This window comes from Enterobacter sp. 2VL (genome assembly GCF_005503595.1).
GTDB classification, from domain to species: domain Bacteria; phylum Pseudomonadota; class Gammaproteobacteria; order Enterobacterales; family Enterobacteriaceae; genus Enterobacter; species Enterobacter cancerogenus.
Genome location: NZ_SCNE01000002.1, coordinates 230,687 through 346,029, shown reverse-complemented (window position 1 = coordinate 346,029; position 115,343 = coordinate 230,687). Strand labels below are relative to the sequence as shown.

Sequence of the window (115,343 nt, the reverse complement as noted above, 5' to 3'; positions counted from 1 at the left end):
GTTCCCGTATGAACTGCGCGTCTCTGACTACGATGGCTACAACCAGTTCACCGTTCACCGTTCTCCGCAGCCGCTGATGTCTCCGGCCTGGTCTCCGGACGGCTCGAAACTGGCCTACGTGACCTTCGAAAGCGGTCGTTCAGCGCTGGTGATTCAGACGCTGTCTAACGGTGCTGTGCGTCAGGTTGCGTCGTTCCCGCGTCACAACGGTGCACCGGCATTCTCTCCGGACGGCACAAAACTGGCGTTCGCCCTGTCGAAAACCGGCAGCCTGAACCTGTACGTGATGGACATCGGCTCGGGTCAAATTCGCCAGATCACCGATGGTCGCAGCAACAATACCGAACCAACCTGGTTCCCGGACAGCCAGAACCTGGCCTTTACGTCTGACCAGGCCGGTCGTCCACAAGTTTATAAAGTGAATATCAACGGCGGAGCAGCGCAGCGTATTACCTGGGAAGGTTCACAGAACCAGGATGCTGATGTCAGTGCCGATGGTAAAACGATGGTAATGGTCAGCACTGCGGGTGGTCAGCAGCACATTGCCAAACAAGATCTGGTTACGGGTGGCGTGCAAGTTCTCTCGTCAACGTTCCTGGATGAAACGCCAAGTCTGGCACCTAACGGCACTATGGTAATCTACAGCTCTTCTCAGGGGATGGGATCTGTGCTGAATCTGGTTTCTACAGATGGGCGTTTCAAAGCGCGTATTCCGGCAACTGATGGACAGGTCAAATCACCTGCCTGGTCGCCGTATCTGTAAATAATAATTAATTGATTACTAAAGGAATCTTAGAAATGCAACTGAACAAAGTGCTGAAGGGGCTGATGATCGCTCTGCCTGTAATGGCAATCGCAGCGTGTTCTTCTAACAAGAACGCAAGCAATGACCAGAGCGGCGAAGGCATGATGGGTGCCGGTACTGGTATGGACGCTAACGGCAATGGCAACATGTCTTCTGAAGAGCAGGCGCGTCTTCAGATGCAGCAGCTGCAGCAGAACAACATCGTTTACTTCGATCTGGATAAATACGACATCCGTTCTGACTTCGCTGCGATGCTGGATGCTCACGCTAACTTCCTGCGTAGCAACCCGTCTTACAAAGTCACCGTAGAAGGTCATGCGGACGAACGTGGTACGCCAGAATACAACATCTCCCTGGGTGAACGTCGTGCTAACGCCGTTAAAATGTACCTGCAGGGTAAAGGCGTTTCTGCTGACCAGATCTCCATCGTTTCTTACGGTAAAGAAAAACCTGCAGTACTGGGTCATGACGAAGCGGCTTACGCCAAAAACCGTCGTGCCGTACTGGTTTACTAAGAGAATTGCATGAGCAGTAACTTCAGACATCAACTGTTGAGTCTGTCGTTACTGGTTGGAATAGCGGCCCCCTGGGCCGCTTTTGCTCAGGCACCAATCAGTAGTGTCGGCTCAGGCTCGGTAGAAGACCGGGTCACCCAACTTGAGCGTATCTCTAACGCTCACAGCCAGCTTTTAACGCAACTCCAGCAGCAGCTTTCCGATAACCAAAACGATATTGATTCCCTGCGTGGTCAGATCCAGGAAAGTCAGTATCAGCTTAATCAGGTTGTGGAACGTCAGAAGCAGATCCTGCAGCAAATGGATAGCCTGAGCAGCGGCGGTGCAGCAGCACAGCCTGCGACAGGTGACCAGAGCGGCGCTGCTACGGCGACGCCAGCTCCGGACGCTTCAGCCTCAACAGGCGCGCCTGTACAGAGCGGTGACGCGAATACGGACTACAACGCGGCCATTGCCCTGGTACAGGACAAATCGCGGCAGGACGACGCTATCGTGGCGTTTCAGAACTTCGTTAAGAAGTACCCTGATTCCACTTACCAGCCAAACGCCAATTACTGGCTGGGACAGTTGAATTACAACAAGGGTAAAAAAGACGATGCGGCGTTTTATTTTGCTTCTGTGGTGAAAAATTACCCGAAATCGCCTAAAGCGCCGGATGCGATGTTTAAAGTCGGCGTGATCATGCAGGACAAAGGCGACACTGCGAAGGCCAAAGCGGTTTATCAGCAGGTGGTTGCAAAATTCCCGGGTACCGAAGGTGCCAAACAGGCGCAAAAACGTCTGAATTCGATGGGATGATTAACGCATGACCAGAAATCGTGTTATTTCTGGTCGTGCAGCATGATTACTAAGCAGTTAAGTGATCTTCATCGAAATTTTTGTTGCGCTGAAATCTTAAACCAGTAATATATGCCGCCGTTGCCACGGGATATCAAACAACGTGAAAGCAGCGCAAAAGTGGGTCGTTAGCTCAGTTGGTAGAGCAGTTGACTTTTAATCAATTGGTCGCAGGTTCGAATCCTGCACGACCCACCACTTAAAGCAGTTCCGGTAGTTCAGAGTGGGTGATTAGCTCAGTTGGTAGAGCATCTCCTTTACACGGAGGGGGTCGGCGGTTCGAGCCCGTCATCACCCACCACTCGGGTCGTTAGCTCAGTTGGTAGAGCAGTTGACTTTTAATCAATTGGTCGCAGGTTCGAATCCTGCACGACCCACCAATTTAATGTCTTACTCAGATATTAAACGTGAAGGATAACGTTGCTTTAGCAACGGCCCGAAGGGCGAGGCGAAGCCGAGTCATCCTGCACGACCCACCAATCTTTTGATTGGTACCGAGTAAAATCTTCGAAGTCAGCACCCGAATGGGTCGTTAGCTCAGTTGGTAGAGCAGTTGACTTTTAATCAATTGGTCGCAGGTTCGAATCCTGCACGACCCACCACTTCGAAGACAAAGCAGTAAATCCCGCAAGGGGTCGTTAGCTCAGTTGGTAGAGCAGTTGACTTTTAATCAATTGGTCGCAGGTTCGAATCCTGCACGACCCACCAATGTAAAAAAGCGCCCTAAAGGCGCTTTTTTGCTTTCTGCAATTCCCGAAGAGTTATCCCTGTAGGTCGGGTAAGGCGAAGCCGCCACCCGACAAATGCTGCACGCATCTATTTCCGATGACTTTTCTCTGCACATTCGCTATCTTGTTTAGTATATAAAACACATTGCCGCTCATTTTGCTCTCTCCTGCAAAAAAAGGGCAATATTGTTAAGCCAGTAAAACGAGAAGCCATAATGAGCGTGATGTTTGATCCAGAAGCCGCAATCTATCCCTTCCCGCCAAAGCCCGCTCCGCTGAGCCGGGACGAAAAACAGTTTTACCGCGAGAAGATCAAAGGTCTTCTTAAAGCGCGCGACGCGGTGATGGTGGCGCATTACTACACCGACCCGGAAATCCAGCAGCTGGCGGAAGAGACGGGTGGCTGTATCTCTGATTCCCTGGAAATGGCACGTTTTGGCGCGAAGCATCCTGCTTCTACGCTGCTGGTGGCTGGCGTGCGTTTTATGGGCGAAACGGCAAAAATCTTAAGCCCTGAAAAAACCATCCTGATGCCCACCCTGAATGCAGAATGCTCCCTCGACCTCGGCTGTCCTGTCGATGCGTTCACCGCCTTCTGCGACGCGCATCCGGACCGGACCGTGGTGGTGTACGCCAATACCTCCGCAGCGGTTAAAGCGCGTGCCGACTGGGTCGTGACCTCAAGCATTGCCGTTGAGCTGATTGAGCATCTCGTCAGCCTCGGTGAGAAGATCATCTGGGCCCCCGATCGCCATCTTGGACACTATGTTCAGAAACAAACCGGCGTGGATATCCTCTGCTGGCAGGGGGCCTGTATTGTTCATGACGAGTTTAAAACGCAGGCGCTGATGCGTATGAAGGGCCTCTATCCCGAAGCGGCTATTCTGGTGCATCCGGAGTCGCCACAATCCATTGTGGATCTCGCCGATGCCGTCGGTTCAACCAGCCAGCTGATTAACGCTGCGAAAACCCTGCCGCATAAGCAGCTTATTGTGGCGACCGATCGCGGCATCTTCTACAAAATGCAGCAGGCCGTGCCTGACAAGGAGCTGCTCGAAGCTCCAACCGCCGGGGAAGGAGCGACCTGCCGCAGCTGCGCCCATTGTCCATGGATGGCGATGAACGGCCTGAAGGCCATTGCCGAAGGGCTGGAAAACGGGGGAGCAGCGCATGAAATCCACGTCGACCCCGCGTTGCGTCAGGGCGCATTAATTCCGCTTAACCGCATGCTGGATTTTGCGGCTACACTACGAACTTAATTCATTACGTCTCGGGGAAAAGATGGATTTTTTTAGCACACAGAACATCCTGGTTCATATACCGATTGGTGCGGGTGGCTATGACCTGTCATGGATTGAAGCCGTTGGCACGCTGGCGGGTTTGCTTTGCATCTGGCTGGCAAGCCTTGAGAAGATTGTTAACTACGCTTTCGGGCTGATAAACGTCACGCTCTTTGCGATTATTTTCTTCCAGATCCAGCTTTATGCCAGCCTGCTTTTACAGCTGTTCTTTTTCGTGGCGAATATTTACGGCTGGTACGCCTGGTCGCGTCAGAACAGCCAACAGGAGGCGGAGCTGCAAATCCGTTGGCTACCCTTGCCAAAAGCGATTGCCTGGCTTGTGGCCTGCGTGGTGGCGATAGGTTTAATGACAGCATATATCAACCCGGTGTTCGCCTTCCTGACCCGAGTGGCGGTCTCGGTGATGTCTGGCCTCGGGTTGAACGTCACCATGCCAGCGCTTCAGCCGGATGCCTTCCCGTTCTGGGATTCGTGCATGATGGTCTTGTCGATTGCAGCCATGGTCCTGATGACCCGCAAATATGTTGAAAACTGGCTCCTGTGGGTCATTATCAACGTAATCAGCGTGGTGATCTTTGCGTTGCAGGGTGTCTACGCGATGTCGCTGGAGTATCTGCTCCTGACTTTCATCGCGCTGAACGGCAGCCGGATGTGGATCAAGAGCGCGCGCGAGCGAGGCTCCCGCGCGCTGTCGCATTAATGGTGATGATGGTGTGAATGGCCAGGCTGCGCCTCATTCAGGTCGCAGTCTGGTCCGCTACACGGCTTATACTCCATCTGAATGGTGGCGTGCGCGATGTCGTAATGATGCTCCAGAAAGTGCTGAATACGCCCAAGCAGTGCGTCATGGTCATGAGGGGGGATCACCTGAACATGCAGCGTCATGATCGGTTTCTCGCCTACCAGCCAGACGTGAACGTGGTGAACGTTACGCACTTCGGGTATTGAGCGGCTCAGGTTGCGCTTAAGCTCACCGATGTCCAGCGATGTCGGCGCGCCTTCCAGCAACTCGTTCACGCTCTCTTTCAACAGCTGCCAGGCGCTGCGCAGGACCAGGCACGATACCAGAACGGAAAGTATCGGGTCGATTGGCGTCCACCCTGTGCCCATGATAATCAGCGCCGCCACGATGGCGCCCACAGAGCCAAGCAAATCGCCCAGCACGTGCAGCGCCGCGGCGCGTACGTTAAGGTTCTTTTCGCTGCTGCCCCGATGCAAAATCCAGAATGCCAGAAGATTCGCCAGTAAACCGGCAATCGCGATGACCATCATAGTCGCGCCCGCGACGGGCTGCGGGTGTCTGAAACGCTGGAACGCCTCCCAGACAATCAGGATAGTAATCACCACCAGCGCAATAGCATTCACAAACGCCGCAAGCGTGGTCAGCCTGAGCCAGCCAAACGTATGGCGCGTGTTGGCAGGGCGGCGGGCAAACTGAACGGCCAGCAGGGCAAAGAGCAGGGCAGCAGCGTCGGTGAGCATATGCCCGGCATCGGCCAGCAGCGCCAGGGAACCGGAAACCAGCCCGCCAATAACTTCTATGACCATAAACGTCGCGGTGACGCCAAAAGCCAGCAACAGCCGTTTGGCGTTATCGTCACCGGCGGTATGGGAATGTGAGTGCGCCATGGGATCGTTCCTGATACGTTGGGATAAGTAAGTGTCGATTTTTTAATATTTTTCACAAAAAAGAAAGGAGAGCCAAAGCTCTCCTTTCATATTCACGTTTACCTAAGGATTACTGGGTTGTACCGTCGGTTTTAGTGTCGGCGTCGCTACCCACTTTGTCATTCGGGTTTGGACATTTGCCGTCTTTACACATTGAGTTTTTATGCACTTCATCTTTGGTCATGCCGTCGTGAGACATGGTGCCGTTTTGATGCTGCATGGTACCGTCGGTCGTGCCGGTGGTATTGGTATTCGTGTTGCCGGTGTTAATATTGCTGTTATCAACGTTGTTAGGGGCGATATTTTGCTTAGCGTCCGGGGCAACCTGACCTGCCGCGGCGGCTGCGTTTGCATCGCCATTGCTGTCAGATGAGCCCGTCTCGGCCGCAAGGGCGCTGGCGCTAGCCATTGAGAGAGTAGCCGTCAGGAAAAGTGTAGCCAGTTTCGTCATTTTCATGATGTTGCTCCTGTTTTTGGTCGTTATGCTGAATAACATTTCCAACTTGTGCATCACGTTGTGTGGCGAAAGATTCCACTAACCGAACTTATGGCGATATGGAATCGCGTTTAAGCAAACAAATTTAGTTGTTACAGTTAAAAAGTTTAGGTCAGATCTCATTTTTCGCTATTTTGTGGCGTTTTTTTGGCTCATTCCAGGAATTATCTGCCTGAAGTGTAAAAGCCCGTTTACACTTCCCGGTCGACGAGATAGATTGAAAGGATTGCATTCCTTACAAAAGATATGGCAGAGCTGGAAAAGAGATGAACTATCAGAACGACGATTTACGCATTAAAGAGATCAATGAGTTATTACCGCCTGTAGCACTCCTTGAAAAATTCCCCGCCACGGAAAATGCCGCCAACACGGTGTCCCATGCGCGCAAAGCGATCCACAAGATCCTGAAAGGTAATGACGATCGTCTGTTAGTGGTGATTGGTCCGTGCTCTATTCACGATCCAGCAGCCGCCAAAGAGTATGCCGCACGTTTGAAAACTCTGCGTGAAGAGCTGAAGGACGAGCTGGAAATCGTCATGCGCGTCTACTTTGAAAAACCGCGCACCACCGTGGGCTGGAAAGGGCTGATTAACGATCCGCATATGGACAACAGCTTCCAGATTAACGACGGCCTTCGCATTGCCCGTAAGCTGCTGCTGGAGATCAACGACAGCGGTCTGCCCGCTGCCGGCGAATTCCTCGATATGATTACGCCACAATACCTGGCGGACCTGATGAGCTGGGGCGCAATTGGCGCACGTACCACCGAATCTCAGGTTCACCGCGAGCTGGCCTCTGGCCTCTCTTGCCCGGTTGGGTTTAAAAACGGCACCGACGGCACCATCAAAGTGGCTATCGACGCCATCAACGCTGCGGGTGCGCCACACTGTTTCCTGTCAGTGACCAAATGGGGCCACTCCGCCATCGTGAACACCAGCGGTAACGGTGACTGCCATATCATTCTGCGCGGCGGTAAAGAGCCGAACTACAGTGCAAAACACGTGGCAGAGGTGAAAGCCGGTCTGGAAAAAGCCGGCCTGGCACCGCAGGTAATGATCGATTTCAGCCACGCCAACTCCAGCAAGCAGTTTAAAAAGCAGATGGACGTCGGGGCCGACGTTTGTCAGCAGATTGCCAACGGTGAACACGCGGTGATTGGGGTGATGATTGAGAGCCATCTGGTCGAAGGTAATCAGAACCTGGAAGGCAGCGAGCCGCTGGTTTACGGCAAGAGCGTAACGGATGCCTGCATTGGCTGGGAAGACACCGACGCGCTTCTGCGCCAGCTGGCGAATGCGGTAAAAGCCCGCCGCGGCTGAGTCATGCAGGGCAAATAAAAAAGCGTGGATTGCTCCACGCTTTTTTTATGGCTTGCGAAACTTACTTCGCTTTACCCTGGTTCGCTACGGCCGCCGCTTTTGCCGCGATCTCGTCAGCGTTGCCCAGATAGTAGTGTTTGACAGGTTTGAAGTTTTCATCGAATTCATACACCAGCGGTACGCCCGTTGGGATATTCAGTTCGAGGATCTCATCTTCACCCATATCGTCCAGGTATTTCACCAGCGCACGCAGGGAGTTACCGTGAGCGGCGATGATCACGCGCTCGCCGCTTTTCAGGCGTGGCAGGATGGTTTCGTTCCAGTAAGGCACAACGCGATCGATGGTCAGCGCCAGGCTTTCAGTCTGCGGCAGTTCTGCATCGGTCAGTTTTGCGTAGCGTGGGTCATGGCCCGGGTAGCGCTCGTCATCTTTGCTCAGCTCTGGTGGCGTGACCGCGAAGCCGCGACGCCACTGCTTAACCTGCTCGTCACCGTATTTTTCAGCGGTTTCCGCTTTGTTCAGGCCCTGCAGCGCACCGTAGTGACGTTCGTTCAGTTTCCAGGATTTCTCAACCGGCAGCCAGGCCTGATCCAGTTCGTCCAGCACGTTCCACAGGGTATGGATGGCACGTTTCAGCACAGAGGTGTAAGCAAAATCAAAGCTGAAGCCTTCTTCCTTCAGCAGTTTACCTGCTGCTTTTGCTTCGCTTACGCCTTTCTCGGACAGATCAACGTCGTACCAACCGGTGAAGCGGTTTTCGTTGTTCCACTGGCTTTCGCCGTGGCGTACCAGGACCAGCTTAGTTATAGCCATCTCTTACTCCTCATAAGCTTTATTGAATGATAACAATTCTCATTATATTGCTGTGACCGTGCCAGCAGCAACGCTTAACCCTAACCATAGCGAAAATAGTCTCCGAGTGTAAGATGCTTGTGAATCCTGGGTTATGATTTTGTCTGCGATCGGCGCTATTTTCAGCATTGTGGCGTAAAAAAACCCTCCGTCAGGAGGGTTGAGTATCAGTGCGGGATAAAATGATAAACCGTCACGCTGACGTACTCTTCACCCGGACGCAGCACGCAGTCTGGCTGCGGCCATTCCGGGTGGTTAGGGCTGTCGGGCAAGTATTCACTTTCCAGCGCCACGCCCTGCCAGTTACGGTATTCATCTCCCTCGCGCGCCGCAGTACCGTTGAGGTAATTGCCCGAATAAAACTGCAGGGCCGGGGCGGTGGTGTAGACCGTCATCTGCAGTTTCTCATCGGTTGACCACAGCTGTGCGGCAGGCTGGCGCGCATCGCCTTTCGCCTGGAGCAGGAAGGCGTGGTCGTAGCCATTCACCTTACGCTGGTCGTCATCGCTCAGGAAATCCTGGCCGATAGGCTTAGCCGTGCGGAAATCGAAGCTGTTGCCGCTTACGGCTTTTAGCCCCTGATACGGGATGCCCATCTCATCTACCGGCAGGTATTCATCGGCCAGTATCTGCAGCTTGTGCTGACGCACGTCGCTGGTGTTGCCGTCCAGGTTGAAGTAGGCATGGTTGGTGAGATTCACCGGACAAGGTTGATCCACCGTCGCGCGATACTCAATGGCAATGCGGTTATCGTCGGTCAGGGTAAAGCGTGCCGAGGCAGAGAGCGCGCCCGGGAAACCCTGGTCGCCATCGGGCGAATCCAGCGAAAACAATACTTCCCCGTCGTTCTGCTGAACGATTTTCCAGCGGCGTTTATCGAAGCCTTCCGGTCCACCGTGCAGCTGATTGTCACCCTGGCTTGGCAGGAGGGCATACCCGACGCCGTCGAGTTCGAAACGGCTCTGCGCAATGCGGTTGGCATAACGGCCCACCGACGCGCCAAGGTAGGCCGTCTGGGTAACATACTGTTCCGGTGATGCGCAGCCGAGCAGTGTTTCGCGCACGCTGCCATCCGGCATCGGCACGCGGGCGGAGAGCAGGGTGGCACCCCAGTCCATCAGCGTCACCACCATCCCTGCTTCATTGCGCAGAGTTAACAGGCGATACGGCAGTCCATCCGGTGCGAGGTTTGGCGTCTCTTTTAGCACTGTCCGGCTCCTTGTGAGGCTTTACAGACATAGAACGTCTCTTTGATGCCCGTTTTGGCTTCGTACTGCTTCGCCACGGCATCCTGGACCACAGGCACCAGGTCTTCAGGGATCAGCGCCACGATACAGCCACCAAAACCGCCACCGGTCATGCGCACGCCACCGTTATCGCCGATAGCCGCTTTAACAATCTCGACCAGGGTGTCGATCTGCGGAACGGTGATTTCGAAATCATCGCGCATGGAGGCGTGAGATTCAGCCATCAGCTCACCCATGCGTTTGAGGTCACCTTTTTCGAGCGCGGAGGCGGCTTCAACGGTACGCGCGTTTTCCGTCAGGACGTGACGCACGCGTTTTGCCACGGTCGGGTCCAGCTCGTGCGCCACCTTATTGAACTCGTCGAGTGTGACATCGCGCAGCGCGGGCTGCTGGAAGAAGCGGGCCCCGGTTTCGCACTGCTCGCGGCGGGTGTTGTACTCGCTGCCCACCAGGGTACGTTTGAAATTACTGTTAATAATCACCACCGCAGCGCCCTTCGGCAGCGGTACGGCTTTGGTGCCGAGAGAGCGGCAGTCAATCAGCAGGGCATGCTCTTTTTTGCCCAGCGCGGAGATAAGCTGATCCATAATGCCGCAGTTACAGCCCACAAACTGGTTTTCTGCTTCCTGGCCGTTCAGGGCAATTTGCGCCCCGTCCAGCGGCAGATGGTAAAGCTGCTGGAACACGGTACCGACCGCCACTTCCAGCGAGGCCGACGAGCTTAAGCCCGCCCCCTGAGGAACGTTGCCGCTGATGACTAAATCTGCGCCGCCAAAATTTTTGTTACGCTGCTGCAGATGCTTCACCACACCGCGCACATAGTTCGACCACTGTTGTGTGTCGTGGGTCACGACAGGGGCATCGAGAGAAAACTCGTCGATCTCATTGTCGTAGTCTGCCGCGATCACGCGCACGGTGCGGTCGTCGCGCGTGGCGCAGCTGATCACCGTCTGGTAGTCGATGGCACAGGGCAGAACAAAACCGTCGTTATAATCGGTATGCTCCCCGATAAGGTTCACGCGCCCGGGGGCCTGGATAACGTGGGTGGCAGGGTAGCCAAATTTTTCAGCAAACAGGGACTGTGTTTTATCTTTCAGACTCATTTATTCGACTCCTGATTCGCGGTAGTGGACATCGCTCACGGCACGCAGACGCTCTGCCGCTTGTTCTGCCGTCAGGTCGCGCTGGGTTTCCGCCAGCATTTCGTAGCCCACCATAAATTTACGCACCGTCGCGGAACGCAGCAGCGGCGGATAGAAATGGGCATGCAGCTGCCAGTGTGCATTCTCTTCACCGTTGAACGGCGCCCCGTGCCAGCCCATGGAGTACGGGAAGGAGCACTGGAAGAGATTGTCGTAACGGCTGGTCAGCTTCTTCAGCGCCAGAGCAAGGTCATCGCGCTGGGCATCGCTGAGATCGGTGATGCGCTGAACGTGCGCTTTTGGCAGCAGCAGCGTTTCAAACGGCCACGCCGCCCAGTAGGGCACTACCGCCAGCCAGTGTTCGGTTTCGACCACGGTACGGCTGCCGTCGGCCAGCTCGCGCTGGGTATAGTCCACCAGCATCGGCGAGCCGTTTTCGGCAAAATAGGCTTTTTGCAGGCGATCTTCGCGCTCGGCTTCATTCGGCAGGAAGCTGTTCGCCCAGACCTGGCCGTGCGGATGCGGGTTGGAGCAGCCCATGGCCGCGCCTTTATTTTCAAACACCTGCACCCACGGGTAGGTTTGGCCCAGCTCTGCCGTCTGCGCTTGCCAGGTGCTGACCACCTCTTTAAGCGCCTCCACGCTCAGCTCCGGCAGCGTTTTGCTGTGATCCGGCGAGAAACAGATCACGCGGCTGGTTCCGCGGGCGCTTTCGCAGCGCATCAGCGGATCGTGGCTTTCCGGCGCATCCGGCGTGTCGGTCATCAGCGCGGCAAAATCGTTGGTAAAGACGAAGGTGCCTTTATAGTCCGGGTTTTTGTCACCGGTCACGCGCGTATTGCCCGGACAGAGGAAACAGTCCGGGTCGTGCTGGGGCAGCGTCTGTTTTGCAGGCGTCTCTTGCGCCCCCTGCCAGGGGCGCTTGGCGCGATGCGGAGAGACCAAAATCCATTGCCCGCTGAGCGGGTTAAAACGACGATGCGGGTGATCGACGGGGTTGAATTGCGTCATGACAAATCCTTAGTCCGGATAGCCTTGCGGGTGGCGTGACTGCCAGTGCCAGGTATCTTGTGCCATTTCATCGAGCGTGCGGGTGACACGCCAGTTAAGCTCTTTATCGGCTTTGGTGGCATCTGCCCAGTAAGCGGGAAGGTCGCCGTCGCGGCGTGGGGCAAAGTGGTAATTCACCGGCTTCCCGCAGGCTTTGCTGAAGGCATTGACCACGTCGAGCACGCTGCTGCCGACCCCGGCACCGAGGTTATAAATATGCACGCCCGCTTTGCCAGCCAGCTGCTGCATGGCCGCCACGTGGCCGTCGGCCAGGTCCATCACGTGGATATAGTCGCGCACGCCGGTACCGTCTTCGGTTGGATAGTCGTTGCCAAAAATGGCCAGCGATTCGCGACGGCCAACGGCAACCTGGGCGATGTACGGCATCAGGTTATTGGGAATACCCTGCGGATCTTCGCCCATATCGCCTGATGGATGCGCGCCGACCGGGTTGAAATAGCGCAGCAGCGCAATGCTCCACTCCGGCTGTGCTTTCTGTAAATCAGTCAGGATCTGCTCGACCATCAGCTTGCTTTTGCCATACGGGCTTTGCGGCGTGCCGGTCGGGAAGCTTTCAACGTAAGGGATTTTGGGCTGATCGCCGTAGACGGTCGCGGATGAGCTGAAGATGAAGTTTTTAACGTTCGCCGCGCGCATCGCCGAGATTAACCGCAGCGTGCCGTTGACGTTATTGTCGTAATACTCCAGCGGTTTTGCCACCGATTCGCCAACCGCTTTCAGGCCAGCGAAGTGGATCACGGTTTCAATCGCGTGATCGTGAAGGATCTCGGTCATCAACGCTTCGTTGCGGATGTCGCCTTCCACGAAAGTGGGCTGTTTACCGCCAAGACGTTCAATCACAGGCAGCACGCTGCGCTTACTATTGCACAGGTTATCGAGGATGATGACATCATGACCGTTTTGCAGCAGCTGCACGCAGGTATGACTTCCTATGTAACCGCTACCACCTGTTACCAGAACTCGCATATTTCGCTCCATTGGGCTTATGGTATGAATTAACCATAGCATAACAGAGACGACAAAAGTGTGACATGGGATAAAATAGTGGAATCGCTTACACTGGTTTTCACGCACCTGTTCGGGGGGCCAGAGGGCATTATAGATCAAAGAGATAGATTTAGTGCTGCAGGTAGTCTGAAAAGAGGAGGGCACCGCCCTCCGGGGTCAGTCGATTTTGCTGAGAAGGTAACGGTAGCACTCGCCGTCTGGCACAAATTCCAGCCGATGGGTGATGCAGGCGGGGGCGTCTTCCGCATGGTGGGAGACAAACAGCAGCTGCGTCTCGCCTTCGCTAATCAGCACATCCACAAAGCGGCGGATCAGCTGACGGTTGAGCGGGTCCAGCCCCTGCAACGGCTCGTCGAGGATCAGCAGCGTCGGGTGTTTTACCAGCGCGCGAACGATCAGCGCCAGCCGTTGCTGGCCCCACGAGAGGCTGTGAAAAGGGGCATCCGCCACGCGGTTATCCATCCCCAGAATATCCAGCCACTGCTGCGCCAGCTTGTGCTGTTTATCCGACACCGCCTGATAAATGCCGATGGAGTCAAAAAAGCCCGAGAGGATCACGTTGCGCACCGTCGTGCTGACGCGATAATCCAGATGCAGGCTGCTGCTGACGTAGCCAATATGCTTTTTGATATCCCAGATGGTTTCGCCGCTGCCGCGACGGCGGCCAAACAGCGTAAGATCGTTACTGTAGCCCTGCGGATGATCGCCGGTAATCAGGCTTAACAGCGTGGATTTCCCCGCGCCGTTAGGGCCAACAACCTGCCAGTGCTCACCGGGGTTTACCGTCCAGCTCAGATGATTAAGGATAGGGCGATCGTCGTACGACACCACACCGTCGCGCAGTACAATGCGCGGCTGGTGGGGGTCCAAATCGTGGCGCGCGGAAAGGGTATCCGGTTCCGGAAGCGCAATACCGTCCAGTTTCTCGCTGTGGGCCAGCTGAGCAATCAGCGCCTGTTTGAGCAGGGCGGATTTCTCACCGGTTTCGGTCAGGTTACAGTCGGCCAGCACGCCTGCGTTTTGCACAAAATCCGGGATCTCATCGAAGCGGTTCAGCACCAGCACGAGCGTGTAACCCTGCTGATTGAGCCTCTCCAGCAGGGTCGCCAGCTGGGCGCGGGACTGCACGTCCAGCCCGTCAAACGGCTCGTCGAGGATCAGCAGGTCCGGCTCGCTCATCAGTGCCTGGCACAACAGCGTTTTGCGCGTCTCGCCGGTAGAAAGGTATTTAAAGCGGCGCCCGAGAAGGGCGGTGATGCCAAACTGCTCCGCCAGGTGCCTGCAGCGCGCGTCGTCTTTGACCGCATCCTGAATGATCTCCCCCGTGGTGCGGCCAGTATCTTCTTCTCCGGGGCTAAGCAGATCGGTGTTGTTGCGCTGCCACTCATCGCTGACCAGCTTTTGCAACTGTTCGAACGAGAGGCGCGTCAGGCGGGTAAAGGTACAGCGGCGTTCACCCTTGAGCTGTGTAAGCTCTCCGGCCAGCGCGCGGGCAAGAGCCGATTTTCCGCTGCCGTTTGTGCCGACAAACGCCCAGCTCTCACCGGCACGCAGCGTTAAATCAGGAAGCGACAGCGTTCGGGTATCGCTAAGACGAAACGTGCCTTGCGAAATATGCAATGATGACATGATTTATCCCATTTTTTGCAGCAATATATGTCAGGGATACCCACTGTCGGCACGATTGTCAATGCGCTTAGCATAATGTGGCGATAATCACCCGGTCCGCGTTGAAATATGCGGTGACTTCAGCACCTTCCTCCAGATCCGCCGCGTCGTGCAGTGGGACCGTGGCGCAAAGCATCTGCCCGTCGGGCAACGTCATCAGCACTTCGCACTGCTCCGCGCCGCGTTCAATATGGCTAATGGTGCCCTGCAGCTGGTTATCCGCCTCTTTAGCCTGCTCCGGCTGGCGGGTCATGCTCACCCAGGGGGCTTTGAGTAACACCAGCACCTCTTTGCCTTCTTCCAGCCCCAGGCGCTGGCCGCTTTGCGCGGTGATGGCGGCCTTAATGCGGGTGGTGCCGTCGGCAAGCAGGATCTCAATTTGTTGCTGAACCTGCGAATTATCACGCGCCGTGACCGTGCCGAACCACTGATTGCGGGCGCTGGTTTGCAGCGAAAAGCGCGAAATAGCTCCCAGCAGGCTATCCAGCGGAACGTTGTCGTCATCGCTCAGCACGTCAAACGCTTTCTGCTGGATTTGGGCCAGCAGATCGTAAAGCTGGATCAGGCGTTGCCCGTAGCGGGTAAGCACCGCGCCGCCACCGCCTTTTCCGCCCGTCGCCCGGTCAACCAGCGTTTGCTCGCTCAGGGTGTTCATCTCGTTGATGGCGTCCCAGGCGCTTTTGTAGCTGATGCCTGCGTTTTTCGCCCCCTGGCTAATTGAACCAGTCTGTTCTATTTGTTTAAGCAGGGCGATGCGTCGCGGATCGGCGAAAAGCTTCTGCTGAAGACGGAGAGTGAGGAGAATTTCGGCCTGCATAACAATGTCCTGGCAAAAAGGGTATTGTGACCCAAATGGCGCAGCGCGCAAAGCGCACCGCACAAAAGGGGATGTTTTTCTTATCGTTCAGGGTAGAATAAAGCGATTCACACAATCTGGAGAAAACCATGTTAGAGTTGTTGAAGAGTCTGGTATTCGCCGTGATCATGGTACCAGTAGTGATGGCTATCATCCTCGGTGCCATCTACGGCCTGGGTGAAGTGTTCAACGTCTTTTCGAACATCGGTCACAGAGACCAGCCTAAAAAGCAGCAATAATTCCCCTCAGAACGCCCGGCCAGCCCGGGCGTTTTGCTCTCAAGTTTTTCCCCTTTCCGCCGATAGTTATTTCTGCAGTAGCCGGGTTTACTCATTAATCGGTACGATTTAACGCTAGGATATCCCTGCGGTTATCGTTATATTTATATGTATATAACGAAATGCACAGGAGCTACAAATGGCAGGTACATGGGTACGCCTTTTCGCAGGGGCAACGCTGACGCTTTCTCTGGCCGGACACGCGCTGGCTGACGAGGGTAAAATCACGATTTTTGCGGCTGCATCGCTCACCAATGCTATGCAGGATATCGCGACCGCATATAAGAAAGAGAAAAACGTTGATGTGGTCTCCTCGTTTGCCTCGTCGTCCACCCTTGCCCGTCAGATTGAAGCGGGTGCGCCTGCGGATCTGTTTATCTCCGCCGACCAGAAGTGGATGGATTATGTGGTAGAGAAAAAATCCGTTGATACCGCCACCCGCGAAACGCTGCTGGGCAACAGCCTGGTGGTAGTGGCACCGAAAGACAGCGCGCAGGGCGACATTAACATCAGCAAAGAGACCCCGTGGATACGCCTGCTGAACGGTGGTCGACTGGCCGTTGGCGATCCGGCACATGTCCCGGCCGGGATTTATGCTAAAGAGGCGCTGCAGAAGCTGGGCGCGTGGGCGTCACTGTCGCCGAATCTGGCCCCGGCTGAAGATGTCCGCGGCGCGCTGGCGCTGGTTGAGCGCAACGAAGCGCCACTGGGCATCGTCTACGGCTCTGATGCCGTCGCCAGCAAAGGGGTAAAAGTTGTTGGCACCTTCCCGGAAGACTCGCACAAGAAAGTGGAATACCCTGTTGCGATTGTTGACGGGCACAAAAATGCGGCGGTAACGGCCTTTTATGATTACCTGAAGGGGCCGGAAGCGTCAGCCATCTTTAAACGTTACGGATTTACGACTCACGAATGATGTTGACCGATCCTGAATGGCAGGCCGTGCTGCTGAGCCTTAAAGTCTCCTCCCTGGCAGTTGTACTGAGTTTACCCTTCGGGATCTTCTTTGCCTGGCTACTGGTTCGCTGCCGGTTCCCAGGCAAAGCCCTGCTCGACAGCGTGCTTCATCTCCCGCTTGTTTTACCGCCCGTGGTCGTTGGCTATTTGCTACTGATCTCGATGGGGCGACGCGGTTTTATCGGCGAACGGCTGTACGACTGGTTCGGCCTGACGTTTGCCTTCAGCTGGCGCGGGGCCGTGCTGGCGGCAGCGGTGATGTCATTCCCGCTGATGGTCAGGGCCATTCGCCTGGCGCTGGAAGGCGTTGATATCAAACTGGAACAGGCTGCCCGCACCCTGGGCGCGGGGCGCTGGCGGGTCTTTTTCACCATCACGCTGCCGCTTACCCTGCCGGGCATTATTGTTGGCACCGTGCTGGCCTTCGCGCGATCGCTCGGCGAATTTGGTGCCACCATTACCTTTGTCTCGAATATTCCTGGCGAGACGCGGACCCTCCCGTCGGCGATGTACACCCTCATTCAAACTCCTGGCGGGGAAGGCGCGGCGGCGCGGCTGTGTATTATCGCCATTGTGCTGGCGCTGGCGTCGCTGCTGGTGTCTGAGTGGCTGGCGCGCCTTAGCCGTGAGCGGATGGGGAAATAATCATGCTGGAACTTCATTTTACCCAGACGCTGGGAAGCCACTGCCTCACGCTCAACGAAACGCTGCCCGCGAGCGGCATCACCGCCATTTTTGGCGTGTCGGGCGCCGGGAAAACCTCGCTCATCAATGCCATTAGCGGCCTGACGCGCCCGCAGTCCGGGCGCATCGTGCTGAATAACCGCGTCTTAAATGACGTGGAAAACAAGATTTACCTGGCACCCGAAAAGCGGCGGATCGGCTACGTGTTCCAGGACGCGCGGTTGTTCCCGCACTACAGCGTGCGCGGTAATCTGCGCTACGGCATGGCGAAAAGCATGTCCGGGCAGTTTGATAAGCTGGTGGCGCTGCTGGGGATTGAACCGCTTCTCGACCGGCTGCCGTCGGCGCTTTCAGGCGGGGAGAAACAGCGCGTGGCGATTGGCCGTGCATTGCTGACCGCGCCGGAGCTGCTGCTGCTCGACGAGCCGCTGGCTTCGCTGGACATTCCGCGCAAACGTGAACTGCTGCCGTATCTCCAGCGTCTGGCGCGCGAAATCAATATTCCGATGCTGTACGTCAGCCATTCGCTGGATGAGATCCTGCATCTGGCAGATAACGTGCTGGTGCTGGAAGACGGCAGCGTCAAGGCGTTTGGCAATCTGGAGGCGGTTTGGGGCAGCAGCGTGATGCACCCGTGGCTACCCAAAGAGCAGCAGAGCAGCATTCTCAAGGTCAACGTGCTTGAGCACCATCCGCACTATGCCATGACCGCGCTCGCGCTGGGTGACCAGCATCTGTGGGTCAACAGGATCGATAAACCGTTGCAGTCTGCGCTGCGTATTCGTATACAGGCCTCGGACGTCTCGTTAGTGCTGCAGCCGCCGCTACAAACCAGCATCCGCAATATTTTGCGTGCGAAGGTGGCAGAGTGTTTAGACGATAACGGGCAGGTCGAGGTGAAGCTCGAGGTGGGCAGCAAGACGCTCTGGGCGCGCATCAGTCCGTGGGCCAGGGATGAGCTCGGCATCAAACCCGGCCTGTGGCTCTACGCGCAAATCAAGAGCGTCTCGATCACCACCTGATTACAGCAGGTGGGTATAAATATATTGCGCGATGCTGTCGACGGTGTTGTCCCCAATCACCACGTTAGCACGCGCTTTTACCGCGTCATCGGCATTGCCCATTGCCACGCCCGTACCGGCAGCTTCCAGCATGCTGATGTCGTTGTAGTTGTCGCCAAACGCAATCACGTCCTGCATTGACCCGCCCTGAGATTCGACGTACTGCGTCAGGCGCTTGCCTTTGCTGTTGCCTTTACGCGCAATGTCCACCTGGTCATGCCAGGACCACTCGCACTCCAGCCCCAGGGTCTGCTCTACGCGGCTGGCGAAGGCGTTCAGTTTGCCGGTGTCTTCATCCGTCAGGGCAAATTTCCAGATTGCGTTAACCTCCTGAGCCGCCTGACGCAGAGAAGAGACCTGCGTAAAGACCGGGCGCTGCGCTTCCGGCAGCGACAAAGCCCACTTGCTGGTGCGGATCACGTGGCCGGTGGCGCGCTCGTACATCATGGACTCGTCCACGTACATCAGGCCGTGTACGTCGTGCTCATCCAGCAGGTCAATGAGTTGCAGCGCGCGATCGACAGGAAGCGGATCGGATTCCAGGACCTTTTTTGCCTGATAATCATACAAATAAGTGCCATTACAACAAATTGCAGGTGTATCTAAGCCCAGTGCCTGATAAAAAGGATGGATGGCAACGTGATGTCGACCCGTTACGATCAGGAGTTGATAACCCACTTCCTGCGCGCGCTTGAGCGCGTCGACAGAAGAGGGGAGCAGGGTTTTCTGAGGAGTAAGCAGTGTTCCGTCTAAATCCAGTGCAATCACACGCGAGGTCATTTGTTCTTCCGGGTTAATGTTGAATTTAAGGTCTCAGGGGATGGTACACCGAGAGCAGATCGCTGCAAAATTCCGGACTACAATTCAGCATTCGCCGTTAAAAATAATCACTTTCACGCGCAGTGAGGAAAGGAGTATTCATGAAACAAACCGTTTATACCGCCAGTCCTGAAAGTCAGCAGATCCACGTCTGGAGTTTGAATGCCGAAGGTTCGCTCACGTTGGTGCAGGTTGTTGATGTCCCGGGACAGGTCCAGCCGATGGTTGTCAGCCCGGATAAACGTTTTCTCTACGTTGGCGTGCGCCCGGAGTTTCGCGTGCTGGCGTACCGCATTTCGCCAGATGACGGCGCCCTGACCTATACCGCCGAAGCACCGCTGCCGGGAAGCCCTACACACATCTCAACCGATCGTAAAGGCAACTTTATCTTCAGCGGTTCGTATAACGCCGGCTGCGTAAGCGTGACGCGTCTTCAGGACGGCATTCCGGTTGAAACGGTGGACGTGGTGGAAGGGCTGGAAGGTTGCCACTCGGCCAATATCTCGCCGGACAACCGCACCCTGTGGGTGCCTGCGCTGAAGCAGGATCGCATCTGCCTGTTTACCCTGAGCGACGATGGTCACCTGGTGGCGCAAACCCCCGCCGAGGTCACCACCGTTGAGGGCGCGGGCCCGCGTCACATGGTCTTCCACCCGAACCAGCAGTATGCGTATGTGGTGAATGAGCTGAACAGTTCCGTGGACGTGTGGGAACTGAGCGATCCGAACGGTCAGATTGAGTGCGTACAGACGCTGGATATGATGCCGTCTGACTTCGCCGATACCCGCTGGGCGGCGGACATACACATCACTCCGGACGGACGCCATCTGTATACCTGCGACCGTACCTCGAGCCTGATCACCGTGTTCAGCGTCTCCGAAGACGGCAGCATCCTTTCTCTTGAAGGCTTCCAGCCAACGGAAACCCAGCCGCGCGGCTTTAATGTCGACCACAGTGGTCGGTTCCTGATTGCCGCAGGGCAGAAATCGCACCATATTGCGGTGTATGAAATCAAAGGCGTGCAGGGACTGCTGGAAGAAAAAGGGCGCTATGCCGTCGGCCAGGGGCCAATGTGGGTGGTCGTTAACGCGCACTGACGGTCATAAAACAAAAAACCTCGCAAATGCGAGGTTTTTTTATGTCTGGAATCAGACTTATTGCTTCGGCTCTGCAACCACTTTGCTACCCAATCCGCGGTTGTTGTATTCCCACATGCGGTTGAAGTTTGCGTCGTTCAGGTTGCGCTGCACGTTGCCTTTATCATCCACGGTACCGGTATTGCCGGAGAAGGGTCGTTTAGAGATGGCTGCATCGGCCCAGGGTTTCGCCACGTTGAAGCCTTCGCCGATCACGCTGTCGCGGATCACGACCTGGCCGTTGGTGGCCGCGTCGACATCCAGAGAGCGGCCCAGCTGTGCCACACCGTCACCGGAGGCGTTGAAACGGCTGTTTACCGCCAGGAAACCGTAGAACAGGTTGGACTGTGTCGCCGGCGCAAACACGTAGCCTTCCTGCTGGGTACGGGAATTCACCACGCGGAAGTCGGTGTTATCGAAGACCACCGCACCGCGACCGGACACCAGATCGACATCGCCTTCAACGTAGCTATTGGTCACCAGCGTGCGCGTCAGACGGTTATTCTGCAGGGTGTTCTGCACGCCGCTGTTGGTCACGAAGAAGGTGTTCTGACGGCCCAGAATATTCACGTTGTTGATCTGCACCTTGTCGCCATCGCTGCGCAGCGCCACGGCCTGATGGTTGCCCGCATCCACGCTGTCGCCCAGGGTGTTCTGAATGGTCAGGTTTTGCAGCTGCAGACCGTTGTTCTGTGACCAGACAACGGCGGAGCACATCACGCCCACGGTTGCGGTGCGTTTGCTCTGGCAGTTATCAAACATGTACCACGCAGGTTTGCCCGGCATGTATTTTCCGGCCGGGTTCACCAGATGACGCCAGGTGGTGGTGTCGATTTCAGAATCAATCGCCAGACCAATTTTCACATCAATGGCTTTTTCGCCCAGACCATACAGCGTCACGCTGCCCGGTGCGGCGGGTACGTAAACGGTACCTTCGTATTCACCCGGCATGATCGCGATGTACTGACGCGACGCGCTGTGTTTGGTGATCGCCGCATCGACTGCAGCCTGAATGGAGGTGTGCGTCACGCCCTGCGCACCTGCCGGGCCGACCACGAAATCGGGCTGCTTAGGCAGATTAATGGAAGACGGAGTCCAGGGGGCGGCATTCGGATCCATTGCCGTGAAGTAGCGCGCCTGGCTGAAGTTTTTCGCTTCATCCGCAGAGAGGATTGGGCGGGAGGCGGTTCCCGGCGCAACCTGCTCAGAAGGCTGTTGGTCCGGTGGTGTTGAACTGCATGCGGATAACGTCACGCCAAATGCGAGTGCCAGCGCCAGACGGGAAATCCTGGAAATGTTCAAGGTAAAGCTCCTGGGTATGCAAGTCTTAACGGGATAGACGAAATAGCCTGCTTTTTTATACTAAGTTGAGCGAAACGGGAAGATAAAAACGGTAAAAGTTGCATTTTTCCACCGGGCGAGGCGGGGAAGTCGTCACAAATAGATAACATTTTCCCCGAAGTCGGTTGACAGTCGCCGCCAGATGAAAATAAATGTCTATACAACCCATGACAAGCGGAAGCCCCATGCAGCAGATTCATCCTGACGATGTGATTTGGCGTAATGCGCGCCTGGCAACAATGGATCCTGACCATCCCGCCCCCTATGGCCTTATCGACAACAGCGCGCTGGTGGTTCGCGAAGACACGCTCCTGGCGGTCATTCCTGATGAGGATGTTCCTGCCGACCACCCTGGCTGCATCGATCTTGAAGGGCGTCTCGTAACGCCCGGCCTGATCGACTGCCACACCCATCTGGTGTTTGGCGGCGACCGCGCGGCGGAGTGGGAGCAGCGCCTGAACGGCGTGGCATACCAGACGATTGCCGCCCAGGGCGGGGGAATAAACGCCACCGTCACGGCCACACGCGGCAGCTCGCAGGAAACCTTACTGCAGCTGGCCCAACAGCGCTTGCAGCGTTTGATGCGCGAAGGCGTGACAACTCTTGAAATCAAGTCAGGATATGGACTCAACGCCGACGCCGAAGAGAAGATGCTGCAGGTGGCGCGCCAGCTTGCCCGTGACAATCCGGTTGAGATCGGGTCGACGCTGCTGGCCGCCCACGCGGTACCGGCGGAGTTTCGCGGCGACCCGGACGCTTACCTGACGCTGGTCTGCGAGCACATCATGCCCGACCTGTGGCAAAAAGGGCTGTTCGAAGCGGTGGATGTATTCTGTGAGAACGTCGGGTTTACGCCCGCGCAGACCGAACGCCTGTTTCAGGCGGCCACGGCGCTGGGCATTCCGGTGAAAGGGCATGTCGAGCAGCTCTCGAATCTCGGCGGCGCGGCGCTGGTCAGCCGCTATCACGGGCTCTCCGCCGATCATATTGAGTATCTGGATGAAGAGGGTGTGCAGGCGATGGCACACAGCGGCACGGTGGCGGTGCTTCTGCCCGGTGCATTCTATTTTCTCCAGGAGCGCCAGCGCCCGCCGATTGAACAGCTGCGACAGCAGGGCGTCCCGATGGCCGTCGCGACAGATTACAACCCCGGCACCAGCCCCTTTGCCAGCCTGCATCTGGCGATGAATATGGCCTGCGTTCAGTTTGGCCTGACCCCGGAAGAAGCCTGGTCCGGTGTCACCCGACATGCGGCGCGGGCGCTTGGGCGCGGAGAAACCCACGGGCAGCTTAAAGCAGGTTATGTGGCCGACTTCATCATCTGGGACGCGCGGCATCCGGTGGAGATGGTGTACGAACCGGGGCGCAACCCGCTTTATCAACGCGTATTTCGGGGGAAAGCATCATGACGCTGTGGCAGCCCGCACAAGGGCAGGTCTGGCAGGGGCGCGACGACAGCGCCGAGGCCAGCAACGCAAAACGTATTTTCCAGACCATCGATCTGAGTGAGCCGTTTACGCCGCAGGCGTCAGGTATCGCGTTGATTGGCTTTGAATGCGATGAGGGTGTCAAACGCAACCGCGGCAGGCCCGGGGCGGCGCAGGCTCCCGATGTGCTGCGTGCGGCGCTGGCCAATATGGCCAGCCATGCCGGGCATGAACGCCTTGCGGATGTGGGCAACGTTCAGGTTGAAGGCGAGGCGCTTGAAGCCGCTCAGCGGACGTTAAGCGATGTGGTAACCTTATGCCAGCAATCCGGCATGCGCACGCTGGTGTTCGGCGGTGGACACGAAACCGCGTGGGCGCACGGGCGCGGCGTGCTTGATGCGTTCCCGGACGAGCGCGTGGCGATCGTCAATCTGGACGCGCATCTTGACCTGCGCAACGCCGAGCGCGCCACCTCCGGCACGCCGTTTCGACAGCTTGCAGGCTACTGCGCCGCGCAGTCGCGGGAATTTCAGTACGCCTGTCTGGGGGTAAGCCGTGCGGCAAACACCCAGGCGCTGTGGGATGAGGCGGAACGGCTCAGGGTCACGCTGGTGGAAGATCTCTGTTTTCAGCGCGATGCGTTATCCTCGCTGGAAAAGGTGCTGGCTCAGGCCGATCGGGTCTATCTCACGATTGACCTGGATGTGCTGCCTGCCGCCGAAATGCCCGCCGTCTCGGCGCCGGCGGCGTTAGGGGTCTCCGCGCGGGATCTGATGCCCGTCATCGAACGGATCTGCCGCAGCGGAAAACTGGCGGCGGCGGACCTGGTTGAATTTAACCCGCACTACGATCGCGACGGGCAGGGCGCGCGGCTTGCCGCCCGACTGGCCTGGCAAATTGCTCACTGGTGGGCATAACACTATAAGGAATCACCATGTTTTCACGCTCATCGCAGGAACCACCCAGCCCGCCTGCCCCATTTTATGAAAAGGTGAAGCAGGCGATCAGCGAAAAAATCGCCACGGGGGTGTGGCAGCCGCACGACCGCATTCCGTCCGAGGCCGAGCTGGTGGCGCAGTTTGGCTTTAGCCGGATGACCATCAACCGTGCGTTACGCGAGCTTACCGACGAAGGGCTGCTGGTTCGTCTGCAGGGAGTCGGTACCTTTGTCGCCGAACCCAAAGGGCAGTCCGCCCTGTTTGAAATCCGCAGCATTGCAGACGAAATCGCCGCGCGTAACCACCAGCACCGCTGCGACGTGCTGGTACTGGAAGCGACGCAGGCCAGCGCGGAGCAGGCTGTGGAGCTGAACGTTAAGGAAGGTACGCGGATTTTTCACTCGGTGATGGTGCATTACGAAAATGACGTTCCGGTACAAATCGAGGACCGCTGCGTCAACGCCGAGCGCGTGCCGGAGTACCTGGAGCAGGATTACACCCAAACCACGCCGCATGCCTATCTGTCACGCGTGGCGCCCTTAACCGAGGGAGAGCACATCGTCGAGGCCGTTCGCGCCATGCCGCAGGAGTGCGAGCTGCTGCGGATTAAAGAGCAGGACCCGTGCCTGCTTATCCGGCGTCGCACCTGGTCTTCCTCGCAGATCGTTTCCCAGGCGAAGCTGCTGTTCCCGGGAAATCGCTACCGGCTGCAGGGCCACTTTATGTCATAAGCAAAAAGCGTGATAGCTAACGCAATATAACAAAATTGTATCTTTTTTGTTAAATCCAGCCTTGTGTGAACTTGTCTATACAAGTATATCTGAATACATCATCTGTCCTGTATGAGGAGCACACAATGTCGTCAGATAAATATCGCCAGCAGGATGTCCGCGCCCCGCGCGGCACCACGCTAACTGCCAGGAGCTGGCTCACCGAAGCCCCGCTGCGCATGTTGATGAATAACCTCGATCCCGAGGTGGCGGAAAATCCCCACGAGCTGGTGGTGTATGGCGGTATTGGCCGCGCCGCGCGTAACTGGGAATGCTATGACGCCATTGTGGATTCCCTGACCCATCTGGAAAGCGACGAAACCCTGCTGGTGCAGTCCGGCAAGCCGGTCGGCGTCTTTAAAACCCATAAAAACGCGCCGCGCGTGCTGATCGCCAACTCCAACCTGGTACCGCACTGGGCCACCTGGGAGCACTTTAACGAGCTGGACGCCAGAGGGCTGGCAATGTACGGCCAGATGACGGCGGGAAGCTGGATCTACATCGGCAGCCAGGGAATTGTGCAGGGCACCTACGAAACCTTCGTTGAAGCCGGTCGTCAGCACTATAACGGTTCCCTGAAAGGCCGCTGGGTTCTGACCGCCGGGCTGGGCGGCATGGGCGGCGCGCAGCCGCTGGCTGCAACCCTCGCTGGCGCATGCTCGCTCAATATTGAATGCCAGCAGAGCCGTATCGATTTTCGTCTGCGCACCCGTTACGTGGACGAGCAGGCGAACGATCTGGATGACGCGCTGGCGCGTATCCAGAAATATACCGCCGAGGGCAAAGCGGTTTCGATTGCCTTGTGTGGTAACGCGGCGGATATCCTCCCTGAACTGGTGGCGCGCGGTGTGCGTCCCGATCTGGTCACCGACCAGACCAGCGCGCACGATCCGCTGCACGGCTATCTGCCGAAAGGCTGGCGCTGGGAGGAGTATCAGCAGAAAGCCGAAACCGACCCGGAAGGCACGGCGCTGGCCGCCAAACGCTCGATGGCTGAACACGTCTCTGCCATGCTCGCGTTCAGTGAGCGCGGTATCCCGACCTTCGACTACGGCAACAACATCCGCCAGATGGCTAAAGAGATGGGCGTGGCAAACGCCTTTGACTTCCCGGGCTTTGTCCCTGCCTATATCCGCCCGCTGTTCTGTCGCGGCATCGGGCCGTTCCGCTGGGTGGCACTCTCCGGCGACCCGGAAGACATCTATAAAACCGATGCCAAAGTGAAAGCGATCGTGGCCGACGATGAACATCTGCATCGCTGGCTGGACATGGCGCGCGAGCGTATCAACTTCCAGGGCCTGCCGGCGCGCATCTGCTGGGTGGGGCTGGAATGGCGGCAAAAACTCGGTCTGGCGTTCAATGAAATGGTGCGCAGCGGGGAAGTCTCCGCGCCGATTGTCATTGGTCGTGACCATCTGGATTCTGGCTCTGTTGCCAGCCCAAACCGGGAAACCGAAGCCATGCGCGACGGGTCCGATGCGGTCTCCGACTGGCCGCTGCTCAACGCCTTACTGAATACCGCCAGCGGCGCCACCTGGGTCTCTTTACACCACGGCGGCGGCGTGGGGATGGGCTTCTCCCAGCACTCGGGCATGGTCATCGTCTGTGACGGAACGGATGAAGCCGCCGCGCGTATCGCGCGCGTCCTGCACAACGACCCGGCAACCGGCGTGATGCGTCATGCGGATGCGGGTTACGAGATTGCGATTGACTGTGCCAGAGAGCAGGGGCTCAACCTGCCGATGGTCCCTGCCACACAAGGAAAGCATTAATGAACGCCTTAACACTCACTCCTGGCTCGCTGACGCTGAAGCAACTGCGTCACGTCTGGCGTCAGCCGGTGACCCTTTCGCTTGATGAAAATGCCCACGCGGCAATTAACGACAGCGTGGCCTGCGTCGAGGCCATCGTGGCCGAAGGGCGCACCGCCTACGGTATCAATACCGGTTTTGGCCTCCTGGCCCAGACCCGCATCGCAACGCATGACCTTGAAAATTTACAGCGTTCGCTGGTGCTTTCCCATGCAGCAGGCGTCGGCCAGCCGCTGGACGATAATATTGTCCGCCTGATGATGGTGCTCAAAATCAACAGCCTGGCGCGCGGGTTTTCCGGCATTCGTCTGAGCGTGATCCAGGCCCTGATGGCGCTGGTGAATGCCAATGTTTATCCGTGGATCCCGGCGAAAGGCTCGGTTGGTGCCTCCGGCGATCTCGCCCCGCTGGCGCATATGTCGCTGCTGCTGCTTGGCGAAGGGAAGGCGCGCTGGCAGGGGGAATGGCTTCCCGCCAAAGAGGCGTTGCAAAAAGCCGGATTAACGCCGATTACGCTGGCGGCCAAAGAGGGGCTGGCGCTGCTCAACGGCACGCAGGCTTCCACGGCCTTTGCGCTGCGCGGCCTGTTTGAAGCGGAAGACCTGTTCGCCTCTGCGGTGGTCTGCGGCGCGCTGACCACCGAAGCGGTGCTCGGCTCTCGTCGTCCGTTTGATGCGCGTATTCATGACGTGCGCGGACAGCGCGGGCAGATTGATGCGGCGGCGATGTACCGCCATCTGCTGACCGACTCCAGCGATATCGCGGAATCTCACCACAACTGCGACAAGGTGCAAGACCCGTACTCGCTGCGCTGCCAGCCGCAGGTGATGGGTGCCTGCCTGACGCAGCTGCGCCAGGCGGCAGAGGTGCTGCTGGTCGAAGCCAACGCCGTGTCGGATAACCCGCTGGTGTTTGCCGAAGAAAACGAGGTGATTTCCGGCGGCAACTTCCATGCCGAACCCGTGGCGATGGCGGCGGATAATATTGCGCTGGCGATTGCCGAAATCGGTGCCCTCTCCGAACGGCGTGTTGCGCTGATGATGGACAAACACATGTCCCAACTGCCGCCGTTCCTGGTGCGTAACGGCGGGGTAAACTCGGGCTTTATGATCGCCCAGGTCACAGCCGCGGCGCTGGCAAGCGAGAATAAAGCGCTGTCGCATCCGCACAGCGTGGACAGCCTGCCAACATCAGCCAATCAGGAAGACCATGTTTCGATGGCCCCCGCCGCCGGACGCCGCCTGTGGGAGATGGCGTCCAACACCCGCGGCGTGCTGGCGGTTGAGTGGCTGGCGGCATGTCAGGGGATCGATCTGCGTGAAGGGCTGAAATCCAGCCCGCTGCTGGAGCAGGCGCGGCACGAATTACGCGAGCATGTTACGCATTACGACGACGATCGCTTCTTTGCGCCGGACATTGATAAGGCGATGGCGCTGCTGGAAGAGGGCAGGCTGGTGGGGCTGGTGCCTTCGGTGTTGTGATTTTTTGCCCGGTGGCGCTGCGCTTACCGGGCCTACATCTGTGCCACGTAGGCCGGGTAAGGCGTAGCCGCCACCCGGCTTTTTTTACGAATACATCGCCGTGATCGACGCACTGCCCAGCGTATGGAAATGCACGTTAAAGCCCACCATCGCACCGCTCGCACCTTCATCCACCTCAATGCGATCCACGTCGAGGGCATGCACCGTAAAGATGTAGCGATGCGTCTCCCCTTTTGGCGGAGCCGCGCCGCCGTAACCCGCTTTGCCAAAGTCTGTGCGCGTCTGAATAGCGCCCTCTGGCAGGGCGACCAGATCAGAGCCGGAACCTTGCGGCAGCACGCGGGTTTCTGCAGGCAGGTTAGCCACAATCCAGTGCCACCAGCCGGAGCCGGTTGGGGCGTCCGGGTCGTAGCAGGTGACGACAAAGCTTTTGGTTCCCGCAGGCACATCATCCCAGGCCAGATGCGGGGAGATATTATCTCCCTGATAGCCCATGCCGTTGAAAACGTGACGTTCCGGCAGTTTCTCGCCGTCGCGCAAATCTTTACTGATGATTTTCATACGGTTTACCCTCGTTAATCGCTCGTTCACGAAGTGTAACCCATAGGGTTAAATCGTGAAATGCGCGGGAATGTTAACAGCGGTAACGACCGCGGCAGTTAATTTACGTAGCTGATCCTGGGTAATGATATACGGCGGCATCAGGTAGATCAGCTTGCCGAACGGTCGTACCCAGACCCCTTGCTCCACGAAGAAGCGCTGTAGCGCCGCCATGTTCACCGGGTGCGTGGTTTCAATCACACCAATCGCCCCGATCACCCGCACGTCGGCGACAAACTCCGAATCCGAAGCGATGCGCAGTTCCTGTTTGAGCTGCGCCTCGATTGCCGCCACCTGCGTTTGCCACTCGCCGCTTTCCAGCATCGCGAGGCTTTCGCTTGCCACCGCACAGGCCAGCGGATTACCCATAAACGTGGGGCCGTGCATAAAGCATCCCGCTTCGCCATCGCTGATGGTGTCCGCGACGTGGCGAGTGGCAAGCGTCGCGGACAGCGTCATGGTCCCGCCGGTTAAGGCTTTGCCCAGGCACAGAATGTCCGGCGTGATCCCCGCGTGGTCACAGGCGAACAGTTTGCCGGTGCGACCAAAGCCGGTGGCAATTTCATCCGCGATCAGCAGAATGCCCTCGCGATCGCACATCTTACGAATGCGCTTTAGCCACTCTGGGTGATAGATGCGCATTCCGCCCGCGCCCTGAACAATCGGCTCCAGAATAACCGCGGCGATCTCATGGCGGTGCGCTGCCATCAGACGCGCAAAACCCACCATGTCCGCCTCGTCCCACTCGCCGTCGAAACGGCTCTGCGGCGCGGGGGCAAACAGGTTTTCCGGCAGGTAGCCCTTCCACAGGCTGTGCATGGAGTTATCCGGATCGCAGACCGACATCGCCCCAAAGGTATCGCCGTGATAGCCGTTACGGAAGGTCAGGAAGCGCTGGCGCGGTTCGCCCTTCGCATGCCAGTACTGCAACGCCATCTTCATCGCCACTTCTACGGACACGGAGCCGGTATCGGCGAGGAAAACGCACTCCAGCGCGTCGGGGGTCATCGCCACCAGACGACGGCAGACATCCACCGCCGGCTGATGGGTAATGCCGCCAAACATGACGTGCGACATGCGGTCAATCTGCGTTTTCATCGCCGCGTTCAGGCGCGGATGGTTATATCCATGGATCGTCGCCCACCAGGAGGACATACCGTCGACCAGCACGTCGCCGCTGGCGAGATGCAGCTCGCATCCGTGGGCAGACGCAACCGGGTAAACGGGCAGGGGGCGGGTCGTGGAGGTGTAAGGGTGCCAGATATGCTGCTTGTCGAAGTCGAGATCGTCCTGGGTCATAATTGACTTGTAAACCATTTTGAAAAGAATTAGGTTTACAAGTATAAACCGAACCGACAATTAACAAAACCCTTTGGAGACGCTAAATGGCTCACCATCCACGCTGGACGATGTCGCAAGTCACTGAGTTATTCAACAAACCTTTCCTGGAGCTGATGTTCGAAGCGCAGCAGGTACACCGTCAACACTTTGATCCACGCCATGTGCAGGTCAGCACGCTGTTGTCGATCAAGACCGGCGCATGTCCGGAAGATTGCAAATATTGCCCGCAGAGCGCCCGCTACAAAACGGGTCTCGAAACCGAGCGCCTGATGGAGGTAGAGCAGGTGCTCGACTCGGCGCGTAAGGCCAAAAATGCGGGCTCCACCCGCTTCTGCATGGGCGCGGCATGGAAGAACCCGCACGACCGCGATATGCCCTATCTGGAGCAGATGGTGAAAGGGGTGAAGGAGATGGGGCTGGAAGCCTGTATGACGCTGGGCACGCTGAACGACGAGCAGGCACAGCGCCTGTCTGCGGCCGGGCTGGACTACTACAACCACAACCTCGACACCTCGCCGGAGTTTTACGGCAACATCATCACCACGCGCACCTATCAGGAGCGACTGGATACCCTGGACAAGGTGCGTGATGCGGGCATCAAAGTGTGCTCGGGCGGGATCGTGGGGCTGGGCGAGACGGTGAAAGATCGTGCCGGCCTGCTGCTCCAGCTTGCTAACCTGCCGACACCGCCGGAAAGCGTGCCGATCAACATGCTGGTGAAGGTGAAAGGGACGCCGCTGGCGGATAACGACGACGTGGACGCCTTTGATTTTATTCGCACCATCGCCGTTGCGCGCATCATGATGCCGACCTCGTACGTGCGCCTCTCGGCGGGACGCGAGCAGATGAACGAGCAGACGCAGGCGATGTGCTTTATGGCCGGTGCCAACTCCATTTTCTACGGCTGCAAGCTGCTGACCACGCCAAACCCGGAAGAGGACAAAGACGTCCAGCTGTTCCGCAAGCTCGGCCTGAGATCGCATCAGACCGAGGTGCTGACGGGGGATAACGAACAGCAGCAGATGCTGGAGCGGCAGATTTTTAACGCCGACACGGAACAGTTTTACAACGCGGCCTCAGTATGACCTGGCAGGCACGTATCCAGTCCGCGCTCGACGAGCGTCGGGCGGCGGAGGCGTTGCGCGTGCGCTGCGTGGTGGAGAACGGCGCAGGCCGCTTTCTCACCCGCGATAACCAACGCTTTTGCAATTTTTCCAGCAATGATTATCTCGGCCTGAGCCAGCACCCGCACGTTATCCGTGCGTGGCAACGCGGGGCGGAGCGATACGGTGTGGGCAGCGGCGGTTCGGGCCACGTCAGCGGCTACACCACGGCGCATCAGGCGCTGGAAGCGGAGCTGGCCGACTGGCTAGGCTACCCGCGTGCGTTGCTGTTTATCTCTGGCTTTGCCGCGAATCAGGCGGTGATTGCGGCAATGACGGGCAAAGAGGACCGGATTGTCGCCGACCGCCTAAGCCACGCCTCGCTGCTGGAGGCGGCGGGGTTAAGCCCGGCGCAGCTGCGACGCTTTACGCATAACGACGTCGGGCACCTCCACGCCCTGCTTCAGAAACCTTGCGCTGGCCAGCAGTTGGTGGTCACGGAAGGGGTGTTTAGCATGGACGGTGACAGCGCACCGCTGCGCGCCCTGCATGACGCGGCCCGGAAGCATAACGCCTGGCTACTGGTCGACGATGCCCACGGCATCGCGGTAATGGGCGATGAGGGGCGCGGAAGCGCAGATCAACAGCGCGTCAGGCCGGAACTGCTGATCGTGACGTTTGGCAAAGGCTTCGGCGTGAGCGGGGCGGCGGTGCTGTGCAGCGATCCGGTGGCGGATTATCTCTTACAGTTTGCCCGGCACCTGATCTACAGCACCAGCATGCCTCCGGCACAGGCTGTAGCGTTATCGGCATCGCTGTCGGTGATCCGGTGCGCGGAAGGGGCGGAGCGCAGGCAGCGTCTGGCTGAACATATTGCGCGTTTTCGCCGGGGTTTAGGCTCGCTTCCCTACAGGATAGCCGAGTCTCAAAGCGCCATTCAGCCGGTGATCGTGGGGGAAAACAGCCGGGCGCTGAGCCTGGCGCAGACGCTGCGCGATCGCGGAATGTGGGTCACCGCCATTCGGCCTCCCACCGTTCCGCCGGGCACCGCGCGTTTGCGCTTAACCCTCACGGCGGCCCACGAGCCGCAGGATATCGATGCACTGCTGGAGGCGCTCGATGACGCCAGTCAATAAGCAGGCCATCGCCGCCGCGTTTGGCCGGGCGGCGCAAAGCTACTCGCAGCACGACGAATTGCAGCGCCAGAGCGCACAAGGGCTGCTGGCCGCGCTGGGAGGCGGTCAATTTGCGCAGGTCCTGGATGCGGGATGCGGGCCGGGCGCGAACAGCCGCTACTGGCGGCAGGCGGGAAGCACGGTGACGGCGCTCGATCTTTCGGAGCAGATGCTCAACGAGGCGCGCCAGCAGCAGTCGGCTGACCGCTATCTGGTTGCCGATATTGAAGCCATCGCGCTGCCTGACGGGCAATTCGACCTAGTCTGGAGCCATCTGGCGGTGCAGTGGTGTAGCAGCCTGCCGCACGCGCTGGGGGAGCTTTATCGCGTGGCGAAACCGGGCGGCAAGGTGGCGTTTACCACCCTACTCGACAGTTCTCTGCCGGAGCTTAATCAGGCCTGGAAAGCCGTGGACGATCGTCCGCACGCTAACCGCTTCCTGTCGCACGCCGAGGTGCTGAGGGCGCTGGCAGGCTGGCGTTACCGAAGCAGGGTACAAACGGTCACGCTGGACTTCCGCGATGCCCTCAGCGCCATGCGCTCACTCAAGGGCATTGGCGCAACGCACCTGCACGCCGGGCGCGAGCAAAAACCGCTCACGCGCGGTCAGTTGCAGCGTCTGGGGCTGGCGTGGCCGCAGCAGCGGGGCGCGTTCCCGCTCTCTTATCAACTTTTTCATGGGATTATCGAACGTGACTGAATGCTATTTTGTGACCGGTACGGATACGGAAGTGGGCAAAACGGTTGCCAGCGCGGCACTGCTGCAGGCTGCCCGTCGGCTGGGAAAAAAGACCGCAGGGTTTAAGCCCGTGGCCTCTGGCAGCGAGATGACGCCGGAAGGCCTGCGTAACACCGACGCGCTGGCACTCCAGCGTAACAGCAGTATCGACCTGGCCTATGCGGCGGTGAATCCCTATACCTTCGCGGAGCCAACCTCACCGCACATCATCAGCGCGGACGAGGGGCGTCCGATTGCGTTTGACGTACTCTCGGCCGGGCTGCGTACCCTGGAAGAACAGGCGGACTGGGTGCTGGTGGAAGGGGCGGGCGGCTGGTTTACGCCACTCTCAGAGCAGCATACCTTTGCCGACTGGGTTGAGGCTGAGCGGCTGCCGGTAATTCTGGTGGTCGGCGTTAAGCTTGGCTGTATCAACCACGCGGTGTTGACCGCGCAGGCCGTGCAGCAGGCAGGCCTGCGTCTGGCTGGCTGGATCGCGAACGATGTGGTCGCACCGGGCAAACGTCATCCGGAGTATCTGGCGACGCTTAAGCGAATGCTGCCCGCGCCGTTTCTGGGGGAGATCCCGTGGCTTAGCGGCAACGCAGAAAATGCTGAAACCGGGAAATACCTTGACCTTAGCGCATTGCAGAAATGTGATTAAGATCTCGCCAGTCCATAAGGATAAACCTCGCGCTTGCGCGTCAAAAAAGGGTGATAAAATTTTTTTGCTGCCGCTTCGTGGGAAAAACCGGGACGTTGCCGAGCGGCGGTCTGTATGGGCTGCACGCAGTTATCCACTATTCCTGTGGATAACCTTGTGTATGAGAGTTAGAAAACACGCGATAAGCGAGAGAATACGCGGCTTAAGCCTGAATTGATGCGAAACGCGGCTTTCGGAAATATCCTCTGTTAATCAACTTGTTAGATAAAAGCAATTGCCGTCACTAAACTGTCATCCACTGCCATAAAACTTTCATTACGTAGCTTGACAAATGTTAAAAAAGGAAAATTTTTGGGGATAACCGCGAACGCTGGTGTTTTATCTCGTCCCTGTCGAAATTTCGACCGGGTTTACGCTCATCATCCGGCTGCTATGCTAAATATCCTGACATGCTACTGGTTTTTCATCCAGTGTTTTTTACTGGCAATCCTGACAACAAGGAGTAAAATTACACGTCTGCCGCTAAATCCGTCATCAGGTCGTTGCCATGAGTAAACCGTTCAAATTGAATTCCGCTTTCCGTCCATCGGGGGATCAGCCTGAGGCGATTCGCCGCCTGGAAGAGGGGCTGGAAGATGGGCTTGCACACCAGACTCTGCTGGGGGTGACCGGCTCGGGTAAAACCTTTACCGTCGCCAACGTGATTGCCGACCTGCAGCGCCCAACCATGGTGCTGGCACCCAACAAAACCCTCGCGGCACAGCTTTACGGCGAGATGAAAGAGTTCTTCCCGGAAAACGCGGTGGAGTATTTCGTCTCTTACTACGATTACTACCAGCCGGAAGCCTACGTTCCCAGCTCTGACACCTTTATCGAAAAAGATGCCTCGGTGAACGAACACATCGAACAGATGCGTCTGTCGGCCACCAAAGCGCTGCTTGAGCGGCGTGATGTGGTGGTGGTCGCGTCGGTCTCGGCCATCTACGGCCTGGGCGACCCGGATCTGTACCTGAAGATGATGCTCCACCTCACGGTGGGGATGATTATCGACCAGCGTGCGATCCTGCGCCGCCTGGCAGAGCTGCAGTACACCCGCAACGACCAGGCTTTCCAGCGCGGCACGTTCCGCGTGCGCGGCGAGGTAATTGATATCTTCCCGGCGGAATCGGACGACATGGCCCTGCGCGTGGAGCTGTTCGACGAAGAGGTTGAGCGGCTCTCGCTGTTCGACCCGCTGACGGGGCACATTGAATCAGTGATCCAACGCTTTACCGTCTACCCTAAAACGCACTACGTCACGCCGCGCGAGCGTATCGTGCAGGCGATGGAAGATATCAAGGTCGAGCTGGCAGACCGCCGTAAGGTGCTGCTGGCGAACAATAAGCTGCTCGAAGAGCAGCGTTTAAGCCAGCGAACCCAGTTTGATCTGGAGATGATGAACGAGCTGGGCTACTGCTCCGGCATCGAAAACTACTCGCGCTACCTCTCCGGGCGCGGGCCGGGCGAAGCGCCGCCGACGCTGTTTGACTACCTTCCTGCGGATGGCCTGCTGGTGATCGACGAATCCCACGTCACCATCCCGCAAATCGGCGGGATGTATCGCGGCGACCGCGCGCGTAAAGAGACGCTGGTGGAGTATGGCTTCCGCCTACCGTCGGCGCTGGATAACCGCCCGATGAAGTTTGAAGAGTTTGAAGCCCTCGCACCGCAAACCATCTACGTGTCGGCAACGCCGGGCAACTACGAGCTGGAAAAATCCGGCGAGGACGTGGTTGACCAGGTGGTGCGTCCGACGGGGCTGCTCGACCCGATCATCGAGGTGCGTCCTGTCGCCACCCAGGTGGACGATCTGCTCTCGGAGATCCGTATCCGCTCCGCTATTAACGAGCGCGTACTGGTCACCACGCTGACCAAACGTATGGCCGAAGACCTGACCGAATATCTGGAAGAGCACGGCGAGAAGGTGCGGTATCTGCACTCGGACATCGATACCGTTGAGCGTATGGAGATCATCCGCGATCTGCGCCTTGGCGAGTTTGACGTGCTGGTGGGGATCAACCTTCTGCGAGAAGGCCTGGACATGCCGGAGGTGTCGCTGGTCGCGATACTTGACGCCGACAAAGAGGGCTTCCTGCGTTCTGAACGTTCACTCATTCAGACCATTGGCCGTGCCGCCCGTAACGTTAACGGTAAGGCCATCCTGTACGGCGATAAGATCACCCCGTCAATGGCGAAAGCGATTGGCGAAACGGAACGTCGCCGCGAGAAACAGCAGCGCTACAACGAAGAGCACGGCATCACGCCTCAGGGTCTGAACAAGAAAGTGGTGGATATTCTGGCGCTGGGTCAGAACATTGCGAAGACCAAAACCAAAGGGCGCGGGAAAGCCCGTCCAGTGGTGGAGGAGGATACCGTCGCGCTGACGCCGAAAGCGTTGCAGCAGAAGATCCACGAGTTGGAAGGGCAGATGATGCAGCACGCGCAGAATCTGGAGTTCGAGGAGGCCGCGCAAATCCGCGACCAGCTGCATCAGCTGAGGGATCTGTTCATCGCGGCATCGTAAGTGGTTTTTGCCCGGTGACACTGCGCTTACCGGGCCTACTTTTTCCCTCTCCCGGTGGGTGAGGGCATCAGGCCGCAAAAACGTACCTAACCTAACGCCTGAATCGCCTTCTCCAGCGCGTCACGCAGCAGGTGGCGGTCGTGGCGATATTTGATATCGCTCGCCTCCAGCGGCTCCTGCACCACCATGCGATCGCCAATGCCGGAGACATCCACTTTTGGCCCCACCACCACGCCGTCGATGATTTTCTTGCCGACGTACTGCTCCATCAGATCCAGTTTGTCCCCCAGCGAAAGGCTCGCTGCCGCCGGACTGAGTTCGCGGCCTAAGTTACCGATATATACCATCGGTGCGGGAGTTCTGCGCAGCGCCTGGGCCAGCTCCTTCACCAGTAACAGCGGCATCAGGCTGGTGTAAAAACTGCCGGGGCCAATCAGGATAAGATCCGCTTCGCCAATCGCCTCGACGGCTTCCCGCGTGGCTGGCACGCTGGGGTAGGTCATAAGCTCTTTTGGCGGCAGCAGAAGCTGGTCGATATTCACTTCGCCATATACTTCATGTCCTTCTGCATCGATCGCCATTAAATCGACCGGTTGCTCTGACATGGGGATCAGAAACGCATCCACTTTCAGCAGATTACGAATCAAATTGATCGCTTCGAGAGGGCGCACGCTCAGGTGGTCCAGCGCCTTTAACATCAGGTTTCCGAGATTATGCCCCGAAAGCTCGCCATTTCCACCAAAACGGTACTCAAACATGGCGGACGCCACGCTGGGTTCGGTGATTAACTGATTCAGACAATTGCGCATATCGCCCCAGGCAATCCCGCCTTCCGCACGGCGGATCCGTCCCGTCGAGCCTCCGTTATCCGTCGTTGTCACTATCCCTGTCAGCCGCGAGCCGAGTGAGGATAATGAGGACATGACCCTGCCCAGGCCGTGGCCTCCGCCCAGAGCGACCACCCGGTCAAGATCGGCAAAAGTGCGATTGCGCATTTATTTTCCTTATGAGGTTCTGACCGCGTAACAGTAACCCAACTACCCCGAAAAGACGATTGCTGACCCGATGCATAATGACGTAAATCAATGCGAAATTGCGGTTTTTAGGTATTCTGTCGTTAAAATGCACGATCGTGACGTTATGTAGAGAATTATATAGCGAAAAGCGATAATGGCGAAGTGGTGATTTACGCGCTACTATCGCCTTAACCACGTTTTCAAATTTGAAAACATACACTCTAGCCTTAGCGCCTGTGTCGAACAGATATGGCGCTCTGGCCGTGGCGGATTGCCACCAGGGTACAGAAAGAAATGACTGTGCCTCCCGTATCTGGAAAGGTGTACATGGCTTCACAACTTACTGATGCTTTCGCGCGTAAGTTTTTCTACTTACGTCTGTCGATTACCGATGTGTGCAACTTCCGTTGCACCTACTGTCTGCCTGACGGCTACAAGCCGGGCAGCGTCACCAATAACGGTTTTCTCTCCGTCGATGAAGTGCGTCGCGTTACGCGCGCGTTCTCAGAACTCGGTACTGAAAAAGTCCGTCTGACTGGCGGCGAGCCTTCTCTGCGTCGCGATTTCCCCGACATCATTGCCGCCGTGCGCGAAAATGAGCGCATCCGGCAAATTGCCGTGACCACCAACGGCTACCGTATGGCCCGTGACGTGGCGGCCTGGCGCGATGCGGGCCTGACGGCAATTAACGTCAGCGTGGACAGCCTCGACGCGCGCCAGTTTCACGCCATCACCGGACAGGACAAGTTCCGTCAGGTTATGGACGGCATTGACGCGGCGTTTGCAGCCGGTTTCGATAAAGTCAAAGTCAACACGGTTCTGATGCGTGATGTGAACCATCACCAGCTGGACACCTTCCTGGCGTGGATCAAACCGCGCCGCATTCAACTGCGTTTTATTGAGCTGATGGAAACCGGCGAGGGCAGCGAACTGTTCCGCCGCCATCATATTTCCGGCATGGTGCTGCGCGACGCGCTGCTGCGACGCGGCTGGATCCACCAGATCCGCCAGCGCAGCGATGGCCCGGCGCAGGTCTTTTGTCACCCCGATTACGAAGGGGAAATAGGGCTTATCATGCCGTATGAAAAAGACTTCTGCGCCAGCTGCAACCGCCTGCGCGTCTCGTCCATCGGCAAACTGCATTTGTGCCTGTTCGGCGACGGCGGTGTGGATCTGCGCGATCTGCTGGAGAACGATGCTCAGCAGGAGGCGCTTGAAGCGCGCATTTCCGAGGCGCTGACGCACAAAAAGCAGACCCACTTCCTGCATCAGGGCAACACCGGTATTACTCAGAACCTGTCCTACATTGGCGGGTAATCAGCTTTAAGAAGGAACCAGAAGATGAGTCAGGTAAGCGCAGAATTTATCCCGACACGCATTGCCATTCTTACCGTTTCCGAGCGCCGTGGCGAAGAGGACGACACCTCCGGCCACTGGCTGCGCGACGCGGCCCACGACGCCGGGCACCAGATCGTGGATAAAGCCGTTGTGAAAGAGAACCGCTACGCCATTCGCGCACAGGTGTCACAGTGGATCGCCAGCGATGAAGTGCAGGTGGTGCTGATTACCGGCGGCACCGGTTTTACCGCAGGCGACCAGGCCCCGGAAGCGTTGCTGCCGCTGTTTGACCGCGAAGTAGAAGGTTTTGGTGAAGTGTTCCGCATGCTCTCGTTTGAAGAGATTGGCACCTCCACGCTGCAGTCCCGCGCCGTGGCGGGGATCGCCAATAAGACGCTGATTTTCGCCATGCCAGGCTCGACCAAAGCCTGCCGTACCGCGTGGGAGAACATCATCGCGCCGCAGCTTGATGCCCGTACCCGTCCGTGTAATTTCCATCCTCATTTGAAGAAATAAACTATGTCGCAACTGACCCACATTAACGCCGCTGGCGAAGCGCATATGGTCGACGTCTCTGCCAAAGCGGAAACGGTGCGCGAAGCGCGTGCCGAAGCCTTTGTCACCATGCTGCCAGACACCCTGGCAATGATCATTGACGGTAGTCACCACAAGGGCGACGTCTTTGCCACCGCCCGCATTGCCGGTATTCAGGCGGCAAAACGCACCTGGGAGTTAATCCCGCTCTGCCACCCGCTGATGCTCAGCAAGGTTGAAGTCAATCTGCAGGCGCAGCCGGAACACAGCCGCGTGCGCATTGAGTCGCTTTGTCGCTTAAGCGGTAAAACCGGCGTGGAGATGGAAGCGTTGACGGCGGCCTCCGTCGCGGCGTTGACCATCTACGACATGTGCAAGGCCGTGCAGAAAGATATGGTTATTGGCCCGGTTCGCCTGCTGGCGAAAAGCGGCGGCAAATCCGGTGATTTTAAGGTGGACAGCCATGATTAAGGTGCTCTTTTTTGCGCAGGTTCGTGAGCTGGTTGATACCGACAGCCTGACGCTTGATACCCCCTTTGAAAACGTGGCCGCGCTGCGCGCGCACCTTGCGGCACAGGGCGATCGCTGGGCGCTGGCGCTGGACGAAGGCAAGCTGCTGGCCGCCGTTAACCAGACGCTGGTTGAGTTTAGCCATCCGCTGACGGCGGGTGATGAAGTGGCGTTCTTCCCGCCGGTCACGGGGGGCTGATATGGACGACACCCGAATTCTGGTCAGCCCCGACCGTTTTAACGTCGGCACGGAATATGCCTGGCTGGCCGAGCGCGATGAAGATGGCGCGGTCGTCACCTTTACCGGCAAAGTGCGTAACCATAACCTCGGCGACAGCGTCAAGGCGTTAACCCTGGAGCACTATCCGGGCATGACTGAGAAATCCCTCGCGGAGATCGTCGTTGAAGCGCGGGGCCGCTGGCCGCTCGGGCGCGTCACGGTTATCCACCGCATCGGCGAAATGTGGCCGGGTGAAGAGATTGTGTTTGTTGGCGTGACCAGCGCACACCGCAGCAGCGCCTTTGCGGCGGGGGAGTTCATTATGGATTACCTCAAAACAAAAGCCCCGTTCTGGAAGCGTGAAGCGACGCCGGAAGGCGACCGCTGGGTAGAGTCGCGCGACAGCGACAAACAGGCCGCCAGCCGTTGGTAACAGGTTGACGCAGATGTGTTAGTCTTAACGTGTGTCTCTACTTAATCAGGAGTGAATCATGGACCGATTTCCGCGTTCCGATTCGATAGTACAGCAGACCCGTAGCGGCCTGCAGACGTATATGGCTCAGGTTTACGGCTGGATGACGGTCGGCCTGCTGTTGACCGCGTTTATCGCGTGGTATGCGGCAAATACGCCCGAGCTGATGATGTTTATCTTCTCCAGCAAAATCACCTTCTTTGGATTGATTATCGCGCAGCTGGCATTGGTATTCGTGCTTTCAGGGCTGGTGCATAAGCTCAGCGCTGGCATGGCGACCACGCTCTTTATGCTCTATTCGGCGCTGACGGGGCTGACGCTCTCCAGCATCTTTATCGTTTATACTTACTCTTCCATCGCCAGCACCTTCGTGGTGGCCGGGGGGATGTTCGGTGCGATGAGTCTTTACGGCTACACCACCAAACGTGACCTGAGCGGTTTAGGCAGCATGCTGTTTATGGGGCTGATTGGGATTGTGCTGGCGTCGCTGGTCAACCTGTGGCTCAAAAGCGAGGCGCTGATGTGGGCCGTGACCTATATCGGCGTGGTGGTCTTTGTGGGGCTGACGGCGTACGACACGCAGAAGCTGAAAAACATTGGCAACCAGATTGACGTGCGTGACGGTACCACCCTGCGCAAATACTCCATTCTTGGCGCGCTGACGCTGTATCTGGACTTTATCAACCTGTTCCTGATGCTGCTGCGTATTATGGGTAATCGTCGATAAGTTTTTCACGGGTGACGGTGCGGTCTGATGCCCTCACCCTGACCCTCTCCCACGGGAGAGGGAACACACACTAAAAACGGCAACAAGGTTGCCGTTTTGCTTTTATTTTGCCATCGCCTTCTCGTTTTTCGCCCGCAGCTTCTTCGCACGACTTTCCAGAGCCAGATAGCACACCGTGGCCAGCGCCAGCGGCAGGAAGTAGTAGATCATGCGATACGCAAGCAGGGCGGCAATAATGGCTCCCTGCGAGACATGCTCTCCGGCAAGCAGCGCAATAAACACCGCCTCCAGCACGCCGATCCCGGCGGGAATGTGCACGATAACCCCGGCAATACTGCTCACCAGCAGCACGCCGAGCACGAAGAAGTAATTCACGTCTTCGCCAATCAGCAGCCAGATAATGGCCCCCATCGCCATCCAGTTCGCGCTGGAGACCGCCATTTGCAGAACCGCAAATTTCCACGACGGCAGCACCAGCTTTTGCTTTTTGATGGTGATATGGCGACGTTTGGCAAATGCGCAGGCCCAGAGATACACGGCAATGATCAGCAGCAGCACTACACCCAGAATACGCAGCGTGGCTTCGTCGATATACCAGTGCGCCGGGAGCTGCACCACGCCGACAGTGAATATCACCCCGCCGAGCAGAATATAGCCCAGCCAGTTGGTGGTAATACTCAGCGAGAAAATGCGGGTGATGGTGCCGCCCGGCAGCCCGAGGCGCGAGTAAAGGCGATAGCGCATGCCAATCCCACCGACCCAGGTGCTGAGCGTCAGGTTAAAGGCGTAGCAGATAAACGACACCAGCATCACCTGGCGTTTTGCCAGCTTATGGCCGCAGTAGGCGCGTCCTAGCAGGTCATAGCAGCCGTACATCAGATAACTCACAATCACCAGCCCGACGGCGCTCAGCAGCACCATGCGGTTATAGTTGCGAATCACCTTCCAGACCTCTTCCCAGTCAACTTTCTGGGCATACACGACCAGCAGCACGGCGACGGCAATAAAGAACAGCCAGGTGAGGATCTTCTTCGCCAGACGCCAGCGGGGATGGGATTTTGACATCAGGTTTTCCCTCCATTTTCCGCTTCTACGCGGTCCTGGGTTTCCATTTCGGGCTGCACCGGTGGGTCCACCAGTTCAAGTTTTGGGGTATGCGCAGGCAGCCAGCCTACCATCGCCGGGAAGTGGCGCAGGAAGTGGAACACCACCACGCCGATGCCCAGGTTCCACCATGTGCGTTTGGGCACCATGGTTTCATCCACCCGCACACAGTCGTTGACGATAAGTCCGTGAAGGTTCTCGCGCAGGGTGTGGTTAAACTGACGGTCGTGGATGATCAGGTTGGCTTCCAGGTTAAGGGACAAACTCAGCGGATCGAGGTTGCTGGAGCCGACGGTCGCCCAGTGATCGTCCATGAGTGCCACCTTGCCGTGCAGCGGTCGGCGGCGATATTCGTATATCTGCACGCCGCCTTTCACCAGATAGTTATAGAGCAGGCGCGCGCCCACCTTCACAATCGGCATATCCGGCTCGCCCTGAACGATTAGCTTCACGCGTACCCCACGGCGTGCGGCGCTGCGCATAGCGTGCAGCAGGCGGTAGCCGGGGAAGAAGTAGGCGTTGGCGATAATCACCTCGCGCTTCGCGTTCGCCAGCATCTTCAGGTAATGGCGTTCGATATCGTCCCGGTGCTCGCCGTTATCGCGCCAGACAAACAGCGCCTGGGCCTCGCCGGGATGGCGGTTCTCTTCCGGGCGATGACGGCGTCGCCACCAGCGGCGCGCTGCCTCTTTTCCGGGCAGGTTCTCCAGTTCAAACAGCAAAATATCCTGCACCACCGGGCCTTCGATCCGAATGGCATAGTCCTGCTTGGCCTCAGGACCGTAGTCCGACATGTGCTCGGCGGAGTAGTTAATGCCACCGACAAATGCCACGGTCTCATCGATCACCACAATTTTGCGATGCATACGGCGGAAAAGGTTGGTGCGCATGCCAAACAGGCGCGGGCCGGGATCGTAGTAACGGAATACCACCCCAGCGGAGGTCAGTTCGCTGACAAACTCTTTGCTGAGATCGGGCGAACCGTAGCCGTCGAGCAGCACTTCGATTTTGATACCGCGCTGGGCGGCGCGCAGCAACACGCTGTGCAGTTGCTTGCCAACGTCGTCTTCGAACCAGATAAAGGTTTCAAGGATCACCCTCTGCCGGGCGCGATCGATAGCCTCAAAGACGGCCGGATAATAGTTATCGCCATTTTCCAGCAGCGTAATACGGTTTCCTTCCTGCCATGTACATTTCATAGGTGTATCTCCGCGCTGAGCGGGGCATGGTCAGACAGATGTCGCCAGTTAAGAAGCGCCAGCGCGGTTGGGCTGCTGGCGTGAGCATTTTTTACGTAGATGCGGTCAAGGCGCAGCAGGGGAAAGCGCACCGGGAACGTGCGGGCTGGCCTGCCTTGGGCGCGGGTGAATATCTCCTCCAGCCCGGCTTCTGCCTTCAGCGGATGATTCGCCCGCTGCCGCCAGTCGTTGAAATCGCCCGCGACCACCACCGGCTCGCCTTCCGGCAGGGCGTTGGTCCACTCAGCGAGCATCTGCAGCTGCGCCTGGCGGTGCGCCTCCCGCAGGCCGAGATGCACACAGCCCACGTGGATGGGGAATGTCAGATCCGGCGGGGCGATACGGCAGTAAAGCAGCCCGCGTTTTTCACTTTCACCGACGGAGACGTCGCGGTTTTCGTAATGCTCAATGGGAAAACGCGACAGCACCGCATTGCCGTGATGCCCTTCCGGGTAAACCGCGTTGCGCCCGTAGGCGTAATCGCTCCACATGGTATCCGCCAGAAATTCGTAGTGGGGCGTATCGGGCCAATTTTCTACGTGCATCGGATGCACTTCGTGCGCGCCCATCACCTCCTGCAGGCAGACAATATCCGCGCTGACGGTGCGTACAGCGTCGCGCAGTTCCGGTAAAATGAAGCGGCGATTAAATGCTGTGAAGCCTTTATGAATATTAATCGTCAACACCTTAAGTGAGAAATGCTGTTTTTTATTGGTCATACACTCCTGCCAGCGTCACTATCCTGATGAAAATAAAGTGTAGTCGTCGTCACAAAAAGATGCGGCGTTACGGAATTTTCCGTAAAGTGCGGTAGTCTGAATTAGCAGAGAAAAATCCTTCAGGAGAGAAGCCATGAAGTGGCAACAACGCGTTCGTGTCGCAACGGGACTGAGTTGCTGGCAGATAATGTTGCATTTACTGGTCGTGGCCGTACTGGTGATGGGCTGGATGAGCGGTACGCTGGTGCGTGTTGGCTTAGGCCTGTGTGTGGTTTACGGCGTGACCGTGCTGTCGATGCTGTTTTTGCAGCGTCACCATGAAGCACGCTGGCGTGAAGTAGGTGATGTGCTCGAGGAGCTGACCACCACCTGGTATTTTGGCGCGGCGATGATCGTCCTGTGGCTGCTGTCGCGCGTGCTGCAAAACAACCTGCTGCTGGCCCTGGCGGGTCTGACAATCCTCGCAGGGCCTGCGGTGGTCTCGTTACTGACCAAAGAGAAAAAGCTACGCGATGTTTCGTCTAAACATCGCATAGGCCACTGAACCCGTCGTGGCCGCGATGACCAGTAGCGGCCATAAACTTCCCCAGACAATGTCCAGACTCGCATCCTTCAGGTAGATCTGCTTGGTGATATCCGTAAAGTGTCGAATCGGGTTTATCCACGTCAGATCCTGTAACCAGACCGGCATGTTCTCTACCGGTGAGACGTACCCCGAAAGCAATATCGCCGGCATCATAAAGACGAATACCCCGATAAACGCCTGCTGCTGCGTGGAGCAGAGCGCTGAGATGAGCAGGCCAAACCCGACCAGCGACAGCCCGTAAATCACCATGGTGAAGTAAAACAGCGCCAGCGAACCGGCGAAGGGGATCTGGTATGCCCAAATCCCGACACCCAGCACAATGGTGGCCTGGAAGGTGGCGACAATCAGCGCCGGAATCGCTTTGCCGACGAAGATTTGCCAGGTTGCCAGCGGTGAGACCAGCAGCTGATCGAGCGTGCCTTGCTCGCGCTCGCGCGCCACGGAGAGCGAAGTGACGATCATCACGCCGATGGTGGTGATCATGGCGATCAGCGACGGCACCACAAACCACTTGTAGTCGAGGTTTGGGTTATACCAGTTCCGCACCACCAGCTCGCTGTTGTTGGGTTTGGGTTTGCCCGCCATCAGCTCCTGCTGATAATCCTTCACCACCTGCTGCAGATAATTGGCCGCAATCTGGGCGCTGTTGGAGTTGCGCCCGTCGAGGATGAGCTGCATCGGCGCGGTCTGGAAGGTGTCGAGATTGCGCGAGAAATCGGCCGGGAAACGCACCAGCAGCAGCGCTTTCTGGGTATCGATGGTCGGCTGGATCTCCTGCGGGCTTTTTAGCAGCAGCACGTGCGTAAAAGCTTTCGCGCGGGCGAAACGCTGGGTCAGCTCAATGGAATGTTTGCCGCTGTCCTCGTTATAAATCGCGATGGTGGCGTTAGTCACTTCAAGCGTGGCGGCAAACGGGAACAGCAGTACCTGAATTAATACCGGCAGTACCAGTATCGCGCGCGTCTGCGGCTCGCGCAGCAGCGACTGCAGCTCTTTGCGGATCAATGTCCATAAACGGTGAAACATTGTGTCGTCCTCCTGTCGGGCGGCGCGTACGCGAACCCGACCTACTAAATCCGTTGGTTAATCTAATCGCCGTTTGGTCTTCATCCACGTCAGGCCGATGAACATCACGGCCGACCCCATCAAAAACAGGATGTTGATAATCAGCACCGCCGGAATATTCCCGGCAAGGAAGAGGCTCTGTAAGGTACTCACGAAGTAGCGCGCCGGAATGATATAGGTCACCACCCGGATGGCCGCAGGCATGCTGTCTATCTGGAAGATAAAACCGGACAGCATAATCGACGGCAGGAACGCGGCGTTCAGCGCCACCTGCGCGGCGTTAAACTGGTTGCGGGTGACGGTGGAAATCAGCAGTCCCATGCCGAGCGTGCTCAGCAAAAACAGGCTGGTGATCAGGAACAGCAGCACCAGCGAGCCGCGGTATGGCACGCCGAGGATAAACACTGACACCAGCATACAGAGCAGCATCGCCAGCATGCCGAGGAAATAGTAGGGGATCAGCTTGCAGAGCAGCAGCTCCACCCGCGTGACCTCGGTTGAGAGCAGCGCCTCCATGGTGCCGCGCTCCCACTCGCGGGCAATCACCAGCGAGGTGAGGATCGCGCCAATCACCGTCATGATGATGGTCACCGCACCGGGAATAATAAAGTGCTGGCTGATGGCGGCGGGGTTAAACCAGTAGCGCGTCTGCACGTCGATCAGGGGCTCGAACGTTTCGCCGCGATCCTCGGCGCGCTGCATTTGCCACAGCTGCCAGATCCCCTCCGCGTAGCCCTGCACGAAGTTGGCGGTGTTAGGCTCGCTGCCGTCGGTAATCACCTGGATGGGCGCCTCGGTTCCGGCGCGCGCCATGTTGGCGGCAAAATCCACCGGAATGACGATCAGCCCGCGTATTTTCCCTGCCTGCATCTTCTGGATCAGTTCCTGGCGGTTGTCGCTAATCGTCGCGTCAATGTAGGGCGAGCCGGTCAGGGCGTGGGTAAAATCCAGCGCCTCTTTGCTCTGCTGCTCCAGCAACACCCCGACCCGCAGCTTGCTGGAGTCGAGGTTAATTCCGTAGCCAAAGATAAACAGCAGCAGCAGGGGGATCACCACTGCAATGAGCCAGCTGCTGGGGTCGCGCACAATTTGCCGCGTCTCTTTGACGCACAGCGCGCGCACCCTGCGCCACGAAATGGCATTACTGCGCATGAGCATTCTCCTTATCCCAGTCGTGGATGAGGGTGATAAACGCCTGCTCCATGGTCGGGTCCGGGACGTCATCATCGGCGGCCTGCGCTTTGAGATCGTCCGGCGTGCCGTGAGCGATGAGCTTGCCGCGATAGACCAGCCCGATACGGTCGCAATACTCCGCCTCGTCCATAAAGTGGGTGGTGACCATCACCGTCACGCCTTTTTCCACCATGCTGTTGATGTGCAGCCAGAACTCGCGGCGGGTGAGCGGGTCAACGCCCGACGTCGGTTCATCGAGAAACAGAATATCCGGCTCGTGCATCAGCGAGCAGGCCAGGGCGAGGCGTTGCTTAAAGCCGAGCGGCAGTTCGTCGGTGGCATGGGAGGCGATGCTGGTCAGGCCAAACGCGTCGCGCATGCGGCTGATTTTTTCGTTCTGCGCCCGTCCCCGCAGGCCATAGACGCCGGAGAAAAAGCGCAAGTTTTGCTCGACCGTCAGGTTGCCGTAGAGCGAAAACTTCTGTGCCATATAGCCGAGGTGCTGGCGCGCCTTGCCGGAGCTGACCTTGAGGTCCATATCCAGCACCAGCGCTTTGCCGGAGGTAGGCACCAGCAGGCCGCACATCATTTTAAAGGTTGTGGATTTTCCCGCGCCGTTTGGCCCCAGCAGGCCAAAAATCTCGCCACGCTTCACCGTGAAGTTAACGTTATCCGTCGCGGCAAAATCACCAAATTTTTTGGTGAGCGATTTCGCCTCGATCACCGTTTCACCCGCCGTGCCCTCGACCGTATGCAGAATAGCGGCCAGCGGGGATTCCGACGTTCCCGCACCGCCGAGCAGGTCGATAAACGCATCCTCGAAGCGCGGGGCGGTTTCGTTTATCTCAATCTCAGGCATGCCCTGGGCCTGGCGGATATCGTCGGCGGTCGCCTCTTTTTTGAGGATCACGCGTACCGAACGGCCCTGAATCATGCCGTCGCTGACCTGCGGCAGTTTCAGGACCCGCTGCAGCAGCTGGCGGTTGGTCTCCTGCGGGCTGTGCAGCAGAAAGCTGCGCCCGGCCATGCTCTGCGTCAGCGCGGTGGGCTCGCCCTGATAGAGCAACTCTCCCTCGTTCATCAGCAGCACGTCGCGGCACTGCTCGGCTTCGTCGAGGTAGGAGGTGCTCCACAGAATTAACATGCCGTCGCCCGCCAGCTCATGCACCATCTGCCAGAGCTCACGGCGTGAGATCGGGTCGACGCCGACGCCGGGCTCATCAAGCAGCAGCACCTTCGGCTCACCTACAAGCGTACAGGCCAGCCCCAGCTTCTGCTTCATCCCGCCGGAGAGTTTCCCCGCCAGACGGTCGGTAAACGGCCCAAGCGAGGTGAACTCCAGCAGACGGGCGAAGGTTTTCTGCCGGGTATCACCGGTCACGCTGCGCAGGTCGGCGTACAGATTAAGGTTCTCCATTACCGTCAGATCTTCATACAGACCGAACTTTTGCGGCATATAGCCCAGCATGGCGTGGAGCGCACCGTCGTCGTTAATCGGATCGAGGCCGAGCACACTGGCCGAGCCTTCATCCGGCTTCAGCAGGCCCGCGAGCATGCGCATCAGCGTGGTTTTACCCGCGCCGTCCGGGCCAACCAGCCCGGTGACGTAGCCTTTTTGCAGCGTGCAGTTCAGCGGCGCGACGGCGGGTTTATCCATCCCGGCGAAGCGCTTGACCAGATTATTGAGCTGGATAACCGCGTCATTCATGTCGTTCCCCGTCGGTGAGTTTTACGGTCACGGGCATGCCCTGGCGCAGCGCATCGTCTGCATCGGTCACGATGATGCGCAGGCGGTAGACCAGATCGGTGCGCAGGTCCGGCGTTTCAACGGTTTTCGGGGTGAACTCGGCGGTGGGGGAGACAAAGCCGACCTTCCCGTGGTACGGCTTGTCCGGGCGTCCATCGGTGTACAGCAGCAACTCGCGGCCCGGCTGCATCTGGCCGAGATTCGGCTCATCAATATAGGCGCGTACCCACACCGGGCGGGTCAGGGAGAGCGTTAAGACGGTGCTGCCCGCGCTCAGGATGCTGCCCGGCTCCACGGCGCGGGTCATCAGCGTGCCGTCGGACGGGGCAACCAGGGTGGTGTCGCGCAGATCCAGTTCCGCCTGTGCCAGCTGCGCCTGCGCCTGCTCGAGGCTGGCTTTTGCCTGGGCGATATCCTGCGGGCGGTTACCTGTGCGGTACTGGCTCAATTTATCCTGCGCCGATTTCAGCGTCGCCTGAGCCTGATCGCGGGACGAACGCGCGTTTTCCAGGTCGTTGGCAGAAATCGTGCGGCTTTTCCACAGCCCCTGCTGGCGGTTATAGAAGTTCTTCGCGTAGTCATACGCCGCCTGCGCCTGTCTGACGGCGGCGGTGGCCTGGGCGATCTCTTCATCACGATAGCCAGCCTGCATCAAATCATACTGCGCCTGCGCGACGGAGACGCCCGCCTTTGCCTGCATCAGGGCGTTCTCGAAGGGCGCTTTATCCAGCATCCCCAGCGTCTGGCCGGTTTTGATAGCGTCACCTTCATCCACGTTGAGTGAGGCAAGTCGCCCCCCGACGCGGAAGCTCATATTCACGGTGCGAATATCTACGTTGCCGTAGAGCGTCAGGCCGCGATCCTGCTGGCTTTGATACCACAGCCAGCCGCCGATGCCCGCAGCAAGCAGAACAACGACCACCAGAATGATGGCGACAGGTTTTTTCATGACTTCAGGCTCCTTTGCGTTAAACCCTGCAGGATCAGGTCAACATGACAGGTAATGACCTGGCTTATCTGTGCGGCTTTATCCTCATCGAATTGTGTCCAGCCGGTACGTAGCAAAATGGTTTCTCGCCCCAGACGAAACGCGAGCACTTCGCCCAGCAGGGCGTGGGTATGCAAAATGGTGTTGGTGTCGTGTGCATCCTGGCCGGTATAGGCGGCGATCAGGCGGGTTAAATGGCCGTGCATCGGGTCAATCACCTGGCTGTGCACCAGCTGGTAGGCGGCAGTGGGAGAGAGCTGCTCGCGGGAGATAAATTTGCTCAGGCTCAGGGTGTCGTCGTGCGTCAGCAGGCGGATCATATTGTGGCAGGCATTGAGGATCAGCTGGCGGATAGCGGCCCGGTCGGGTGAGGGCTGGCTGAGCAGCGCACTTGCCTCCTCAACGTGTGGGCGGAAATTCTCGCCGATGAAATCGGCGATCCACTGCGCACAGGCGAGGTAAAGATCCTCTTTTGAGCCAAAATAGTAGGTAATGGCCGCGATGTTTTGTCCGGCCTGCGCGGCGATATCCCGCGTGGTGGCGTGGAGTCCATACTCGCCAAACTGCGCCAGTGCGGCGGCTATGAGCTGGCTTCTGGCCTGTTCACCTTTGGTGGTGGTCGGAGTCGTATTCATGGCGGTTTTAAAAATTAATCAATCGATTGATTAAGATTATGCCCGGTTCCGGGGTTTGTCCAGCTGACTTCCCCAAAGAAAAGGGCTGTCGAGGCGCGGCTAAGGGATATTTTATGCGCCACGTCACAAAAGCTGCTACACTGCGCAACTTCACGACATTGTGGTTTTTGTCCTCCCTATTCGTAATATCTCCCTGAAAACTACACCAGTGACGGTCGGGGCGGTTCGGAGTTTTTATGTCTTTTGATTCCCTTGGCCTGAACCCGGAAATTCTGCGCGCAATCGCAGAGCAGGGCTACGTCGAGCCAACCCCTATTCAGCAGAAGGCGATTCCTGCCGTGTTGCAGGGCCGTGACCTGATGGCCAGCGCCCAGACCGGTACCGGAAAAACCGCGGGCTTTACCCTGCCGCTGTTAGAACTGCTGGTAAAAAACCAGCCGCACGCTAAAGGCCGTCGCCCGGTCCGTGCGCTGATCCTGACCCCAACCCGCGAGCTGGCCGCGCAAATTGGCGAGAACGTGCGTGATTACAGCCGCTATCTCAACATTCGCTCGCTGGTGGTTTTCGGCGGGGTGAGCATCAACCCGCAGATGATGAAACTGCGCGGCGGCGTGGACGTGCTGGTGGCAACGCCGGGCCGTCTGCTGGATCTCGAACACCAGAACGCGGTGAAGCTCGATCAGATTGAAATTCTGGTGCTGGATGAAGCTGACCGCATGCTGGATATGGGCTTTATCCACGACATTCGCCGCGTGCTGGCTAAACTGCCTGCACGTCGTCAGAACCTGCTCTTCTCCGCGACCTTCTCAGACGAGATCAAGGCGCTGGCTGAAAAGCTGCTGCATAACCCGCTGGAAGTGGAAGTGGCGCGCCGCAACACCGCCTCCGAGCAGGTGACGCAGCATGTTCACTTCGTGGATAAAAAACGCAAGCGCGAGCTGCTCTCCCAGATGATCGGGCAAGGCAACTGGCAGCAGGTGCTGGTCTTTACCCGCACCAAACACGGCGCCAACCACCTGGCGGAACAGCTGAATAAAGACGGCATCCGCAGCGCGGCAATCCACGGCAACAAGAGCCAGGGCGCGCGTACCCGTGCGCTGGCGGACTTTAAGTCTGGCGACATTCGCGTGCTGGTGGCAACGGACATCGCCGCCCGCGGTCTCGACATTGAAGAGCTGCCGCACGTGGTGAACTACGAGCTGCCAAACGTGCCGGAAGATTATGTTCACCGTATCGGCCGTACCGGTCGCGCGGCGGCCACTGGCGAAGCCCTCTCTCTGGTTTGCGTCGATGAACACAAACTGCTGCGCGATATTGAGCGTCTGCTGAAGAAAGAGATCCCGCGCATCACCACCGAAGGCTACGATGTCGATCCGTCTATTCAGGCGGAGCCGATTCAGAATGGCCGTCAGCAGCGTGGCGGCGGCGGTGGTCGTGGACAGCAGCAGCCGCGCCGTTCGGAAGGCGGCGCGCCGAAAGCATCCGGTAAACCGCCGCGCCGAAACGGCGAAGCGAAATCCGGCGGCGAGAACCCGTGGCGCAGCGGTGAATCCCGGCCAGCAGGGGAAGGGCAGCGTCGACGCCGCCCGCGTAAACCTGCCAGCGTGTAGTTTTCTGGGATGATTGTCTGTTGGTTATAATTGAAGGTTACGTTCACCTTAATATCCACAGAATATAATACGTTCATTACCCGTGAACGTGACAAGGGGGCCACCGCGGCCCCCTTGTCAATCCCCGCGGCCCGCCATGAAATCGGTGCTTCGCACTGCGCTCACCTCCCGACCGTCTCCCTGCGGTCGGCTCGACTCGACGTCCTGTCTCGTTTCGCCTCTGGCCGCCATCCATGGCGTCCAGCCCTTGTCATCCGGTCTCCGGTTCGCCGATTTCTGCGGGACTCAACGGCGGTGCCACATTCAGGCGGCATAAAAGGTTGAGGGAGCGAGAGTCCGGCTGAAAATCGCCGAAGCGTTTCCTGAAGGTCGGGGCGACGCGCAGGGATGCGCGGCGAGGGCATAGCCTGCAGGGATGCAGGCTGGTGCCCGACCCGAAAGCCGGAAGGAATAAGCTGAGGGCACCGCGAAGCGGCGATTTTCTCTGCCGGGAGCCGGGATTGCTAAGGGGGCGGCGGCGGCCCCCTTAGCACGTTCACCGCAGAGAAATGACCAGGTAGCAGGATAGTTAAAGTGAACGGAACGATGCCACTGAAATAACAAAGAGCCTTTGCGTAGATTCGCTGCGAGGCTCTTGTCCTTACATCTGGACTTTTTCTTTTTGCGGCATCCGCCGGAAAGTGCCACAATAGTGGCTGTTTATACAGTATTTCAGGTTTACGATGGCTTTAACCGCGGCGCTCAAAGCGCAAATTGGCGCCTGGTATAAGGCGCTACAGCAGCAGATCCCCGACTTTATCCCCCGAGCGCCTCAGCGGCAGATGATTGCTGATGTGGCAAAAACGCTCGCCGGGGACGACGGGCGGCATCTGGCGATTGAAGCCCCGACGGGCGTCGGGAAGACCCTGTCGTATCTTATCCCCGGCATTGCGATTGCGCGGGAAGAGCAAAAAACGCTGGTGGTGAGTACCGCCAACGTGGCGCTGCAGGATCAAATCTTCAGCAAAGACCTGCCGCTGCTGCGCAAAATTATCCCCGATCTCCGTTTTACAGCCGCCTTTGGCCGCGGTCGCTACGTCTGCCCGCGTAACCTGGCGGCGCTCGCCAGCAGCGAGCCTGCGCAACAGGATCTGCTGGCGTTTCTTGATGATGAGCTGACGCCGAACAACAAGGCCGAGCAGGAGCGGTGCGCCAAACTGAAAACCGATCTCGACGGCTATAAGTGGGACGGACTGCGCGACCACACCAGCGAGGCCATCAGCGACGATCTCTGGCGCAGGCTGAGCACCGATAAAGCGAGCTGCCTGAACCGCAACTGCCACTATTACCGCGAATGCCCGTTCTTTGTCGCCCGCCGCGAGATTCAGGAAGCGGAAGTGGTGGTCGCAAACCATGCGCTGGTGATGGCGGCGCTTGAGAGCGAAGCCGTGCTGCCGGAGCCGAAAAACCTGCTGCTGGTGCTGGATGAAGGACACCATCTGCCGGACGTCGCGCGCGATGCTCTGGAGATGAGCGCCGAAATTACCGCCCCGTGGTTCCGCCTGCAGCTCGATCTGTTTTGCAAGCTGGTGGCAACCTGCATGGAGCAGTTCCGCCCGAAAACCACGCCACCGCTGGCGGTGCCTGAACGCCTCAACGAGCATTGCGACGAGGTGTACGGGCTAATCTCGTCGCTGAATAACATCCTCAACCTGTATCTGCCGCAGACCCAGGAGGCGGAACACCGCTTTGCCATGGGCGAATTGCCGGACGAGGTGATGGAGATTTGCCAGCAGCTGGCGAAGCACCTTGAGAAACTGCGCGGGCTGGCGGAGATGTTCTTAAACGACCTGAGCGAGAAAACCGGCACCCACGACGTGGTGCGGCTGCACCGTATTTTGTTGCAGATGAACCGCGCGCTCGGCATGTTTGAGGCGCAAAGCAAGCTCTGGCGGCTGGCCTCTCTGGCGCAGGCGTCCGGCGCGCCGGTCACTAAATGGGCGACCCGGGAAACGCGGGACGGGCAGGTGCACCTCTTTTTCCACTGCGTGGGTATCCGCGTTGCCGATCAGCTGGAAAAGCTCATCTGGCGCAGCGTGCCGCATGTCGTCGTCACGTCAGCCACGCTGCGTTCCCTGAACAGCTTCTCCAGGCTGCAGGAGATGAGCGGCCTCCGGGAGAAAGCGGGCGACCGCTTCGTGGCGCTGGATTCGCCGTTTAACCACTGCGAGCAAGGCAAGCTGGTGATCCCGCGTATGCAGTACGAGCCGCTTATCGACAACGAAGAACAGCATATCGCCGAGATGGCGGCCTACTTCCGTGAGCAGCTTGAGAGCAAAAAATTCCCCGGCATGCTGGTGCTGTTTGCCAGCGGGCGCGCGATGCAGCGCTTCCTTGAACACGTCACCGACCTGCGGTTACTGCTGCTGGTGCAGGGCGATAAGCCCCGCTACCGGCTGGTCGAGCTGCACCGCCAGCGCATTGACGGCGGCGAGCGCAGCGTGCTGATCGGCCTGCAGTCGTTTGCGGAAGGGCTGGATCTGAAGGGGGATTATTTAACCCAGGTGCATATCCATAAAATCGCCTTCCCGCCTATCGACAGCCCGGTGGTGATCACCGAGGGCGAATGGCTGAAAAGCCTGAATCGCTATCCGTTTGAGGTGCAAAGCCTGCCGGCGGCGTCGTTTAACCTGATTCAGCAGGTGGGGCGCTTGATTCGTAGCCACGGCTGCTGGGGCGAGGTGGTGATTTACGATAAACGGCTGCTGACCAAAAATTACGGCCCGCGGTTGCTGAACGCCTTGCCCGTGTTCCCGATTGAACAGCCCGACGTGCCCGAGGTAAAAAAACGCCCGGCGAAAGTGATTGCCGGGCGTAAAAAAAGCATCCGTGCTAAGGGGCGCGGTCCTACTGGTAAGTGAATGTCACCTGCACAACGCTGTTAAACGTACCGGCGCTGACGGGCGTGGAGGTTGCATAGTAGCGGGCGGCCAGGGGGAACTCTGCCGTATGGTCGCTTTTGTTAATCACCACGTTAAAACTGGCCTGCGGCGAAATCAGGATGTTGTCCTGCCGGTCGGCCAGCTCAAGCGCAAGGCCTTTTGCGCTGCCGGTATTGGCGAATTTCGTCGGGTGAACGCTGTCGGGCTGGCCGTAAAAAAAGGCGTTCGACAGCGTCAGGCTTGACGGACAATGCGACACCTTCAGGGAAAATTCTTTCCACTCTCCCGTATCGCCCACGCTTTTAAAGCTCGTTGCGGTTGCCTGGCCCAAATCGACGGTCAAATTTCGACTGGCGCTGTCCACGACGCAGGTGTTGGCATAGATATGTCCCGTTATCTGGAGATTAATGTCATCTGCATGGGCGCTCGTCATCAGCCCCAGCAGCGTTAACAACATGATTTTTTTCATCTGAGATCACTTATAGGCAAGCGTGACGGTGGCGACGGTGTTGGCAGGGCCAGGGGTCACAAGGGCAGCAGTTTGTTCATAGCGCAACTCCAGCGGAATGCGCAGCGTCTGGTTGGCATAGGCTTCGGTCCCCAGCGACTCATATTCACCAAATGTCGGGATCATGCCGTCCACCAGCATTCTGACGCCGATGCCCGTGGCGACGCCGGTCTCCTGGGTGAGCTTAATCACCCCGGGGAACGCGCTCTCGTAGCCGTTGCCGCTGGTGACCTTCATTTCGGGCTGGACTGTCGTATCGCAGTTAACGTTGACGTAGACCGTTTGCGCCGGATCGGAGAGCGTGCCGGTACCCACAAAATCGCTCAACGGGAAATCGCCCAGATTCACGGTCAGATCTTTTGGTGATACCGAGCAGGTCACCTGGTGGAGGATCACGTTGCCGGAGTAGGCGATAGTGTTGGGGCTGCCGATACCTTCATGGGCAAAGACGCCGATGCCAAATTTGGTTTGCGACTGCACAAGCGTCCCGGAGATAACGTTATCGTTGGTTTTAACCAGTTCCAGGGTGACGTTGAAGCTGAACGACTGTTTGCCATCGGCAGAGATATAGCCAATCGGCGTTTCCCGGGAGTCACACTGAACGCCGCCCGCGCCTCTGATGCGCTGACCTTGTTCGTTCATCAGGGCGACGCCAATGCCCTCAACACCCGAATCATACACCCCCCTCATGCCGGGAATTTCTGAACCGGTGCCGTAGTAGCAGGAGACAATCTCAAGGCCGCTGTCGACGCTTTCATCGCAATTGCCCGCGACGTGAACGGTCTGCTCGGTACCGGGGATGGTTTCCCCGACCGGCAGGGTTGTCGGCACGGACACCGAGGCAACGTTGATCATCTTCGGCATGTCCGGCGTCGTACAGGTGGCCTTTGCATGAGGCATAAAGAACGATGCCGTGCCCAGAACGAGAAGAAAGAAGAACGATTTAACGAGTTGCATATGCTAAGCCTTCACGATGGATTAGTGACACTGCGCAGCAGCGTTAATAATGTTGGTTTTATTTTTCTCATCCGTAAGTACGTAGTTTGCGACACAGTGCTCGCTGGCGTCCTGCCCCCATGACACGTCGAGCTTGCCGCGCCTCGGCAGCCCGGAGAGATAGGTCTGGCCGTCAACGCCCACGATAAACTCGCTGTCTTTATCTTCCGTGGTGACCGTTGCGCCGAACGGCAGCGGCTTACCGCCGTGGGTCAGCGTCATCAGCACCCGGTTGCCCACGCGGGTATTGAAGGTGGCGCGCACCACCGCGCCGCGGGTAGGGGTGACGATTTGCGCCGCGTGCGTCACGTCGGCATCGTCCGGCAGCGTTTCGGTATCCAGCTCGATGGTGTTGTGTCGGTATGCGGTCACAAACGGCACCACGGTATAGCCGCGGAAGTCGGTCTCAACGCCGGTCTGGTTGGCGATGTGCGTCCCGTGCGTGCCCGGCGCTTTCACCAGGGCGATGGTCTCGCCCAGCGGCTGGCTCAGGGTGATGCCGTTGGCATGGGCGATAACCCCGCCCTGCAGGCCCACGTTGGCGGTGCGCTGGTTTTTATCCTGGCTCAGGCCGCCGCTCAGTTCGCCGTAGGTGGCCTTATAGTCGGCGTTCATGCTGGTTGAGTTGCCGTTACCTGAGGAGTCCAGACCTTCCTGAACGTTCCAGTTAAGGTTGTTCTCCTCCAGCGCCGTGCCGTTTACCCCGAGGTTCTGAACGGTGCCATCTTTGCTGTTGTTCATGTTGTAGGTAGCCCAGGTGTTGTGCATCCAGCGGTCGAGCGGAACCGAAACGCTCAGCGCGAACAGATTATCGTTGCTGACCGACTCGCCGTTTTCATCGCTGTCGTTGGTGTTTTTGTTCAGGCTGTAGCTCAGGCTGTAGGTGATGCCCTTCCAGCTGTTGTTGTAGCTGACGCTCATGGAGGTCATGTCCTGGCTCTGGGTCCAGTAGCTCTCTTTCACCAGGCTCAGCGTGACCGACCCCCAGCCTTCGCCCAGCGTCTGATCGATGGTGGCCTCGGTACGGGCGCGACGCTGTTGCGGGGCCGACCAGTCGCTGGCATGGGTGTACGACTCCATGGTGTCTTCCAGGGTGTAGAACCCTTTGCTGTTGTAGCGATAGCCTGCCAGCGAGAAGTTGGTACCCGTGCCGGCAAAATCTTTGCTGTAACGCAGGCGCCAGGATTGGCCTTTGCTGGCTTTCTGTTTCTTGAGCAGCGCTTTGGCGCGTGTGACGTCAATGGAGAACGCCCCGAGATCGCCAAAGTTTTTCCCGGTGCCGAGCGCCGCGGAGTGGTAATGGCTGCTTTGCTGCATGCCGCCGTAGGCGGTGAAGCCGTACGGTAAACCATAGATGGCGCTGCCCTGGGCAAAGGGCGTTTTCTCGACGTCTTTATCGTAGGAACGATATCGGCCCGCGGTTGCGCTGTACTTCAGGTGCTTTTCACGCTGCAAAACGGGGACAGAGGCGTAAGGCACCACAAAGTGGCGCTCGCTGCCGTCCGTCTCTTTTACGGTGACCTGTAAATCACCGCTGCTGCCGGTGGGGTACAAATCGTTAATTTCGAACGCGCCAGGCGCCACGGTGTTCTGATAAATGACGTAGCCGTTCTGGCGGACCACCACCTGCGCGTTGCTGTGTGCGGTGCCGCGAATGATAGGTGCGTAGCCTCTTTCGCTGTCCGGCAGCATGTCGCTGTCGGAGTTAAGCTGCACGCCGGTGTAGGGCACGCTGTCAAAGACGTCGGCCGGGGAGCTGCTCTGGCCCAGCGTCACATCGCTTTTCATCGCCACGATATCGCGTTGGGCATAGGTGTAAACCGACGAGAATTTCTGCTGCTCTTCGTGGCCGGTGGTGCTTCGGTTCCAGGTGGAATAGTTACGGATGCGCCACGCGCCGATGTTCAGGCCGGGGCGAAGGTTCACGTACTGGCTGCTGCTGTCCTGCATGCCGGGCTGGCGGGCCTGCGTCTGGCTGGCGGTGGCGCTGTAGTTGAGTATGCCGGCGGTGATCCCCTCATCAAATTCTTTCGGGTCGATATAGCCGCGCGGCACCTGGCCCAGCGCGGATTGCGGAATGCTCAACAGCAGCTGCTGATTGCTGACGCGAAACGTGGCCGACGCCGCCGGAATGGCGTGCAGGTTGGCACATTTCCCCGCGCCCGCCAGCGCAGGAAACGATTTGGTTTTAATGCCGAGGCTCTTTAATTCGTCCAGACTAAAACAGGGCTGAAGCGAAGTCTCGCCCGACGCCGCTTTTTGCAGCGTAAAAGTGACGTCGCGGGTATCAATTTTATTGTTATTGATATAAATGGCGACCTGATATTTTCCTGGCGCCTGACCTGGTCCTTTTTCATAAATAGACAGGTCAGTTTTTTCCTGCTGTGGATTATCGACGTCGAGCAGCGCCGGGTTAAAATAATCATCTGCCCGCGTTTTTTGCGAAAAACCAATCACTGCCAGACCGCATATCAGGGTCAGCAGAGTCAGTAATCGGTAAACGGAAGGCAGCCTGAACGGCCTTCCTGGGGTAGAGGTATAAATAACCATTCAATCCACTGTTTGGCTGTCGATTAATGAACGGATGAAGACCAGCTTTTGCTGATGCTGCCGTAGTCAGTAATGATTGACCAGGTGACGTTAGAACCGCCGGTATTTGCAGGCAGTGCGATGCGCGTTTGCGTTTCTGGCACGGCCCAGCCAGCCTTTTCTAATTTATGGCCGTTCAGCGTGACGCTCTGGAAATTCATATAAAATGGCGTGGGGTTATTAACCACCAGGTTGTTGCCCTCGCGGTGCCATTCCAGCTTATCTGCCACGTCTTCCGGTTTGCCTTTAACCGATGCCGGGCGATAAAGTAATTTAATGCGCGTGTTGATGGCGATTTGCAGCGTATTCACGCCCTCAACGCGTTTTGATGAGGGAATGGCTTTAATATTCAGCCAAAAAAGCGACTCGCGATCTTCAGGTAAATTTCCGCCGGTGCGGACAACGCGCAACACGTTATCTTCTTTGGCATCCAGGCGAAAAAGGGGAGGCGTAATCAGAAACGGCGCTTTCGCCAGATTTTTACCGCCAGAATCCGCCCAGGACTGTACCAGATAATCTGTTGCATCCGGGTTTGAAATACCGATTGAGGATTCCTTTTTCCCTCCCTGGTAAATGAGGCGCGTGCCGTTAATAATCACGCCCGCATGTGCGGTCGCTGCTACCAGTAAAAGTGTGCTCAGTAAATAACCGTGACGCATAGCTGTTTCTCAAAATAAGGAAGGACTATTGATCACACGAAAAATAGTCCTTGAAGGATGATATCAGTTATAAATAACGGTGAATGTGGAGACGGAGTTTGCCGGGCCTGCGGTGACCGCTGCCTGGGTTTGAATATAACGCGCACCAAATTCAAGATCGTTAACGGCGGTTCCGGAAGCCAGAGGGTACTCTTTGGACGGCGTGTATAAGCTCACGGGTTGTTCAGAAGAGTCGAGCAGCTGGATCGCCACGCCGCTTGCCGCATCCGCATCCGGGGTCAGCGCCAGCGTCGTGTTGTTATTCGCATCTGGCGTACCGCCAAAATTGATGGACGCCGAGGTAACGGTTTCCGGGCAGTTTTTCAGCTCAATATCAAATTTCGTGGCGGTGCTGGTGGAGCCTGCACCGGTAAAGACCGTTTTCGAGACCTTGCCTAAGGTCACGTTCAACGGATTACTTAAACCATTTACAACCTGACACGCGGAATCAATGATTTCGCCCGTAAAGTTGATTTGTCCTTCTCCGTCCGTTGCCGCAAAAGCGGAGGCCGAGCAGCCCACAACGGATGCGACGAAGAGACCTAACGCAATCTTATTCATAATTAATCCTGATGTAGGGCGGAGACCTTGCCTGGAAGTTTCCGCCGTTGTTCCTCACTAACTTCGGTCGATATTTAAACAAAATCCGGGCGGAGAAGATTCTTGTATTCAGCTCACAAATAATTGAACTTTTTCTTGCATTATTTTTTATGTTCAAAAACGCGGGCGCTGTTTTCGGGGATAAAAGGCTATCTGGCGGGACTTCATCAGGGCTATAGTGAGAGCACTATGCAGGAAGGAGAAATGTCGTGGATTATCGCAAAATTATCAAAGAAGTAGGGCGCGGGAAAAACCACGCTCGCGACCTGGATCGTGAAACTGCCCGTGCGCTCTACAGCCATATGCTGAACGGCGAAGTACCCGATCTGGAAATGGGCGGCATACTGATTGCCCTGCGGATCAAGGGGGAAGGGGAAGCCGAAATGCGCGGCTTTTACGACGCCATGCAGGCGCAGACAATCCGCCTGACGCCACCGGTGGCAAAACCAATGCCGATTGTTATTCCCAGCTATAACGGCGCGCGCAAGCAGGCGAACCTGACGCCGCTGCTGGCGATCCTGCTGCACAAGCTCGGTTTTCCGGTGGTGGTGCACGGGGTGAGTGAAGATCCTACGCGCGTTCTGACCCAGACCATTTTTGAACAGCTGGGGATTGAGCCGACCCTGCACGCCGGCCAGGCGCAGGCAAAGCTCGACAGCCATCAGCCCGTGTTTATTCCGGTGAAAGCGCTCTGCCCGCCGCTGGAGAAACAGCTGGATATGCGCTGGCGAATGGGGGTGCGTAACAGCGCCCACACCCTGGCAAAGCTGGCGACGCCGTTTGCGGAAGATGCCGCGCTGCGTCTCTCCAGCGTGTCGCATCCGGAGTATGTCACCCGCGTAGGCACCTTCTTTGACGCGATCGGCGGCAGGGCGTTACTGATGCACGGTACGGAAGGGGAGGTGTATGCCAACCCGCAGCGCTGCCCACAGCTGGTGCTGATCGACGCACAGGGCACGCGCGCGCTGCTTGAGCGCGGCGAGGAGAACACAGACGTTATCCTGCCTGCGGCGAAAGATCCGCATACCACCGCGCGCTGGATTGAACAGTGTCTGGCAGGCAATGTCCCCGTACCGCGTGCGATAATGCTGCAGATGGCGTGTTGTCTGCTGGCAACGGGTGAGGTGGCGACGCTGGACGCAGGGCTTGAGCGCGTGGCGCAGGCGTTTTAGGCAAAAAAAAGCCCGTCCAGTGGCGGACGGGCAAACAAAGGGTAACAACAACAGGGTCAATGAGGGTTGGAGCATCTCACCAGAGGGTAAGGTGAGGGTGGAGCATAATGCGTTCGCTTATTTGTAGATAACCGCGGTACCGCTCAACTTGTTATTGTTGTTCGCGGAGGTGATGGTATATCCACTTGCGCCGGCAGCCGCTGCTTTCTCAGCCAGTTTTGCTTCCAGGCCGTCCAGCGTGGTGGCGCCTTCAGCACTGACCACACCGATTTTATTCATGTTCTGCGCCTGAGTGGCGGAGACAGGCTCTGCGGCGAAAGCGCCAAAGGACAGAGCGGAAAGGGCAACAGCGGCAACAGCATATTTGATGGTTTTCATGATTATTCTCTCGCAGATGATTCTGTTAAGGGGACGATGTTCCGTCGATGTGATAAGTATCACGGTTTTTTGCGGAGGATAAAATCGAAGAGAATTGACGTGGTTGCTCAAAAAAATTGAATGACAAATAACATATTGAATAGTAATAACTTCAGCGAAGCGATTTACGTTTCTTGCCGCTGCGCTTTACAGAAGCCGCGTTAAGGGCACGATTTGCCACGCGGTTCGCTAAAAAGCGTGAGCGTAAAGGAAACTACTTTGGTCGTGAACTTGCGTAAAGCCAGGTCAACGTAACTGGCTGTCTTTCGATCCTCTGCGATTATATCCTGCGTGTGAAGTATTATGCGAATCTTTATCCTGCTGGCAGGTGATGCATAACCGCACGCCGGGGATGGCTTTTCGCCGCGCCTCGGGAATGGGATCGCCGCACTCTTCACATTCATACAAACTCTCACCGCGCGGAATTTCACCGCGAGCGCGGGCAACAGCATCTTCAATGGTACTGTTGATCTGTTCGTTTACTGCGTCGTCATTTGCCCAGCCGGAAGCCATGGCATCCTCCAGTGTCGTGTTTATATAAGTGGTGTTTATATAAAGTATAGGATCGATATGGGGTTAAAAGGTGAACGTACAAGTCGCGGTAGGGTGAAACTGCATCTGTTGCCCAGATGCAGTCGGGGGCGGAACGTTATTTATAGATAGTGGCTGTGCCGTACATATGGTTATCGCCACCGGCGGCGTTCACCACAAAACCTTTCGCACCTTCTTCACGGGCTTTTTCAGCCAGCTTGCTCTGAAGATCGTCAAGATTGCTTGCGCGGCTGACGGAGACAGTACCGGCAGGGCGAAGCTGGCTGGTGTCGTTGCTGGGGGTGAGAGGCTCTACAGACCAGGCAGAAAATGAGGCGGTCGCGAGTGCTCCGGCGATGACAGCGAGTGACAAGTATTTTTTCATAATCACATCCTCCGGGAGAAACAACGGGTGATTCCAGTTAAGTTTAGATGCCCTGAGAGTGTGATTTAGCGCAAAAATTTGATGATGATCTGCTTATTTTTTGAACGATGTTAATTGACAAAACGCTGACAGATCATAGACATACACGCCGTTGATTTTTGTCGCTTTTTTGTTCGCCTCACAGAAATATTTACCGTTGGGTCAGCAAAGGGTATCTTACGCCGCTGTTTAAAGGAGAACGCCATGACTTCCCAAAAGCCCGGATTGCACCCCCGTAATCGCCACCGCAGCCGTTATGACATGAATGCCCTGTGCCAGAGCTGCCCGGAGCTAAAGACTTTTATCGTCCAGACCCCGGCCGGTGAGCCCTCGGTTAACTTTGCCGATCCGCAGGCGGTAAAAGCGCTGAACAAAGCGCTGCTGGCCCATTTCTACGGCGTGACGCACTGGGACATTCCTGAAGGCTTTCTCTGCCCGCCCGTACCCGGCCGTGCCGATTACGTTCACCACCTTGCCGATCTGCTGGCCGACGATTGCGGCGGCGTGGTTCCCGCGCAGGCAAGCGTTCTGGATATCGGTACCGGGGCGAACCTGATCTACCCGCTTATTGGCGCGCATGAATACGGCTGGCGTTTTACCGGCAGTGAAACGGGCGCAGAGGCGTTCTCAAGCGCGCAGGCCATCATTAACGCCAACCCGGGGTTAAGCCGCGCGGTTCGTCTGCGTCGCCAGAAAGATGCGTCGTCGATTTTCAACGGCATCATTCATAAGAACGAGCAGTACGATGCCACGATGTGCAACCCGCCGTTCCATGACTCCGCGGCAACTGCCCGCGCGGGCAGCGAGCGCAAGCGTCGCAATCTGGGCCAGGCGCAAGATGCGGCGCTGAACTTTGGCGGCCAGCAGCAGGAGCTGTGGTGTGAAGGCGGTGAAGTGGCGTTTATCCTGCGCATGATTGATGAGAGCAAAGCCTTTGGCCGCCAGGTGAAGTGGTTCACGACGTTAGTCTCACGCGGCGACAACCTGCCGCCGCTGTACCGTGCCCTGACCGATGCGGGCGCGGTAAAAGTGGTGAAAAAAGAGATGGCGCAGGGGCAGAAGCAGAGCCGATTCATCGCCTGGTCGTTTATGGACGATAGCAAACGCCGCAAATAATGTGTCCCGCAGGCCGGGTAAGGCGAAGCCGCCACCCGGCAAACAGGTTACAGCGTCGGCTCCTGCGGCGGCAGCGGTGTGGCCGAAGGCGGCGAGACGACCTGATACGTCTGCACCGGCATCCGCACATCCGCCAGATCGAAATGTTTCTTCACCATGCTGTCGAGCGCGAAGCGCACCGTCCACTGCTTCAGCGGCTGGGTGGTGAACGACACGCGTAGCGTAAAGGCCGTGTTCGTCAGCCCGACAATGCCCGCAAACGACGGCTCGCCAATCACCAGCCCGCGAATGTTCTCCATCTCCATCAGCTCCGCTACCGCATCCTGCAGCGCCTGCTTCGCTTTATCGGCATCTTCATGGCGATCCACATCGTAATTCGCCACGACCGAACCAATCCCGCGCACGAAGTTGGCGAAGGTGGTGATCGAGGACCAGGGAATGATGTGGTATGCGCCGGTATCCTGACGCACGCCCACGGAGCGAATCGACATCCGCTCCACCGTGCCGGTGAGCGGCCCGATGGTCACCAGGTCGCCGGTGTTCATCCCGTTCTCAAACTGGATGAAGATACCGGTGATGATGTCCTTCACCAGCGTCTGGGAGCCGAAAGAAATAGCCAGCCCCAGGGCACCGGCACCTGCCAGCAGCGGTGCGATATTCACGCCGATTTCAGAGAGCACGATCATGATGGTGATGGTACTGATAATCACCGCCAGCGCGTTGCGGAACAGGGTCAGCAGCGTGCGGGCGCGAGCGCTTGGCAAGGGCCTGCCGTGAATATCCGAGACCAGACGGTTTTCGATCAGGCTCGCCAGCAGCGTCCAGCCCACGGCAGAGAAGAACAGAATCAGCGCAATGCGGATCAGAATATCGACGGTCTTTTCCCCCGCGCCGTTGTGCAGCCAGTTCCAGAAATCGAACAATCCCCAGGCGTTCAGGAGCAACATAATGGCGACGCACACCGTCAGAATGCGCGCCACCTTCAGGGACACCGACATCCAGCCGTTAACCCGTTTTTGCAGCTCCGGATAGTTGCGCTGAACGTGCGGGGAGAGGGTGATGGTTTTCGAGATCCAGCGCGACAGCAGGCCCGAGACAAACGCCGCGATGCCAATAATCGCCAGGCTTTTGAACGTCGCCCCCATCATAAATTTCAGGCTGTTGCCCGGATCAAACAGCGAGAAGAAGCACAGCACAATAAAGTACGCGCTTGCCAGCCAGTGCCAGACCAGCGCGAAGGCGCGAATAAACAGGCTGAAGAAGGAGAGGGAGCGGTCGGCCAGATGCAGCAGACTCTCGGTAATGGCTTTTTTATTGTGAAAGATAAGGTACAAGGCCCAGACGGTGATGCAGATCATGATCAGCACGTTCGCCAGCGCGCCGAACTGAACGTTCACCTGGTTGGAGATAATCGGCACGGCGACCAGCAGACCGTAGCCAATCAGGCCGCTGAGCACGCTCAGACGTAAGGCCCAGTATTTTGCGGTGCGTTCCTGAATCGAAAAGGGGCGCAGCTCCGGGACGTGTGGGCAAAAGAGTAAACGCAGCAGCGCTTTGAAAAATTCGATCAGAGCGAAGGCGTTGAGGAAAAGCGCCTGCTGAAAGGCGATGGTTTTATTGCCCGTATTGAGACGATCGGCAAGCACCTGGCCGATAGACAGGGTCAGCGCCAGCAGCAGTAAGTCGATGATAAACGCCAGGGCGATCATCGCCGGCAAATGCAGCCAGCTGCTTTTCTCGCGGTTCTTTTTACGTCCCCATTGGCCCATCTTGCGATACAGCGGCCAGGCGCACAGGCGCACCAGCGAGTAAAAAATGAATACCGTGCCTGCCAGGATGAGAAATTGCGTGGCGGCGGCAGAGAAGGTTTGGGGATTGAACGGCTTATGGGGAGAACCAATCAGATTGCGGTAGAGCTGGGCAAAACGTGAGGCGAGGGCATCGCCATAGTGGCGGCTGACGTCGGTGACATTCTCCAGCACCGTTTTTTGTTCTTTCTCATCGGGCGGGGCGATCGCCGGGACATCTTCCTGCGGTGGCGTTGCCGCGACTTTACGCAGTTGACCTATTAATTCCTGCCGGGACGCATCATTTTCAAGCACGTCGGCCAGCGCGCTGTAGGCGGCTTTCTTCTGTTCGGCGTCCGGTTCCGGTGGGGGCGTATTTTGCTGTGTAGCGGCGGTTCCGGTTGTTACACCTGGTATCGCAACGGCAAGCGAGGGAGCACTAAAAAGGCTAATCAACAGCAACAGGATCCACGGCACGGCGTCCTCCGGCGAAAATGTCCAGCAAAATGATAAGTATAGAGTGCGGGGAACCGGGGGGGATTTTTGGGAACAATCTGGCGTTAAAAAGCCGGGCATGCCCGGCTTGATGTTTAACGGCCAGTCGTCATCAGGAGACGTGCTGCAGGAACTCCTGCAGGCGCTGGCTGGGCGGGTTGGCAATCAGCTCCTGCGGGTTACCGTCTTCGGCAATGCGGCCTTTATCGATAAAGATCAGGCGAGACGCCACTTTCTCCGCGAAGCCGATTTCGTGGGTCACGATCACCATCGTCATCCCTTCTTCGGCCAGGTCCTGCATGACTTTCAGCACTTCGTGACGCAGCTCGGGGTCAAGCGCAGATGTCGGCTCATCGAACAGCATCATCTTGGGTTTAACCGCCAGCGCGCGGGCAATGGCTACGCGCTGCTGTTGACCACCGGATAGCTCGGACGGGTAGTGATGCGCCCGCTCGGCGAGGCCCACTTTGGCGAGCAGATCTTTTGCCAGCGCTTCGGCTGCCGCTTTATTGGCACCGCGCACGCGCAGGGGGCCAAACATCACGTTTTCCAGCGCCGTGAGGTGCGGGAACAGGTAGAACTGCTGGAACACCATCCCGGCTTCCTGGCGTATCAGTCGCTCGTCAACCTTCGGATCGTTGACCTTCAGGCCATCGACAACCAGATCGCCGCTGGTGATCTCTTCCAGCTTGTTGATGCAGCGCAGCAGGGTTGATTTACCGGAACCGGACGGCCCGATAATGACCACCACTTCACCTTGTTGAATGTTGAGGTCAATATTGTGCAGCACCTTCGTCGGGCCAAAGTGCTTGGAAACGTTTTTAAATTCAATCACAGGATTTTCATCCTTCTTTCAAGACGACGCAGAACAAAGCTCAGAACCAGGGTGATGATCAGGTAGACGACGGCTACCGCACTCCAGATTTCCAGCGCACGGAAGTTGCCCGCGATAATCTCCTGGCCCTGACGGGTCAGTTCGGCTACCCCGATAACAATAAACAGCGACGTATCTTTAATGCTGATGATCCACTGGTTACCCAGCGGCGGCAGCATGCGGCGCAGCGCCAGCGGCAGGATAACGTGACGAATGGTTTCGCGACGGGAAAGCCCCAGCGCCAGACCTGCTTCGCTGAAGCCCTTATGGATCGACAGCACCGCGCCGCGGGTAATTTCCGCAATGTAGGCACCGGAGTTGATCATAATAGTGACAACGGCGGCGCTGAACGGGTCAATGCGCAGGTCGTTGAAAGCCATAGGCAAGGCGAAGTAAATGAACATAACCTGCACGACAATCGGCGTGCCGCGGATCACTTCGATGAAAACCAGCGCGATGTGGTTAGCAATCCAGCCGCCGTAGGTGCGGGCGAAACCGGCAACAAGGCCGATAATCAACCCGCCAACCAGACCGAGGACCGAAATCCACAGGGTCATTTTGGCGCCTTCAAGCAAGAGAGGAATGGCAGGCCAGATGGCGCTCCAGTCAAACTGCATGATGTATTCCTGTATACCGTGGTGAAAAACAAAAAACGAAAAACGTAGGCCCGGTAGGCGTTAGCGCCACCGGGCGTACAAACCTGATTTCAGGTGAAATTATTTAGGCTCGGTACCGAACCATTTTTTGTAGATTTCGTTGTAGGTGCCGTTCTCTTTCAGGGTTTTCAGCGCGCCGTTCACTTTAGTGCGCAGGTCGTCGCTGCCTTTCGGGAACGCAATACCGTACTGCTGTGCTTCCAGAGAATCGCCTACCGCTTTGAACTTGCCGTTGCCCGCGGTTTTGATGAAGTACAGGATGTTTGGCGTGTCGTGCAGAACCGCATCCGCGCGGTTGGTGCCCAGTTCCATGTAGGCATTGTCGATGTTCGGGAACTGACGCAGGTCTTTCGTTTTGATATTCGCTTTTGCGTAATCAACGGAGCCAGTACCGCCTTTCACTGCCACTACTTTGCCGTCGAGATCTTTCACGCTTTTCACATCGTTATTGTCGGCTTTAACCATCACCAGCAGGCCGCTTTTGTAGTAGCCGTCAGAGAAGTCGATCGCTTTTTTACGTTCGTCGGTAATGGTGATACCCGCCAGCGCCAGGTCAACGTTTTTAGTCTGCAGCGCAGGGATGATGCCGCTGAAGTCCATTGGCTTCAGGGTGTAATCCAGTTTGAGTTCTTTCGCAATAGCAGCCCACAGATCCACGTCGAAACCAACGTATTTATCACCCTGTTTGAATTCAAACGGAACGAAAGCCGTGTCAGTTGCCACAACCAGTTTGTCGGCGGCCTGAGAAGACACCGCAAAAGCCAGGGTAAGTGCAGCCAGTGAAACTTTTAATACAGACTTCATAGCATTTCCTTTTATATCCACGGGGCGATCCCCTGCGAGAACATCTGGCACAATGAAAAAATCATGCCAACTTTACAAGTTGTTGTTTTGCATAGGGGATGAAGACACGCACTGCACGCTAATCGTGGCAACGCGCTTGTTTTGCACCAAGATGGAGCACCGTTTTGGTGCGCTTCGTTTTGGTTAACTGACGGGATGATATTTAGCGCAATTTCAGACCAAAAAACAATCTTCCATTAACCGTTGTGTGAGGTGATTATTACATTTTATTCACTTTTGCAGGGGGTTTAGCAAAAGTGACGCACCATAAACGTGCAAAACCCCCGCCAGGGCGAGGGTTTGATTGGAACTTCGTATGGATTATTCGATGTTAGATTCGATAAACCAAAGGAATTGATCCAGGTCGCGAGACGCGGCGGTGAAGATATCCGCAGTGTCTTCGTCTTTCGCTTCACTAATGGCTTTACGCACATCGTTAGCCACGACGGCGTAACGGTCAGCCAGCTCTTTCAGGTGATCCTGTACGCTGTGGATATCCAGCGGGTAGCTTTTCAGCGCGGTCTTGCTGTTAATGACCTGCGTGGTACCCAGCGCCACACCGCCGAGCTGCACGGCACGTTCTGCCATGGTATCGAGGTGGGTGACCAGTGCGGTGCGGAATCCATCCAGCATTTCATGAACGGCAATAAAGTTTGCACCGCGCATATTCCAGTGGGCCTGTTTAGTGATCAACGACAGGTCGATGAACTGGATCACCTGGCGATTCAGCAACTCAATCGTCGCTTTTTTATCGCTGTCTGATACATCGTTACGGGTATAAAGCAGATTAGACGCTTTCGTTTTCACCAGTTTAGCGGTACTCATAATCTCATATCCTCTTGATGTTAATGTCCCAGGTAATTACCGAGAAACAGTATAGCACCTGATTTTTACTGTGGGGGTCAGGTCTTGCCTATTGGTTTAATAGTAAGAAGAGTTTTGTTTTTTTATTTTGTTGTTTTTCAAAGGATTTGTAATATTTGTCACGGGGCGTGAGATTTTTGAAATAACGCGTGAGGCGTTGCGGGAATAATCTGGAATTAACACAAAAGTGTGAATGAATAATTCAGGTGAGAATTCTGGCCGATATTCTGCATGGCTATGCAGCCATGCAGAATAAAGCAATCAGTTTATATCGAGCTTTTCAACCTTCGGCTCCCGGCGCATCGTCAGCGTGGACCCCATTGAGGCCGCGATGATTGAGCACAGCGCCAGCGTCTGCGTGAAGGTCAGGGTTTCCCCGAGGAAAATCATCCCGGAGATCGCCGCCAGGGCAGGCTCCATGCTCATCAGCGTGCCGAAGATACGCGTAGGCAAGCGCGTCAGGGCAATCATCTCCAGCGAGTAGGGGAGTGCGGTCGAGAGAATGGCGACGGCCAGACCGATCGGCATGACCGACCACTGCCATATTGATTCCGTGGCTTGCGCCATGCCGAGCGGCACAAAAATGATCGCCGCAATCAGCGAACCCAGCGCCACGGTGGCCGGACCGTGTTCCTCCCCGGCGCGCTGACCAGAAAGAATATAGATCGCCCAGCAGGCTCCCGCGCCCAGCGCCAGCGCGGCACCAGTCAGGTCGATCTGCGAAACATTCTGACCCAGCGGCAGCAGGAACCATAATCCCAGCACCGCCAGCACCACCCAGATAAAGTCAACCGGACGGCGTGAAGAGAAGAGGGCAACGGCCAGCGGGCCGGTAAATTCCAGTGCAACGGCAATGCCAAGCGGGATGGTTTGTATTGAGAGGTAGAACATATAGTTCATTGCGCCCAAAGACAGTCCATAATAAAGCAGAGGCAAACGCTGCTCTTTTTTAAACCGCAGCCGCCAGGGTTTGAAGATGACCACGAGGATCAGGGTGCCTAACGCGATTCGAAGCGCCGTGACGCCGGGTGCCCCCACGATGGGGAAAAGAGATTTCGCCAGCGATGCTCCACTCTGGATGGACATCATGGCGATGAGTATGACGGCAACCGGCATCCAGACCGACGACGTACGGGATAAAGCAGGCATCCTTTCTCCTGTCAATTTATGTCAAGTGAGGTAAAAGCGGCAGTGTAATAGAAATATGCTGCATCGGTTGAGGTTCTGTTGAAAAAAATCCGCGCAAAACACGTAAAATGCTGATGAGTTGATGGATTTATAGACACTCAGATTAGGAATAATCTGGATGAATGTAGCGGAACTGACGCGCAATATTAGCGTTTTGTAGCGAAAATTTTATGTTATTTTAATAAGATAGCTGCTGTTGGAAATGTTCTGTTACAGGAAAATCTTAGTTAGACATCACGAATCACAAAGAGTTTCAGAAGATTTTTTGATATATTTAAAACTTACGGACTTACTTGAAGCACATTTGAGGTGGTTATGAAAAAAATTGCATGTCTTTCAGCACTGGCCGCTGTACTGGCTGTTTCCGCAGGTACTGCTGTAGCTGCTACTTCTACCGTTACCGGTGGTTACGCTCAGAGCGATATGCAGGGCGTAATGAACAAAACTAACGGTTTTAACCTGAAGTATCGTTACGAGCAAGACAACAACCCGCTGGGCGTAATCGGTTCTTTCACCTACACCGAGAAAGATCGTACTGAAAACGGCGCTTATAACAAAGGTCAGTACTACGGAATCACCGCTGGTCCTGCTTACCGCCTGAACGACTGGGCAAGCATCTACGGTGTTGTAGGTGTTGGCTACGGTAAATTCCAGCAGACCGAAAACGAAGGTCTGAACCGCACTGCAAGCAACAGCGACTACGGCTTCTCCTATGGCGCTGGTATGCAGTTCAACCCAATCGAAAACGTTGCTCTGGACTTCTCCTATGAGCAGAGCCGTATCCGCAACGTTGACGTTGGCACCTGGATTGCAGGCGTAGGTTACCGCTTCTAATCACTTCGGTGAGCCAGTAAAAAATCCGCCCAATGTGGCGGATTTTTTTTGCATTAAAAGCAGCTATCGTTACTACGCTGATCGGTAAAGTAAAGTGGAAGGTTCCGTTCACCTCAATATGTGCAGAATATACTGTGTTCAGAACCTGTGAACGTGATAAGGGGGCCACCGCGGCCCCCTTATCACGTTCACAGGTTCTATGGTTACAGAGTAGCAAAGCTCGTAAATTGAACTGAATAACCACCACAGCCGTATGTTCCCCCTCACCCCAGCCCTCTCCCTGAATGGAGAGGGAGTATTCTGCGCCAGGCTGTAATTTCTGGGGATTCCTCAGCCCCAATGGGGCGAAGAGATTAATTACTGCGCATTAATTTGTAGAGACTCCTCAAGCATTGAGGGCGCGCTCTTACTTACTCTTAATATCAAAGATATCCGTCCCCAGATGGTTGTAGTCAACTTTCTGTAACTTAAAGTTGGTAACGTACACTGGGGGAGCTTTCTTGTTCGAGATAAACGTATACGCATTTTTTATCTCTTTCGCTGAAATCCCCGTCCACTGCGAGAAGAAGGTCAGGAAATCATTCGCCGAACGGCGCGCGTTAATGATGCGATGCGATTTGTCATCGCTGGACAGCACCATAAACGGCACCTGGAAGTTTTGCTGGAACTTATCGTCATGCGCCAGGTACTGCACCTCTTTCCCGCGCTCTTTAAACGCCAGCCCGTGATCCGAGAAATAGACCAGCGAGAAACTGTCACCCGAGTTACGAAGCTGCGCGTACAGCTTGCTCAACAGATCGTCGGTTTGCGTCATGGTGTACAAATAGCAGGACGTCTCTTTGGACTGCACAAACTCCGCGTATTTTCCCTGGGTACGATCGCAGGCCTGCGGGTGAGAACCCATGAGATGCAGGACAATCAGCTGCGGCTGAGTGCGCTGTGTGGCAAAGACCTGCGCCGTCATCTTCAGCAGCGCTTCATCTTTGGTGTTTTTATCCGCTTCAAAGTCGCCGCTTTTCAGGAACTGAACCTCGTCAGCCCGTTTCGCGATGCTGGCGATGGCCGTATCGTATTCCCCAATCTGGCCCTGATTTGAAAACCACCAGGTCTGGAAACCGGCGCGGTTTGCCAGGGTAATCACGTTATCCTGATACTGAGGTTTGCCATCGACCACGCGGTTTAACGTCAGGCCGAGTGACTTTTGGGTCGAGCCGCTGGCGGCAATGTAGTCGGTTAACAGCGTGCCATTTACCGAGCTGGCAAACGGCGTATTGTCCCAGTGGCCACCAAACGCCCCCAGCGCGTCGCGTCGGGCGCTTTCGCCGATCACCATCACGTAGGTGTGGTACTTCGGCTTCACGGCCAGCACGTTCCAGGTGTCTTTCATATTGGACAGTTCGGCCATGCGCGTCTGTTCGTCGAGCACTTCCTGGTTATTCACCACCACATCTTTCACAAAGCGGAAGACCGGATAACCCGTATCTTTAAGCTTAAAGACGCCACCCCAGGCCAGGTTTTGCACCGGCGCGACAAAAAAGGCAGCCACGCTCACCGCCAGACACAGATGCTCAATTTTCCCCCACGGCTTCTTGCCGTCGGGTTTACGACGCACGGCGATCGCGCCAAGCGCAAAGATGAAGAGCCCGACGACGTAGCTGTACCACGGGAAGATCGTCAGGATCTCGGTGGACTCTTCCATATTGGTGGAGTGCAGCGCCAGCAGGGTATTGAAGTTTGGCGCGCCATAGGCCTGACCAAACGGAAAATAGAGTGCTGCAATCAGGGAACAAATCCCGACGAGGATTTTCTGCGCCCGCGGCGCGGTGCGCCACAGCAGATGGAGTATGCAGGTGAACGCGACGGCATAAAGCAGGCTAAACGGATAGCCAAGCGCAAAGTTAATCAGCAGAGATTGCAGAAAGTAAAATCCCGTCCACGGGCTTAAGGCCCGACTGCGGGTAACAAGCGTTTCTTTCAGGGTTACGTTCATAGGTCACTATCATGAAAACGCCATGTGCTCACCCTGGCGCCAAGGGTCAAAGCCTGCCTGACAGTGCGTGGAGAGGGAATGAGGGTCCGCTTCAGCGAGCCGCAAATGGTGCAGGGCTGCAAGAAGATAGTGCGCGCGCGAAATAAGGTCAACAGTTGCTACAGCGATGTTTTGCGAAGAGGGTTACAAAACCGCGAAAAAGATCGGGAAATAGGGGGCTGAAGGCCAGTGTACAGCGGAAAGATGACGGAAAAATGAAGCGGCGTACCGCGACGCCGCTTAGTGGGAAGGTTTGTCGTCCTGGTGCGGTTTGTTGCTAAACATATCGCACAGCATGTTCAACAGCATTAAGCGCACTTTGAAAGGAGAGTGGGTAAACACGTTCATACACCTCTTGAATTCGTTCATGTGACCTCCTGATTTCTGATCCCTTCGATCCGTGAAGGGTGACTGCATTACATACAGATATAGCACAGGCTATATTGTATAGCTATGGCTAAATCGTTAATTTTTTGTGGTTGTAGAGCTATGGTTTACAATGTGCGCTCCGTTACAGGGCGCTGGAAGCGTCAACCCATTGAGGAAGCACAATGAACCGTCGCGCAGGTAAGCCAACAACAAAAAAAATGACGCAACTGGTGAACGTTGAGGAGCACGTTGAAGGGTTCCGCCAGGTGCGTGAGGCGCACCGTCGCGAACTGATTGATGATTACGTGGAGCTGATCTCCGATCTTATCCGTGAGGTAGGGGAAGCGCGCCAGGTCGACATGGCCGCACGACTGGGCGTGTCCCAGCCTACGGTTGCCAAGATGTTAAAACGCCTGGCGACGGTGGGGCTGATCGAGATGATCCCGTGGCGCGGGGTCTTTCTGACGCCGGAAGGGGAAAAGCTGGCGCAGGAGAGCCGCGAGCGGCATCAGATCGTCGAGAACTTTTTACTGGTGCTGGGCGTAAGCCCGGAGATTGCCCGTCGGGACGCGGAAGGGATGGAGCATCACGTTAGCGAAGAGACGCTGGTGAAGTTCCGCGAATTTACCCTTAAATATGGTCCCTCCGCTGAATGAAGATCCCCGGACTGCAGGCTCTTGCACGCGATCGTTTCTTTCATCTGTTAATTATTACTGGAATCGGGCTGAGTCTTTTTGTGCCGTTCGCGCCGCAGGCCTGGCCGGCGGCGATTGACTGGCGCACCATCATTACCCTGAGCGGTTTGATGATGCTCACCAAAGGGGTTGAGCTGAGCGGCTATTTTGACGTGCTGGGGCGCAAAATGGTGCGCCGCTTTGCCACCGAACGCAGGCTGGCGCTGTTTATGGTGCTGTCTGCAGCAGTGCTGTCGACCTTTCTCACCAACGACGTGGCGCTGTTTATCGTTGTGCCGCTGACCCTTACGCTGCGTAAGCTGTGCGAAATCCCGGTCACCCGGCTGATCATTTTCGAGGCGCTGGCCGTCAATGCCGGTTCACTGCTGACCCCCATCGGCAACCCGCAAAATATCCTGCTGTGGGGGCGCTCCGGCCTGTCATTTGCCGCCTTTACCTGGCAGATGGCCCCGCTGGCGCTGGTGATGATGGTCTCGCTGCTGCTCGTCGCCTGGTTCGCCTTCCCAACCAAAAAACTTCAGTACCACAGCGGCACCCCCGGCCCGCAGTGGCAGCCGCGTCTGGTCTGGAGTTGCCTGGGGCTGTATATCGTTTTCCTGACGGCGCTGGAAATGAAGTTCGAACTGGCGGGCGTGCTGCTGGTGGCCGGTGGGTTCCTGCTGCTGGCAAGACGCGTGCTGGTGAGCGTCGACTGGACGCTGCTGTTGGTCTTTATGGCGATGTTTATCGATGTGCATCTGCTGATCCAGCTGCCGGTGCTACAGCACGTTCTGCACGGCGTCAGCGGCCTGTCTCAGCCGGCGCTGTGGCTGACGGCGATTGGGCTGTCGCAGTTTATCAGCAATGTCCCGTCCACCATTCTGCTGCTTAACTACGTTCCTCCAACGGCGCTGCTGGCCTGGGCGGTCAACATCGGCGGCTTTGGGCTGCTTCCCGGCTCGCTCGCGAACCTCATTGCCCTGCGGATGGCGAACGATCGCCGCATCTGGTGGCGCTTCCACCTGTGGTCGATCCCCATGCTGGCCTGGGCAGCGGGGATCGGATTCGGACTATTCCTTCTCATATAGTGCGTTATTTGTCAGTTTATCCTGGCAAATGTATAGCAACGTCCTAGCTTTAGTGAACGGCATAGTGTGATGCCGCTCATTGACAGGACCGTTGCTGACCATGGCAGAAGAACAAAATCCCCCTGCTGACGAGCAGGAAAAAAACAATAAAGAACGCAAGCGCCCCGGCAAAAAACCGTTAATTATCCTCGGCATCGTTGTCGTGGTGATGGTTGTGGTGGCGCTGGTCTGGTGGTTTTTAACCCGTAACGAAGAGACCACGGACGACGCCTTTACCGACGGCGACGTGGTGACCATCGCCCCCAAAACGGCGGGCTATGTCACCGAGCTGCGGGTGCGCGATAACCAGCGCGTGAAGAAAGGTGATGTGCTGGTGGTTATCGATCCGCGCGATACCGCCGCGCAGCGCGACCAGGCGCAGGCCCAGCTTGGGCTGGCCGTGGCACAGCTGCATCAGGCGCAGGCCCAGCTGGCGCTCTCGAAGGTGCAGTATCCTGCCCAGCGCGACGAAGCCAAAGCGCAGGTGCTCAAGGCGCAGGCAGATATGGCGAACGCCCAGGCCGAGTATCGCCGCCAGCGCGGCGTTGACCCCCGTGCGACCACCCAGCAAAGTATCGATTCCGCTAACGCCCAGCTGCGTAGCGCTCAGGCTGGCCTGGCCAGCGCGCAGGCGCAGCTTGAGGTGGCGGAGCAGGTTCAGTTGCAGATTCGCCAGCAGGAGACCAACGTCGAAGCGCGTGAACGTCAGGTTGACCAGGCGAAAGCGCAGCTCGAAACCGCCAATCTCAATCTTTCGTACACCGAGGTGCGCGCCCCGTTCGACGGCTTTGTCACCAAACGCAACGTTCAGCCCGGCACGCTGGTGCAGGCGGGAACGGCGCTGTTCTCGCTGGTCTCACCGAACGTGTGGGTGGTTGCGAACTTCAAAGAGTCGCAGCTTGAGCGCATGAAGCCGGGCGACAAGGTCAGCGTCTCTGTGGATGCCTGGCCAGATATGGCGCTTGAAGGCCATATCGACAGCATCCAGCAGGGAAGCGGATCGCGCTTCTCGGCCTTCCCGTCGGAAAATGCCACCGGTAACTTTGTGAAAATCGTCCAGCGCGTGCCGGTGAAAATCGTCATTGATAAAGGTCTGGATCCGAACAAACCGCTGCCGCTGGGGCTGTCGGTTGAACCGAAGGTGACGGTGGAATGACGGACCACAGCCACGACAGCTGGAAGCCTGCCAGCAACCCGTGGGCGGTGGCGATTGTAGTCACGCTGGCGGTGTTTATGGAGATCCTCGACACCACCATCGTCAACGTGGCGCTGCCGCACGTCGCCGGGTCGCTCTCGTCAAGCTATGACGAATCCACCTGGGTGCTCACCAGTTACCTGGTCGCCAACGGCATCGTGCTGCCTATTTCCGCCTTTCTGAGCCGGGTGTTTGGCCGCAAGCAGTTCTTTCTGATCTGCATCGTGATGTTTACCGTCTGTTCGTTCCTGTGCGGCATTGCCACCGAGCTGTGGCAGATCATTCTGTTCCGCATCATGCAGGGCTTTTTCGGCGGCGGGCTACAGCCTACCCAGCAGTCGGTGCTGCTCGATTACTTCAAGCCGGAGGATCGGGGTAAAGCCTTTGGCCTCTCGTCCATCGCCATTATCGTCGCGCCGGTGCTTGGCCCGACGCTGGGCGGCTGGATCACCGACAACTACTCCTGGCGCTGGGTATTTTTCATCAACATTCCCGTGGGGATCATTACGGTGCTGGCGATCTACCAGCTTCTGGAAGATCCGCCGTGGGAAAGTAAATCCAAAGAGAAGCTCTCCGTTGACTGGACGGGGATCGGCCTGATCGCCCTCGGGCTGGGCTGCCTGCAGGTGATGCTCGACCGGGGTGAGGATGACGACTGGTTCTACTCAAACTTTATCCGCACCTTTGCGGTGCTGACGCTTATCGGCATTATCGGCGCGATTTACTGGCTGATGTACGCCAAAAAGCCGGTGGTTGACCTGCACTGCATGAAGGATAAGAACTTTGCGGTCTCAAGCCTGCTGATGGCGGGCATGGCGATGATCCTCTACGGCAGTTCAGTGGTCATCCCGCAGCTGGCGCAGCAGGATCTGGGCTATACCGCCACCTGGTCGGGCATGGTGCTTTCGCCGGGCGCAATACTGATTGTGTTGACCATACCGCTGGTGCTAAAGCTGATGCCGGTGGTGCAGACGCGCTGGATCATCGCCTTCGGTTTTACCTGTCTGGCGGTGTCGTTCTTCTGGTCGCGCACGCTGACGCCGGATATTGATTTCGAAACGCTGGTGCTGTTCCGCAGCGCGCAGTCGATTGGGCTGGGGTTCCTGTTTGTGCCCCTGACCACCATTGCGTTTATTTCGATCCCACGGCAGCTCAACGCTGACGCGGCGGCGCTGTTTACCATGTTCCGCAACGTCGCAGGCTCGATTGGCATTTCGCTCTCAACGGCAGCGATTACCGAGCGCTCTCAGGCCCACAGCGCGCATCTGGCGTATCACGCCTCGCCGTTTAACGAGCAGTTCCAGCTGGCGATCCGCGAAAGCGCCCAGGCTATCCAGAATTTCACGACGCAGGTGGGCGACCCGATGGGTATCGCCACCGGGCGGATGTACCAGACCATGATCGAACAGTCGCGCTTCCTGGCCTATATCGACGTCTTTACCATTCTGAGCGCGGTGGCCTTTTTACTGATTCCGTTTTGTTTGTTGCTCTCGCCGGTTAAGAGCGAGGGGAGTGCAGGAGCACACTGATGATACACAGACGTTTACACCCCCTGATGATAATGATGTTGCTGGTTGGCTGCGCCGTCGGGCCGGACTACCAGCAGCCCGCACCGCCACCCTCCAGCCACTGGAATGACAAGGGCGACGGCGAGGTGAAGTCGAAAACGGTTTCAGCCGCGACCAACCCGCGCTGGTGGAAAACCTTTGGCTCGCCGCAGCTCGACAGCCTGGTTGAACGCGCCATCGCCGGGAATTTATCGCTGCAGCAAACGGTGCTGCGCATCGCCGGCGCGCGTGAACAAATTAATCAGGCGGGCGGCGCGTTTTATCCGGCGGTTAACGGCAACCTGCAGGCAACGCGCCAGCAGCTTGGGCTGGAGGGGGAGCTGAAATCTCATGGGGTGTACGACCAGCTTGATAATGTCGACCCGCAGCTGCGAGGCGCGTTAGGCCCGCTGACCCAGCCGATCAATCTTTACCAGGGCAGCTTTGACGCCCAGTGGGAAATCGACCTGTGGGGCAAGGTGCGCCGTCAGGTTGAGGCCGCCGAAGCGCAGCAGAGGGTGGCCATTGAGCAGCGTAACGATGCGCTGGTGTCGCTGGAGGCGGAAGTGGCGCGGGCGTGGCTACAGCTGCGCGGCGCGCAGAGCATTATCGCCACGCTGAATACCCAGATTGAGAGCGCACAGCAGACGCTGGAGCTTACCGACAGCCGTCAGCGCGGCGGGCTTTCACCGCAGATGGATGTGGAGAATGCCCGTGCGCAGCTGGGCAACCTGGAGGCGCAGCTGCCGCAGTATCAGGCACAGGAACGCCAGGCGATGAACGGCCTGGCCATTCTGCTCGGCAAACCGCCGGGCGCGCTGGACGCAGAGCTGCAGTCGGCACAGCCGATGCCCGCGCTGCCGGATATTGTCCAGACGGGCATTCCGTCGACGCTGGCGCGCCGCCGGCCGGACGTGCGTCAGGCGGAAGCCCGACTCCATGCGGCGACGGCGGAGATCGGCGTCTCGGTGGCGGAGCTGTTCCCGAGTTTTACCCTTTCCGGGCAGTTTGGTCTGCGCAACAGCGAAACCAACTGGCTCACCGACTGGAGCAGCCACTTCTACAGCTTTGGCCCGCAGGTTTCCATTCCCATCTTCCAGGGCGGTCGGCTGGTCTCCAGCGTGAAGGTGGCGCGTGCGCAGCAGGGCGCAGCGGTGCTGGATTATCGCCAGACGGTGCTGACCGCGCTGGGTGATGTTGAAAACGCGCTGGTGAGCTACCGCACCGACCAGCAGCGCGAAGCGGGCCTCGCGAAAACCATTGATGCGCTGCAAAACGCCTTCGACCTGGCGAGCGACAGCTATCGACAGGGGATCGCCAGCTTTATCGACGTGCTGGACGCGCAGCGTCAGCTGGCTCAGGCGCAGCAGCAGCGGGCCCAGGCGCAGGTGCAAAGCGCGCTCGACCTGGTGGCGCTGTATAAGGCGCTGGGCGGCGGCTGGGAGCCGTATCAGCAGGTGCAGCTGCCAGATTACAAGGTCTTTGGCGACGCGCCGCGGGGATAAGATTCAGAGGATTGGGCAAGAAACGGACAGGAACGCCACATTCGCGCTGGCTGAGCGGCGGGTATAACTGTTAAGCACCCAAACGAAAAGCGAGGAATGAATTATGCGTTATCAAAAACTGGGCAATACCGGTCTGTTTGTTTCTGAACTGTGCCTCGGGACCATGACCTTTGGCGGGGAAGGCGGCATGTGGGGCAAGATTGGTCAGCTTCAGCAAAGCGACGCCGAGCAGCTGGTGGGCCGGGCGCTGGACGCCGGGATCAATTTTATCGACACGGCAGATGTCTACTCGGAAGGGCGGTCGGAGGAGATCACCGGCCAGGCGCTGAAGAACCTGAAGGTCCCCCGCGAGAACGTAGTGGTCGCCACAAAAGTCTTCGGTGAAACGGGAACGGCGGGGGTGAACTCGCGCGGCAGCTCGCGATACCACATCATCAATAGTGCCAAAGAGAGCCTGCGCCGCCTGCAGCTCGATCATATCGATCTTTATCAGCTCCACGGTTTTGACCCGGCCACGCCGATCGAAGAGACGCTTTATGCGCTGGATAACCTCGTTCAGCACGGTCACGTACGCTATATCGGCGTCTCTAACTGGGCGGCATGGCAGATCGCCAAAGCGCTGGGCATTTCCGAGCGTCTGGGGCTGTCGCGATTTGCTTCGTTGCAGGCGTATTACACCCTTGCCGGGCGCGATCTGGAGCGTGAGCTGGTGCCGATGATGCAGAGCGAAGGCGTCGGGCTGATGGTCTGGAGCCCGCTGGCGGGTGGCCTGCTGAGCGGCAAGTATGACCGCAACGGACAGAGCGCATCAGGCGGACGTCGACTGGAGTTTGATTTCCCGCCCGTGAACAAGGATCGCGCTTTCGACTGCGTGGATGTGATGCGCACCCTGGCGGAAGAAAAGGGCGTGTCGGTGGCGCAAATTGCGCTGGCATGGCTGCTGCACCAGAAGGCGGTGACCAGCGTCATTATCGGGGCGAAACGGGTCGATCAGTTGGATGACAACATTGCCGCAACCAGCGTTCAGCTGAGCGACGATGAGCTGAAACAGCTGGATGCGGTCAGCGCGCTGCCGCGCGAGTATCCTGGCTGGATGCTGGAGCGCCAGGGCGAGTACCGTCGCAATCAGTTAGCGCAACAATAACCTTTCTTTCCCCGGTGGCGCTTGCGCTTACCGGGGCTACGTTCCCCTGTAATGTCATATTAACGTTATGTCACTACACGACATTCCCGTGGGCCGTTCTCTTCTTCCGCTGATTCAGTACGCCAGCTTTACGCACGCACAGGGCGGTACCGGGAAGAATCATTCCGGTCAATGCGTGCGTTTCGTTAATGCGCGCATCCGTGTTATTAAAGATTGCCTTAACCCTCTCTAAATGATATTAATTATCATTCTTATTATAAAAATAATGGCAGTTAAAAATATCTGGCAAGGATGTGAGCTTAACGATCAATCACTTTTACGTTAGGCATGTATTAGGGAATGGGTATGAGAATTATCAAGATCTTCTGGCCACTCACTGCGCTCCTGGCAGGGTTGAACAGTCAGGTATCACTGGCACAATCCTCCGATGATAACGACGAGACCCTGGTGGTGGAAGCCACCGCTGAGCAGGTACTCAAACAGCAGCCGGGCGTGTCGATTATTACCAGCGAAGATATTAAAAAGAACCCTCCGGTCAACGATCTCTCCGATATTATTCGCAAAATGCCCGGTGTTAATCTGACCGGCAACAGCGCCTCGGGTACACGCGGTAATAACCGCCAGATCGACATTCGCGGCATGGGGCCGGAGAACACCTTAATTTTAATTGATGGTGTACCGGTGACGTCGCGCAACGCCGTGCGTTATAGCTGGCGCGGAGAGCGTGATACCCGCGGCGACACCAACTGGGTGCCACCGGAACAGGTTGAGCGTATAGAAGTGATCCGCGGCCCTGCGGCGGCACGCTACGGTTCGGGCGCAGCGGGCGGGGTGGTGAACATCATTACCAAACGCCCCACCAACGACTGGCACGGTTCGCTGTCGTTATACACTAACCAGCCGGAAAGCAGCGACGAAGGCGCTACGCGTCGCGCCAACTTCAGCCTGAGTGGGCCGCTGGCTGGCGATGCGCTGACCATGCGTCTGTACGGCAACCTGAATAAAACCGATGCCGACAGCTGGGATATTAACTCCCTGGCCGGTACGAAAAACGCGGCCGGGCATGAAGGGGTGCGCAACAAAGATATCAACGGCGTTGTCTCGTGGAAATTAAATCCACAGCAAATAATCGATTTCGAAGCCGGATATAGCCGCCAGGGGAATATCTATGCTGGCGATACCCAAAACAGTTCTTCCAGTGCCGTCACTGAAAGCCTGGCGAAATCCGGTGAAGAGACGAACCGCCTGTACCGACAGAATTATGGCGTTACGCACAATGGTATCTGGGACTGGGGTCAAAGCCGTTTTGGTGTCTATTATGAGAAAACCAATAACACCCGTATGAACGAAGGATTATCCGGCGGTGGTGAAGGACGTATTTCGGCGGATGAAAAGTTCACGACCAATCGCCTGAGCTCCTGGCGAACCAGCGGCGAGGTTAATATTCCGTTGAATGCGCTGGTCGATCAAACGCTGACCGTGGGTGCAGAGTGGAGCCGCGATGAGCTCGACGATCCTTCCTCTACCAGCCTGACGGGGGCTGACAGCAATATCGGCGGCATTTCTGGTTCAGCTGCAGATCGCAGCAGTAAAAATCATTCCCAAATCAGTGCGCTGTATCTTGAAGATAATATTGAGCCGGTTCCCGGCACGAATATCATTCCCGGCCTGCGCTTTGATTATCTCAACGAGTCCGGCGGTAACTTCAGCCCCAGCCTGAACCTCTCGCAGGAATTGGGGGATTACTTCAAAGTCAAAGCGGGGATTGCCAGAACCTTTAAAGCACCCAACCTGTATCAATCCAGTGAAGGTTATCTGCTCTATTCGAAAGGCAACGGTTGTCCAAAAGATATTACATCGGGCGGCTGCTACCTGATCGGTAATAAAGATCTCGATCCGGAAATCAGCATTAATAAAGAAATTGGGCTGGAGTTCGCCTGGGAATATTACCACGCCAGCGTGACCTACTTCCGCAATGACTACCAGAATAAGATTGTGGCCGGAGATAATGTTATCGGGCAAACCGCTTCCGGCGCATATATTCTCCAGTGGCAGAACGGCGGGAAAGCGCTGGTGGACGGTATCGAAGCCAGCATGGCGTTCCCGCTGGTGAAAGATCGTCTGAACTGGAATACCAATGCCACCTGGATGATCACCTCGGAGCAAAAAGATACCGGTAACCCGCTGTCGATCATCCCGAAATACACCATTAATAACTCGCTTGACTGGACCATCACCCAGGCGTTCTCTGCCAGCGTCAACTGGACGTTATACGGCAGACAAAAACCGCGTACTCATTCGGAAACTCGCAGTGAAGATACGGGCGGTCTGTCAGGTAAAGAGCTGGGCGCTTATTCGCTGGTGGGGACGAACTTTAATTACGATATTAATAAAAATCTGCGTCTTAACGTTGGTGTCAGCAATATCTTCGATAAACAGATCTACCGATCTTCCGAAGGGGCGAATACCTATAACGAGCCTGGTCGGGCTTATTATGCCGGTGTTACCGCGTCATTCTGATCGTAGTGCCAGAGGCGTACTGCCCGCGTCAAGGCGGGCAGTGTTTAGCGGCTTAATGCATGACAGCCTGCTGTGTTACCTGCGTTTTCACCACTGATATCTAACAGCGCTCCGCGAAAGGAGGCGTTGAACATCGGTCCGTGTCCCAGGTTTGGGAAATCCCAAAAGGCGGCAGTGACGCCTTTATCTTCCAGCGTGGCGAGAGTCGCATGTATTTTCGTCAGCACCCCGGCAGCATGCGTTTCCCGGTTATCGCCCGGCGTCGCCGAACCTTCCATTATCATCAGGCGCCTGGCGCAGTATTGCGACGGCTCAACCGCCGTGATGCGGCTCAACAGCGCATCATGGCCTCTGCCCAACGACGGGCTGGCGCTGTAGTACGTCCGGAAATAAGAGGAGGACAGCCAGGCATCCAGCACGAACAGGCCGCCGTAGGAGTGCCCCCACAGGCCGCGACGCTGCCGATCGATATTCAATCCCTGTTCCACCTTTGGCGCTATACGCGTTTCCAGTAACTGGCGGAAGTCGTTGCTACCCCCACTCTTACGGCTAAAACGCCCGTTGCGGGTATCCGTTTTGCCGCTTTCTGCTGCTGGCGTATAGTCGTAGGCCCTGCCGTTGAGATCGAAGGGGAGGTTGGTTTGATACCCGACAGCCACAATCACCGGCGGTGATTTTTCTGCCAGCTGTTTGAGCAGGTCGTCGTTCAGGCGGTCCATAACTGCGTTGCCGTCGAGCATATATAAAATCGGGTAGCCCGACGCCGGTGCGGCTTTATTTGGCACGGCCGTCCATACCCGATAATGGCGGCTGCCATCGGCGGAGTCGAACGAGTTGACGCTGAAATGGTAAAACGCGGAGCCTTTATCGGCGATATTTGGCCCCAGTGGCTGCATATCCGGCTTTGCAAAAGCGTGCGCACTCCAGATAAGGGTGAGACCAGAAAAAAGAGTGACAAGCGCCTTGCGCGGGCGTGTTGGGCAATACTCGCGGGCATACATCTGATGATTATTCCTTTTCCGCAGGTGACATTTTCTTTATTCAGGAAGCCTGTACAGTTGCCTGAATGTGTTCGCGGGTCAAGTCAACCCTGCAGTAAACCAAGCCCGTCAATCAGTGCGCCGCGCCACCATGCGTAATCGTGACCCCCGGTATATATTGCGCAATGGCTGTCGACGCCCGCGGTAAGCAACTGCTGATGCAGTTGCTGAACGTGCGGTACCGTCGAACCTTCCAGCGATCCCACGCACAGGCGGATGCGCACGCCCTGCGGCGGGGCAGAAAGCAGATGTTCGCTCACCCATGACGTATCGGTTTCGCTGAACACGTTTGGCCGGCTGGCACCCTCTGGCGTCCACCACATTGAAGGGGAGTGGCTGAGCGCCAGACCGAACGTTTCCGGTGCGTGACGAGCGGCCATGAGCGCGCTGACCCCGCCAAGGCTTTGTCCGGCCAGCACGGTGCGCGAACGGTCTGCCCACTGCTGCTGTGGGTGTTCAGCGCGGATCGTCGGCAACAACTGGCCGGCGATATCCTTTATCAGCTCGCTGCGCCCGCCGAGTATCGCAGTTCGCTCGTGTTCATCGATATTGTCGATACCAAGTACAGCCACGGGCACGATGCGTCCGTTGTTGATGGCGGCGTCAATTGCCGCGCATACGCCAAGGTGATCGAACCAGGTTTCACCATCGGGCAGCACCACCAGGCCGAGGGGCTGCGAAACATCAACGTCCGGCAGATAGAGCCGAACCCGGCGCGATTCCCCGGCGATAGTGCGCGCCGAGGTAAGCAATTGCCCGCTGGGTGACCCGCCGCGCCATTCGGACTGGGCGGGGGCTTTATCAAGTGCCAGCACCGACTCCTGTGTGCTTCCCCGAACGTTGATCCCCGGCGTTTTGTTTAGCGGATCGGCGTGCCCGACGAGGGTAGCAAAGCGGCCTCCGGACTGTGCAATCGTCTCGGCCGGGGTGCCGGTGGGGATTTCCACCAGCGAATAGGAGCCGCAGTAGCTTGCGGGTAAACGCAGCGTCAGAGTCCAGATATCCGTTGCGGGAAGGGCGGTCATCATCCCTTTCGCCACGTGCTCTTTATCCGTCACCCGATTCAGACGCAGATAAACGCCCTGCAGAGGGTGCCTGGCGCGCCACAGAAATGTCACATCACGCTCGTCTTTCGCTCCGTCGACTGGCGTCACCAGCGGTACATTCAGTGACTCAGCGTCTCGCCAGAAGTCAGAAAGGTTAGCAATGTGGCCTGCTGCCAGCTGACTGCGCAGCCTGACGATAGCAGAGGGATGTTGTTGCATGTTCAGCATTCACTCTCTTTGAATATGAAGGGTGTCAGTATAAATAGCTAAAGCGGCTATTCCGGGAACAGCCGCTTCAGCGCGTGTTTTTTAATGTCTTGCGCGTGCAATCACTCTTCCACGATTTCCCCCGTGATGTCGTGCTGGCGATGGGGAACAGCGCTGCCGACGCTGTCATGCCACAAGCGGGTATAGAGACCGCCGGCCGCTAACAGCTGTTCGTGGGTGCCGTATTCCGCAAGCTGCCCCTTATCGATAACGGCAATCAGATCGCAGCGCTGCGCGGTGGTCAGACGGTGCGCCACAATCAGCGCCAGGTGCTTCCCGGCGTGCGCGACGTCTGTTAAGGATGACATCAATCGCTCTTCGGATGTGCGATCAAGGCGTGACGTGGCTTCATCGAGCAGCAGGATGTGAGCATTCGCCAGTTGTGCGCGGGCCAGCGCAATCAGCTGGCGCTGACCTGCGGACAGATCGGCACCGCCGTTATTCACCGGTGTCCGGAATCCCTGCGGCAGATTGCGCACCGTCTCATACAGCCCTGCCCGCTGAGAGGCAATCTCAACGTCCTCATTGGTACTGGATGGCCGTGAGTAACGAATGTTTTCCGCAATATCACCACTAAACAACGCCACATCCTGATCGACCAGCCCAATCTGGCGACGGTAATCGGCAAGCGAGGCATCATCAATCATCCGATCGCCAATGCTGATCCTGCCGTGGGTGGGGGAATACAATCCGGCGATCAGCTTAATCAGCGTTGACTTACCCGCACCGCTGCGACCAACGACCGCGACGACCCTTCCCTCAGGGATTGTCAGGGTAAGTTTGTTCAGCGCGGGTTCAGGACTGTCGGGATAACTGAACGTGACCTCATCAAGATGCAGCGCGCCGGTGGCGGGCGGTGCGGAAGAGGGCTCGATGTTCTCTGTGCCTTCGGTCGCCAGCAGTTCATTGATATGTTTGCCGCTGGCCGTCGCCTGCTGCCAGGCGTCGACAATTCCTGATAACTGCTGCACTGGCCCATAGAATTGCCCCAGCAGCAGGAAGAAAGCCGCCAGCACCCCGGCGGTCATTTCGCCTTCGGCGACCCGCGATGCTCCCACCAGAAGAACGGCGGCATAGGAGGCCTCGGTGCAGAAGGTCAGGAACGGGAAATAGACGGCAAGGTATTTTTGCGCACGTACGCGGGTCGCACGGAACCGATCCGATAACGCGCGCAGCCGGGCGGCTTCCTGTTCCTGCTGGCCATGCGATTGCACAACGCGCAAGCCGGAGACTTTTTCCTGCAGGGTGCTGTTGACTTTGCCTATTTCCAGCCGCGCCTGCGCATAAGCAGGGGAGCTGAGGCGGCGATAAATCCAGGTTGCCAGTGCGACCACGGGCACCGCGCTTAATGCCGTCAGCGCCAGGAGCGGGTCGAGCCAGAACATGGCGGCGGCGATGGCGAACATCGTCACCAGGCTGGTGGCTGCACCGGCAAGGCCGTTTTGCAGAAAGCGGGCGAGCGAGTCCACATCTACGGTCATGCGGGTCAGACGCGAATCGACATGCTTTTCATGCCAGGGGAGACCAAGACGCAGCATATGGCCGAAGCTGCGCAAGCGCACCGTATGCTGGACTGACTCTGCCGCTCTGGCGGCGAAGACAGTCTGTAGTGAATAACAGCACCAGCTCACGGCCACCAGGCACAGGGCGAGCAGGGCACAAAGGCCGATAGTCGACATATCGCCTGTGGCAACGCCGGAGTCAATGCCGCGCTGCAGCAATATCAGTACCCCGACGCCTGCCGCCGAATCGAGGGCGATCAGCAGGGCGGCGATGACGAACATCCACGCCACGGGCTTCAGCAGCGACGTGACTTTGCGGCCTTTACCGGCCAGCGCCTGCTGTACTGCCTTTTCCGGCACGCGCGTCATACGGGCGACAAAGCCTTTATCCCCCGTCTGCGCCGCATCGTCTTGCGCCGCTGGTACGGTCGGCCACAATCCGTTAGGCCCACTGTGGGAAGGCGCGAGGAAATCGCCGTCGCCGGTCATCAGCGCGCGGAACGCCGGACAGCGCGCTTCAAGTTCTGCCTGGGTTCCGGTGTCCACCACCCGGCCCTTATCCAGCACCACAATCCGGCTGGCTAACTGAAGCGTCGAGCGGCGTCGGGCAATCACCAGCAGCATATGCTTTTCGTCAGCATAGCGACTCAGCGCGGTGTTGATCTCCGCTTCAGTACCGGCATCGACCGCCGAGGTGGTGTCATCGAGGATCAACACTTCCGGCGCGGTAATGAGCGCCCGCGCCAGCGCGATTCGCTGCCTCTGTCCGCCGGAAAGATTCGTACCGCGTTCGGTTAATGGGGTATCGAAGCCTTTCGGCAGGGCGTTGATAAAATCGCTGGCTCCTGCTGCCCTCGCCGCGAGGCGAATGTCGTCCGCCGTTGCCTGAGGGTGCCCGTAGGCGATATTTTCTGCCACCGTACCGGCAAACAGAAAAGCATCCTCAAACACAACGCCTACCCGACGACGAAGCGCCTCCAGCCTGAGATCGCGGAGGTTCTGTCGGCCTGCGCTGGTGTTGAGCCATATCTCACCGGCGCTGGGATCGTAAAAACGCGCCAGCAGCATCAGCAGCGTGGATTTCCCGGAACCCGATGCGCCCACTACCGCCACGGTTTCACCGGCGTGCAGGGAAAAGGAGACATCGCTGAGGATGCGTCTGCCGCCACGGTAGTCGAAGCTCATATTCTCCAGTTGCAGCCCGATAACCTGGCCGTTAACCGCCTCCGTCCCGTCTTCCATCTGCGAACGGGTGTCGATCAGAGCAAACACGCGCTCCACGGACGCCTGGGTGCGCTGGGCGATAACCAGAAACGATGCCAGTACGCGGGTTGGCCCGGTCAGCATCGCGAGGAAGCTGGCAAACGCTACGAAGGTGCCGAGATCGATGCGCCCGTGCATGACTGACCAGCCGCCGTAGCACAGCAGGACGATTTGCCCGAGCACCGGTAGTGCCAGCATGGTGGCGCCTGGCATCGCCTGCGAGATGGCCGCGCCGATGCGTACCCGCACCATCTGCCGCGACTGGCGATCCAGCCAGCGCGTTTCACGCAGCTCCGCCACGCAGGATTTTACCACTGAGATCTGCGCCAGCACCTCGCGCATATGTTCGGTGAGATTGGCCAGTCGGTCCGAGGCCAGCCCGGTTTGCGCGAAGACCCGGCGACGCGCGCGCAGCGCAGTGATAGCCAGGCATGCCAGTACGCACACGACGATGAGCGTCATGGCGGGTGACATCCACAGCATCACGGCAATGCCGGCAATGTAATAAGTGAACACCGCCAGCGGCACCGGACACATCTGCAGCAGGGTATGCACCTGCTGCAGATCGCTGTTGGTCCGTGAAATCACCTGCCCGGTGCGCAGTGCGTCCTGGCCTGCGCCGTCAAGTTTTTGAATACTGTCGAATGCCCGTCCTCGCAGGGTGTGCTGCACCCAGAGCGAGAGCTCCCCGGCATAACCGCGGCGCACGTAGTTACCGATGAAATCAAAAAAGGCGATCAGCAATAGCCCGCAGGCCAGCCACGGCAGACGAGTCGGATTGCCCTCCAGCGCGTCGTTCACCGCTTGCCTTGTCAGCAACGGCGTCAGCGCGGCCAGCAGAATGGTCGAGACCGACGCTACCACCACGATGATGCTAAGTTTCTTACGTTCCCAGCACACGCGTGCCAGGCGAACTATCCAGGACCGCGCAGGTGTGGGAGAGTGAGTCGCAGGCATTAAGCCTCCTCCGTCTGTAAACAATAGGATCCGAGTTGGATCGCTGTGCAAAAAAACGCCAGCCCGATCCGGTCCCGCATTGTTACGGGCGTATGATTCCTGGATGCGTGCTGGCGTATGATCGTCATGACGGCGCAGTGGCTACCCTTTCTGTATCCTCGCGATCAGGCTTTTCGCCACCTCGCTCGGACAGGGTTGCGCTGCCATTTCCGCCGCTACCTCTTCAGAGGCGTCGCGAAGCGCACGATTGTCGAGGAAAGCATTGATCATGCTGCTCGACAGGCCATCGTCGCCGGGGATGATCCCGCAGCCGCGTTCGACAACAGCGCGGGCATTGACCGGGCGATCGGCACCCTGGCCGAAGACGATCTGTGGAATACCGGCGTGCAGCGCCGTCAGGGTATTGCCCGCGCCACCATGATGAATGAAGCCATCTGCGCCGTTCAGGAAGGCTCCCATGGGTATCCAGTCGACCAGGCGAACATTTGACGGCAGAGAGCGCAGATCCGACCGCGCATTGGCCGAAAGATGCAGGATGATCTCGGCATCGACTTCACTGGCGGAATCCATCACCCAGGCGATCAGGTCAAGGCCGTCGACCATCGGTTTGACGGTACCGAGGCTCACCAGCAGACGTTTACGGTCGGGCGTCCTCTCCCACCACGGTTCCCACACCGCGCCGCCGTTGTACGGGACGTACTGCATGGGAATAATGGGTTCGCCGTCGTTTTCAAGAATGCTCATGCTCGGTGGTGTTACGTCGATCCAGGCCATATCGCGCGGTGCGGCCGCAACGCCGTGGCGATGATAGGCGTCCGCGAGCGAACGCGTTACGCCTTTGATATGCCAGGGCGTATGGCCGAAGCCGACGGTTTGCATTACGACCGGTATATCGTATTTGGCGGCAATCAGAGGCCCGATGACGCCGAGCGGCGGGTATATGATGAGATCGGGCCGCCAGTGTCCGGCAAACTCCACCAGGTGGTCGGCCATCTCTTCGCTGAAGAATGAGAAGTTGCCCATTTTTGTGCCGATGTTACTTTCTTTTCGCTGTGCCTCGCGACGGCGATAGTCGGCTTCAGAATCAAAACCGGGTGCGGCGTCAAATACCACCAGCCCCGCTTCTGCCGCTTTTTGGGCGAATTTTCCTCCGCTGGCGATCAGCACTTCATGGCCGTTAACGCGAAACGCCTGTGCCAGAGACAGCACAGGATACAGCAGCCCATAGAGAGGCGGGCCTACAAACAAAATACGCATGAGAAAATCCCTCTCCGCTTGACGAACTAAATCAGGAAGTCGACGCAGTCATATGCCAGCAGCAGGACGTTAATTTTCGTTAAGCCTGCTTTGACAGACGCCGCGTCCTTTTTGAGTTTCACCAGCCTTACGGACGGTCCTGTCGGTGACTATTCCGTGACGTAGGCGGGTGAATCGGGAATTCCTTGTCCCGGCTTCCATTAACGCTTACGCGCCGTTGTCCTGTTGAACAGCCCAAACGGCGTCGTGCTGCTACGCCGCGGTGTTCTGATGCATTTGTTGAGTGTGAGACCGGTCAACAAACCTGGAGAGGCTTGTTTCCTGATACCTCTGTATACCTTGCCAGATAAACCACCAATGCAAATGCTAATGATAATAATTACTATTATCATGTTTAGGTTGCAACTATAATTAAGCACTTAATGCACAATGAATCGATTATGGGAAAAATCGCAGGTGGGGCTCAGCAAAAGGGGAATCTGTGGATTCAGGCACAAAATCCCACTCTTGCGGCGGTTTACAGGCGGACCGGGTGATTCTGTGTAATTGATGGCGGGGGTCTACGATGACGCTACTTCACCAAATAGCGCGGTGTTTACTTCCCGTAAATACTGGCGATGTTACTATGATGCCTGATTCACTGCTGTTTATCGTTATGGAAAACCTGCGTAATGCTAACAAAATTCCCTCCCCGACGCGTATTGACCTGTGCTGCGGCTCTGCTAATTATTTTTAGCATCGCCTTGTTTTTCTTCCTGAGAAGCCCCGAGGTCCCTGAGTATGTTACCGCTCCAGTACGCATCGGCGATATTGAAAACGCCGTACTTGCTACCGGTCGAATTGATGCGATTGAGCGGGTCAACGTTGGGGCACAGGTTTCTGGTCAGGTTAAGTCGCTGAAAGTGAAGTTAGGCGATCGTGTCACTAAAGGACAGCTCATCGCTGAAATTGATGACGTGCCGCAGCGTAATGATTTACGCAACGCAGAAGCTGCTCTCAACGTGGTAAAAGCGGACCTTCAGGCTAAGCAGGCGCAGTTGAAGCAAGCCTCATTGCGTTTTAAGCGCCAGCGCCAGATGCTAAATGAGGATGCCAGCTCGAGGGAAGATTTCGAAACGGCTGAAACCACGCTTGCCAGTACCCGCGCTGAGTTATCGGCACTGAACGCCAAACTCGTCCAGGCGCAAATTGATGTCGACAAGAAAAAGGTCGATTTGGGTTATACAAAAGTTGTTGCTCCCATGGACGGCATTGTTATTGCCGTTGTCACCCAACAGGGCCAAACGGTTAACTCCAGCCAAAGTGCGCCGACCATTATCAAACTCGCCCGTCTGGACGTGATGACAATTAAAGCCCAGATCTCTGAGGCGGATATCACGCGAATTTCACCGGGACAGAAAGCCAGATTCACCATTTTCTCTGAGCCGGATAAGCATTATGACGCCACGTTACGTACCGTTGAACTGGCCCCTGAGTCGGTTATGAAAGATGATAGCCTGGCCAGCAGTAGCTCATCCTCGGGGTCAGGCACGTCAAATGCTTCGGTGTACTACAACGCGCTGCTGGATGTTCCCAATCCAGAAAATCGGCTGCGAATTGCCATGACAGCACAGGTGACCTTGCTGGCTGGAGAAGCTAAAAATACGTTACTGGTGCCGATTCAGGCTGTGCACAAAGTGAGTGGCAACAAGCAGCAGGTGCAGATAGTGACCAGTGATAACCGGCTGGAAACCCGTGAGGTCAAAACCGGCATTACTAACAGTGTGGATATCCAGATCCTGGACGGTGTAAAAGCCGGGGAACATGTTGTGTTATCGCAGCCGGGTGAAAAAGCACCCGGGGAAGGGTTTGTATCTTGAGTAATATCATAGAACTCAAGGGCATCAGCCGCACCTACCGGAACGGTGGACAGGATCTCACCGTGCTTAAAGGGATTGATTTGACTATCGCTGCCGGGGAGATGGTCGCGATCATCGGTGCCTCCGGTTCCGGTAAGTCAACCCTGATGAATATTATGGGCTGTCTCGATGTTCCTGATTGTGGCGACTACTATATCAGCGGTCAAAATGCCGCCCAGCTTTCACCTGACGATCTGGCAAGGATCCGCCGTGAGCACATCGGTTTTATCTTCCAGCGTTATCATTTAATGCCCGACCTGAGCGCGTTAAGTAACGTTGAAATTCCAGCGATTTATGCCAATAGCGAGCGCGAAAAGCGCCGTCTGCGCGCGGCGACATTGCTTGGAAGACTCGGGCTGGAAGGTCGTGAACATCATAAGCCGGGAGAGCTTTCAGGCGGCCAGCAGCAGCGTGTAAGTATCGCCCGCTCGCTGATCAACGGCGGTGAAATCATTCTGGCGGATGAACCCACCGGCGCGCTGGATACGCAGTCCGGTCAGGAGGTACTGTCAATACTCAGTGAACTGAATCAGCGTGGCCATACCGTGGTTATGGTGACACATGATATGAAGGTAGCGCAGCATGCTAACCGTATTATAGAGCTGCGTGACGGTGAAATTATTTCTGATACCGGCAGTCGTGTTACCTCCGGGGTTGCCCTTAAACGACCTGACAGCGTTCAGCAAAGCTGGTGGCAAAGTATTGTTGATCGTACCCGTGAATCCCTGCACATGGCGTTAAAAGCGATGAATGCGCATCGCCTGCGCACGACGTTAACCATGACGGGCATTATTTTTGGTATCGCCGCGGTTGTTACGGTGGTGGCGCTGGGTGAAGGCGCGAAACAGCGAACCCTTGATAATATCAAGGAGCTTGGAACCAACGTGGTGAGCATCTACCCGGGAAGGGATTTCTTTGACGACAGCACCGAAGCCATTCGTACACTGGTCCCGGCAGACGCCGAAGCATTAGCAAAGCAGGGGTTTGTTGACAGCGTCAGCCCCGAAGTTAACGCTTCCGACAACATTCGCTTTCTGGGTAAATCCGCTACCGCCACGATCAACGGCGTTGGGCGCGATCATTTTCGCGTAAACGGTATTGAACTGTTGCAGGGATCAACTTTCCAGGACGATCGAAATGCCTCGCAGGAAGTCATCATTGATGAAAACGCCCGCAAGGCGTTATTTGACGATGCGGGACTCAAGGCACTTGGGCAAATCGTTTTTCTGGGTTCCGTGCCTGCACGGGTTGTCGGCATCGCCAAAGGGAACAGCCGAAGCTATGCGCCTAATCGCATTAACGTCTGGATGCCTTACAGCACGGTGATGTATCGAATGACAGGAAAACCGGTGTTGACCAGCATCAGCGTAAGGCTTAAGGATGATGTTGCCAACGAGGCAGCGGTCAGCGCTATTTCTCAGCTTCTTACTCAACGCCACGGCGTGAAAGACTTCCAGCTTTATAATTTTGAGCAGATTCGACAATCAATCGAGCGGACCTCAATGACCTTTAGCATCCTGATTCTGATGGTGGCCTGCATCTCGCTGATGATCGGCAGTATTGGGGTGATGAATATCATGCTGGTGTCGGTCACGGAACGGACCCATGAGATTGGCGTGCGAATGGCGGTCGGTGCGCGTCAGGGCGATATCATGCAGCAGTTTATGATTGAGGCTGTGCTGGTATGTCTGATAGGCGGAGTGTTAGGTATTGCACTGTCGTATGCTGCCGGAGCGCTGTTCACCGCGCTGGCAGGGGGCCTTTTCACCGCCATTTATTCGTGGCAGGCCGCTGCTGCCGCATTCTTCTGCTCAACGTTAATCGGCATGATCTTTGGTTATCTCCCTGCCCGCAAGGCAGCAAGGATGGATCCGGTCGTTTCACTGGCCAGCGAGTAACCCATGAAAATATTATCCCCTTTAACGGTATGCCTTACTGTCCTGCTTAGTGCTGGCTGCGCCGACTCTCTGAAAAGCGACTATCAGCCTCCTGAGGTGAAGTACCCTGCCAACTGGTATCAGGCGGATGCTGCGGAGGAGAGGATGCCGTTCGACTGGCAGGCCTTTAATGATCCAGACCTCGACGGCTGGCTGCGGCAGGTGATGGTGCGCAATAACGATGTCGCGGGAGCGGTATTGCGTGTGTATCGCGCCCGCCTGGACGAAGAGCGGATTGGCATCGCAAACGATCCGGGACTCACAGGTTCGCTCGCGCTTGACGGTAAAAAACAGCTGAACAGCTCAGCCAACTGGAGCAGGGGCAGCGTTGCCAGTATTAATACCAGCTATGAGCTGGATCTGTGGGGCAAAATAGCGCGGCAGCGCGATGCGAAGGCGTGGGCACGTTTTGCCTCGGAAGAGGATCTGCGTTCTGCCCGACTGACGCTGCTTTCAAATGCCAGTAATAATTACTGGCGCTTAGGCTTTATTAACCAGCAGCTGTCTGTCCTGCAACAAAGCATCGACTATGCAAAAGAGACGCTGCGCCTGGCTAACGCGCGTTATGCCGCGGGTGGTGCCTCCTCTCTGGATGTTGTGGATGCTCAGCAGGGCGTGCTTTCGCAGGAAAACAGGCTGGCGGCGTTGAAGAATGAACGTTTACAGGCGCTCAATCAGCAAGCCGTTTTGCTTGGAACCGCGCCGGGCAGCGCGATAGTCGAACCGAAAGCGTTACCAGTGGGACCACTGCCGCAGGTCAGTGGAAAGATCCCGGTCAACGTGCTGCGGCATCGACCCGATATCAGCGCTAAAGAGTGGCGGGTACGGGAAGCATTGGCCACCGTTGATGTCCAGCGTACTGCATTTTATCCAGCGTTTAGTCTGACCGGCTCGCTTGGCACCAGCAGCAGCAGCCTTATGGCCTTCCTGGAAAATCCTGTAGGCTCTGTTGGAGCAAACCTGACCCTTCCGTTCCTGGAATGGAGAGAAAGGGGCATGGACGTGAAGATTGCCCGCAACGACTACGAGCAACGGGTTCTGGAGTTTAAACAGGAACTTTACAAGGCGATGAGTAGCATAGAAGATGCGCTTGCTTTGCGTCATCAACTCCTGGAACAGGAGACGCTTCTACGTGAAGGCCTGGAACTGGCGAAAAAATCAGAGAGGCTAAACGAAGTTCGCTACCGCCAGGGCGCGGTGCGAATTTCTTTCTGGCTTGATGCTCAGGAGAAACGCCGTCAGGCCGAACTGGCACTGTATGAAAATCGCTTTAACCAGTTAACTAATCTGGCAAAAATCTATATGGAGTTCGGCGGTTCGGTATCTTTCCCCTGAAGTGCGCAGACTCATTACGTCTGGCAGCAAAAGGACTTGCTGCCACGGCGCAGTTCGCAAGGCATCCCTCGTCATTATTCAAACCCATCTCACAAAAATCGTTCCTCCCCTTTGATCGAAATTTCATCTCCGGCTATATGACTAGTCATATCATTTAAATGACTAGTCATATAGGAGGCGACCATGAATCAATCACTGCCAGCAAACTTCTTGTGGGGCAACTCGGTGTCGAGCATGCAGACGGAAGGGGCATGGAACGAGGGCGGAAAGGGGATGTCGGTGTACGACATTCGCGAAGCCGGTGAAAATATCTCTGACTGGAAAGTGGCGACCGACTCTTACCACCGTTACCGGGAAGACTTTGATTTGATGCAGGATCTGGGCATGAACTGCTACCGCTTTCAGATCTCCTGGAGCCGCGTCTGCCCGCAGGGTGACGGCGACTTTAACGACGAGGGTATCGCCTTTTACGACCGCTTTATCGATGATTTGATCGCCCGCGGCATTGAGCCGATGGTCTGCCTCTACCACTTCGATATGCCGCTGGCGCTGGCGCAGGAGTACAACGGATTTAACGATCGTCGCGTCGTGGAGGCGTTTATCCGCTACGGCAAAAAGATGATCGACTGCTACGGCGACCGGGTGAAGTACTGGCTGACCTTTAACGAGCAGAATATTTTCCACATGCCGATAGCCTTCCGCATCTCCGGCTATATGAAAGGGGAGGAAACCCTGCGCGAGCTGTACGAAGTGCAGCATCACACCATGGTGGCGCACATGGCGCTGACCGAGTATCTGCACCAGTCCCGGCCAGGCCAGCTGATGGGCGGCATGCTGGCGCACCAGCTGATCTACCCCGCAACCTGCAAGCCGCGCGATATCTTCTGCGCCCAGCAGTACGACGAATTCCTCAACCAGAACCTGCTGCGTGTCTTTGCCGGCCAGGGCTACAGCCCGGCGGTGATGGCGGTAGTGGAGCAGCAGGGCTTTGGCGATATCTACCGCGCCGAGGATCTGGCGCTGTTCGCCCGCACCAAAAACGATTTTATGGCCTTCAGCTATTACGCCAGTAAAACGCTGGACAGCGACGCGATCCCGGAAGGTACGCCGGTTAACTATTACCTGCAGCACGGTGAAAAGAACAACCCATATCTCAAGGCAACGGAATGGAACTGGCAGATCGACCCTATGGGCTTTCGCACCATCATCACCCGCTACGCCAACGACTGGCGCATGCCGGTGTTCCCGATTGAAAACGGCATTGGCGTCATTGAGTCCTGGGACGGCGTGAACCCGATTGAGGACACGTATCGCATCGACTATCACCGGGCGCACATCGAGGCGATGAAGGCGGCGATGTTTGAGGATGGCGCCGAGGTGATGGGCTATCTCGGCTGGGGGTTAATTGACATCCTCAGCTCGCAGGGCGATATGCGCAAACGCTACGGCGTGGTGTATGTCAACCGTGAAAACCACGACCTGAAAGACCTCAAGCGCGTGCCGAAGAAAAGCTACGCGTGGCTGAAACAGGTCATCCATACCAACGGACGCGAGATGTAAGCCGTACGCTGCCAGGCCGTTTTTGTGACTGATTGATGGAAAATATCCGCTATGTCTGAAGCAAAAATAACACCGCATATGCAGTCTTTTGTCGACAAATTTGTAGAGTTCTCGGCGCGCCTGGCAAACCAGGTGCACCTGCGCTCGTTGCGCGATGCCTTCGCCACGGTGATGCCGATTTTCATCCTCGCCGGGCTGGCGGTGCTGGTGAATAACGTGGTGTTTCCGTGGATCTTTGAAGGCGACACGTTGGCGCAGTTCAAGGTGTGGGGCGAGGCGATAATCAACGGTACGCTGAATATCGCCGCGCTGCTGCTGGCCCCGATGATTGCCTGGGCGCTGGTGCGTAACAAAGATTTCGACAATCCGGTCTCGGCAGTGGTTATCGCCGTCAGCAGCTTTATCATCATGATGCCGATGCAGCTCTCGCTCACGCCTGCAGGCAGCCAGACGGCGGTCAACGTTACCCAGGTACTGTCGTTTGGCAATATTGGCAGCACCGGGATTTTCGCCGGGGTGCTGATTGGCCTGCTGTCGACGGAAATCTTTATCGCCATTTCGCGCCTTAAGGCGCTGCACATTTCTCTGGGGGAAAATGTCCCACCTGCGGTGAGCAAATCCTTTACCGCGCTGATCCCGACGATCATTACGCTCTCTCTGTTTGCCGTGCTGGCCGCCGTGCTGGCGAATGTCCTGCACACGGATCTGATCCACCTCATTACCACCTTTATCCAGCAGCCGCTGCGCCTGATTAACACCAGCCTGCCGGGGACGATTTTTATCTACAGCTTCGGCAACTTCCTCTTCACGCTGGGTATTCACCAGTCGGTGGTCAACAGCGTGATTCTGGAACCGTTCCTGCTGATTAACACTAACGAGAACATGCTGGCCTTTGCTAACGGTCAGCCGATCCCGCATATCATCAACAACATCTTTGTCCCGACCTTTGGCATGATCGGCGGTACGGGCAGCACCATTTCGCTGCTGATCGCCATTTTCATCTTCTCGCGGCAAAAATCGGCGAAGCAGGTGGCCCGTCTGTCTCTGGCGCCCGGCCTGTTTAATATCAACGAGCCGGTTATCTTCGGCCTGCCGATTGTCTTTAACCTGCCGCTGATGATCCCGTTTGTTCTTCTGCCCGCCATCGGCATCTATTTCGCCTGGCTCTGCACCACCCTGGGGTTGATGTCGCGCTGCGTGGTGATGATCCCCTGGACCACGCCGCCGATCCTCAGCGCCTGGCTGGCAACAGCGGGGGACTGGCGTGCCGTGGTCGTGCAGTTGGCAATCATGACATTTGGTGTATTCTTCTACCTGCCTTTCCTCAAAATAGCCGAGAGAGTGGCGTTGAAAAACAGCGGGATAGAAAACTAAACAGAAGGACAGGACGATGGCGGCGAAGTACATCACCATAGCGCGGGAAATCAAGAAACGCATTATCAGCCAGCAGTACGCCGCCAATGAACCGCTGCCGGACCAGTTCGCGCTGGCGGCGGAGTTCAGCACCAGCCGGATGACCATTCAGCAGGCGATGCGCCAGCTGATTGTCGAAGGGCTGGTCTACACCCGTCAGGGGCAGGGGACGTTTATCCGCAAAAACTTCCTCCAGCTTTCGCAGTGGGATCTCTCTGGCAGCGACTACTTTGGCGCAACCAAAACCTGGGCACACCTTGGCACGGTGAGCAGCCAGGTGGTGCATTTTGAACTGCGCTTCCCCAACGAGAAAGAGCAGGCCTCGCTGATGATTAACGGCGATGCGCCGGTCTATGATTTTATCCGCCTGCGTCTGCTGAACGGCGAGCCGATGTCGCTGGATTCCACGGTCATGCCGCTGAACCTGGTGCCGGGGTTAAACAAGAGCCATCTTGAAAGTTCGGTGTTCCAGTATGTGCAGGAGACGCTCGGGCTGAAAATCATGGGGTCGTATCGGGTGGTGCGGGCGTTGAAGCCCAACGAACTGGATATGCAGCACCTGGTCTGCGAGCAAACCGACCCTGTGCTGGAGGTAGAGCAGGTGATCTATCTTGAAGACGGTACGCCGCTGGAGTACGCCCACTGCCACTATCGGTACGACCACGGCGGGATTGTTATCGTCAATAACGGATAAAAAAAAGCGGGCCTCGAGGCCCGCTTTTTTATGCGTGTTGCTATCAGTTCAGACGCACCGGCATACCGGAACGGTTCTGGATCGCCTGATCGACAACGGTCGTGTCCACATCGGCCTGAGAGGTCACGGCCTGTACCGCGCTGGTCAGGGTAATTGGCACGATTTCGTTGTTGTTGATCTGGTCTTCGCTGGTGGAGAGCGGGTTGTGCACCTCAATGTAACGGCTGCCGTCTGGCTCCGACGTCGCTTTCACCGGTTCATTAATGAACTGCACGCGCGTACCCACCGGCACGTTGTCGAACAGGAATTTGATGTCGTCGTTACGCAGACGCACGCAGCCGTGGCTGACGCGCAGGCCGATACCGAAGTTAGCGTTGGTACCGTGGATAGCGTACAGACGGCCAATATACAGCGCATACAGACCCATCGGGTTATCCGGGCCGGCAGGGACGACGGCTGGCAGCGGCTCACCGGCAGCGATGTATTCCGCGTGCATTTTGGCGGTTGGCGTCCAGGTTGGGCCGGCTTTCTTACGCTCAACTTTGGTGGTCCAGTTCAGCGGGGTGTCTTTACCGAGCTGGCCGATACCGATTGGCAGCACGATCACGGTGTTGGTGCCTTTCGGGTAGTAGTACAGACGCATTTCCGCGCTGTTGATCACGATGCCTTCATGAACGGTATCAGGCAGGATCAGCTGCTGAGGAATGTTCAGTACGGTGCCCGCTTTTGGCAGGTACGGGTCGACGCCCGGGTTGGCTTCCAGCATGTTAGACAGACCAAGCTGGTATTGCGCAGCGTAGTATTCCAGCGGCTGGGTGTTGCCCTCTTCAACGGTGACAACCTGGTTTTGACCTACCAGACGGCTTCCGTCTGTCGGCAAGGGATAAGTCACCGCAGAGGCGGTTTTGCAAAAACCTACGACGGCTAACGCTGCCGCAAAAAGCGTTGTTAATTTCATGTTCATGTTTTGCGAGGTATCTAAGCCATTCCGGCGATGAGTTGATAAGTCTGAATCTGTGATGGGAGCGCATTATATGTGCATTCCTGCTCACTGGGAATTCAGATGTGTACGAAATCACATTTTTTTCGAATTTGTTAAAGTTTAGTGCATTGCTGCAACACGGGATCTCAATTCGGAATTGTGGCATAATGCCGCGTTTATCACACTTTTCGCAGGAATCTCTCCGTGTTAGTTACCAGCAACGTCACTATGCAGTTTGGCAGTAAGCCGCTGTTCGAAAATATTTCCGTCAAATTTGGCGGCGGCAACCGTTACGGCCTGATTGGTGCCAACGGTAGCGGAAAATCCACCTTTATGAAGATCCTCGGCGGTGATTTGGAGCCGACGCTCGGCAACGTGTCGCTCGATCCTAACGAGCGTATCGGTAAGCTGCGTCAGGACCAGTTCGCCTTCGAAGAGTTCACCGTGCTCGACACGGTGATCATGGGACACGGAGAGCTGTGGGAAGTGAAGCAGGAGCGCGATCGCATCTACGCCCTGGCCGAAATGAGCGAAGAAGACGGCTATAAAGTGGCCGATCTCGAAGTGCTGTACGGTGAAATGGACGGCTACTCAGCCGAAGCGCGCGCGGGCGAGCTGCTGCTGGGCGTCGGTATTCCGGTTGAACAGCACTACGGCCCGATGAGCGAAGTCGCGCCGGGCTGGAAGCTGCGTGTGCTGCTGGCGCAGGCGCTGTTCTCAAATCCTGACATCCTGCTGCTCGATGAACCGACGAACAACCTGGACATCGATACCATTCGCTGGCTGGAGCAGACGCTGAACGACCGCGACAGCACCATGATCATCATCTCGCACGACCGTCACTTCCTGAACATGGTTTGTACCCACATGGCGGATCTGGATTACGGCGAGCTGCGCGTTTACCCGGGCAACTACGACGAATACATGACCGCGGCAACCCAGGCGCGTGAACGTCTGCTGGCTGATAACGCCAAGAAGAAAGCGCAGATCGCTGACCTGCAGTCCTTCGTCAGCCGCTTTAGCGCCAACGCCTCAAAATCGCGTCAGGCAACCTCGCGTGCCCGTCAGATTGACAAGATCAAGCTCGACGAAGTCAAAGCGTCAAGCCGTCAGAACCCGTTCATCCGCTTCGAGCAGGACAAGAAACTGTTCCGTAATGCGCTGGAAGTGGAAGCCCTGGCAAAAGGTTTTGAAAGCGGTCCGCTGTTTAAAAACTTCAACCTGCTGCTGGAAGTGGGCGAGAAGATTGCCATCCTCGGTGCCAACGGCGTGGGTAAATCCACCCTGCTGAAAACGCTGGTGGGCGAACTGCAGCCGGACAACGGTACCGTGAAGTGGTCCGAAAACGCGCAGATCGGTTACTACGCGCAGGACCACGAGTACGAGTTCGAAAACGACCTGACGGTCTTCGACTGGATGAGCCAGTGGAAGCAGGAAGGCGATGACGAGCAGGCGGTGCGCAGTATTCTGGGGCGTCTGCTGTTCAGCCAGGACGACATCAAAAAGCCTGCCAAAGTGCTCTCCGGTGGTGAAAAAGGCCGCATGCTGTTCGGCAAACTGATGATGGAAAAACCGAATATCCTGGTGATGGATGAACCTACCAACCACCTGGACATGGAATCTATCGAATCGCTGAACATGGCGCTGGAGATGTATCAGGGTACGCTGATCTTCGTCTCTCACGACCGTGAGTTCGTGAGCTCCCTGGCGACCCGCGTGATTGAGATTACGCCAGAGCGCGTGGTGGACTTCACCGGTAACTACGAAGATTACCTGCGTAGCAAAGGTATCGACGGCTAAAAAAAGCCGGGTGGCGGCTTCGCCTTACCCGGCCTACATTCTGTTCCCTCTCCCCGTGGGAGAGGGTTAGGGTGAGGGTATCAGGCCGCACTACACCTCCCACTCACCCCCTTCAACACCATTCACCCGCAGCGTACGTTTTTCCCCCGCCGGTAACGACACCTTCAGCACCTTCCACGCCGGACGATAGTCGCCGCGTGCCGCGATATTCAGATGAATGCTCGCCCCGTCGCACACCATCTGCCACTCAACCCACAGCGCATTGCCCTGCTGGTAGCCCCAGCTCTCGCCGTCGTCCTCAAACAGCAGGCCCGACGTGGTACCCACGCCTTTCACCGGGAACAGCTTCAGCTCGCGGGTATCGTCTTTTTCAGCACTCACGTGGGTAATGCGCTCGCTCAGCGGCAGACCGGCCCCGGCGCGTACCAGCAGCGGCAGGGTTTCCAGCGGCGCGTCGCGGACGATCCACTGGCCGCCAGAGAACCACTCGTGGGTGTAATAGTCATACCAGCCGGTTACGTTATCCGGCAGCCAGACGCGGCGCTCGCGCTGACCGGCGTCGACAACGCTTGCCACCAGCAGGTCACGACCGAGCAGGAAATCATCGCACTCTTCAAAGGTCTGCGGATCGTGTTCGTGGTCGAGAAAGGTCGGGCGCAGCATCGGCTCGTCGTCCGCATGCGCCTGCCACAGCAGGGTATAGAGATACGGCAGCAGGCGGTAGCGCAGCTCAATCGCGCCGCGAATGGCAGGCGTGACGCCCGGATACATCCACGGCTCGTTAACGGTGCAATCGTCATTCCATGAGTGGATGGTAAAACGCGGATGCATCACGCCGTTCTGCACCCAGCGTACGAACAGTTCGGCATCGGGCTTATCGCCGGAGAAGCCGCCCACGTCGTGACCGACGTTAAACAGTCCGGATAAACTCATGCCCAGCCCCATGCGGATGTTATAGCGCAGTGTGTCCCAGTTGGTGCGGTTATCGCCGCTCCAGGTCTGGACGTAGCGTTGCATCCCGGCGCAGCCGGAGCGGGAGATCAGATACGGGCGTTTTTCCGGGGCAAAGCGCTGCTGCGCTTCCAGCGAGGCGCGCATCATCAGTAGCGGCATCACAGGGCGAATGTGTTTGATGGCAATGTCGTTGCCAAAGCCATGACACCGCGCTTCTCCGTCCCACACTTCATACTCGTTGTTGTCGTTCCAGGTGGAATCGATGCCCATCTCCAGCAGCTGCGTGGTGACGCCGTTCTGCCACCACTGCACCGTCTGCGGGTTGGTGAAGTCGAGGTGCGAGCCTTCATCATCCCAGAAGCTGGAACGTTCTGGTGCATCGGTTTCTGAATCACGAATGAACAGGCCTCTTTCCGCCACCTCGTTATAGCGCGGATGATCCTGCAGCAGGCACGGCTTGATGTTGGCGGCCAGTTTTAACCCGGCGTCATGGAACGCCTGGCTCATCACCTTCGGCTGCGGCACTTTGTCATGGTTCCAGTTAAAGACGTAGCGCTTGCCGTTGATCGAGGTATACCCGGACGAAAGCTGGAACGAGTCGCACGGAATAGCGTGCTCCTCACACAGGCGGATAAAGTTCATCAGTTGGTTTTGCGCGTCCGGCGCGTCGGTGTAGTGCATGGTTGACCCGCTGTAGCCCAGGCTCCATTTCGGGCCAAACAGCGTTTTACCGGTCAGACGCACAAAGGCTTTGGTGACGTCCAGCACCCGCTTACCGGTGAAAATGTAGTAATCGATATCGCCTGCTTCCGCCTGCCAGCGGCGGTAGGCGGTGTGGTAGTTGTCGATCTCGTTGCCCAGATCCAGCCAGCAGCTGCTCAGGTTGTCGTAAAACAGGCCGTAACTTACGTCGTCGCGGCGGGTAAGGGTGAACGGAATATGCTTGTACAGCGGGTCGGTGCTGACGGCGTTATAGCCCATCGCGTCGAGGTTGCGCATCTCGTAGCGTTTACCGTTGCGCTGCAGATCGCCCGCTTTTTCTCCCAGCCCGTAGAAGCGCTCGTCCTTGCGGCGGGTCAGGTAGTGCGCCACGCCGTCGCCGTGCGCGTTAAGCAGGTAGGCGCTGGTCGGACGGTCACTGACCAGTGGGTTCCATTGGCCGTCGTCACTGCGGTAATGCCACTCCAGCCACAGCGGCTGGTGCACGGTGACGCGCAGTTTGTCGGTGGCCATCGTCAGCACACCGTCTTGCTGCGAAAGCGTCCAGCAGGGGCAGGTGAAGCCGCTCAGATCGTCGCGGTGGCGGCCTTCCCACGGTACGTCTTTCTCCGGCGCGATGCTCCAGGTGCGGTCCAGCGCCAGCTCGCCTTTGCGTTTAATCAGCACGCGGAACAGGTTCTCTTCCAGCACGTACAGGCACAGGCGGTGCTGATTATCGACCAGCAGTTCCAGATGGTTCGCCGACTGCGTATCGACGGTCCAGTTTTTCAGGGTTTTCATATGCAATACATCCACTATCAGGCGCGCGTGGCGCGACGTTCAGCAATAAATGCCACCAGGAAAACAGCGCCAATCAGGTCAAAGAAACCCATGGCAATGAACAGCGGGTTAAAGCCAATTTTGTCGGCGGTCACCCCAATCAAAAGTGAGAACAGGAAGCTGGCGATCCACGCCGCCGAGCCGCGCATGCCGTTGACGGTCGCCATCTGGCCTTTGTCGAACGACTCCACGACCAGTGCGCTCAGCATGCAGGAGATAATCTGGTGCCCGAAGCCGCCGATGGAGATCAGCGCGATGGTGATATACGGGTCACGGGTTATCGCCACGACGGCGAGCGAGATCATCAGGAATGCGCCGGTTACGGAGCTTGCGACCACGGCGTTCACGCGTGAGCAGCCAAACAGGCGGGTGTACAGCCGGGTAAGGTAACCGCTCGCCACGCTGCCGAGATCTGCTGCCAGGAAGGGGAGCCAGGCGAACATCGCAATCTGCTTCAGGTCCATCCCGTGCTGTTTGGCGAGGTACAGTGGCACCCAGAAGCTCAGTACCGCCCAGGCAGGCTCGGCCATAAAGGCCGGAATGGCGATACCGTAAAAGCGTTTGTTCTTCGACACGGTTTTCAGTGCGGTGAGGAAGGGGAGTGTGACCGGCGGTGGCTCGTTATCCTGTTTGATAAACGCCAGCTCCTCGCTGCTGAGGTTCGGGTGCTGCTCCGGGTTGTGGTAGAACGCCCACCATAAAATCACCCACAGCAGCGCCAGCACGCCGGTAAACATAAACGCGCCCTGCCAGCCGAACGAGGCATGGGCAAAGTAGATGATGGGCGGGGCCAGCATTGCGCCGACCGAGAAGCCCACGCCCGCCCAGCCAGCCGCGACAGGACGTTCCGATTTCGGGAACCATTCGCCAATGGTTTTGGCGTTCGCGGGGGTGGCGGCCGCTTCTGAGGCGCCCATAAAGAAGCGCAGGATCGCCAGATGCAGCCAGCTTCCGGCCCCGGCATGAAAAATACACATCAGCGCCCACAGACCGGCGCACACCATAAAGCCAATCTTCAGGCCGATAACGTCAATCAGCCAGCCACACAGGGGCTGAAAAAGGGTGTAGGCAATCTGGAACGCCCCGACGATCCAGGAGTACTGTTCGGTGGTGATCCCGAGGCTCTCTTTTAGCTCGGGCGCGAGGATCCCCAGCGAGTTACGGGTGATGTAGTTAACGGTCACGCCCAGTAAAAACAGGACCAGAACGTACCAGCGCAGGTTCTTAATCACGCGGCGGGTTTTGCTTGCCGCAAGGGGTGTATTGATGTCCTGACTCATTTTGATCTCCACAAGACGGACGGCAGGATAGAGAAAGTAAGTTGTCACACACTTTTTTATATTTCGCTGAATGGTAACGGTTTTATGGATTAAACCTGTTATACCAATTCGATGCGTTTTGTGTGATAACTGCACAGTAGGGGAGAAAGTTGCTGGACAACAGGGGATTTTATGCAAAACTTTTCATGATCCTTTGTGATTGATCGTTCGTGGCCTGTGAAGCTAAGTTATTGAGCATTGGCGGCGATATGAAAAAATTTTCATGACACAACCGGAGCCAGATCACAAAATGGATAAAAGGTTAAAAATCACTCAAATCGCTGAGCGCACGCAGCTCTCGATCAGCACCGTTTCGCGCGTGCTGGCGGGCAAAGCCAACACCAGCGAACGTGCGCGGGCGAAAGTGCTGGCCTGCGCGCGGGAGCTGGGCGTGATGGACGGTCTGGCAGCGGGCCGTCTGCTGCTCAATAGCCTGGTGATTTTTGCCCCCCAGCGGGCGTTCGACGAGCGGTCCGATATCTTTTACTACCGCGTGATCCAGAGCATCAGCAAAGGGCTGGCCTCGCACGAGGTGCGTCTGCGCTACTGCGCGCTGGAGGAAAACGACGGCGACGCTCAGCTGTTTCTGACGCGCATGAACGAGCCGGATACCCAGGCGGCGATCCTGCTGGGTATCGACGATCCGCACATTCACGATCTGGCGGTCGACGTGGGCAAACCGTGCATGCTTATCAACTGCCGTGACCGGCATACGCGCTTGCCTGCCGTTGCGCCGGATCACCGTGCGATTGGCGAAAGAGCGGCGGAGTACCTGTTCGAGATGGGGCATCGTGAGGTGATGACCGTGCTCTGTCTGCGGCGCTATACCATGGAGCTGCGTCTGTCGGGGATCCGCGATGCGTGGCGCACGCATAATCTGAGCTTCGACGACAAACGCGATCTGCTGGAGGTGCAAAGCTTCAGTGCCAAAGAGACCGAGCGCGCGTTCAGCGAATGGCTCGGGCAGCGGCAGGGAAAAGAGCTGCCCACGGCGTTTCTGGTAGGCGGCGATTTTATGGCGGCGGGTGCCATCAGTGCGCTGCAAAATCACGGGCTGCGGGTTCCGCAGGATGTTTCGGTGATGAGCATCGACGGCTTTAATCTGGCGGCGATTCAGGACGTGCCGTTAACCGCAGTCCACGTCCCGCGCGATGAGCTGGGCGTGGAGGCGGTGCACATGCTCCAGCAGCGGTTGATGCGCCCGGACGCCCCGGTCGGCACGCTATTGCTCAACGGCACGCTGACGGTAAGGGAGTCGGTACGGCGGATACGTCAGGGCAAGCGACGCACCGCCGTCGAGCGGGAAGGGCTGTACGACGACTAGGCCATGCCCAGCGCCCGTTTGCCGTGGATGTTCAGGTCGTCCAGGGTAAAGCGATCCTGCCACGTCTGTTCGTAATCCTCGCGCGGGAAATCGCCCGGCGACGCGCCGGTGTCGAGCGCGGCTTTGACCTTCTTCGCGTAGGCGAGGTTTTTCTCGCACATCGGCGCGGCGGGGATATACATCACGTTGCCCCAGCCCTGCTGGTTTTCAACCGGTGCAACGGAGTGGATCACGTCGCAGTGCCACCAGACGGAATCTCCGGCTTCCAGCGCCGGAATGCTGGTCAGCGCCTCGATAAGCAGCGGGTGCCACTTCTCTGAAACCGGCAGTACGCGTCCCGGCGCGACGCCGCACAGTTCGTCCTCAGGGACATCGTCCAGCAGCGGACGCAGCAGAATATAGGCCATCGCTTCCGGGATCGGCACCACGTGCAGCAGACCCTGACCGGGGATCATGTCCGACAGCGCCGTCCAGCCCTGGAAGGTGCGGAACACTGAACATTTGGTGGTGTTATCCACGGTGTATTCTTCCACCTCGGTACGGTGCGCGGCGTTCCACGGATCGTATTGATCGACGTTGCCGTCAAACACCCGCGCGAAGACCTGCTGATAGGCCGGAAGCAGCCAGCGTTCCAGCGCGCCGGAATCGGTGTGTGCGCCCAATCCTTTCGAGGTGGTTCCCGGCGGGCGGCGGCGAATGCGGTCCGGATAAATTACGCTAACGTCCGGGTCGAACCACCGTTTGCCGTTGCTCTCGAATGTCCATAAACGGTTCAGGAACGACTGTACCTGGGCCATCTCCTCGCTCTGGCGCGCCTGCATTTGCGCCTGCGACCAGTAGATCGGGTAAATCTCCGGGCGAGAGGCCGTCAGGGTCCCGAAGAAGTTATCGCCCGGCCCTTTATACACCTCGTCAAAGTGGTTGAGATCGAGGTAATCGAGCATCGACTTATCCCACGCCAGCGCCTGCTCGCGCGGGAAATGACCTTTGATCACCGCACAGCCGCGACGCTTTACCGCGTCGCGCTGTTCCGCAGTTATCGTGCCGTTTTTGACATCCGCAAACGGGATCACCGGCCAGACGCTTTCGCCTTTATTCTTCAGCGCGTTAATTTCCGCCACGCGGGTGGCAATCTTGTCGCTGAGCTTGTCGAACACCGCCTGAACGTCACCGATCTGTGCGCGTAACTCGCGTTTCAACTGACGAATCGCCGCTTTGTGATCCGCAGGCAAAATTTCACTGGTAAACGTCATTACTGCCTCGCATCTTTCATTCGAAAGTAAAGTTATCTACAAGTGATACTTTAAGTTAAAAATAAGTTAATGCAAGTTTAAAAACTTGACCTGTGCCACAGGATGGGAAACGCGTGCGGTGCCGGAGCGATGCCCCGGCAGGAGAAGGATCAGATGTCGAACGGGGAGTGAGCGTCGAGCACGGCCTGAATAACGTTCAGCGCGCCCTGATGGTTGTTATCGTCGGTGCTGTAGCGGCTAATGTCCTTGATGCTTTCAGCCGCGTTGCCCATGGCAAAGGAGTACTTCACCAGCTTCAGCATTTCCGCGTCGTTGCCGCTGTCGCCGATACCCACGCACGCCTGCGGTGAGATTTTCCAGCGCTTCAGCAGGCGGCTGATGCCGTTGGCTTTGTGCAGGCCGGGAATGATCAGATCGACAAACCCGAAACCGCTGGTGACGGGTTTCATGATGCCGTCCAGGGACACGTGCAGTTTGTCGACAAGATTCGGGATATCGCTGTCCGGCAGGTTGAGGGAGAACTTGAACAACACGTCGTCGATTTCACGGTAGTCGCCGATGCGCTTCAGACGGTGGTAGTGCTTTGACATCAGCGCCACAAACGCCTCGGGGGCGCGATCGCTCACGTAGGCGCTTTCCAGCCCGCAGGCGACAAAGTTCAGCCCTTTGTCTTTCAGCAGTTCGCCAATGACGATTTGCGCTTCGTGGCGGGTCAGCTCGCCGTGGAAAATCTGTTCGCCATGATCGAACACCAGCGCACCGTTCTCCGCCACAAAGGAGATCTGATTTTTCAGCTCCGGGAAGAAGGAGATTAGCTGGTAGTACTGGTTGCCGCTGGCGACAACAAATTCAATATCACGGGCCTTAAGCTGTTCGAATTGTGCCTGAAAGCGGTCGCGGTCGTACTGCTTGGCGTCATCCAGGAAAGTACCGTCCATATCGGTGACGATAACTTTTACGGTCATACTGTGCTCCAGAGTCACTTCGTTTTGAAACATTCTAATAACAAGGTGACGGGGAGCACAAATTTAATTTCGAATGAAAGTAAAACAAAACGGCAACCGAGGCTGCCGCTGAGTGGTTTCTCCCTCTCCCCGTGGGAGAGGGCCGGGGTGAGGGCATCTGCGAGCGCATTTCCCCCTCACCCTAACCCTCTCCCTCAAGGGAGAGGGGATAACGCGTTACAACGTGTGCTCGGTACGCGCAATGATATCGTCCTGCGCATCCGGGGAGAGAGCGGTGAAGAACGCCGAATACCCTGCGACGCGCACCACCAGATCGCGGTACTGGTCCGGGTGTTTCTTCGCTTCCAGCAGCGTGTCGCGCGACACGATGTTGTACTGGATATGCCACCCCTTGTGCACCTCGAAGAAGGTGCGCAGCAGCACCATCAGCTTCTGACGATCGCTGTCGTTTTCAAGCGTCGACGGGTTCAGCTTCTGGTTGAGCAGCACGCCGCCAAGGATCGCTTCGGTCGGCAGTTTGCCCACGGAGCCAATCACCGCCGTCGGGCCGAGGTGGTCCGTGCCGGAGGCCGGGCTTGCCCCTTCCGCCAGCGGCGTATGCGCCTTACGTCCGTCCGGCGTGGCCATGGTTGCGGCACCAAACGGCACGTTGGCGGAGATAGACGATGTCCCGGCGTAGTAATTACCGCCAATCGGGCCGCGTCCATAGCGCGGGTTGTGGTACTGCTTCAGCTCTTCAATGTAGGTCTGATAAGCCCGGGTCAGCAGCATGTCCACGCTGTCATCGTCGTTGCCATACTTCGGCGCGCCGTTGATCAGACGCTGGCGCAGCTGTTCGTGCGTCAGCCCGTCGAAGTCATCCGCCAGAGCGGCGGCGAGCTGCTGTTGGCCGATGGTGCCCTGCTCGAACACCAGTTTCTTCACCGCGGCCAGGCTGTTCCCGAGGTTAGCAATGCCCACCTGCAGGCCGGATACCCAGTCATACTTCGCACCGCCCTGTTTGATGCTTTTTGCGCGCTCGATGCAATCGTCCACCAACGCGGAGCAGAGAATGTCGTGGACGTTCTCTTCCAGCATGGTGTCTACCACATACTCAATCTCGATGGATTTACGGGTGTAGTAACGGATCTGGGTATCCCACGCCGCCATCACCTCCTCGAAGTTATCGAAGTTGCCGGCAGAGAGCGCTTTCTCCTGCGGCAGGAATACCTTACCGCTGGTGGCGTCGCGGCCACCTTCCAGCGCGGCGAGCATCACGCGGGCAAAGTTGATAAAGCTCATGCCGGTACAGCGATAGCCCCACTTGCCGCCGACGGCGGTTTCAATACAGCCAATCGCCGCATAGTCGTAGGCATCGTTTTTCTCGACGCCGAGCTTGATGAATTCCGGAATAACGATTTCATCGTTGTTAAACGCCGGCATCCCGAAGCCGCAGCGGATCACCTGCACGCAGGCGTCGAGGAAGTCGTTACTCATGCCCGCATGGTAACGCACGCTCAGGTTTGGCTGGGTGGAGCGCAGGCGGCCGCAGGATTCGAGAATGGCGTAAGAGAGCGGGTTCACCGCGTCCATCGGCTCGCCGTTAACCAGCGTCTGCCCGCCGATGGTGACGTTCTGGTACAGCGGGCTACCCGCCGAAGCTTTAGAGTGCGAGCCGGAGCGGATTTTGTTCACCTCCAGCAGCTTCAGCCAGCAGCTGTGCAGCAGCTCAATCGCGTGCTCGCGGTCAAGGCTCTGGTTCAGCTCCACGTCGCGGCGGTAGAACGGATAGAGATACTGGTCCATGCGGGCAAACGACACCGAGTGGCCGTTGGACTCAATCTGCAGGATCAGCTGGATGAAGTAACACAGCTGCAGCGCCTGCCAGAAGGTGGCTGGCGGCTGGTGGGCAATCACGTCACAGTTTTCCGCTATTGCCAGCAGTTCGTCGCGGCGGCTTGCACGCGTCTCTGTCGAGGCCATATCGCGGGCCAGCGCGGCGAAGCGTTCAATGTGCAGGCTGACGGCGTCCAGCACGATATCGATCGCCTTGAGGAACTGGTCGCCGTGCAGATCGCCCAGCACCGTCAGGTTGATGCGCGAGCGGCGCTCGGCCACTTTGGCGCGCAGGCCGTCGAGGCCTTTCTCCAGCAGCAGCGGGAAGTTCACCGCCAGGTGCGCGTCACCGGAGGTCATGTTGCCTTCGGCTTTGATAATGCCGGTCTCCAGCAGGCCTTTCTGCTCGTCGGTGAACATGCCGTAGCAGCGGTCCTGTACCGTCTGGCCGCGCCACCATGGGCAGATGTCATGCAGCACGCGTTTGTTCTCTTCGCTGACCGCAAAGCCTGCGCCGGGGCGGTCGGCCAGATCGTCGATCTCTTTTTCAATCCACGAAACGGTATATTCCGGGAAAATCGGCGCGGCGCGGACTTCGCTCGCCTGGTTACCGACGATCAGCTCGTCGTGTTTGATCCAGATAGTACGCTGCGCCAGATGGTGCGCCAGCGCCAGGGCACGACGCACCGGGATCGGTTTGTCCATGTGCTGCTGGTACATTTCGGTGTAGTGCTGCGCGCGCTCGGTGCAGACCGGCGGCTTAACAATATGCACCAGGGCGGTTTTGTGCGCTTTAATTCGCTCGCTGAGGGTGGTGAGATTCAGGGTCGTCATAAGTTTATCCTCGTAAGGTCGCGGTTAACCCTTTGTGGCAGGCATACTGCTGTGCAAAGTCCAGCAGGGCAGGGTTATCCAGCGGTTTGTCAGGGGCAGAGTAAGGTTGACCGAGCAGGGTGTATTTGTTCATGCCCAGCGTGTGATACGGCAGAAAATGTATGTCGCGGACGTTGAGTTCGTCGGCGGCGAAGTTGGTGATGGCGGTAATGGACGCTTCATCGGCATTAAAGCCCTGAATCAGCGGCACGCGGATGGTGATATTTTTCCCTGCCGCCGCCAGACGCCGGAGATTATCCAGGATCCGTTTTGCTGAGCCGTCGGTCCACTGTTTGAACACGTCGCCATCGACGTGCTTCAGGTCGGCCAGGAACAGATCGACATACGGCAGTGAGGGGGCAATAGAGTGCCAGGGGACATGCAGGCAGGTTTCTACGGCGGTATGAATGCCGTGCTCGTGGCTGGCTTTAAACAGATTGTGGGCCAGCGTCGGGTTCATGAAGGGTTCGCCGCCGGAGAGGGTAATGCCGCCGCCGCTACGGTCGTAAAAGGGTTTATCGCGCAGGACGGTAGCCATGATCTCCGCTACCGGCTGCGTGTCTCCGCAGACGGTGAGCGCCTGCGTCGGGCAACAGTCGGTGAGGGCGTCGAGCGTCTCTGCATTCAGCCTTTCCCGATGGATGACCAGCCCGTTCAGCGCACGCTCGATAATGCCCGGCGCGGACTGCTGACACAGGTCGCAACCGTCCAGGCACAGACGCGCATCAAACAGCACGTCGCGGGTGCGGGAGCGGCTTTCCGGGTTCTGACACCAGCGGCAGCCCAGCGAGCAGCCTTTCAGGAACACCACGGTTCGAATTCCGGGGCCATCATGGGTAGAGTAACGCTGAATATTGAAGATCATTTTTTAGCCCTCAGGTTGCATATGAAGATTAAATTACTTTCGAATGAAAGTTATATTGATGCAGGTCAACTCCTGAGCAGGTTTTATCGTGATAGGTTAGGTACAGGCTAATTTTGAGGGTGACATCATGGAACTTTATCTCGACACATCTGACGTTGCGGCAGTGCGTAAACTGGCGCGTATCTTCCCGCTGGCGGGTGTGACCACCAACCCGAGCATCGTTGCCGCAGGCAAAACGCCGCTGGACGTGCTGCTGCCGGACCTGCACGACGCGCTGGGCGGGAAGGGGCGTCTGTTTGCGCAGGTGATGGCGACGATGGCCGACGGCATGGTAGAGGACGCGCGTAAGCTGCGCGCGATTGTTCACGACCTGGTGGTCAAAGTGCCGGTGACGGCAGAGGGGCTGGCCGCCATCAAGCTGCTGAAAGCGGAAGGTATTCCTGTGCTGGGGACGGCGGTGTATGGCGCGGCGCAGGGGATGTTGTCTGCGCTGGCGGGGGCGGAGTATGTGGCGCCTTATGTGAACCGCGTGGACGCGCAGGGCGGGGACGGGATCCAGACCGTGATTGAGCTGCAACAGCTGCTGTCCCTGCATGCCCCGCAGTCAAAAGTGCTGGCTGCGAGTTTCAAAACCCCGCGTCAGGCGCTGGATTGCCTGCTGGCGGGCTGTGAATCCATCACCCTGCCGCTGGACGTGGCGCAGCAGTTTATTACTTCACCGGCTGTGGATGCGGCGATTGTGAAGTTTGAGCAGGACTGGCAGGGCGCGTTTGGGCGGACGTCGATTTGAAATGTGCGGGCTGATGCCCTCACCCCGGCCCTCTCCCACGAGGAGAGGGAGAAAACCGTAGGTCGGGTAAGGCGAAGCCGCCACCCGACTTTTTTACTGGCCGCACACCTCACATTCCGGATTGCGCATTAACTTCATCTCGCGGAACTGGCAGGTCATCGCGTCGTACATCACGATTTTCCCCGCAGCAGGCGTACCGTAATGCGCCAGCACCTTGATCGCTTCCATTGCCTGCAACGAACCTATCACGCCGACTAACGGCGCCATCACGCCCGCTTCGACGCAGGTCAGTGCATTCTCGCCAAACAGGCGGCTCAGGCAGCGGTAGCAGGGCGCGCCGTCGGCGTAGGTGAAGACGCTGATGTGGCCCTCCATGCGGATCGCTGCGCCGGAGACCAGCGGGACTTTGTGCGCAAAACAGCCTGCGTTGAGCTGGTTACGAATGGCGACGTTATCGGTACAGTCGAGAACCAGATCGTGCTGCGCAATCTGTGCGGAGAGCGCTGCGTCATCCAATGCGGCGTCGATGAGCGTGAACTGAACGTTGGGATTAATACGCGCCAGCGCCGCCCGGGCAGATTCCACTTTCGGCTGACCCAGGGTTGCGTCGCTGTGCAGCGTCTGGCGCTGCAGGTTCGATACCGAGACGGTATCAAAATCCAGCAGCGTCATCTGGCCTACGCCCGAGGCGGCGAGATACTGTGCAGCAGCGCAGCCCAGGCCGCCGAGGCCAACCACCAGCACGCGCGCGGCCTTAAGCGCTTCCTGTCCTTCGAAGTCAAACCCGCGCAGGACGATCTGGCGGTTATAGCGCATCATCTCCTGGTCGCTCAGTTCCACCGTCATCTTAGCCTCCGAACAGGTGGTTAAAGCGTTCGACCCCAACCCATTCGCCCGCTTCTACGTTGCCGCGCTCGCGCTCCAGCACGATAAAGCAGTTGCCCTGGCTGAAGGAGCTAAAGATGTGCGACCCCTGGTGACCTGTGGTGCTCACCTCCAGCTCGCCGTC

100 protein-coding genes, 5 tRNA genes and 1 riboswitch (2 of these 106 running past the window's edge) are annotated in these 115,343 nt (G+C 57.3%); of the genes, 54 read left to right on the top strand and 51 right to left on the bottom strand.

The genetic code is table 11. The features are described 5' to 3' along the window. From tolB to pnuC, 10 genes are all read left to right on the top strand, one after another. A protein-coding gene (tolB, locus tag FFS28_RS06035) for a Tol-Pal system beta propeller repeat protein TolB (protein WP_137849047.1) crosses the window boundary here: on the top strand, positions 1-763 show its 3' portion. The gene continues 530 nt to the left of window position 1, outside the view; the window shows 763 of its 1,293 coding nt (coding positions 531-1,293); the start codon falls outside the window, past its left edge; it ends in the stop codon at positions 761-763. Between the two features lie 35 nt (positions 764-798). Beyond that, on the top strand, positions 799-1,320 hold the full coding sequence (pal, locus tag FFS28_RS06030; protein WP_006177214.1) for a peptidoglycan-associated lipoprotein Pal: 522 nt from the start codon (positions 799-801) through the stop codon (positions 1,318-1,320). Positions 1,321-1,329: 9 nt separating this feature from the next. Then, complete coding sequence (gene cpoB / locus FFS28_RS06025) at positions 1,330-2,118, top strand: cell division protein CpoB (RefSeq protein ID WP_137849046.1); 789 nt, start codon at positions 1,330-1,332, stop codon at positions 2,116-2,118. Between the two features lie 161 nt (positions 2,119-2,279). Continuing rightward, positions 2,280-2,355: transfer RNA gene (locus tag FFS28_RS06020), tRNA-Lys, on the top strand. A 27-nt stretch (positions 2,356-2,382) separates the two neighbouring features. Continuing rightward, positions 2,383-2,458 (top strand) — tRNA-Val (locus tag FFS28_RS06015). A 3-nt stretch (positions 2,459-2,461) separates the two neighbouring features. Beyond that, positions 2,462-2,537, top strand: a tRNA-Lys gene (locus FFS28_RS06010). 146 nt (positions 2,538-2,683) lie between these two features. Beyond that, positions 2,684-2,759, top strand: a tRNA-Lys gene (locus FFS28_RS06005). A gap of 30 nt (positions 2,760-2,789) precedes the next feature. Next, a tRNA-Lys gene (locus FFS28_RS06000) sits at positions 2,790-2,865 on the top strand. 235 nt (positions 2,866-3,100) lie between these two features. Beyond that, complete coding sequence (gene nadA / locus FFS28_RS05995; RefSeq protein WP_137849045.1) at positions 3,101-4,144, top strand: quinolinate synthase NadA; 1,044 nt, start codon at positions 3,101-3,103, stop codon at positions 4,142-4,144. Positions 4,145-4,166: 22 nt separating this feature from the next. Further along, positions 4,167-4,886: a nicotinamide riboside transporter PnuC gene (gene pnuC / locus FFS28_RS05990; protein ID WP_137849044.1), complete on the top strand. Its 720-nt coding sequence runs from the start codon at positions 4,167-4,169 to the stop codon at positions 4,884-4,886. Here pnuC and zitB read toward each other — a convergent pair. Together zitB and FFS28_RS05980 are read right to left on the bottom strand one after the other, a co-directional pair. Then, entirely contained in the window at positions 4,883-5,815 is a 933-nt protein-coding gene (gene zitB, locus FFS28_RS05985; protein ID WP_137849043.1) for a CDF family zinc transporter ZitB, read from the bottom strand. The two genes, pnuC and zitB, sit on opposite strands and share 4 nt — an antisense overlap. Before the next feature lie 109 nt (positions 5,816-5,924). Continuing rightward, on the bottom strand, positions 5,925-6,311 hold the full coding sequence (locus FFS28_RS05980) for a protein YbgS (RefSeq protein ID WP_137849042.1): 387 nt from the start codon (positions 6,309-6,311) through the stop codon (positions 5,925-5,927). Between the two features lie 305 nt (positions 6,312-6,616). Here FFS28_RS05980 and aroG point away from each other — a divergent pair, with 305 nt between their 5' ends. After that, positions 6,617-7,669, top strand: coding sequence for a 3-deoxy-7-phosphoheptulonate synthase AroG (aroG, locus tag FFS28_RS05975; RefSeq protein WP_006177222.1), 1,053 nt, complete (start codon positions 6,617-6,619; stop codon positions 7,667-7,669). 61 nt (positions 7,670-7,730) lie between these two features. Here the strand turns inward: aroG and gpmA are convergent, their stop codons facing one another. The 7 genes from gpmA to modE form a co-directional block, all read right to left on the bottom strand. After that, entirely contained in the window at positions 7,731-8,483 is a 753-nt protein-coding gene (gene gpmA / locus FFS28_RS05970) for a 2,3-diphosphoglycerate-dependent phosphoglycerate mutase (protein WP_006177223.1), read from the bottom strand. Positions 8,484-8,689: 206 nt separating this feature from the next. Next, positions 8,690-9,730, bottom strand: a complete 1,041-nt coding sequence (gene galM, locus FFS28_RS05965; protein ID WP_137849041.1) for a galactose-1-epimerase — start codon at positions 9,728-9,730, stop codon at positions 8,690-8,692. Further along, entirely contained in the window at positions 9,724-10,872 is a 1,149-nt protein-coding gene (gene galK / locus FFS28_RS05960) for a galactokinase (RefSeq protein WP_101738033.1), read from the bottom strand. Before galK ends, galM begins: the two co-directional genes overlap by 7 nt. After that, positions 10,873-11,922 carry a galactose-1-phosphate uridylyltransferase gene (gene galT / locus FFS28_RS05955; RefSeq protein WP_137849040.1) on the bottom strand — a complete coding sequence of 350 codons (1,050 nt, stop codon included), beginning with the start codon at positions 11,920-11,922 and terminating at the stop codon, positions 10,873-10,875. A gap of 9 nt (positions 11,923-11,931) precedes the next feature. After that, positions 11,932-12,948, bottom strand: a complete 1,017-nt coding sequence (gene galE / locus FFS28_RS05950) for a UDP-glucose 4-epimerase GalE (protein WP_042321030.1) — start codon at positions 12,946-12,948, stop codon at positions 11,932-11,934. A gap of 198 nt (positions 12,949-13,146) precedes the next feature. Further along, entirely contained in the window at positions 13,147-14,619 is a 1,473-nt protein-coding gene (gene modF, locus FFS28_RS05945) for a molybdate ABC transporter ATP-binding protein ModF (protein ID WP_137849039.1), read from the bottom strand. A 67-nt stretch (positions 14,620-14,686) separates the two neighbouring features. After that, on the bottom strand, positions 14,687-15,475 hold the full coding sequence (modE, locus tag FFS28_RS05940; protein ID WP_137849038.1) for a molybdenum-dependent transcriptional regulator: 789 nt from the start codon (positions 15,473-15,475) through the stop codon (positions 14,687-14,689). Positions 15,476-15,603: 128 nt separating this feature from the next. Here modE and FFS28_RS05935 point away from each other — a divergent pair, with 128 nt between their 5' ends. The 4 genes from FFS28_RS05935 to modC all read left to right on the top strand — a co-directional run bounded on the left by FFS28_RS05935 (position 15,604) and on the right by modC (position 18,455). Next, a complete protein-coding gene (locus tag FFS28_RS05935) occupies positions 15,604-15,753 on the top strand; it encodes an AcrZ family multidrug efflux pump-associated protein (protein WP_042321036.1) in 150 nt (49 codons plus the stop codon). Between the two features lie 178 nt (positions 15,754-15,931). Next, a complete protein-coding gene (gene modA, locus FFS28_RS05930; protein ID WP_137849037.1) occupies positions 15,932-16,708 on the top strand; it encodes a molybdate ABC transporter substrate-binding protein in 777 nt (258 codons plus the stop codon). After that, on the top strand, positions 16,705-17,394 hold the full coding sequence (gene modB / locus FFS28_RS05925; protein WP_006177237.1) for a molybdate ABC transporter permease subunit: 690 nt from the start codon (positions 16,705-16,707) through the stop codon (positions 17,392-17,394). Before modA ends, modB begins: the two co-directional genes overlap by 4 nt. Before the next feature lie 2 nt (positions 17,395-17,396). Then, on the top strand, positions 17,397-18,455 hold the full coding sequence (modC, locus tag FFS28_RS05920; RefSeq protein WP_137849036.1) for a molybdenum ABC transporter ATP-binding protein ModC: 1,059 nt from the start codon (positions 17,397-17,399) through the stop codon (positions 18,453-18,455). On the opposite strand, the gene FFS28_RS05915 is transcribed toward modC, so the two are convergent. Further along, complete coding sequence (locus FFS28_RS05915) at positions 18,456-19,274, bottom strand: pyridoxal phosphatase (protein ID WP_006177239.1); 819 nt, start codon at positions 19,272-19,274, stop codon at positions 18,456-18,458. Positions 19,275-19,414: 140 nt separating this feature from the next. Here FFS28_RS05915 and pgl point away from each other — a divergent pair, with 140 nt between their 5' ends. After that, a complete protein-coding gene (gene pgl / locus FFS28_RS05910) occupies positions 19,415-20,410 on the top strand; it encodes a 6-phosphogluconolactonase (protein WP_137849035.1) in 996 nt (331 codons plus the stop codon). Between the two features lie 57 nt (positions 20,411-20,467). Here the strand turns inward: pgl and FFS28_RS05905 are convergent, their stop codons facing one another. Then, complete coding sequence (locus tag FFS28_RS05905; protein ID WP_006177241.1) at positions 20,468-21,751, bottom strand: putative acyl-CoA thioester hydrolase; 1,284 nt, start codon at positions 21,749-21,751, stop codon at positions 20,468-20,470. A gap of 224 nt (positions 21,752-21,975) precedes the next feature. Between FFS28_RS05905 and hutI the strand changes: the two genes are divergently transcribed. From hutI to hutH, 5 genes are all read left to right on the top strand, one after another. After that, positions 21,976-23,199: an imidazolonepropionase gene (hutI, locus tag FFS28_RS05900; RefSeq protein WP_137849034.1), complete on the top strand. Its 1,224-nt coding sequence runs from the start codon at positions 21,976-21,978 to the stop codon at positions 23,197-23,199. Beyond that, the gene (hutG, locus tag FFS28_RS05895) at positions 23,196-24,134 is read left to right on the top strand and encodes a formimidoylglutamase (RefSeq protein ID WP_137849033.1); all 939 of its coding nucleotides are present in this window, start codon (positions 23,196-23,198) and stop codon (positions 24,132-24,134) included. The genes hutI and hutG overlap by 4 nt, the downstream gene beginning before the upstream one ends. Positions 24,135-24,151: 17 nt before the next feature. Beyond that, positions 24,152-24,886, top strand: a complete 735-nt coding sequence (locus FFS28_RS05890) for a histidine utilization repressor (protein WP_137849032.1) — start codon at positions 24,152-24,154, stop codon at positions 24,884-24,886. Between the two features lie 125 nt (positions 24,887-25,011). After that, positions 25,012-26,697 (top strand): urocanate hydratase, encoded by a 1,686-nt coding sequence (gene hutU, locus FFS28_RS05885; RefSeq protein WP_137849031.1) that lies wholly within the window; start codon positions 25,012-25,014, stop codon positions 26,695-26,697. Then, positions 26,697-28,217: a histidine ammonia-lyase gene (gene hutH / locus FFS28_RS05880; protein ID WP_006177248.1), complete on the top strand. Its 1,521-nt coding sequence runs from the start codon at positions 26,697-26,699 to the stop codon at positions 28,215-28,217. The genes hutU and hutH overlap by 1 nt, the downstream gene beginning before the upstream one ends. A gap of 84 nt (positions 28,218-28,301) precedes the next feature. On the opposite strand, the gene FFS28_RS05875 is transcribed toward hutH, so the two are convergent. Then, entirely contained in the window at positions 28,302-28,778 is a 477-nt protein-coding gene (locus FFS28_RS05875) for a kinase inhibitor (protein ID WP_058610573.1), read from the bottom strand. Between the two features lie 48 nt (positions 28,779-28,826). Then, positions 28,827-30,134, bottom strand: a complete 1,308-nt coding sequence (gene bioA / locus FFS28_RS05870) for an adenosylmethionine--8-amino-7-oxononanoate transaminase (protein ID WP_137849030.1) — start codon at positions 30,132-30,134, stop codon at positions 28,827-28,829. A 68-nt stretch (positions 30,135-30,202) separates the two neighbouring features. Here bioA and bioB point away from each other — a divergent pair, with 68 nt between their 5' ends. The 5 genes from bioB to uvrB all read left to right on the top strand — a co-directional run bounded on the left by bioB (position 30,203) and on the right by uvrB (position 36,381). Continuing rightward, positions 30,203-31,243 (top strand): biotin synthase BioB, encoded by a 1,041-nt coding sequence (gene bioB, locus FFS28_RS05865; protein ID WP_071599723.1) that lies wholly within the window; start codon positions 30,203-30,205, stop codon positions 31,241-31,243. After that, positions 31,240-32,397 carry an 8-amino-7-oxononanoate synthase gene (gene bioF, locus FFS28_RS05860; RefSeq protein ID WP_137849029.1) on the top strand — a complete coding sequence of 386 codons (1,158 nt, stop codon included), beginning with the start codon at positions 31,240-31,242 and terminating at the stop codon, positions 32,395-32,397. The genes bioB and bioF overlap by 4 nt, the downstream gene beginning before the upstream one ends. Continuing rightward, positions 32,381-33,136: a malonyl-ACP O-methyltransferase BioC gene (gene bioC / locus FFS28_RS05855; RefSeq protein WP_137271814.1), complete on the top strand. Its 756-nt coding sequence runs from the start codon at positions 32,381-32,383 to the stop codon at positions 33,134-33,136. The genes bioF and bioC overlap by 17 nt, the downstream gene beginning before the upstream one ends. Beyond that, complete coding sequence (gene bioD, locus FFS28_RS05850) at positions 33,129-33,818, top strand: dethiobiotin synthase (RefSeq protein WP_171007385.1); 690 nt, start codon at positions 33,129-33,131, stop codon at positions 33,816-33,818. Before bioC ends, bioD begins: the two co-directional genes overlap by 8 nt. Before the next feature lie 547 nt (positions 33,819-34,365). Next, positions 34,366-36,381 carry an excinuclease ABC subunit UvrB gene (gene uvrB, locus FFS28_RS05845; protein WP_088207642.1) on the top strand — a complete coding sequence of 672 codons (2,016 nt, stop codon included), beginning with the start codon at positions 34,366-34,368 and terminating at the stop codon, positions 36,379-36,381. Positions 36,382-36,467: 86 nt separating this feature from the next. Here uvrB and yvcK read toward each other — a convergent pair whose 3' ends face one another. After that, positions 36,468-37,376, bottom strand: a complete 909-nt coding sequence (gene yvcK / locus FFS28_RS05840) for a uridine diphosphate-N-acetylglucosamine-binding protein YvcK (RefSeq protein ID WP_137849027.1) — start codon at positions 37,374-37,376, stop codon at positions 36,468-36,470. A 226-nt stretch (positions 37,377-37,602) separates the two neighbouring features. Next, positions 37,603-37,737: riboswitch (molybdenum cofactor riboswitch) on the top strand. On the opposite strand from yvcK, the gene moaA reads away from it, so the two are divergent. From moaA to FFS28_RS05810, 6 genes are all read left to right on the top strand, one after another. Next, positions 37,725-38,714, top strand: coding sequence for a GTP 3',8-cyclase MoaA (gene moaA, locus FFS28_RS05835; RefSeq protein ID WP_042321047.1), 990 nt, complete (start codon positions 37,725-37,727; stop codon positions 38,712-38,714). Its footprint overlaps the riboswitch before it by 13 nt. Positions 38,715-38,738: 24 nt before the next feature. Next, positions 38,739-39,251: a molybdenum cofactor biosynthesis protein B gene (gene moaB, locus FFS28_RS05830; protein WP_137849026.1), complete on the top strand. Its 513-nt coding sequence runs from the start codon at positions 38,739-38,741 to the stop codon at positions 39,249-39,251. Between the two features lie 3 nt (positions 39,252-39,254). Further along, complete coding sequence (gene moaC, locus FFS28_RS05825; RefSeq protein WP_101738019.1) at positions 39,255-39,740, top strand: cyclic pyranopterin monophosphate synthase MoaC; 486 nt, start codon at positions 39,255-39,257, stop codon at positions 39,738-39,740. Beyond that, complete coding sequence (gene moaD, locus FFS28_RS05820; protein ID WP_006177266.1) at positions 39,733-39,978, top strand: molybdopterin synthase sulfur carrier subunit; 246 nt, start codon at positions 39,733-39,735, stop codon at positions 39,976-39,978. The genes moaC and moaD overlap by 8 nt, the downstream gene beginning before the upstream one ends. 1 nt (position 39,979) lies before the next feature. Continuing rightward, positions 39,980-40,432: a molybdopterin synthase catalytic subunit MoaE gene (gene moaE, locus FFS28_RS05815; protein ID WP_006177267.1), complete on the top strand. Its 453-nt coding sequence runs from the start codon at positions 39,980-39,982 to the stop codon at positions 40,430-40,432. Positions 40,433-40,490: 58 nt separating this feature from the next. Next, positions 40,491-41,198: a Bax inhibitor-1/YccA family protein gene (locus FFS28_RS05810; protein ID WP_058610582.1), complete on the top strand. Its 708-nt coding sequence runs from the start codon at positions 40,491-40,493 to the stop codon at positions 41,196-41,198. 102 nt (positions 41,199-41,300) lie between these two features. On the opposite strand, the gene FFS28_RS05805 is transcribed toward FFS28_RS05810, so the two are convergent. Genes FFS28_RS05805 through FFS28_RS05795 form a run of 3 tightly spaced genes read right to left on the bottom strand, consistent with a single transcriptional unit; the run spans position 41,301 to position 44,259 of the window. Then, positions 41,301-42,263, bottom strand: a complete 963-nt coding sequence (locus tag FFS28_RS05805) for a lysylphosphatidylglycerol synthase domain-containing protein (RefSeq protein ID WP_006177269.1) — start codon at positions 42,261-42,263, stop codon at positions 41,301-41,303. Next, positions 42,263-43,501, bottom strand: coding sequence for a cardiolipin synthase ClsB (gene clsB / locus FFS28_RS05800; RefSeq protein ID WP_058610583.1), 1,239 nt, complete (start codon positions 43,499-43,501; stop codon positions 42,263-42,265). Before clsB ends, FFS28_RS05805 begins: the two co-directional genes overlap by 1 nt. Beyond that, on the bottom strand, positions 43,498-44,259 hold the full coding sequence (locus FFS28_RS05795; RefSeq protein ID WP_137849025.1) for an endonuclease/exonuclease/phosphatase family protein: 762 nt from the start codon (positions 44,257-44,259) through the stop codon (positions 43,498-43,500). The genes clsB and FFS28_RS05795 overlap by 4 nt, the downstream gene beginning before the upstream one ends. Positions 44,260-44,392: 133 nt before the next feature. Here FFS28_RS05795 and FFS28_RS05790 point away from each other — a divergent pair, with 133 nt between their 5' ends. Continuing rightward, entirely contained in the window at positions 44,393-44,803 is a 411-nt protein-coding gene (locus tag FFS28_RS05790; protein WP_137849024.1) for a YbhQ family protein, read from the top strand. Here the strand turns inward: FFS28_RS05790 and FFS28_RS05785 are convergent. From FFS28_RS05785 to cecR, 5 genes are read right to left on the bottom strand one after another with little or no spacing between them, the layout of a single operon-like run. Then, entirely contained in the window at positions 44,765-45,871 is a 1,107-nt protein-coding gene (locus FFS28_RS05785) for an ABC transporter permease (RefSeq protein ID WP_058610584.1), read from the bottom strand. The two genes, FFS28_RS05790 and FFS28_RS05785, sit on opposite strands and share 39 nt — an antisense overlap. A 57-nt stretch (positions 45,872-45,928) precedes the next feature. Next, complete coding sequence (locus FFS28_RS05780; protein ID WP_042321052.1) at positions 45,929-47,062, bottom strand: ABC transporter permease; 1,134 nt, start codon at positions 47,060-47,062, stop codon at positions 45,929-45,931. Further along, positions 47,052-48,791, bottom strand: coding sequence for an ATP-binding cassette domain-containing protein (locus tag FFS28_RS05775; protein WP_101738015.1), 1,740 nt, complete (start codon positions 48,789-48,791; stop codon positions 47,052-47,054). Before FFS28_RS05775 ends, FFS28_RS05780 begins: the two co-directional genes overlap by 11 nt. Then, positions 48,784-49,779: a secretion protein HlyD gene (gene hlyD, locus FFS28_RS05770; protein WP_137849023.1), complete on the bottom strand. Its 996-nt coding sequence runs from the start codon at positions 49,777-49,779 to the stop codon at positions 48,784-48,786. Before hlyD ends, FFS28_RS05775 begins: the two co-directional genes overlap by 8 nt. After that, positions 49,776-50,453, bottom strand: a complete 678-nt coding sequence (gene cecR / locus FFS28_RS05765) for a transcriptional regulator CecR (protein ID WP_058610586.1) — start codon at positions 50,451-50,453, stop codon at positions 49,776-49,778. The genes hlyD and cecR overlap by 4 nt, the downstream gene beginning before the upstream one ends. 236 nt (positions 50,454-50,689) lie before the next feature. On the opposite strand from cecR, the gene rhlE reads away from it, so the two are divergent. Continuing rightward, positions 50,690-52,063: an ATP-dependent RNA helicase RhlE gene (gene rhlE, locus FFS28_RS05760; RefSeq protein WP_137849022.1), complete on the top strand. Its 1,374-nt coding sequence runs from the start codon at positions 50,690-50,692 to the stop codon at positions 52,061-52,063. A gap of 722 nt (positions 52,064-52,785) precedes the next feature. After that, positions 52,786-54,963: an ATP-dependent DNA helicase DinG gene (dinG, locus tag FFS28_RS05755; protein WP_058610588.1), complete on the top strand. Its 2,178-nt coding sequence runs from the start codon at positions 52,786-52,788 to the stop codon at positions 54,961-54,963. On the opposite strand, the gene FFS28_RS05750 is transcribed toward dinG, so the two are convergent. From FFS28_RS05750 to FFS28_RS05730, 5 genes are all read right to left on the bottom strand, one after another. After that, positions 54,950-55,453: a fimbrial protein gene (locus FFS28_RS05750; RefSeq protein WP_006177280.1), complete on the bottom strand. Its 504-nt coding sequence runs from the start codon at positions 55,451-55,453 to the stop codon at positions 54,950-54,952. The genes dinG and FFS28_RS05750 overlap by 14 nt on opposite strands. 6 nt (positions 55,454-55,459) lie before the next feature. After that, positions 55,460-56,449, bottom strand: a complete 990-nt coding sequence (locus tag FFS28_RS05745; RefSeq protein ID WP_137849021.1) for a fimbrial protein — start codon at positions 56,447-56,449, stop codon at positions 55,460-55,462. Between the two features lie 21 nt (positions 56,450-56,470). Further along, entirely contained in the window at positions 56,471-59,038 is a 2,568-nt protein-coding gene (locus FFS28_RS05740; protein WP_137849020.1) for a fimbria/pilus outer membrane usher protein, read from the bottom strand. Positions 59,039-59,061: 23 nt separating this feature from the next. Further along, positions 59,062-59,736, bottom strand: coding sequence for a fimbrial biogenesis chaperone (locus FFS28_RS05735; RefSeq protein ID WP_137849019.1), 675 nt, complete (start codon positions 59,734-59,736; stop codon positions 59,062-59,064). Positions 59,737-59,799: 63 nt separating this feature from the next. Continuing rightward, positions 59,800-60,336, bottom strand: a complete 537-nt coding sequence (locus FFS28_RS05730) for a fimbrial protein (protein ID WP_006177284.1) — start codon at positions 60,334-60,336, stop codon at positions 59,800-59,802. A gap of 248 nt (positions 60,337-60,584) precedes the next feature. On the opposite strand from FFS28_RS05730, the gene ybiB reads away from it, so the two are divergent. After that, positions 60,585-61,547 carry a DNA-binding protein YbiB gene (ybiB, locus tag FFS28_RS05725; RefSeq protein WP_006177286.1) on the top strand — a complete coding sequence of 321 codons (963 nt, stop codon included), beginning with the start codon at positions 60,585-60,587 and terminating at the stop codon, positions 61,545-61,547. Between the two features lie 117 nt (positions 61,548-61,664). On the opposite strand, the gene ybiJ is transcribed toward ybiB, so the two are convergent. The 3 genes from ybiJ to mcbA all read right to left on the bottom strand — a co-directional run bounded on the left by ybiJ (position 61,665) and on the right by mcbA (position 62,880). Then, on the bottom strand, positions 61,665-61,925 hold the full coding sequence (gene ybiJ, locus FFS28_RS05720; protein WP_006177287.1) for a DUF1471 family protein YbiJ: 261 nt from the start codon (positions 61,923-61,925) through the stop codon (positions 61,665-61,667). 285 nt (positions 61,926-62,210) lie between these two features. Continuing rightward, the gene (locus tag FFS28_RS05715; protein ID WP_006177289.1) at positions 62,211-62,477 is read right to left on the bottom strand and encodes a DksA/TraR family C4-type zinc finger protein; all 267 of its coding nucleotides are present in this window, start codon (positions 62,475-62,477) and stop codon (positions 62,211-62,213) included. A gap of 136 nt (positions 62,478-62,613) precedes the next feature. Next, the gene (mcbA, locus tag FFS28_RS05710; protein WP_042321058.1) at positions 62,614-62,880 is read right to left on the bottom strand and encodes a DUF1471 family periplasmic protein McbA; all 267 of its coding nucleotides are present in this window, start codon (positions 62,878-62,880) and stop codon (positions 62,614-62,616) included. A gap of 243 nt (positions 62,881-63,123) precedes the next feature. Between mcbA and rlmF the strand changes: the two genes are divergently transcribed. After that, complete coding sequence (gene rlmF, locus FFS28_RS05705; protein ID WP_171007384.1) at positions 63,124-64,035, top strand: 23S rRNA (adenine(1618)-N(6))-methyltransferase RlmF; 912 nt, start codon at positions 63,124-63,126, stop codon at positions 64,033-64,035. Between the two features lie 47 nt (positions 64,036-64,082). Here the strand turns inward: rlmF and ybiO are convergent, their stop codons facing one another. The 6 genes from ybiO to rhtA form a co-directional block, all read right to left on the bottom strand. Beyond that, positions 64,083-66,299 carry a mechanosensitive channel protein gene (gene ybiO / locus FFS28_RS05700; RefSeq protein WP_058610594.1) on the bottom strand — a complete coding sequence of 739 codons (2,217 nt, stop codon included), beginning with the start codon at positions 66,297-66,299 and terminating at the stop codon, positions 64,083-64,085. A gap of 130 nt (positions 66,300-66,429) precedes the next feature. After that, positions 66,430-67,152 (bottom strand): glutamine ABC transporter ATP-binding protein GlnQ, encoded by a 723-nt coding sequence (gene glnQ / locus FFS28_RS05695; protein WP_006177294.1) that lies wholly within the window; start codon positions 67,150-67,152, stop codon positions 66,430-66,432. After that, on the bottom strand, positions 67,149-67,808 hold the full coding sequence (gene glnP / locus FFS28_RS05690) for a glutamine ABC transporter permease GlnP (protein WP_010428919.1): 660 nt from the start codon (positions 67,806-67,808) through the stop codon (positions 67,149-67,151). Before glnP ends, glnQ begins: the two co-directional genes overlap by 4 nt. A 99-nt stretch (positions 67,809-67,907) precedes the next feature. Continuing rightward, entirely contained in the window at positions 67,908-68,651 is a 744-nt protein-coding gene (glnH, locus tag FFS28_RS05685) for a glutamine ABC transporter substrate-binding protein GlnH (RefSeq protein WP_006177296.1), read from the bottom strand. Positions 68,652-69,011: 360 nt separating this feature from the next. Then, the gene (gene dps / locus FFS28_RS05675; RefSeq protein ID WP_006177298.1) at positions 69,012-69,515 is read right to left on the bottom strand and encodes a DNA starvation/stationary phase protection protein Dps; all 504 of its coding nucleotides are present in this window, start codon (positions 69,513-69,515) and stop codon (positions 69,012-69,014) included. Between the two features lie 300 nt (positions 69,516-69,815). Continuing rightward, positions 69,816-70,703: a threonine/homoserine exporter RhtA gene (rhtA, locus tag FFS28_RS05670; protein WP_058610595.1), complete on the bottom strand. Its 888-nt coding sequence runs from the start codon at positions 70,701-70,703 to the stop codon at positions 69,816-69,818. A 354-nt stretch (positions 70,704-71,057) separates the two neighbouring features. Between rhtA and ompX the strand changes: the two genes are divergently transcribed. Next, entirely contained in the window at positions 71,058-71,576 is a 519-nt protein-coding gene (ompX, locus tag FFS28_RS05665) for an outer membrane protein OmpX (protein WP_006177301.1), read from the top strand. Positions 71,577-71,982: 406 nt separating this feature from the next. Here ompX and FFS28_RS05660 read toward each other — a convergent pair whose 3' ends face one another. Together FFS28_RS05660 and mntS are read right to left on the bottom strand one after the other, a co-directional pair. Then, positions 71,983-73,566, bottom strand: a complete 1,584-nt coding sequence (locus FFS28_RS05660; protein WP_137849016.1) for a phosphoethanolamine transferase — start codon at positions 73,564-73,566, stop codon at positions 71,983-71,985. A 279-nt stretch (positions 73,567-73,845) separates the two neighbouring features. Continuing rightward, a complete protein-coding gene (gene mntS / locus FFS28_RS05655) occupies positions 73,846-73,974 on the bottom strand; it encodes a manganase accumulation protein MntS (protein WP_042321071.1) in 129 nt (42 codons plus the stop codon). Positions 73,975-74,156: 182 nt separating this feature from the next. Between mntS and mntR the strand changes: the two genes are divergently transcribed. The 7 genes from mntR to iroN all read left to right on the top strand — a co-directional run bounded on the left by mntR (position 74,157) and on the right by iroN (position 83,686). Continuing rightward, positions 74,157-74,630, top strand: coding sequence for a manganese-binding transcriptional regulator MntR (gene mntR / locus FFS28_RS05650; RefSeq protein WP_042321075.1), 474 nt, complete (start codon positions 74,157-74,159; stop codon positions 74,628-74,630). After that, a complete protein-coding gene (locus FFS28_RS05645; RefSeq protein ID WP_058610597.1) occupies positions 74,627-75,736 on the top strand; it encodes an anion transporter in 1,110 nt (369 codons plus the stop codon). The genes mntR and FFS28_RS05645 overlap by 4 nt, the downstream gene beginning before the upstream one ends. A 100-nt stretch (positions 75,737-75,836) precedes the next feature. After that, positions 75,837-76,931 (top strand): HlyD family secretion protein, encoded by a 1,095-nt coding sequence (locus tag FFS28_RS05640; RefSeq protein ID WP_058610598.1) that lies wholly within the window; start codon positions 75,837-75,839, stop codon positions 76,929-76,931. After that, entirely contained in the window at positions 76,928-78,499 is a 1,572-nt protein-coding gene (locus FFS28_RS05635; protein ID WP_137849015.1) for a DHA2 family efflux MFS transporter permease subunit, read from the top strand. Before FFS28_RS05640 ends, FFS28_RS05635 begins: the two co-directional genes overlap by 4 nt. After that, positions 78,499-80,022 carry an efflux transporter outer membrane subunit gene (locus FFS28_RS05630; protein WP_137849014.1) on the top strand — a complete coding sequence of 508 codons (1,524 nt, stop codon included), beginning with the start codon at positions 78,499-78,501 and terminating at the stop codon, positions 80,020-80,022. Before FFS28_RS05635 ends, FFS28_RS05630 begins: the two co-directional genes overlap by 1 nt. 103 nt (positions 80,023-80,125) lie before the next feature. Continuing rightward, positions 80,126-81,166 carry an aldo/keto reductase gene (locus tag FFS28_RS05625; RefSeq protein WP_137849013.1) on the top strand — a complete coding sequence of 347 codons (1,041 nt, stop codon included), beginning with the start codon at positions 80,126-80,128 and terminating at the stop codon, positions 81,164-81,166. Positions 81,167-81,511: 345 nt separating this feature from the next. Further along, on the top strand, positions 81,512-83,686 hold the full coding sequence (iroN, locus tag FFS28_RS05620; protein ID WP_137849012.1) for a siderophore salmochelin receptor IroN: 2,175 nt from the start codon (positions 81,512-81,514) through the stop codon (positions 83,684-83,686). A gap of 44 nt (positions 83,687-83,730) precedes the next feature. Here the strand turns inward: iroN and FFS28_RS05615 are convergent, their stop codons facing one another. The 4 genes from FFS28_RS05615 to iroB all read right to left on the bottom strand — a co-directional run bounded on the left by FFS28_RS05615 (position 83,731) and on the right by iroB (position 91,018). After that, positions 83,731-84,687 (bottom strand): alpha/beta hydrolase, encoded by a 957-nt coding sequence (locus FFS28_RS05615; RefSeq protein WP_137849011.1) that lies wholly within the window; start codon positions 84,685-84,687, stop codon positions 83,731-83,733. An 83-nt stretch (positions 84,688-84,770) separates the two neighbouring features. Beyond that, entirely contained in the window at positions 84,771-86,000 is a 1,230-nt protein-coding gene (locus FFS28_RS05610; protein ID WP_137849010.1) for an alpha/beta hydrolase-fold protein, read from the bottom strand. Positions 86,001-86,101: 101 nt separating this feature from the next. Further along, positions 86,102-89,761, bottom strand: coding sequence for a salmochelin/enterobactin export ABC transporter IroC (gene iroC / locus FFS28_RS05605; RefSeq protein ID WP_137849009.1), 3,660 nt, complete (start codon positions 89,759-89,761; stop codon positions 86,102-86,104). Between the two features lie 141 nt (positions 89,762-89,902). After that, positions 89,903-91,018, bottom strand: coding sequence for a salmochelin biosynthesis C-glycosyltransferase IroB (gene iroB / locus FFS28_RS05600; protein ID WP_137849008.1), 1,116 nt, complete (start codon positions 91,016-91,018; stop codon positions 89,903-89,905). Positions 91,019-91,689: 671 nt separating this feature from the next. On the opposite strand from iroB, the gene etsA reads away from it, so the two are divergent. The 6 genes from etsA to FFS28_RS05565 all read left to right on the top strand — a co-directional run bounded on the left by etsA (position 91,690) and on the right by FFS28_RS05565 (position 99,855). Further along, positions 91,690-92,877 carry a macrolide efflux RND transporter periplasmic adaptor subunit EtsA gene (etsA, locus tag FFS28_RS05590; protein WP_137849007.1) on the top strand — a complete coding sequence of 396 codons (1,188 nt, stop codon included), beginning with the start codon at positions 91,690-91,692 and terminating at the stop codon, positions 92,875-92,877. After that, on the top strand, positions 92,874-94,814 hold the full coding sequence (locus FFS28_RS05585) for a MacB family efflux pump subunit (RefSeq protein WP_088207623.1): 1,941 nt from the start codon (positions 92,874-92,876) through the stop codon (positions 94,812-94,814). The genes etsA and FFS28_RS05585 overlap by 4 nt, the downstream gene beginning before the upstream one ends. Positions 94,815-94,817: 3 nt before the next feature. Next, positions 94,818-96,188, top strand: a complete 1,371-nt coding sequence (gene etsC, locus FFS28_RS05580) for a macrolide efflux RND transporter outer membrane subunit EtsC (protein WP_137849006.1) — start codon at positions 94,818-94,820, stop codon at positions 96,186-96,188. A 183-nt stretch (positions 96,189-96,371) separates the two neighbouring features. After that, complete coding sequence (locus FFS28_RS05575) at positions 96,372-97,748, top strand: glycoside hydrolase family 1 protein (protein ID WP_042321087.1); 1,377 nt, start codon at positions 96,372-96,374, stop codon at positions 97,746-97,748. Between the two features lie 51 nt (positions 97,749-97,799). Then, positions 97,800-99,122 carry a PTS sugar transporter subunit IIC gene (locus FFS28_RS05570; protein WP_137849005.1) on the top strand — a complete coding sequence of 441 codons (1,323 nt, stop codon included), beginning with the start codon at positions 97,800-97,802 and terminating at the stop codon, positions 99,120-99,122. A gap of 16 nt (positions 99,123-99,138) precedes the next feature. Beyond that, the gene (locus FFS28_RS05565; RefSeq protein ID WP_006177325.1) at positions 99,139-99,855 is read left to right on the top strand and encodes a GntR family transcriptional regulator; all 717 of its coding nucleotides are present in this window, start codon (positions 99,139-99,141) and stop codon (positions 99,853-99,855) included. 43 nt (positions 99,856-99,898) lie between these two features. Here the strand turns inward: FFS28_RS05565 and ldtB are convergent, their stop codons facing one another. Continuing rightward, positions 99,899-100,819 carry a L,D-transpeptidase gene (gene ldtB, locus FFS28_RS05560; RefSeq protein ID WP_137849004.1) on the bottom strand — a complete coding sequence of 307 codons (921 nt, stop codon included), beginning with the start codon at positions 100,817-100,819 and terminating at the stop codon, positions 99,899-99,901. Between the two features lie 222 nt (positions 100,820-101,041). On the opposite strand from ldtB, the gene FFS28_RS05555 reads away from it, so the two are divergent. Then, the gene (locus tag FFS28_RS05555; protein ID WP_137849003.1) at positions 101,042-102,637 is read left to right on the top strand and encodes an ABC-F family ATPase; all 1,596 of its coding nucleotides are present in this window, start codon (positions 101,042-101,044) and stop codon (positions 102,635-102,637) included. A gap of 90 nt (positions 102,638-102,727) precedes the next feature. Here the strand turns inward: FFS28_RS05555 and FFS28_RS05550 are convergent, their stop codons facing one another. After that, on the bottom strand, positions 102,728-105,091 hold the full coding sequence (locus tag FFS28_RS05550; protein WP_137849002.1) for a glycoside hydrolase family 31 protein: 2,364 nt from the start codon (positions 105,089-105,091) through the stop codon (positions 102,728-102,730). A gap of 17 nt (positions 105,092-105,108) precedes the next feature. Continuing rightward, a complete protein-coding gene (locus FFS28_RS05545; protein WP_137849001.1) occupies positions 105,109-106,410 on the bottom strand; it encodes an MFS transporter in 1,302 nt (433 codons plus the stop codon). A gap of 289 nt (positions 106,411-106,699) precedes the next feature. Here FFS28_RS05545 and FFS28_RS05540 point away from each other — a divergent pair, with 289 nt between their 5' ends. Further along, positions 106,700-107,773 (top strand): LacI family DNA-binding transcriptional regulator, encoded by a 1,074-nt coding sequence (locus FFS28_RS05540; protein ID WP_137849000.1) that lies wholly within the window; start codon positions 106,700-106,702, stop codon positions 107,771-107,773. Here FFS28_RS05540 and FFS28_RS05535 read toward each other — a convergent pair. The 4 genes from FFS28_RS05535 to FFS28_RS05520 form a co-directional block, all read right to left on the bottom strand. Then, positions 107,770-109,026 carry a DUF1479 domain-containing protein gene (locus FFS28_RS05535; protein WP_137848999.1) on the bottom strand — a complete coding sequence of 419 codons (1,257 nt, stop codon included), beginning with the start codon at positions 109,024-109,026 and terminating at the stop codon, positions 107,770-107,772. The genes FFS28_RS05540 and FFS28_RS05535 overlap by 4 nt on opposite strands. A 149-nt stretch (positions 109,027-109,175) precedes the next feature. Next, positions 109,176-109,991, bottom strand: coding sequence for a Cof-type HAD-IIB family hydrolase (locus FFS28_RS05530; protein WP_042321105.1), 816 nt, complete (start codon positions 109,989-109,991; stop codon positions 109,176-109,178). Positions 109,992-110,207: 216 nt separating this feature from the next. Then, entirely contained in the window at positions 110,208-112,640 is a 2,433-nt protein-coding gene (locus FFS28_RS05525) for a formate C-acetyltransferase/glycerol dehydratase family glycyl radical enzyme (RefSeq protein WP_137848998.1), read from the bottom strand. Positions 112,641-112,644: 4 nt separating this feature from the next. Next, on the bottom strand, positions 112,645-113,544 hold the full coding sequence (locus FFS28_RS05520) for a glycyl-radical enzyme activating protein (protein WP_137848997.1): 900 nt from the start codon (positions 113,542-113,544) through the stop codon (positions 112,645-112,647). Positions 113,545-113,671: 127 nt separating this feature from the next. On the opposite strand from FFS28_RS05520, the gene fsa reads away from it, so the two are divergent. Next, complete coding sequence (gene fsa / locus FFS28_RS05515) at positions 113,672-114,334, top strand: fructose-6-phosphate aldolase (RefSeq protein WP_137848996.1); 663 nt, start codon at positions 113,672-113,674, stop codon at positions 114,332-114,334. A gap of 93 nt (positions 114,335-114,427) precedes the next feature. Here the strand turns inward: fsa and moeB are convergent, their stop codons facing one another. Further along, on the bottom strand, positions 114,428-115,180 hold the full coding sequence (moeB, locus tag FFS28_RS05510; RefSeq protein WP_137848995.1) for a molybdopterin-synthase adenylyltransferase MoeB: 753 nt from the start codon (positions 115,178-115,180) through the stop codon (positions 114,428-114,430). 1 nt (position 115,181) lies between these two features. After that, a protein-coding gene (gene moeA / locus FFS28_RS05505; RefSeq protein ID WP_137848994.1) for a molybdopterin molybdotransferase MoeA crosses the window boundary here: on the bottom strand, positions 115,182-115,343 show its final stretch. 1,071 nt of this gene lie beyond the right edge of the window; 162 of the gene's 1,233 nt are visible here — the last part of the coding sequence; its start codon lies off the right edge, out of view — the gene reads right to left on this strand; its stop codon occupies positions 115,182-115,184.

Bases quoted from the DNA above. Each gene is read 5' to 3' on its own strand.
- pal (WP_006177214.1), top strand. From the start codon at position 799: ATGCAACTGAACAAAGTGCTGAAGGGGCTGATGATCGCTCTGCCTGTA.
- cpoB (WP_137849046.1), top strand. From the start codon at position 1,330: ATGAGCAGTAACTTCAGACATCAACTGTTGAGTCTGTCGTTACTGGTT.
- nadA (WP_137849045.1), top strand. From the start codon at position 3,101: ATGAGCGTGATGTTTGATCCAGAAGCCGCAATCTATCCCTTCCCGCCA.
- pnuC (WP_137849044.1), top strand. From the start codon at position 4,167: ATGGATTTTTTTAGCACACAGAACATCCTGGTTCATATACCGATTGGT.
- zitB (WP_137849043.1), bottom strand. From the start codon at position 5,815: ATGGCGCACTCACATTCCCATACCGCCGGTGACGATAACGCCAAACGG.
- FFS28_RS05980 (WP_137849042.1), bottom strand. From the start codon at position 6,311: ATGAAAATGACGAAACTGGCTACACTTTTCCTGACGGCTACTCTCTCA.
- aroG (WP_006177222.1), top strand. From the start codon at position 6,617: ATGAACTATCAGAACGACGATTTACGCATTAAAGAGATCAATGAGTTA.
- gpmA (WP_006177223.1), bottom strand. From the start codon at position 8,483: ATGGCTATAACTAAGCTGGTCCTGGTACGCCACGGCGAAAGCCAGTGG.
- galK (WP_101738033.1), bottom strand. From the start codon at position 10,872: ATGAGTCTGAAAGATAAAACACAGTCCCTGTTTGCTGAAAAATTTGGC.
- galT (WP_137849040.1), bottom strand. From the start codon at position 11,922: ATGACGCAATTCAACCCCGTCGATCACCCGCATCGTCGTTTTAACCCG.
- galE (WP_042321030.1), bottom strand. From the start codon at position 12,948: ATGCGAGTTCTGGTAACAGGTGGTAGCGGTTACATAGGAAGTCATACC.
- modF (WP_137849039.1), bottom strand. From the start codon at position 14,619: ATGTCATCATTGCATATTTCGCAAGGCACGTTTCGTCTTAGCGATACC.
- modE (WP_137849038.1), bottom strand. From the start codon at position 15,475: ATGCAGGCCGAAATTCTCCTCACTCTCCGTCTTCAGCAGAAGCTTTTC.
- FFS28_RS05935 (WP_042321036.1), top strand. From the start codon at position 15,604: ATGTTAGAGTTGTTGAAGAGTCTGGTATTCGCCGTGATCATGGTACCA.
- modA (WP_137849037.1), top strand. From the start codon at position 15,932: ATGGCAGGTACATGGGTACGCCTTTTCGCAGGGGCAACGCTGACGCTT.
- modB (WP_006177237.1), top strand. From the start codon at position 16,705: ATGATGTTGACCGATCCTGAATGGCAGGCCGTGCTGCTGAGCCTTAAA.
- modC (WP_137849036.1), top strand. From the start codon at position 17,397: ATGCTGGAACTTCATTTTACCCAGACGCTGGGAAGCCACTGCCTCACG.
- FFS28_RS05915 (WP_006177239.1), bottom strand. From the start codon at position 19,274: ATGACCTCGCGTGTGATTGCACTGGATTTAGACGGAACACTGCTTACT.
- pgl (WP_137849035.1), top strand. From the start codon at position 19,415: ATGAAACAAACCGTTTATACCGCCAGTCCTGAAAGTCAGCAGATCCAC.
- hutI (WP_137849034.1), top strand. From the start codon at position 21,976: ATGCAGCAGATTCATCCTGACGATGTGATTTGGCGTAATGCGCGCCTG.
- hutG (WP_137849033.1), top strand. From the start codon at position 23,196: ATGACGCTGTGGCAGCCCGCACAAGGGCAGGTCTGGCAGGGGCGCGAC.
- FFS28_RS05890 (WP_137849032.1), top strand. From the start codon at position 24,152: ATGTTTTCACGCTCATCGCAGGAACCACCCAGCCCGCCTGCCCCATTT.
- hutU (WP_137849031.1), top strand. From the start codon at position 25,012: ATGTCGTCAGATAAATATCGCCAGCAGGATGTCCGCGCCCCGCGCGGC.
- hutH (WP_006177248.1), top strand. From the start codon at position 26,697: ATGAACGCCTTAACACTCACTCCTGGCTCGCTGACGCTGAAGCAACTG.
- FFS28_RS05875 (WP_058610573.1), bottom strand. From the start codon at position 28,778: ATGAAAATCATCAGTAAAGATTTGCGCGACGGCGAGAAACTGCCGGAA.
- bioA (WP_137849030.1), bottom strand. From the start codon at position 30,134: ATGGTTTACAAGTCAATTATGACCCAGGACGATCTCGACTTCGACAAG.
- bioB (WP_071599723.1), top strand. From the start codon at position 30,203: ATGGCTCACCATCCACGCTGGACGATGTCGCAAGTCACTGAGTTATTC.
- bioF (WP_137849029.1), top strand. From the start codon at position 31,240: ATGACCTGGCAGGCACGTATCCAGTCCGCGCTCGACGAGCGTCGGGCG.
- bioC (WP_137271814.1), top strand. From the start codon at position 32,381: ATGACGCCAGTCAATAAGCAGGCCATCGCCGCCGCGTTTGGCCGGGCG.
- uvrB (WP_088207642.1), top strand. From the start codon at position 34,366: ATGAGTAAACCGTTCAAATTGAATTCCGCTTTCCGTCCATCGGGGGAT.
- yvcK (WP_137849027.1), bottom strand. From the start codon at position 37,376: ATGCGCAATCGCACTTTTGCCGATCTTGACCGGGTGGTCGCTCTGGGC.
- moaA (WP_042321047.1), top strand. From the start codon at position 37,725: ATGGCTTCACAACTTACTGATGCTTTCGCGCGTAAGTTTTTCTACTTA.
- moaB (WP_137849026.1), top strand. From the start codon at position 38,739: ATGAGTCAGGTAAGCGCAGAATTTATCCCGACACGCATTGCCATTCTT.
- moaC (WP_101738019.1), top strand. From the start codon at position 39,255: ATGTCGCAACTGACCCACATTAACGCCGCTGGCGAAGCGCATATGGTC.
- moaD (WP_006177266.1), top strand. From the start codon at position 39,733: ATGATTAAGGTGCTCTTTTTTGCGCAGGTTCGTGAGCTGGTTGATACC.
- moaE (WP_006177267.1), top strand. From the start codon at position 39,980: ATGGACGACACCCGAATTCTGGTCAGCCCCGACCGTTTTAACGTCGGC.
- FFS28_RS05810 (WP_058610582.1), top strand. From the start codon at position 40,491: ATGGACCGATTTCCGCGTTCCGATTCGATAGTACAGCAGACCCGTAGC.
- FFS28_RS05805 (WP_006177269.1), bottom strand. From the start codon at position 42,263: ATGTCAAAATCCCATCCCCGCTGGCGTCTGGCGAAGAAGATCCTCACC.
- clsB (WP_058610583.1), bottom strand. From the start codon at position 43,501: ATGAAATGTACATGGCAGGAAGGAAACCGTATTACGCTGCTGGAAAAT.
- FFS28_RS05795 (WP_137849025.1), bottom strand. From the start codon at position 44,259: ATGACCAATAAAAAACAGCATTTCTCACTTAAGGTGTTGACGATTAAT.
- FFS28_RS05790 (WP_137849024.1), top strand. From the start codon at position 44,393: ATGAAGTGGCAACAACGCGTTCGTGTCGCAACGGGACTGAGTTGCTGG.
- FFS28_RS05785 (WP_058610584.1), bottom strand. From the start codon at position 45,871: ATGTTTCACCGTTTATGGACATTGATCCGCAAAGAGCTGCAGTCGCTG.
- FFS28_RS05780 (WP_042321052.1), bottom strand. From the start codon at position 47,062: ATGCGCAGTAATGCCATTTCGTGGCGCAGGGTGCGCGCGCTGTGCGTC.
- FFS28_RS05775 (WP_101738015.1), bottom strand. From the start codon at position 48,791: ATGAATGACGCGGTTATCCAGCTCAATAATCTGGTCAAGCGCTTCGCC.
- hlyD (WP_137849023.1), bottom strand. From the start codon at position 49,779: ATGAAAAAACCTGTCGCCATCATTCTGGTGGTCGTTGTTCTGCTTGCT.
- cecR (WP_058610586.1), bottom strand. From the start codon at position 50,453: ATGAATACGACTCCGACCACCACCAAAGGTGAACAGGCCAGAAGCCAG.
- rhlE (WP_137849022.1), top strand. From the start codon at position 50,690: ATGTCTTTTGATTCCCTTGGCCTGAACCCGGAAATTCTGCGCGCAATC.
- dinG (WP_058610588.1), top strand. From the start codon at position 52,786: ATGGCTTTAACCGCGGCGCTCAAAGCGCAAATTGGCGCCTGGTATAAG.
- FFS28_RS05750 (WP_006177280.1), bottom strand. From the start codon at position 55,453: ATGAAAAAAATCATGTTGTTAACGCTGCTGGGGCTGATGACGAGCGCC.
- FFS28_RS05745 (WP_137849021.1), bottom strand. From the start codon at position 56,449: ATGCAACTCGTTAAATCGTTCTTCTTTCTTCTCGTTCTGGGCACGGCA.
- FFS28_RS05740 (WP_137849020.1), bottom strand. From the start codon at position 59,038: ATGGTTATTTATACCTCTACCCCAGGAAGGCCGTTCAGGCTGCCTTCC.
- FFS28_RS05735 (WP_137849019.1), bottom strand. From the start codon at position 59,736: ATGCGTCACGGTTATTTACTGAGCACACTTTTACTGGTAGCAGCGACC.
- FFS28_RS05730 (WP_006177284.1), bottom strand. From the start codon at position 60,336: ATGAATAAGATTGCGTTAGGTCTCTTCGTCGCATCCGTTGTGGGCTGC.
- ybiJ (WP_006177287.1), bottom strand. From the start codon at position 61,925: ATGAAAACCATCAAATATGCTGTTGCCGCTGTTGCCCTTTCCGCTCTG.
- FFS28_RS05715 (WP_006177289.1), bottom strand. From the start codon at position 62,477: ATGGCTTCCGGCTGGGCAAATGACGACGCAGTAAACGAACAGATCAAC.
- mcbA (WP_042321058.1), bottom strand. From the start codon at position 62,880: ATGAAAAAATACTTGTCACTCGCTGTCATCGCCGGAGCACTCGCGACC.
- rlmF (WP_171007384.1), top strand. From the start codon at position 63,124: ATGACTTCCCAAAAGCCCGGATTGCACCCCCGTAATCGCCACCGCAGC.
- glnP (WP_010428919.1), bottom strand. From the start codon at position 67,808: ATGCAGTTTGACTGGAGCGCCATCTGGCCTGCCATTCCTCTCTTGCTT.
- glnH (WP_006177296.1), bottom strand. From the start codon at position 68,651: ATGAAGTCTGTATTAAAAGTTTCACTGGCTGCACTTACCCTGGCTTTT.
- dps (WP_006177298.1), bottom strand. From the start codon at position 69,515: ATGAGTACCGCTAAACTGGTGAAAACGAAAGCGTCTAATCTGCTTTAT.
- rhtA (WP_058610595.1), bottom strand. From the start codon at position 70,703: ATGCCTGCTTTATCCCGTACGTCGTCGGTCTGGATGCCGGTTGCCGTC.
- ompX (WP_006177301.1), top strand. From the start codon at position 71,058: ATGAAAAAAATTGCATGTCTTTCAGCACTGGCCGCTGTACTGGCTGTT.
- FFS28_RS05660 (WP_137849016.1), bottom strand. From the start codon at position 73,566: ATGAACGTAACCCTGAAAGAAACGCTTGTTACCCGCAGTCGGGCCTTA.
- mntS (WP_042321071.1), bottom strand. From the start codon at position 73,974: ATGAACGAATTCAAGAGGTGTATGAACGTGTTTACCCACTCTCCTTTC.
- mntR (WP_042321075.1), top strand. From the start codon at position 74,157: ATGAACCGTCGCGCAGGTAAGCCAACAACAAAAAAAATGACGCAACTG.
- FFS28_RS05645 (WP_058610597.1), top strand. From the start codon at position 74,627: ATGAAGATCCCCGGACTGCAGGCTCTTGCACGCGATCGTTTCTTTCAT.
- FFS28_RS05640 (WP_058610598.1), top strand. From the start codon at position 75,837: ATGGCAGAAGAACAAAATCCCCCTGCTGACGAGCAGGAAAAAAACAAT.
- FFS28_RS05635 (WP_137849015.1), top strand. From the start codon at position 76,928: ATGACGGACCACAGCCACGACAGCTGGAAGCCTGCCAGCAACCCGTGG.
- FFS28_RS05630 (WP_137849014.1), top strand. From the start codon at position 78,499: ATGATACACAGACGTTTACACCCCCTGATGATAATGATGTTGCTGGTT.
- FFS28_RS05625 (WP_137849013.1), top strand. From the start codon at position 80,126: ATGCGTTATCAAAAACTGGGCAATACCGGTCTGTTTGTTTCTGAACTG.
- iroN (WP_137849012.1), top strand. From the start codon at position 81,512: ATGAGAATTATCAAGATCTTCTGGCCACTCACTGCGCTCCTGGCAGGG.
- FFS28_RS05615 (WP_137849011.1), bottom strand. From the start codon at position 84,687: ATGTATGCCCGCGAGTATTGCCCAACACGCCCGCGCAAGGCGCTTGTC.
- FFS28_RS05610 (WP_137849010.1), bottom strand. From the start codon at position 86,000: ATGCTGAACATGCAACAACATCCCTCTGCTATCGTCAGGCTGCGCAGT.
- iroC (WP_137849009.1), bottom strand. From the start codon at position 89,761: ATGCCTGCGACTCACTCTCCCACACCTGCGCGGTCCTGGATAGTTCGC.
- iroB (WP_137849008.1), bottom strand. From the start codon at position 91,018: ATGCGTATTTTGTTTGTAGGCCCGCCTCTCTATGGGCTGCTGTATCCT.
- etsA (WP_137849007.1), top strand. From the start codon at position 91,690: ATGCTAACAAAATTCCCTCCCCGACGCGTATTGACCTGTGCTGCGGCT.
- etsC (WP_137849006.1), top strand. From the start codon at position 94,818: ATGAAAATATTATCCCCTTTAACGGTATGCCTTACTGTCCTGCTTAGT.
- FFS28_RS05575 (WP_042321087.1), top strand. From the start codon at position 96,372: ATGAATCAATCACTGCCAGCAAACTTCTTGTGGGGCAACTCGGTGTCG.
- FFS28_RS05570 (WP_137849005.1), top strand. From the start codon at position 97,800: ATGTCTGAAGCAAAAATAACACCGCATATGCAGTCTTTTGTCGACAAA.
- FFS28_RS05565 (WP_006177325.1), top strand. From the start codon at position 99,139: ATGGCGGCGAAGTACATCACCATAGCGCGGGAAATCAAGAAACGCATT.
- ldtB (WP_137849004.1), bottom strand. From the start codon at position 100,819: ATGAACATGAAATTAACAACGCTTTTTGCGGCAGCGTTAGCCGTCGTA.
- FFS28_RS05550 (WP_137849002.1), bottom strand. From the start codon at position 105,091: ATGAAAACCCTGAAAAACTGGACCGTCGATACGCAGTCGGCGAACCAT.
- FFS28_RS05545 (WP_137849001.1), bottom strand. From the start codon at position 106,410: ATGAGTCAGGACATCAATACACCCCTTGCGGCAAGCAAAACCCGCCGC.
- FFS28_RS05540 (WP_137849000.1), top strand. From the start codon at position 106,700: ATGGATAAAAGGTTAAAAATCACTCAAATCGCTGAGCGCACGCAGCTC.
- FFS28_RS05535 (WP_137848999.1), bottom strand. From the start codon at position 109,026: ATGACGTTTACCAGTGAAATTTTGCCTGCGGATCACAAAGCGGCGATT.
- FFS28_RS05530 (WP_042321105.1), bottom strand. From the start codon at position 109,991: ATGACCGTAAAAGTTATCGTCACCGATATGGACGGTACTTTCCTGGAT.
- FFS28_RS05525 (WP_137848998.1), bottom strand. From the start codon at position 112,640: ATGACGACCCTGAATCTCACCACCCTCAGCGAGCGAATTAAAGCGCAC.
- FFS28_RS05520 (WP_137848997.1), bottom strand. From the start codon at position 113,544: ATGATCTTCAATATTCAGCGTTACTCTACCCATGATGGCCCCGGAATT.
- fsa (WP_137848996.1), top strand. From the start codon at position 113,672: ATGGAACTTTATCTCGACACATCTGACGTTGCGGCAGTGCGTAAACTG.
- moeB (WP_137848995.1), bottom strand. From the start codon at position 115,180: ATGACGGTGGAACTGAGCGACCAGGAGATGATGCGCTATAACCGCCAG.